The following is a 113,620-nucleotide window of genomic DNA, read 5'->3' as shown; positions in this document are numbered from 1 at the left end:
CATGGTCGAGGGCGCACCCCCGACCCGCGACAGATCGGCAACAAACGCGCCTGCGATCACGCCGAGACGCTGGACGCCCGTCGCATCGACATTCTGGCGGAAAGTGACGAGTTGCATTGGCCGGGCTCGATCGCTGCGATGACGTTGGGTCGAGCAGACCTAGATCATCGCCAGCAAATTTGTCAACCAATAGCCCTATTGGTCAACCAATGCAGCGATCAGCGCCCGAGCAGGTTGCCGCGCACGCGCTCGAGATGCGCCAGCAGCGCGGTCTCGGCTCTGGCGGCGTCGCGGGCCTGCAGCGCCGCGACGATCTCGTGATGCTCGCGGCGATAGTGCTCGCGTCGCTCGGACGTCAGACTGCGGCGCTTCAGTTCGCCCCATTCGGTCAGGTCGCGGGCGCGCGTGACCATGGCGTAGAGCTCGATCACCAGCCGATTATGGGTCGACCGCGCGATCGCCTGATGCAGCGCCGCATCCCAGTGCTCGAAGCCCTCGAAGTCATCAGCGGCATCGCCCTGACGAATGCATTCGTCGAATTGGGTGAAATCCGACTGGTCGGCATTGATCGCGGCGAGCTGGGCGAGCTGTGGCTCCAGCAGCAGACGCGCCTCCATAATCTCGGCGGGACTCGCAGCCGGCAGCACCTGGCCTGACGTCGCGTGCGGCGTCTCCGGCTCGCGGACATACGTGCCGCTGCCGATGATGCGGGTGACGGTTCCGCTGCTTTCCAGCACGGCTAGCGCATCGCGGACCGCCGAGCGGGGCACGCCGAGCTGCTCCGACAAGGCGCGCTCCGTCGGCAGCCTGCCATTGGCGAGATAGGCGCCAGACGCGATACCGTCGACGATGAAGTCGCGAACGCGAAGATCGGGCCGGGTCGTCATCGTGATCTCGCGCGTCCTGGCCTGGTTGCCGCAAACGTTGCCGCGATTGGTGTACCAATTCTTCCCGCCGAGACAAGCAATATCCCGCCGTCGCGCCGCCACTCCAGCAAATCCCGAGTCGCGCGCCGGCCCGCTCGGCGGGCGGACAAGACCGGGATTAAGCGCCCATTAACCACGTTTCTTCATTGTTTCCGCAGGGGCAGGCGGAACAATCATGCGCAGTATGAGGTCAAGACGGCTGTCCGGCCGCCGTGCCGCACAGGTCTCGTATCTTGCGCTTCTGGCAGCCTCGACAGTGCTCGGCCTCGCGCCTGCCGCCGCCGACGATCTGATCAGGGAAACCATCGACCTCACCAACCGCGCCGAAAAACCTGTCAACAGCGGTCCGGCCACCTTCCGCTATTATTTCGCCAAGGAGAAAAGCGACCTCACGCTGACAGGCACCAACTACGCCGACATCACGGTGTCGAGCGGTTCGCTGATCACGCTGGGCGCGTCCAGCGGCGACTCAGAGACGGTCTTCTTCAAGTCGATCGACTATCGCAATCTCGGGACAATCTCGACATCCGCCAAGCTGGGGAATTTTGCTCCGGCGGTAAACCTCGGCAGCTTTGGTCTCAAGGGCGAGGACGGTCACCATCACCCGGCCCGCTCAGGTGGAGCCGGCGATCCCGGCGGGACCGGCGGCTCGATCACCTTCACCAACAGCGCACTGATCACGGTCAGGGCCGACCCATCGCCCTCCGATCAGGACAAAGTCATAGGCTGGGCTCTGTTGTTCAGCGACGCATCGGGAGTCTACGGGCAATCGAACGGCGGCGCCGGCGGCAGCGGCGGACATGCGAGTTCGTTCGGACATGGCGGCCGAGGCGGACGAGGCGGCGATGGCGGCGCCGTGACGATCACGAACGACGGCGCCGGCACCATCAACACCGACTCGTTCCTGGGCACCGGGATCAAGGCGCTCTCATCGGGCGGCATCGGCGGCGATGCAGGCGGAGGCAGCGGCTTCGCCGCAGGCAATGACGGCGGACTCGGCGGCAATGGCGGCACCGTCGCCATCGGCAATCAGGGCTCGATCTCGACGGGCGGTTCGGCGTCGCCGGGCGCTGTCGCGATCAGCCAGGGCGGTGGCGGCGGCGACGGCTCGGGCGGCGGGTTCCTGCGCCGTCACGGCAGCGGCGACGGCGGTGACGGCAATGCCGGCGGCAGCGCCAGCGTGACGAACAGCGGCAATATCCTGACCGCGGGCATGGCCTCGCCCGGCGCCTATGTCGCGAGCATCGGCGGCAATGGCGGCGCGGCCGGTTCTGAAAAGGGCATCTTCGTCGCGGTCGGCGCGACCGGCGGGCATGGCGGCAACGGTGCAGGCGCGGCGTTCACCCAGACGGCAGGGTCGATCGTCACCTCCGGGGACTTGTCTCCGGGCGTGCATGTCCAGTCGATCGGCGGGGGTGGCGGACGCGGCGGCGATGCCAGTTCGATCGGCCTGGAGGGCAGCGTCGCGATCGGCGGCGCGGGCGGCGGCGGCGGCGATGCCGGCGCGGTCACGATCAAGCTTTCGGGCACGATCGCCACGACCGGCCGGGATTCGGCGGGCATCATGGCGCAGTCGATCGGCGGCGGCGGCGGCGCGGCCGGCGACGCCAGCGCGAAATCGGCAGGTGTCGGCGTCTCGGCATCCGTTGCCATCGGCGGCCGCGGCGGCGAGGGCGGCAACGGCGGCGCCGTGAGCGTCACGACCTATGCGGGCAGCGCGATCACGACCGGCACGGCGGCGATGATCACCGTCCAGATGCCTCCCGATACCGCCGATGCCGACAAGCCGCCGGCGGTGCTCTCGGTCAAGGGCGAGCATGGCTATGGCATCCTGGCCCAGTCGGTCGGCGGCGGCGGCGGCCATGGCGGCCGGGCCGCGAGCTACGCGTTCGCGGGGGGCGGCGACAGCCCCGCCGGCTCGATCGCATTCTCGATGGGCGGGAGCGGCAGTGTCGCGGGTTATGGCGATGTCGTCGCGGTCACCAACGCCGCGACGATCACCACCTATGCCGGCCGCGCGGATGGCATCGTGGCGCAGTCGATCGGCGGCGGTGGTGGCAGCGGCGGCAACACGATCAGCGTTTCGGGCGCAGCCAGCCCCGCGGGGGCGCTGGCGGCCGGCGTCGGCCTCGGCGGCAAGGGCGGCGGCGGCGGCGATGGCGGCAATGTCACCGTCACGAACGCCGGCACGATCACGACGCTGTCGAGCCAGGCGGCCGGCATCGTCGCTCAATCCATCGGCGGCGGCGGCGGCAATGGCGGCTCGGTGCTCAGCGTCGAGGCCAGCCTGGGCAAGAACTCCATCAATGGCAGCGTCGATATCGGCGGACAGGCCGGCAACGGCGGCCATGGCAGCTCGATCTCCGTGACGCATACCGGTTCGATCGTCACCTTCGGCCACCAGTCCTATGGCCTGATCGCGCAATCGGTCGGCGGCGGCGGCGGCAACGGCGGCTCGGTCCACGACTATTCCGTCTCCATCGCCACCGGCAAAGGCGATGCCGGCGGCAAGAGCGTGAATCTCGGCGTCGATCTGGGCGGCACAGGTGGTAGCGGAGGCTTCGGCGGCGTCGCGGCCGTGACGCAGTCCGGCTCGATCTTCACGGGCGGCGATCTCGCTCATGGCGTCGTCGTGCAGTCGATCGGCGGCGGCGGCGGCACGGGCGGCGGCGTGACGACGGTCTCGGTCAGCGCCGCGATCAGCAAGAGCGCCGACAGCGAAGGCACGAACCCCGGCGGCACGGCGCTGAGCGCCCGCGTCTCGATCGGCGGCAAAGGCGGCGATGGCGGCGTCGGCGGTCTTGCGACCTACACCTCGAATGCCAGCGCGAGTATCCGGACGGAAGGCGCGATGTCCGATGGCATCCTCGTCCAGTCGGTCGGCGGCGGCGGCGGCGCCGGCGGTCATGCCAATTCGCTCGCCGTAACCACGATCGTCCCGACCAGCGGCAAGGACGTGCTGGCCTCGCTGAAGGGTTCGATGCTCGGAAAGCTGCTCTCCGGAGGAGCTGCGAAGCCGGCGGACGGAACATCGACCGACCCCGCCGGTTCGACATCCGGCGAGGCGGCCTCGGCCGAAAACGGCGCGCCGGCGGGACCCGCGGACGAAGCGCCGGCCGGGGACGCGCCAGCCGACAAGCCCGCAGACAAGCCGCGAACCGGCATTCAAGGCACCGCAGTGTCGCTCACCGCCGATGTCGGCGGGAATGGCGGGGTCGGCGCCAAGGGCGGCACCGTCACCGTAACGCTCGACCCCGCGACGACGATCGTGACGCTCGGCAGCCACTCCCATGGCGTCTTCGCGCAATCGGTCGGCGGTGGCGGTGGACGCGGCGGCGCTGCCAACACGGATTCGATCTCGCTGGTCTCGACCTATACCGGCTCGGCCACCATCGGCGGCTCCGGCGGCTGGGGCAATGACGGCGGCAGCGTCGCTGTCAGCGATGCAGCGGGCGCCGCGACCGGCATCGGCATCGTTACCGGCGGCGCGAATTCCCACGGCATCTTCGCGCAATCGCTTGGCGGCGGCGGCGGCGATGGCGGCCTGGCGACCGACGCGACGCATTCCGTGCCTGCGCTCGGCAAGGCCAGCCTGACCGTCACCCTCGGCGGCAAGTCCGGCATTGGCGGCAGCGGCGGCGATGTGAGCGTGACCCGCAACGGCGCCATCGAGACGTATGGCCTGAACTCCTACGGCATCCTCGCCCAGTCGGTCGGCGGCGGCGGCGGCACCGGGCATTTCTCGGGCACGGCCGAAGTGAAGAGCCAGACACTGGTCTCGATCGGCGGTGACGGCGGCAGTGGTGGCTATGGCGGCAAGGTCACGGTCGGCGGCACGGCGAAGATCGTGACGCACGGGGCGATGGGCCACGGCATCGTCGCGCAGTCGGTCGGCGGCGGCGGCGGCGCCGTCGCCCTGTCTGGAAGCGCGATCGACATTCCGTTCGTCGACAAGGTCGATATTCCCCACTCATTCTCGGTCGGAAACAGATCCGGCTCGATCGAAGGCCATGGCGGTCTCGTCACCATCCAGAAGCAGGGTTCGATCACGACCTCGGGCAACCATGCCTACGGGCTGCTCGCGCAATCGGCCGGCGGCGGCGGCGGCCTGCTCGGCGGCGCCGATATCAGCTTCGCGGCAGGCTCATCATCGCCGGTCGAGTTGCTGCTCCATCGCAGCGGCGCCGGCGGGGCGATCGTCATCTCCGACCTCGCCACCACCAACAGCGGCGGCGCGACCGGGCTCAACATCACGACGAGCGGCATCGGCGCGCACGGCATCTTCGCCCAGTCGGTCGGCGGCGGCGGCGGCCTCGCGATCCTCGACAGCGACATACCGGTGCCAGGCATCACGCGGTCGAACGCTGCCAATCTGTTCGAACACTCCGACGCCGCCGCAGGCGCGATCGCAATCACCTCCTCGGGCCGCATCGCGACCACCGGCAACTACGCCAACGGCATCTTCGCCCATTCCGGCAATTTCGGCGCGATGATCGTCGCCACCAACCAAGGCTATACGGACAGCTCGGGGACCATCCCGACGCAAGAGTCAGCGCTGACCGCCGGTGCGGTCACGATCACCAAGACCGGCTCCATCGCCACGGCCGGCAGCAACGCTCACGGCATCCTGGTGCTCGGCGACAGCGACGTCAAAGATGCGATCGGCGTCACGATCGGCCGTGCCACCGGCGGATCGAACACGACCCCGGACACGATCATTACGACGCTCAGTGTCGGATCCTCTGCGCTCAAGATCCGCAACGGCAACCCGGCGATCACGCCTGACGCAAAACGCAGCGCACTCGAGACCGTCAATGTCCAGGTCATGGCGGGCGCGACGCTCGACCTCGCCCGCAACCTCAACGCCGCCTATGCCGTCGACATCGAGAATACGCGTGGCGACACCCGCCTCGACATCGCCGGGGCGATCCGGGGGGCGGCCTCGAACCAGCTCGACGAGACGCGCGCCGCGATCTGGTTTGCGACCAGCGGCGCGATCACCATCCTGCCGGGCGGCTCGGTCACCGGGCCGATCGTCGGGCCGCAGCCGTCGCTCCAAGTAGCAAGTTCGCTGACGATCGGCGGCGAGCTGCGCGGCGGCGTCAGCGGCATGACGAGCTATGCCCTGTCAGCAGGCGGCACGCATTTCGCGCCGGTCGACTTCCTGGCCGGGCGCAAGGTCGCCGATGTCGGCAGCGTCACTGATTTTTCCGGCACGCTGCGGCCATATCTGACGAGGTTCGGCACGCTGCCCGCTGGTTCGGGTCAAAACTATGTCCTGCTGAACTCGGCGAAGCCCTTCCGGAGCGACCTGACCAACGTCAGGAACTCGCTCGTGACCGCCTATACCGTCGGCGCAATCGGGACGACAACGGCCGGCATGACCGGCATCGCGCTGCAAACCGTCGCCGTGAGCTTCGCCAGCGCGCCGATCGATCCAAAACTCGCGGGCGCCGTGCAGCGGGCCGACAGGCTGGCGAGCCAATGGGCGTCCGGCAAGCCTGTCTCCACCGCCGATGCCGAGATCAACATCACCTTGCTGGCGGCCGCCAACACCAACGACCCGACCGTTCTCGGCAATGCCTTGCGCCCACTGCAGCTGAACAGCCAGGCCAGGTCCACGGACCTGCCCGCCAAGGCCTCGGCCAGCCATCTCGGGGCCATGCTGAGCTGCGGCGTCACGCAGGGCAATTTCGCCGCGATCCGCGAAGGCGAATGCGCCTGGGCCTCGGCCACCGGCACCTATCTGCGCAATTTCGAGCAGCGCGAGACGACACGCGATGCAGGCTTTGTGATCGGCCGGCAGATCGCAGTCGACGCGAACTGGCGCATCGGCTTCGGCATCGGCTACGACGCCAGCATCAGCCAGAGCATCGACACACGCAGCGTCGGCCATCGCCTGCATGCGGGCGGCACGCTGAAATATACGAGCGGACCGTGGCTTGCGGCGCTCGGCGTCTCCGGCTCCTATGGCTGGTCCGACGATACCCGCAAGCTCGTGCTGCCACAGGGCCTGCGCGAGGCGGATTCCGAGCGCAGGGTCGTATCGGGCGCCGCAAGGCTGCGGCTGGCGCGGCTGTTCGAATTCGGCATGTTCAACCTCACGCCGATGATCGATTTCGACGCGATCTCGATCCACGATCCCGGCTACCGCGAGCGCCATGCCGGCGCCTGGGACATCGCGATGCGATATTCCCACAGCATGCTGTTCGACATTCATCCGTCGCTGCGCCTGGGCCGCGACATCGTCGCTGGCGACGGCATCCTGCTGCGGCCCTATGTCGAGGGAGGTCTGCGCTACAACACGACCTCGGGCCAGTCCAAGGTGGCGTTGCGCGAGAGCGAAATCCTTGCCGACGACATCACCGTCAAGCACCAGCGCGAACGCGTCGTCGGCACGGTCGGATCGGGACTGTCGATCTTCCCCAAGGACGGGCTGGAGATCAAACTGACCTATTCCGGCGCCTTCAGCGCGACGACCCGCAGCCACAGCGCAACGGTGAAGGTCGGCGCGCGGTTCTAAAGCTTGCTGATTTGGCTTGGAACCACTGCCGTCATCCTGGGCGAGCGAAGCTCGACCCGGGATCCATCATAGAGCGCCGTCAATGCCTTACGATCGATCCCGGAGCTGCGCCGCTTCGCGGCTTGTCCAGGATGACGCAATGGTTCCGAGGAAAAAGACGAGGGGGTTTCAGCAGCCCGCCCCTCAGTCCACGATGAAGAGCTTGGCGCCCCTGGTCGTGCGCGAGCGATGGGCTTCCGCCCCGTCGGCGACCTGATAGCTCATGCCCGGCGTCAATCTTGAGACGCGGCCATCCTCCAGCGTCGTCTCCAGTTCGCCTTCGAGGCAGAAGATGACATGGCCCTTGCTGCACCAGTGGTCGGCGACATAGCCCGGCGAGTAATCGACGATGCGGACGCGGATCTGGTTGTCCTGAGGCCCGAAGAAGCGCGTGCGCCAGGTCGCCTCGCCCTCCTCGCCTGCATGACGCGTGGGCTCGACCTGCGACCAGTCGACGGTGCCGAAGGGGATGTCGGAGATTTTCATGGCAGGCGGCTCTCGGTCGGAACTGGGAAGGAACGCGCGCAGGCTGCCTCACGCGCATCCGGTTCGGCAATGGCCCCGGCGACGCGGACCCGCACGCGCAGCGCATTGCCCGGCAGATAGGCGATCGGCATGTCCTCGACATCGACGGTCTTGAGGCTGTCGCGCTGCGCCCCGGCCTGCACGGCGCGGTCCATGGCGATGCCGCGCGCGGCCGCGATGGCATCCTCGCGCGACAGATCGCGGAAGACCTGATCCGCCTCGCCGCTGACCTGCGCGATGGCGGCGCCGACCGCATTGGCGCAGTCGCCATGCGGTACGCGCACGATCTCCGAGACGCCGGGCAGTCGGTCGGGCACCAGGAACGCGCCGCCGCCGACCGCGAGCAGCGGGACTTCGCCGGCTTCCGTCTTCATCTTGTCGATATTCTCGTCGAGCAGCCGCCTGGCGTCGGCGAGGCCGGCCTCGATCAGCGCCCTAGGCAGATGCGCGACGCGGGTGCGATCGCCGACATCGACCAGCCCCGCGGCCACCGCGATGTCGGTTGCCGTGATGCGGTCCCCGCCGAAGACCAGTGCGTCGGTGGTCAGGCGGTAGCCGACGCTGAGCGGACCGACCCTGACCGGGTCGCCCTCGACATGGCTGCCGCCGCCAAGCCCGATCGAGAGCAGGTCGGGCATACGGAAGAGCGTGCGCACGCCGCCGACCTCGACGACGGCATTGGCTTCGCGCGGAAAGCCGTGGCGGAGCTGGCCGATGTCGCTGGTGGTGCCGCCGACATCGACGACCATGGCGTCGTCGAGGCCCGAGAGATGGGCCGCGCCGCGCATCGAATTGGTCGCGCCCGAGGCGAAGCTCATCACCGGAAAGGCCATGGCGATCTCGGCCTGCATCACCGTGCCGTCGTTCTGGGTCAGGAACAGGGGCGCGTCGATGCCGCTGTCGGCGATCGCCTTGCGGAAGGCTGCGACCGTGGTCACGGCGAGATCATGCAGGCCGGCGTTGAGCAAGGCGGCGTTCTCGCGTTCGAGCAGGCCGATGCGGCCGAGATCATGCGAGAGCGTGACCGCAGCCTCCGGACAGATTTCGGCCAGGATCTCGCGGGCCGTGACCTCGCAGCTCGGATCGAGCGGGGAAAAGCTGGAGCAGACGGCGACGGAGCGCAGGCCCTTGTCCCTGATCCTGCGCGCCGCCTTCTGCAAGCCGGCGAGGTCGAGCGGCATGAAGGGCCGCCCGTCATAATCATGGCCGCCTTCGAGCATGAAGACCTCGCCGCTGACGATCCCGGCGAGGTCGGTCGGCCAGTCGCAGAAGGGCGGCAGCGAGGCGCTGGCGGGCATGCCGATGCGGATCGCCGCGACCTTGATCAGATGCCGGCGCTGGACGACGGCGTTGATGAAATGCGTGGTGCCGATCACGACGGCATCGACCGGGACGGCGGCGGCGGGATTGGTCCGCAGCGCCTTCAGCGCATCGAGAATGCCCGAGGTGACGTCGGCCGTGGTCGGCCGCTTGACGGAATGGACGACCGTCTCGTCGTCGAGCAGGACGGCGTCCGTATTGGTGCCGCCGACATCGATGCCGATGCGTCTCATGGGATCAGGCTCCTGCCGGCGCGGGCGCAAACAGCGACCGGAATTCGAGGTCGTATCCGAAGGCGCGCGGGCCCACGAAGGTCAGGCCGCGCTCGCTCGTCAGCACGGCGGGCGCAGGCAGGGCGACGATGGTGACGCGCTGGCCGTAGCGCACGGTCTCGGTGCCGACGGCATGGCCGGAGACGCTGTCGAGCACGCAGATCAGGTCCGGCGACATCGCGACCGCCTCGCCATTGCGCCAGGCGACGACCCATTCGTTCTGAAAGGAGAGTTCGAGCCGGTCGCCCCGATCGCCGTCGCTGCCGTCCACGGTCGCGCTGCCGCGCAAAAACCCCTCGGTGGTGCGCCGGTCGACATCGACGATCTTGCCGGTGAAGAGCTTCTTGCCGCCCTCGCTGTCGAGCAGCGCGGCAATCGGATCCTCATGGCGGCGGTTGGCCTCCTGCACGACGCGCCCGATCCGGATCGCGGCCGTGGTGGTGAAATGGATGCCCCAGTCCCTGACCTCCCGGCCGGTGCGCGGCGCCTTGCAGGTCGAGGCTATGGAGCCCATCTCGACGCAGATCTTGCGGCTGGCCCGCTCCATCCATTTCCAGCTCGGCACTTTCATCACGACCGCCTCGATGCCACGCGGATCGTAGAGCGTGCAGGGGTAGGGCTTGAGGTCGCCGATCGCGACCGAGGTCATCTGCGCCTCGGGAAAGGCGCGGCCCATGCAGTCGGCGTCGACCACGGGGATGCCGAGATGGGTGGCCGCCATCAGCGCCTGCATGCCGTTGCCGCCGCCGATCTCGACCGACATCACGGCGCGGAAGGTGAACCCGCTGATCTCCTCCTGCATCCGCACGGCGCGCGCGATATTGCGGCTGTCGGCGAGGCGCTCCTGACCGACCAGCGGCGCGCCCATATTGGAGACGACCGCGACATGGTCGTCGTCGTCAAGGTCGAGCGGCGACATCAGGTTGACGCGATGGCCCTCGGCGTAGAGCCGGCGCAGGTTGAGAAGGCCGAGATAGGGACTGCCGCCGCCGCCTGTCCCCAGGATCCAGGCTCCGACCGCCAGCGCCTCGATCTCCTCGGCGGTGATCTCCCTCAGAACGGGCGCGCTCACGAGACCAGCTCCTCGACCACGCGGGCGGCCGCCGCGATCGCCAGGATCACCGGCCCATCATAGCCCTGGCGAAGCCGCGCCTTGTTGGCGGCGGTGTAACCCATGCAGTCCATCACCACGAGATCGGGTTTTTGGGCCGCCATCGCGGAGGCGGCGGCATCGACCGCCGTCTCGTCGGAGCCCGGCTGAAGCGTGACGCCGACGACCTCGACGCCCTCGCGCGCCCATTTCCTGCCGATCAGCGCGGTCTGTTCGGCCAGCGGCGAGAGCACGCCGAGCCTCCCCTTTGGCAGCACGGCTTCGACCATATTGTGCAGTACGACTGACGGCATGATGACCAGCCCCTCCGGCGCGAGATTGGGGAACTTGCCGGTGCAGGCGAGCATCACGACGCCGAGCCCCTCCTCTCGGAAGCGGGCGAGTTGCGCGTCGGCGCGTTTCTCGACCTCCTTCTTGCTGATCACCACGGCGTCGCCGTTCGGCAGGAGCGTGAACAGGGCATCATAGCCGTCGATCGGCGGAATCGTGTCGATCTCGGCGCGCGTCATACCGTCGAGCGCGCCGCGCAGCTCGATCTCCATGCCCGGCGAGAGGACGGCCGCGATCTCGGCTTCGACCGAGGGTCTCGGACTCTGGCCGATCACGACCACGCCCATGCGTTGCTGCGCCATGTCTGTCTCAGTCCTTCAGGATGACGAGGTCGGAGGCGTCCCAGCCGAGCGCCACGGCGTCGCCGGGCGAAAACAGCCGGGCGGCGCCGCTGTTGGGTTGCTGCGCCAGAATGCGGCGCCCGCCCGCGAGTTCGACGCGGTAGAGCACGGAGCCGCCGAGGAAATTGGTGCTCTCGACGCTGCCCAGCGCGCAAGGCCGGTCGATATCGCCGGACGCGCCTAGCCGGATCTTCTCGGGCCGCAGCGCGACCGAGAGCGAGCCTCCCGATCCGGCGGGCCGCGGCTTCGGCAGTTCGATCGCAAGGCCGTCGCCGAGAACGAGTACAGGTCCGCCCGCCAGCGCGCTGCGCTCGCCGGAAAACAGGTTGGTGTCGCCGATGAAGTCGGCGACGAAGCAGGTCGCCGGCCGGTCGTAGATCTCGACGGGCGTGCCGATCTGCTCGACCTTGCCGCCATTCATCACGGCGATGCGGTCCGACATTGCCAGCGCCTCCTCCTGATCGTGGGTCACGAAGACCAGGGTGACGCCGAGCGTCTTCTGGAGCTGCTTCAGCTCGAACTGCATCTGCTGGCGCAGCTTCTTGTCGAGCGCGCCGAGCGGCTCGTCGCAGAGCAGCACGCGCGGCTCGATGACGATGGCGCGGGCCAGCGCGACGCGCTGCTGCTGGCCACCCGAAAGCTGACCCGGGCGACGCTCCTCCAGCCCGGTCAGCTCGACCATGGCGAGCGCCGCCCTGACCTTGTCGGCGATCGCCGCCTTGCCCTGGCCGCGCATGCGCAGGCCGAAAGCGACGTTCTCCGCCACCGTGCGGTGCGGGAACAGCGCATAGTTCTGGAAGACCATGCCCATGTCGCGCTTGTGCGCGGGGACATGGGTGACGTCGCCGCCGCCGACCCGGATGGCTCCCTCGCTGGGCGTCTCGAAACCGGCGATCATGCGCAGGGTCGTGGTCTTGCCGCAGCCGGAGGGGCCGAGCAGGGAGAAGAACTCCCCCTGCCGGATCTCCATCGTCACGTCGTCGACGGCGCGGACGCCGCCATCATAGACCTTGCTGACGCGGTCGATCCCGATGGCCGCGCTCACGCCCTGAAGATCCGGTTCACGCGCGCGTCGATCTGGTCCTTGCGGGCATTGTACCATTTCCAGTCGACCTGGATGAGCTTGGCGACCTTTTCGGGCGTGGTCAGCAGCTTGGCGTCATATTTGGCGTCGAGCTTCACGGTTCTGTTGGCCGGCGAATACCAGACCGCCTCGGCGAGCTTCTTCTGCACGGGCGCGCTCAGCATGTAGTTGACATAGGCGTTGGCCAGTTCCTTGACCTTGCTGCCGGGCGTGATCGTCAGCACCTGCTCGAGCGAAAGCACGCCTTCGCTGGGCGTGACGAAATCGATCGGCTGCTTGTCGTCGTCGTAACGGTAGATCCCGGAATCATGGATCACGCCGAGGCCGATCTCGCCCGACAGAAACAGCTTCTCCATCGAGCCGGTGAAATCGACGAGCTTGATCGGCTTCAGCTTTTCCAGCGCCGCATAGGCGGCGTCGAGATCGGTTTCGCCCTTGCCGTAGAGCGTGCCGCACATCATCAGGAAGGCTTGGCCGAGGCTGTTGACCGGGATGACATAGCCGCCGCGCATGCCGTTGTATTTGGACTCCCAGAGTTCCTTCCATGAGGTGACGCCGGAATAGCCCTTGTCGGTGCGCATCCCCAGGCCGATGGCGCTGGTGAAGATGGAGACGCCGACGATCTTCTCGCTGATGGCGTAGGGATAGACATCCGCCAGATTGGGCACGAGCTTCGTATCGAGCTTGGGTTCGACGATGCCCATTTCGACGGCGGCCCATTGCTCGTTCGAATTGGTGTGGAGCACGTCATAGATCGGGGCCGAGCGCGAACTCGCCTGCAGTTTCGGCAGGAAGGGAAAGGCGGTGTCGATCTGGAGTTTGCACTTGAACTCCTTCTCGAAGGCCGGCCCGACCTCGGAGGACATGATCTGCCCCCATTTTCCGCCCCAGCCGGTGATGCGCAACGTCGCTTCCTGCGAGCGGGCGACATGGGGCGAGGCGATCACGCCCGCGCCGAGCGTGGCGCCGGCGGCGAGGAGATGGCGGCGGGTCAGCGCCGATGAAGGGGTATCCGCAGGCTTTGTCATGTCCAAATCCCCTGTTGGTTTGAGGTGTCAGAGCTTCACGTAGGAGCGCAGGCCGACGGTGCGGTCGAGCCCGAGCACGACCAGAAAGGCGAGCAGGATCGAGACCACGGAGGCCGCGCCGATGGTGCCGTCGAGGTCGTATTTCAGATAATTGAACAGCGTGATCGGCAAGGTCTCGTTGCCGGGGCTGACCAGGAAAAGCGAGACCGGGAACTGGTCGAAGGAGACGATGAAGGCGAAGATCGCGCCGGCCAGCACGCCGGGCTTCACCAGAGGCAGCGTCACCTCGAAGAAGGTCCGCACCGGGCTCGCGCCGAGATTGCGAGCTGCCTCCTCGAGCCGCATGTCGAAATTATGCAAGACGGCCAGCGTGGTGCGCACGACATAGGGGATCGTCACCAGCGTGTGGCCGGCGACCAACCCCCAGAGCGGGCGGCCGACATCGAGCAGGACATAGGACTGGAACAGCGCAAGCCCGGTCAGGATCGCCGGCAGCATCAGCGGCGAGAGCATGGTCGCGGTGATGACGCGCGCACCCGGCAGATTGCCGCGCGCGATGGCGAGCGCAGCCGAGGCTCCCAGCAGCGTGGCGCAGACCGTGGTGATCGCCGCGACTTCGAGGCTCAGGGCCAGCGCATGCATGAAGTCGCGCGACGCGAAGAACTTCTCGAACCAGCGCAGCGAGACCCCGACCGGCGGAAACTGGATGAAGGGCGTCGGGTTCAGCGCGAAGACGAAGATGATCGCGATCGGTGCGAGCAGGAAACACAGCACCGCGATGTTGGCCGCGAGATAGAACGTGCGGCCGGGGTTGCGCCTGGGTCTGACGAGGGTGCTCATCGCCGCCTCACTGCAGGTCGCGCTGGCCGGAGACGAGGCCGAGCATGCGGTTGTAGGCGATGACGAGGACAAGCGAGATCGCCAGCAGGATCATGCCGAGCGCCGCTGCGAAGCCGATGTTGAAGTTCGCCGAAATCTGCTGGTAGATCAGGATCGGCAGCGTCATGATCTGAAAGCCGCCCATCAGGATCGGGGTGACATAGGCGCTGATCGCCAGCGCGAAGACGAGCAGCGAGCCGGCGAGAATGCCGGGCAGGCTCAGCGGCAGCGTTACCTCGATGAACGCCCTGATGGGGCTCGCGCCGAGATTTTCCGCCGCCTGTTCCAGCCGCTCGTCGATGCGGCCAATCACGCCGGTCAGCGTCAGCACCATGAACGGCACGTAGATATGGACGAGCCCGATAATGATGCCGGTTTCGTTGTCCATCAGATGGATCGGCTGCGTCGTCAGGCCGAGCCCGGCCAGCGTCTGGTTGATGACGCCCTTGTCGGACAACAGCGCCATCCAGGCGAAGGTGCGCACTACGATGCCCGTCAGCATCGGCGCCAGCACCGCCATCAGCAGCAGGGCATGGGCGCCACGGCCTCTGACACGGGCCATCCAGTGGGCCAGCGGATAGCCGATCAGCAGGGCTGCGGCCGTGGTCCAGAGACCGATCCGGATCGTCGTCCAGATCACCTCGAAATGGTAGGAATCATCGAGGATGCGCTCGTAGTGGCGCATCGTGAAGGCGACGTTGGGAGCCACAACCGGATTGCCGGTCAGCACGCTCATTAGCGCCATCAGGCCGATCGGCAGGAAGAAGAACAGGGCAAAGAGCAGTGCGCTCGGCGCGATGAACAGCGCCATGGCGTTGGGAGCCTGGCGCGCGGCGCTCATGGCGCTGTTCCCGTCAGCAGCGCCTGTGGGGAACCGAGCAGGGGATCGCCCGTCATGCGGCCCAGCCTTTCAGCCATCGCGCGCAGCTCCTGCCGGACGCGCTGACGTTCCTCGATCGTCGTCGCCTGCACGGAGTAGGAGATCGCGATGCCGACCAGTTCGGCGGTCTCGGCGCCGGCGAGCGCAAAACCCTGCGAACCGACACCCTGGAGCGATTCCTCGACCGTCTCGGAATCGCCCGTCCGCCTGATCTCGGCGATGCGCGCCATCAGTTCGGCGAAGCTTCGGGGCGCATTGCCGGGCAACGCCGGAAAGCGCGGCGGAACGCGGGCGCGAATCTCGGCGTCCGGAAGGCGCGCCAGCATGGCCCGGCCATTCGATGTCGCCATGGCAGGCGCACGCTGGCCAGGCGGATTGACCACCTGCAGGCGGTTGCTGCCGGGCACGACGCGCAGCACGATCTGCTCGATGCCGTCGAGCACCGCGATGTAGCCGGTATGGCCGGTGCGGGCGCAGACCTGGCGCAGTTCGCACTCGGCCATGCCGATCAGATCGTCATGGGCGCGATAGAGCCGACCGAGCTCGAAAGTCAGCAGGCCGGGACGATAGCGCCGGGTGTGGGGATCCTGCTCCAGCAGCCCGCAATCGCGCAGCGAGCGCAGCAGCCGCGAGGTCGAGCTCTTGGGCTTGCCGGTCAAGGCCATGACATCGGCGAACGACAGATTTGGCCGCTCCATGGAGAAGCAGCGCAGGATCTCGATCGCGTTCGTCAGTGCGCTCATGCGGTGGGATTGAACTCGCATAGAGTTCCATAAATCGGAACCAGGTTCCTTATGATGAGCACGGAAATTTCGGCCGTCAATGCGAATTGCTGCATTGATAGGCGAATCAGCATCTGCCCAAGGATTGGACGGCCAATCGCTGCTGCGAGAGGCAAAATGCGGCGCACGCGCGGGCCGGACGACCCGGAGCCGTCGCCGGGCCTACGGCCAGACGCCGCCCGCCTTCGCATCCGGCGCCTGTGCCGGGCGTTTCACGAGGTTACGCCAGAATGCCGCTGATCAGATGCCAGCTCGCTTCGTCGRGCGCACATAGAAGCCCGGTCGATGGCCCGGCGGGACGATAAGGCGCGCCGTCGAGCATGCGGGCGTAACCTCCGGCCTCGGCATGGAGCAGCACGCCCGGCGCATGGTCCCAGGGGTTCAGCCTGCCATAGAGCAGGAAATGGCAATGTCCGGCGGCGGCGAGCCGGTACTCCTGCCCGCAGCAGCGCAGCGACGAAACCGTGACGAAAGCCGGGAACCGCCCGGGCAGTTGCGAGCGCATCGGTTCGGGGAAATATTGCCAACCCGCCATGCCGCTCATGGCGGCGGGATCGGCGGGCATGGCGACGCGCAGATCGCGGCTTCCGCCATCCGGGCGCAAGAGCCAGGCCCCCTCCCCGCGCAAGGCAAGCGCCGTGTCATCGACGACCGGATCATGGATCACGGTCGCGACGACTTCGCCCTTGACGATGGCTGCCGCCATGACGGCGAAAAGCGGGAGGTCAGCGGCGTAGTTCAGCGTGCCGTCGATCGGGTCGATGACGAAGGCGAGGTCCGCCTCGCCCAGCCTGCCGAGCAGCGCGGGATCGGCGCTCACGGCCTCCTCGCCGATCAGCGCCGCACCGGGAAAGGCCTGTGCGAGTTCCGTGCAAATGAAGCGCTCGGCCGCCTCGTCGGCCTCCGTCACGAGATCGTCGGGCGTGCGCTTCTGGCGGATGTCGCCTGCCGCCAGGTTGCGGAAGCGAGGCATGATTTCGCGCCGCGCCGCCTCGACGAGGATCGCGGTCAGCCTGTCATGGTCGCGTCTGGTGAAGATCATCCGGTCGGTCTCGCTGGGCTGCTTCCTGCAATCGGAACACCCGCGTTCAATCGAGCGCGAACTCGACCAGGATCGGCTGATGGTCGGAGACCTGCGTCTCCACGTCATAGACGATGGAGCGTGCGCGGGCGGCGAGATCGGGCGTCGCCAGCACATAGTCGAGGCAGCCGGGCTCGCCATAGGTCTGGTCGAACAGGCAGGCGGAGGGCGGGTGCGGCTCGTCGCCTTTCAGCGCCGGCCAGAGGTCGAGCAGAGGCGGCACGTCGCTGTCGAAGGGCGCCATCAGCCGGGCCAGCGCGGCATCGTCGGGCCGCATGTTGAAATCGCCGGTCAGGATCGCGCTCGGAGAACCCGGCGTCAGCGTATAGGTATGCGGCCCGGCCGCGCGCGGGGTCAGGTGACGGGAGACCGCCATGCGGTGGGCCTCGCGGATGCCCTCGACCTGGGCGGCGCGCAGGGTCGGCGACGAGTATTCCAGATGCGTCGTCATAAGGCGGATCGGCCCCAATGGGGTCATGGCCATGGCCTCGACCAGGATGCGCGGCATATTGCGGGTATGCGCGGCCTCCCATGGCAGCAGATGACGCAGCGCCTGCGCCACGGGATAGCGCGTCAGCAGCAGATTGCCGAAGCGCTTTCGTCCGCCCTTGCCGTCATCGACATCGACGCCGATGCCCTCGATCGCGGCAAAACCGGGCAGGAGTTCGGCGAAGAGCCCGAACTGGTTGGTCTCGTCATTGCCGTCGAGCTCGGGGAAATTATCGGCGACCTCCTGCAGGCAGAGCACGTCGAAATCCGCCATCCGGCGGGCGTGATCGACGATGCGGCGGGGGTCGACGCGGTTGTCCATGCCGCGCGCCCACTGGATGTTCCAGGTTATCAGTCGCATCATTTCACTTGATTCCGGCGCGCATGAAGCTCTGCACGAACTGGCGCTGGAACAGCAGGAACGCCACCAGCAGCGGCGCCGATGTCATCAGCGTCGCCGCGCAGATGATCGCCCAATCGATGCCCTGATCGGTCGAGGAGAAGATTTGGAGACCCACCGTCAGCGGCCGTGACTCGACCGAGTTGGTCACCAGCAGCGGCCAGAGGAAGTTGTTCCAGTGATAGCTCACCGAGACCAGCCCATAGGCGACATAGGTCGGCTTCGCGAGCGGGACATAGACCTTCATCAGCACCTGCAAAGGGCTCGCGCCCTCGACGCGCGCGGCGTCGTCGAGCTCCCTGGGCACCGTCTTGAAGGTCTGGCGCAACAGGAAGATGCCAAAAGCCGAGGCGATATAGGGCAGCGCGATCGCGGGGATGGTGTCGATCAGATTGACGCGCGCCAGCGTGCGGTAGTTCTCGACGATCAGCGCGTCGGGCATGATCATCAACTGGGCGAGGATCAGCGCGAAGGCGAGGTCGCGGCCCCAGAAATCCTGCCGCGCCAGCGCATAGGCCGCCAGCGTCCCGAGCACGAGCTGGAAGGCCAGGATCATCGTGACCAGCACGAAGGTGTTGAGGAAATAGCGCGCGAAGGGCGCCGCCGCCCAGGCGCGCTCGAAATTCTCCAGCGTCAGCGGCGCGGTCAGCACGAAGCGCGTGGTGAATTCGGCCGGATGGATCGCAGCCCAGACCGCATAGGCCAGCGGCAGGACCCAGACCAGCGCGAGCAGGATCGCGCCCGCCGATTCCAGCGTCAGCGCCAGTCCCTTGGGCGCATAGGGGTCGATGCGGGCGGCAGGCGCGGGGCCGCTCATTGATAATGCGTCCGGCGTTCGAGCCAGCCATACTGGACGAAGGCGACCAGCGCGAGCAGCGCCAGCAGCACGCAGGTCAGCGCGGCCGCATAGGTCGTGTCCCAGAAGCCGAAGCCGACCTGATAGATGTAGAACAGCAGCAGCGTGGTCGCATTGTCGGGTCCGCCGCGCGTCATCACGAAGATATGGTCGATCATGCGGAAGGCGTTGATCACCGCGTTGATCAGCACGAACAGCGTCGTCGGCATCAGCAGCGGAAACTGGATGCGGCGGAAGAAGGTCCAGCGCGAGGCGCCCTCGATCGCTGCCGCCTCGCCGAGGCTGGGCGAGATTGCCTGCAGCGCCGCGAGGTAGAAGATCATGAAGAAACCGGCTTCCTTCCAGATCGCGACGATGGTGACCGCGTAGAGCGCAGTGTCCTGCGATCCCAGCCAGTTGGTGCCGCGCCCGCCGAAGAAGCCGATGATCTGCTCAAGCAGGCCGTATTGCGGGGTAAAGAAGAACAGCCAGATATTGGCGACCGCGATCATCGGCAGGATGGTCGGGGTGAAATAGGCCATGCGGACCCAGGTGCGCCCGGTGATTTTATCGTTGACCCAGACCGCCATCAGCAGCGCGAGCGCGATCGAACAGGGGATGGTGCCGAGCGCGAACCAGAGATTGTTAGCTATCGCCTTCCAGAAGATCGGGTCGGCGAGCATCTGCTCGTAATTGTCGAGCCCGACGAAGCGCGCCGGACGACGCGCCTTGGGTGTCGAGTAGAAGCTGTCGATGAAGCTCGCGAGCGCCGGCCAGTGCGTGAACAGCACAAGGCAAGCCATGGCCGGCAGCAGCAGCAGCCAGCCATGGAGCGTCGCGGTCGCGCGGTTGTTCATCGACGCCGTCTTCTCGGGCTCAGCGATACGCCTTGAGGATGCGCTCGGCCTCGGCCTGCGCCTCCGTCATCGCCGCCTGCGCCGTCTTGGTCCCGGTCAGCGCCGCCTGCAGCCCGTCGTTCAGCGCCTTGGTGACGCGCTGGTTCTCATGCGTCGAGAGCTCGGCGACGGCCGTCGGCAACTGGTCGCGCGCGACCAGCGCCTGCGGGAAGCCGGCGACATAGGTCTTCATCGCATCGGTCTCATAGGCCGCGGGCGTCACCGCGACATAGCCGGTGTCGGCGCTCCACTGGGCGGCGCGCTCGGGCGTCGTGATCCAGCGGATGAACTTGAAGGCGGCTTCCTGCTCTGCGGGCGAGGCCTTCTTCGAGAGATAGAAATTGCCTCCGCCGGTCGGGCTGCCGGGCTTCTTGCCGGCCGGCAGCACGCCGACGCCGAAGGGGAATTTCGCGTTGGTGCGAACATTGGTCAGGTTGCCGGTGGTCGTCCACATCATCGCGACCTTGCGCTCGAAGAAGTCGCGCGGAGTCGTGCCCCATTCGACGATGCCGGGCGGGTGCACTTTGTGCTTCTGGGCGAGGTCCATCCAGTATTGCAGGCCTTCGACGACGCCGGGATTGGCGTAGTCGGTCTTGTCGCCAGCGGCGTTGGCGAGCGTGGCGCCCGCCTGGGTCGAGAGACCCTGGAACAGCCAATAGGGGAAGCCCGAGGACGGGATCTGGATGCCCCATTGCGTGGTGTTGCCCGCAGCGTCGCGCTTGGTCAGCTTCTGCGCGAATTCGAGCTGCTGCGCCCAGGTGGTCGGCGGCTTCTCGGGATCGAGGCCCGCCTCCTTGAACAGCTCCTTGTTCCAGTAGAGCACCACGGTCGAGCGCTGGAACGGAATGCCCCAGGTTTTGCCGCCGGTCTGGCTGTTGGCCATGAAGCCGGGGAAGAAGCCCGCGAGCCACTTCTTGTCGTCCTCGGTCTTGACGAAGGTGTCGAACGGAACGATCGCCTCCTCGTCGATCAGGGTGAACATGTCGGTCGAGAGCAGCACCGAGGCGACCGGCGGCGTGCCGCTCTTATGGGCCGTCAGCGCCTTAACGATGGTCTCCTGATAGGTGCCGGCATAGATCGGTTTGACCTTCAGCGTCGGGTTCTCCTTCTCGAAACCGGCTGCGAAGGCGTCGATCAGCTTGGTGATCGGCCCGCCCACCGCGACGGGGTAAAAGAACGAGATTTCGGCCGCCTGTGCGCTGGCCGCGCCGGGCAGCGTCAGCGAGCCCGCAAGCGCCGCGGCGCCGCCCAGCAATTCACGCCTGTCCATATCCTGCGTCTCCCATGTTGCGGCGGCTTCGCGCGCCTGACCTTTTGACGAATCCCTCAGAGAACCAGCCTCTGCCCGGTACCGAGATCGAACCAATGCAATGCCGATTGTGACAGCGCGATGTGGACCTTGTCGCCGGCTGAGGCGCGGACCTTGCCTGGCCGCCTGACGATGAACGGATGTCCATCGATCTTCGTCTCGACCAGCGTGTCAGCCCCGAGATATTCGACTGCCACGACATCGGCGGCAATGCCGCGATCCGTCAGTTCCGTCATTTCCGGCCGGATGCCGACGGCGAGCGTCGCCGGATCGCGACCCGGCGGCGGCGACAGCCCTTCGCCACCCTGTTTCAGCACCGCAGCCAGCGGCACGACGTTCATCGGCGGCGTGCCGACGAAGCGCGCCACGAAGATTGTCGCGGGGTTCTCGTAGAGTTCGTCGGGGGCCGCATCCTGCTCGACCTGGCCGTCTCGCATCAGCACGACCTGATCGGCCATCGTCATGGCCTCGACCTGATCGTGGGTGACATAGACCATGGTGATGCCGAGCCGCTGCTGAAGCTCACGAATTTCGCGGCGCATCTCGACCCTGAGCTGCGCATCGAGATTGGAGAGCGGCTCGTCCATCAGGCAGACCGGGGCTTCCGCCACGATGGCCCGGCCAAGCGCCACGCGCTGCTGCTGGCCGCCGGAAAGCTGCGAGGGTTTGCGCTCCATCAGCCCGCTCAGCCCGAGAATGCCGGCGGCGCGCGCCAGCCGCTCGTCGCGTTCGGCGCGGGGCACCTTGCGGACGCGCAGGCCGAAGGCGATGTTCTCGGCGACGGAGAGATGGGGAAACAGCGCGTAGCTCTGGAACACCATCGCAATGCCGCGACGCGACGGGGGCTCAGCTGTGACGTCGCGGCCGCCGATCGTGATCACGCCGGCGCTGGCGTCCTCGAGCCCCGCGATCAGCCGCAGCGTCGTGGACTTTCCGCAGCCGGACGGGCCGAGCAGCGCGACAAGGTTTCCCTGAGCGACAGTGAAGCTGACCCGATCGACCGCCGGCGCGCCGCCCCAGTCCTTTGAGACGCCCCTGAGCTCCACAGAAACCATAGACCGACCGGCTCTTTCAAAGGCAATGCGACGCTTGGCCGGAGACGCCGCGCTGCTTCAGCGCGGTTCCAGCTGGAGGGAACAGACGCGAAAATTTTGCCGGGCACAAGAGCCCGCGGCCAGCGGGACCGGCAATCCTGCGCCAAGCCGTAGCCGGCAAATATCCAGAGGCTTCTCAGCCGGGCTGCGGCTGTTCCCGCCAAGAGTGTGACGACGCTGGAACACAACGGGCCTGCGCATGTTGTTCGGTCGCCGATCTGAACACGCCCTGACGGACACCAGACCATGCCGATGCCCATAGCGAACCTGCCTCCTGCTCTGAACACGGCAGCTCGCGCCAGTTTCTGGCAGCAATGAGCACAACGCGCTCGCCGACAGGGATCGGACGCCAGCCCTCGACGCGCGCGCTGCGCGGCCTCGATGCGCTCAACTTCTTCCTCGCCGACGTTCGTGACGGGCTTGGCCCCTATCTCGCGATCTATCTGATCGCGGTCAGGGGACCCGACCAGGGCTGGAACGAGGCGACCACAGGCGTCGTCATGACGATCGCGGGGATCGTCGGACTGATCGCGCAGACGCCGGCCGGCGCGCTGATCGACCGTTCCGGCAACAAGCCCGCCATCGTCATCGCCGGAGCGGTCGCGGTGACGCTGAGCTGTCTCGTGCTGCCCTTCACCGGCAATTTTTATGTCGTCGCCGCAACGCAATCGATGGCGGGCATCGCCGGAGCGATCTTTCCGCCGGCGCTGGCGGCGATCACGCTGGGCGTCGTCGGGCCGAAGATGTTCTCGAAACGGATCGGCCGCAACGAGGCCTTCAACCATCTCGGCAATGCGGCCTCCGCCGCGATCGCGGGCGGAACGGCCTATGTCTTCGGCCCGATCGTGGTGTTCTGGCTGATGGCCGTGCTGGCGGTGTTCAGCGTCGGCGCGATGCTGATGGTGCCGCGCCGGGAGATCGACGACGAACTTGCCCGTGGACTCGAGCACGACGCCGAACATGAAGACGAAAAACCCTCTGGTCTGAAGGCGCTGCTGCAGAACCGGCACCTGATGCTGTTTGCCCTGCTTTGCGCGATCTTCCATCTGTCGAATGCGGCGATGCTGACCTCGGTCGGGCAGCTCCTGACCAAGCTCTCCGGCAAGGAGCAGGCGACCTCGCTGATCGCGATCTGCATCGTCGCGGCCCAATGCGTGATGGTGCCTATGGCGATCATCGTCGGCGCAAAGGTCGATCACTGGGGCCGCAAGCCTCTCTTCCTCGTCGCTTTCGGCGTGCTGGCGCTGCGCGGGGCGCTCTATGTCGTCTCGGACAATCCGTTCTGGCTCGTCGCCGTGCAGGCGCTCGACGGCGTCGGAGCCGGCATCTTCGGCGCGCTGTTTCCCGTCGTCGTCGCCGACCTGACGCGCGGCACCGGGCGCTTCAATGTCAGCCAGGGCGCGGTCGCGACCGTGCAGGGGCTTGGTGCGGCGCTGTCGGCAACGCTGGCTGGCGTCATCATCGTCTCGGCCGGCTATTCGGCCGCTTTCCTGACGCTGGCCGCCATCGCCGGCGTCGGGCTTGTGGCATATCTCGTGATGATGCCGGAAACGCGAGACTACCAGCCGCCCAGAGTCGAAGCCGACGATGGCAGCCGCCACACCGGCCCGATCACCGTCGATACCATACCCTGACATGGAGGGGCGGGTCAGCGCGCCCCGGTTGCCCGCGCATGGACCGCGTTCAGCAGGACATCGGCGCCCGCCGTGGCGTCGTCCTTGCGGCAATCCTCGAATTCGCTGTGGGAGATGCCGTCCTTGCAGGGGATGAAGATCATCTGCGTCGGGCAATAGGGCGCCATCCGGATCGCATCATGGCCGGCGCGCGAGCGCAGCCGCATGGTGCTCAAGCCCTGCTCGCCGGCGAGCGTCTCGACGAGATCGGCGAGTCCGGGATCGAAATCCACAGCTTCCCGGTCTGGCGACGCCTCGAGATTGATCGCGACGCCGGTGCGCTGCGCGATCCCCGTGGCCGCATCCGCGATCTCGCGGCGCATCGCGGCCATGCCTTCGCGCTCGGGATGAGTGCCGGAATAGGTGAAGACGACGCGATGGGGAATGTTGATCCGGTTGTTGGGCCACAGCCTTAGCGAGGCGACGCCGGCCGAGCCGACCGGCCCGTTGCGATGGCCGATCCGCTCGATGGCGGTGATCAGTTCGGCCGCCGCCGCCAGCGGATTGCGGCGCTGCGCCATCGGGGTCGCCTGCGCATGAGCGTTGTCGCCAAGGCATTCGACATCGGCAAAGCAGTTGAACTCACTGCCCAGGACGACGCCGATGGTGCGTCCCGCCTCCTGGAGCCGGTCGCCCTGCTCGATATGCAGCTCGAAATAGCTCTCGACCGGCCGGCGCATCGGCGCGTCGCCTAAAAAGCGGGTGCGGGCGAGTTCCTGCGCCACGGTTGCGCCCGACGGATCCTTCGCGCCATGCGCGGTTTCCAGCGCAAGCTGGCCGGTGAAGACCGCCGAGCCCATCAGCCCCGGCGCAAAGCGCGCGCCTTCCTCATTGGTCCAGTTCACCACCTCGATCGGACAAGGTGTGCGGATGTCCGCGTGATCGAGCGCCCGCAGGCATTCCAGCCCCGCCAGAACGCCGAGCACGCCATCGAATTTCCCGCCAGGAGACTGCGTGTCGATATGGCTGCCCACCATGATCGGCGGCAGACCGGCCTGCGTGCCCTCGCGGCGGCCGAACATGTTGCCGATCGGATCGACCGAGACCACAAGCCCGGCCTCCTCGAACCAGTGCCGCAGGAGGTTGCGTGCCGCGGCGTCGGCATCGGTCAAGGCGAGGCGGTCGCACCCGCCGGCCGGCAGCCCGCCGATGCGGGCAAGCGTCATCAGATCAGACCAGAGGCGGTCGCCGTCGATCGCAAGGCTGGGCAAACGCGTTCTCCATCAGCGGCAGGGTCACGAGCATGGCTGATAGCACACCCGTCAGGCCACGCCCGCTCCGATCGCAAGACGCATGCCGACCGCGCTATTTGGCCCGCGCGAGCAGCGTCGCGAAGTCGCGGTCGAGCGCCACCAAAGCGCTGTCGATGCGCTTGCGCCGCTCAGTGATCCACCGCTCCTGCTCCGCCAGCGTGCGCTCGGCCTCGCCCAGCATCCGCGCCATCTCGGCCGGCTGCGGACCGCCACCCGTCTGACGATTGCGGATGATCGCAACCGGATCGAGCGCGGCGCGGAACTCGGCCTCGCTGATCGGCAGATCGCCGCCGGCGACGTTCATTTCCGTCAGCGTGCGCCGGTAGATTCGCTGCGCCTCCGAGTAGGGAAAATCACTCGGGCGGATGTTGTTGGCCTTGGCGTAGTCGACGACCTCCGACGCGAAGTGGTGGCCGACGCGAAAGGGCAGCTTGTGCTGGCGCATCAGCAGGTCGGCGACCTCCTGCGAGGCTGTCCAGTCGTTGTTGAGTTCGTCGAGCGCGCGCTCGGGGTCGATCACCAGCGCGGTCAATATCTTGTTCCAGTTGTCGAGCATTGCGACCGCGCCGCCGATCATCGCGGCGTTGTCGCGCGCGCTCTTCACGTCGCTCATGCCGGGCGGGAGATTATGGGCCTGCAGCACGCGGCCGATGCCCTGCGTGATCACGTTCGACGCCTGGCTGCGCGTGCTGTTGAGCAGGCCGGGATTGCGCTTCTGCGGCATCGCGCTGGAGACATAGGTGTTGCCGTCGCCCTCGGCCAGCAGGATCCAGGGGCGCGGCTGCGCATACTGGGTCATGACGTCCTCGATGAAGCTTCCGGCATGCAGCGCGATGCCGGTCACGACAGCGCCGAGCTCGACGGGGATGTCCACGGCCGCGATCTGCGCGGCGTCATAGGCGTTGTCGACCTTGGCGGGGAAGCCGAGATAGGACGCCATGCGGTCGCGGTTCAGCGGCCAGCTCGTGCCGTTCAGGACGGTCGTCCCCATCGGCGAGCGATCCAGCCGTGCGAAGGCCTCGCGCAGGCGTTGTGCGTCGCGCTCCAGGCCGGCGACATGGCCGAGCAGATAATGGCCGTAGCTGTTGGGCTGGGCGGCGACGCCATTGGTGTAGTTGGGAACGATCGTCCCGACATGCTTTTGCGCCAGCGCGACCATGGTCGCGGTCAGCTTGCGCAACTGGGTTGCGAGCTTCAGCGTCTCGTCGCGAAGGATCGCGGCGCGCACGGTGGCGAGCATGTCCTGGCTCGAACGGCCGGCATGCAGCAGGGTGGCCTCGACGCCGGCCGCCTCGATCAGCACGGGCTCGAAGGTGATAACCAGCGTCGGCCTTTTGGCCCCGGGCTTCTCGGCGGCCTTGAGCATCGTGTCGAGGCCGGCCGCGATGCGCGGAGCAAGTGTCGCATCGAGCAGCCCTTCCTCGGCGTTGATAACGGCACTGGCCTTGTTGATCTGGCCTATCCAAAAGAATTCGTCGTGTTTGGCCGCCGTCTGCGCGGCGGCTGGCACTGCGAGCCCCCAGGCCAGCGCCAGTCCGATAAGCATTTTTCCCGCAGGCATCCTGCAATCCTCCATGAGCGCGTCGAGGTTTCCGCCGCATACTGCCCCAAGACGCGCCGCTTGGGGGACTTGGCGCGGAAGCGCATTGCGTGGCGGCGACCGTCACGATCTCGGGTTTGCTGGCGCCCATCTCGAACAGATCGCCGACCGGACAGCCGCGACATTCCAAACAGCCTTACCGCTCGCGCACCACGCGGAAACCGTTGGTCTGGAAGCGCACGTCAAAGTCATATTTGAAGCGCGAGGCAGAGCGGACATAGCGTGGATCATTGCTGAAAGAACCGCCGCGCAGGACGCGTTCCTTGCAACCTGACTTCACCCAGGCCGAGCCATTGGCGGGTGCGGACCTGTAGCTGTCGTTCCAGCAATCCTCCACCCATTCCGCCAGGTTTCCCGACATGTCATGCAGGCCGAAATCATTGGGCGGATAGGTTGCGACCGCAATCGCAGCTGTCGAGCGCGGCCCATCGCAGCCCGAACAGTTGGCACGGGCCTTTTCCATCATCTTGCCCCAGGAGTAAGTCGTGGGCCTGCCGGCGCGCGCCGCATACTCCCACTCGGCCTCGGACGGCAGCCGGTAGATCTGGCCGGTTTTCTTCGACAGCCAGGCGACATATTGCTGCGTGTCCTCCCAACTCAGGTTGCCGACCGGTCGCTTTCCCCGGCCGGCACCCCGGTCGTCCGGCGAGAAGTCGCAGCCCTTGGCCATGACGCACGCGTCCCATTCATCGTAAGTCACCTCGGTACGGCCCATATAAAAAGGCTTCCTGATGGTGACGTTGTGGACCGGCGCCTCGAATGTAAACAGTTCCGTCGATCCCATCGCGAAAGCGCCCGCTGCTATCGGAATCATCTGCGGACACTCCGCGCAATCCTGCAAAGGAGCGTTGGCAGGCGCGACTGGCGCCGCGGGAGTGGCCGGCACTGCGGGAATGGGCGGCGCTGAAGGCGTGGCCGCCCTGCCACTCAAGCGCTCGATCCGGGCGCGCGCTTCCGCAGCATAGAGCCCGGTTGGCCAAACATCGAGATAGACACGAAAGTCGCCGGGGTCGGTTTTGTCCTTGATCGAATTCCAGTAGCTGATTTCGACGCTGCTTGCCTGTGGGGGCGGGGCGGCTTGCGCCAGAAGAATCCTGTCGGGCGGCCTCGGCGCCGATGGTCCGGCGAAAGCGGAACCCGGCAACAGCCAGCAAATGATGCTGAGCGCGACGGCAACCGTGCTGCTTGCGGGCATCAGACACGCATATACGCAGCCATGGCTGGATTTCAGTTCAGCGGCCATGGGCTGCCATCTTCCGCGAAATGACCAGGAAGCAGGGCAAGGCTTTTACCGCCGCCGCCGCTTATGCGGCCTGATGACAGTTACCTCGATTCGCTGCGACATGACCGGGGGATCATGCGGGATGTGGTCATGATCGCCCAGGACGAGCTGTAGCGTGTGCCGGCCCGGCGTAAGCGTAATTGCCTTCTCGGTCTGCCCAAGACCGAAATGGAGGTGGTTTGGATCGCTGGCGATAGGTTCCCCAACGGGCGGTGCGGGCTGGTCGATGATGAGATGGTGATGCCCGGTGCCAGCCTTGACGACGCCTGCCGGAGCGACCCCCATGTTGCGCAGTCCAAATCGGACCGTGAGATTTGGCGGAACAACCGAGCCGTTGGGAAGGCCGATAAAATAGACTTCGGAAGCGGGCAGCGACGCCGTACGCCCAGGCGCGGTGGCCTTGTCGGAAACCATGACACGGATCACCGGGGACATGACGGGAGGACTATGCGGCACGTGATCATGGTCGCCGAGCAGCAGTTGCAGCGTATGTGGGCCTGGAGTGAGAACAAGCTCGGCTTCCGTCTGGCCGCGCCCAAAGTGAAGATGGCCGGGATCACTCGGGATCGGCTCGCCCAGCGCCGGCACCGGGCTGTCGATCAGGAGATGATGATGCCCGGAATTGGCTTTCGCGACCGCCGCCGGAACAACTTCGAAATTGGATGAGCCGAACTTGATCGTGACCTTCGGCGGAATGACAGAGCCATCCTTCAGATCCGTGAAATAGACGACGGCGTCGGGCCTGATAGGCGTGCGGGGTGTCTGCGCTTGAGCAGATGTCAGCGTCAGGAGCAGCGTCGAACAAGCTGCCAAAGCCCTAAAGGCGAATGGATCCAGCATGACTCAGTTCCTTCGCGATCACTTCATCACAGCAGTAGCAAAGCGACCCCGGGAAGGCAAAATTTCCGCTCCAGCGATATCGAAGCAAATCGCTGGACCAGGCACAGTCAGCATTCAGGCGGGAGCAGTTGCGTCATGCGCACTCGCCGGTCCGGCTTCCATGCGCCCGCAGCCAGCTCAGCCGAACTCTACCATGTCCCGGCTCACCAGTTCCTTCCGGTTTCCCGAAACAGACGCGATCGCGCCCACCGGCCCTGGCGAAGGTTATCCACCCGCGGCGAATGCGGAGCGTAGCTTTTCCAGATTCATTTCCCGAGCTTTGGCCTGCTTCCGGTTTCGTGGACACCGCGATTGGGTGTTTCATGAAGCCGGAGGTGGCATATGCAGCGAGGGACGTTTGGGCGTGAGTTCAAGATCGAGGCGGTTCGCCTGATCAAGGACCGTGGGGTGAGCGTGGCCCCGGCTCCGCGATGTCGTGACCGAGGTCATCGGGCCAGGAGAGGGAAGGTGGCGGCGATCGCCCAGGCGAAAACGACGGCGTTTGAAATTCCCGCCACGAAGGGATGGCCGGATCGTCGGAAGGCCCAGGTGCTGAACAGCCCGTAGACGAGAAAGAACAGCACGATCACCGGAACGATGATCAGCAGAAAGAACAACCGCTGGAAATCGAGGACAACCGCCAAGGCCAGCGACAGCAGGAAGAGCAGTTTCGATGTAACGAAGGCCCCGGTGGCCGTTTCGGCTCCACGCGTCAGCCATTCGTCGCTTAGGAAAAAGCAGAGTGTGCCTGCCAGCGTCGCGAGGAACAGGACAAAGCGATGCCCGCCAGGCACGAATGACGTCACATAGGCATTGATCGGCCAGATGATGCAGACAAGGCTGAAGCCGATCATCGCCGCCGCGCCTGCCGCCAGTCGAACCACGGACATCGTCGGTAAGGGCAGGCCGCGTCCGCGCTGGACCCACACGATGCAGCCTGCCGTCACCACGCCATAGGTCGCGAAATGAACCGCGAGATAGTCACCCACGATGACGGGAAGAAAATCGGTCGGCAGGAACCGCAGCAGGACCGGAGTCAGGATCGCGGGCAGGAGGAGCGGCAGCACGATACGACGCCAGCCGAGCCCGGCGCCGGCAGATGGTCGCGATACGATCGGCAGCAGACTTGCGAGGGGATAGGCGAGCAGGACGACGCCCAGAAGCAGGAGCAGGATCCATCGCCCTCTGGCGTCGAGATAGGGAGCAGGATCCACGGGCCGGCCGAAGGACGTGTCAAGCCAGACGAGCGCCTCTCGCAGGCTGGTTTGGTTGTAGAGCACGCCGACATGCTCGGCATAAGGGCTGAAGGCGGCGCGCCTGCCACCGCCTGAAGCCACGTCGCCATAGGTGACGCCAGGCTCGGGCACGGCAGGCGCCGAGACAAGGCCGACGACACGGAGCGCCTCGCGCTTGAGGGCTCCCTCCCAGTCGCCTGCGATGACGAGGAGGTTGCGCGGTGAGGTCTTGGTCACCGCCGGCGAAAACATCGAAACCGCCACGGTCGCGGCCACATCCGGCCGGCCCTGGGCGAAGCGCACGATGATGTCCGTGGCCATGGAATGCCCCAGAACCGCCAGGCGTCCATCGCCGAGAGGCCGCGCGCGGTCCGCGACGCGTGCCATCTCGTCGACGAGCGTCCGCGTCGCGCCATCTGCGTTGGCGATGCTCCCCGACAACGGCCTGGGGTTGCGGCCATGGCCCGCGAAATCGAAGGTAACCGCAGTATAGCCGTTGCGCGCCAGCGTGACGGCGAAGGGCTGCATGAGTTGCTGCGAACCCGCGAAACCGTGAGCGATCAGCACAACCGGTGCAGCGCCGCCCTGGACAGGGCGGAAGACGGTCATCGGCGTGCCGTCCGCACTCATCGTCTCGATGGTGATCCCGCGGTCGGCAGACCAGAGATTCGACAGGGCGACGCCAATGGCGAGGACCGCGCCACACCCCAGAAAAAACCGGAGCCACCCTGCAGCGGACCGGATCATGCCGCTTGCGCGCTCACGCCCACAGCCTAGCCGACCGCCGGCAAACCGCGAACCGCGAACGCGCTCGCCATCATGCCGAAGACGAAAAGCGGCACGCCAAAGCCGCTATACCAGCGTGCCTTTCTGATCGGATCCTTCAGAAAGCGCGCCATCATGATGATCTGCACGAGGAGGAAAACGGCAACGACCACCGCCTGAACCGGCTGTTGCCACTGCAGCAGCAGCGTCACCACGACGAGCTGGGGACCGGCCATGGTGGCGCAGGCGACCCTCGCGGCCCCTTCGGCACCCAGTTCGACCGGCAACGAATTGATGCCCATCTGGGCATCTCCCCTGATCGACTTGAAGTCGTTCAGGGTCATGATGCCATGCGCGCCGAGGCTATAGAGGGCGGCCAGCATCAGGATCGGCCAGGGCGGCAGCGCGCCGCCAAGCATGGCCGCCGTACCCGTGATCCAGGCAAGCCCCTCATAGGAGAACCCGCAGGCAGCGTTGCCGAGCCAGCCATTGCGTTTCAAACGAAGCGGAGGCGCGCTGTAGGCCCAGGCCAGGAACAGACCGATGCAGGTCGAAATCAGAACCCAGGAGCCCAGAAGGCTCGCGACCGCCAGCGACAGGCCCGCCCACAGGATCGCGATATAGAGACCCCAGCGGCCGGGAATCCGGCCAGACGGGATGGGCCGATGCGGCTCGTTGATGGCATCGACATCGCGGTCGTACCAGTCGTTGATCGCCTGGCTCATGGCACAGACCAGCGGCCCGGCGAGAAGCACTCCGAGCAGGGCGACGAACCAATTCGCGGAGATCGAAACATTGGAGGATAAGACGCCGCAGGCAAACGCCCACATCGGCGGAAACCAGGTGATCGGCTTGAGCAGTTCCAGAACGGCGGCGGGTGCGGGATAGGCGCTGTTGCGCGGTGGCATGGGATGCTCGGCTGCAATCGCGAGGTCAGGTTCGTCAAGCGACGCGCCTGGCCGCAAGCTCGATGACGTACCGGGCCGGAACGGCTGCCGGTTGCCTGCCATTGCGGACGGATTTGCAGGCGAGGCGGGCACCGCCGCGCCGATCATGCCGCCGCTTCCAAGCCGATCCCTTCCAGCCGGTCCTCGAGTTGGTCGCCGGCCTCCTGCAGCGCCGCCATCGTCGCCGCATCGGGCTGCCAGTACTGGCGCTGCTGCGCTTCGATCAGGCGGTTGGCGAGCTTCACCGAGGCCGTGGGGTTCAAGGCGGCGAGGCGCTCGCGCATGGCGGGGTCGAGCAGATAGGTCTCGGTCAGCTTCTGATAGACCCAGGGCTCGACCTGCCCGGTCGTCGCCGACCAGCCCATCGTGTTTGTGACATGGGTCTCGATCTGGCGCACGCCTTCATAGCCATGCTTGAGCATGCCCTCATACCATTTCGGGTTGAGCATGCGGGTGCGCGTTTCCAGCGAAACCTGCTCGGAGAGCGTGCGCACCGCGCCTTCGCCGCGCGTCTGGTCGCCGATATAGACCGGCGTCGAGACGCCGCCCTTGGCGCGCCTGACCGCGCGGCTGATGCCGCCCAGCGTGTCGAAGTAATTGTCGACCGTGGTGACGCCGAGCTCGACCGAATCGAGGTTCTGGTAGGCGAGATCGACGCCGCCGAGCACGCTCTTCAGAAGCGCCGGCTGCTGCACGGCCCGTCCGCCGCGACCATAAGCGAAGCCCTTGCGGCGGGTATAGGTCTCGGCGAGTTCGTCCTCATCCTGCCAGCGCCCGCTCTCGATCAGGTTGTTGACGTTGGAGCCATAGGCGCCCTCGGCATTGCCGAAGACCCGCAGCGACGCAGTTTCGAGATCGCCGCCATGCCTGGCCTGATAGGCCAGTGCATGCTTGCGGATGAAGTTCCGGTCTTCCGGCTCGTCGGCGGATGCAGCCATGAAGGCGGCCTCGGCCAGCAGCTTGATCTGCAGGGGCAGCAGATCACGGAAAATGCCCGACAGCGAGATCACCACGTCGATGCGCGGATGGGCCAATTGGTCGAGCGGGATGAGCCGGGCTCCCGAGAGCCGGCCATAGCTGTCGAAGCGCGGGGCCGCGCCCATCAGCGACAAGGCCTGCGCAATCGGCGCGCCCTCGGTCTTGAGGTTGTCGGTGCCCCAGAGCACGAGCGCGACCGTCTCCGGCAGGGCGTTGCCATCGGCCATGTGCCGGTCGAGCAGGCGCGCGGCCTGCTTTGCGCCGTCCTGCACCGCGAACGCGCTGGGGATGCGGAAGGGGTCGAAGCCGTGCAGGTTGCGGCCGGTGGGCAGAACGGCGGGCGTCCGCAGCAGGTCGCCGCCGGGAGCGGGCGCGATGAAGCGCCCGTCGAGCGCGCGCAGCAGGCCGGCGATCTCGTGGTCCTGCGCGAGCAGGGCGTCGGCCGTCGTGAGCTCGCGCAGCATGGCGAGCGTCGCGTCGTCGGCGGTCATGCCATGCGCCCTGAGCGCCCGCTCGGGCGTCGCGCCCTCGACCAGCGCTTCGACCAGCGAGCGGTCGGGACGTGCGCCATGGCTCGATTCGGCCATGGCGATCAGCATGTCGACGCGCTCCTCGACCGAGAGCGGCTCTCCGACGACATGGAGGCCGTGGGGAATCAGGGTGTATTCCAGCTCCAGCACCGTCTCGTTGAGGCGGGCGATGCGGGATGGCGCTTCGTTGGTCCAGGCGGGCTCCGCGGTGGCGAGATCGAGCGCTGCGGCCTGCGCCTGGATCAGCACGGCGAGTTCCCCCTGCTCGCGGGCGTCCTGCGGCGAAAGCTGGCGAAAGCGGTCGAGCGAGCCCTTGAGATCGAGCAGGCCGCGATAGAGGCCCGCCGACGCCACCGGCGGCGTCAGGTAGCTGACCAATGTCGCCGCCCCGCGCCGCTTGGCGATCGCGCCCTCGGACGGGTTGTTCGAGGCGTAGAGATAGATGTTGGGCAGGTCGCCGATCAGCCGGTCGGGCCAGCACTGGCCAGACAGCCCGGTCTGCTTGCCCGGCATGAATTCGAGCGCGCCATGGGTGCCGAAATGCAAGCACGCATGCGCGCCGAAATCCTCGCGCATCCAGCGGTAGAACGCCGAGAAGGCATGCGTCGGCGCAAAGCCTTTCTCGAAGAGCAGGCGCATCGGGTCGCCCTCATAGCCGAAGCTCGGCTGGATGCCGACGAAGACATTGCCGAAGCGCTCGCCGAGCACGAAGATAGAGGAGCCGTCGCTCTGCTGGCGGCCGGGAGCCGGGCCCCATTGCGCCTCGATCTCGTTCAGCCAGCGCTCGCGCCGGACATGGTCGTTGGCGCCGATGCGGGCGTGAACATTGGCCATCGCGCCAAAGCGCGCGGCATTGCCCTCGACGATGGCATGGCGCAGATCGTCGACGCTTGCGGGAACCGCGATGCCGTAGCCTTCGCGCTGCATCGCCAGCATCGTGCGATGCAGCGACTCGAAGACCGAGAGATAGGCCGCCGTGCCGGTGTTGCCGGCGTTGGGCGGGAAGTTGAACAGCACGATGCCGACCTTGCGCTGGGCGCGGGCCGAGCGCCTGAGCGCCACGAGTTTCTCCACGCGCGCGGCCAGAACTTCGGTGCGCTCAGCGCAGACATGCATGTCGCGCTCGTTTTCGCTGGCCGGGAAGGTGCAGGCTCGCACGCAGCCGGAGCAAGAGCCGCCCTTCTCGGTGCGGCCGCCAAAGACGATGGGACCGGTCGCGCCATCGAGTTCGGGGATCGCTACCATGATGGTCGCCTCGACCGGCAGCAGGCCGCGATCGGACGGCCCCCACTGGTCGAGCGTCTGGAACTCGGCGGGATGGGCGGCGATATAGGGCACGTCGAGCCGCGCCAGGACTTCGGCCGCCGCCTTCGAATCATTGTAGGCGGGCCCGCCGACGAGCGAGAAGCCGGTCAGCGAGACCATCGCGTCTATGACCGGGCGGCCGTCCCTGAAGAAGAAGGCGTCGATCGCCTCGCGCGCATCGAGACCCGTGGCGAAGACCGGGATGACGTTCAGGCCACGCGCCTCGAAGGTCCGGATCACGCCGTCATAATGGCCGGCATTGCCGGCCAGCACATAGGAGCGCAGCACCAGAAGCCCGACCGTCCCCTTCGCGCCGGAGCGCGCCGGCAGATTGGTCGCCTCTGCGGAGACGCGGCCAGGCATGCCGGGATGATAGACGCCGGTCTCGGGATACTCGACCGGCTTACCGACCTTGAGCGTGCCGCGCAGACCGCGACGCTCACCATCTGCGTAACGGTCGACCAGAAAGCGGACGAGGTTGGCCATGTTCTCGTCGGAGCCGGCGAGCCAGTACTGCATCGTCAGAAAATAGGCGCGCACATCCTGCGCCGCGCCCGGAATGAAGCGCAGGATCTGGGGCAGGCGGCGCAGCATCTTCATCTGGCTGGCGCCGCCGCCACCCGGCTTGCCCTTGTTGCCGCGCAGGCGCTTCAGCAGGGACAGCGGTCCACCTTGCGAGCCGTCCATGCGGAAACGGCCGAGCCGCGTCAGCTTCGTGATCTCGCTGGCCGACATGATGCAGACCATGGCGTCGCAGGCGTCGCGCCGGGCCTCCAGCGCCGGCAGCAGCGGCTGGAAGTGTTCCTCCATGAACAGCATCGTGTTGATGATGATGTCGCCGCTCGCGATGGCCTCGAGGCAAGATGCGAGCGAGCGCGGATCGGCCGACCATTCGGACGCCGCATGCACGCTGAGCTCGAGGCCGGGCAGATCGCGCATAAGGCTGCGATGGGCGCGTTCGGTGGCGCTGGCGACATGGGTGTCCATCGTGACGATGACGACCCTGATCGGCTTGACCCCATCGGCCCGAATTCGCATCGGACACCTCCCGCCGACGCCGCCGACCGGAATGCGGCGGCGTTCGCGACACGATGAAACTGGAGGCAATCAGCTAATGTGTCAAGTTAACATGACATAATTGCACGTCGTTACCGTCACAAGAATCTGACGCTTCGATCGCTCGCGTTGGCGGTTCTCTCCTGCCGGGGCAGGATTGTTTGAAAACAGCGCTCCCGCATGCGGGAGCGGGCCGGATCTCGCTGTGGCAAGCGGCTCCAAACCCTGCGACCTTGCCGGCTTCAGCCGCGATCGTCATGCCTTCGTTGACGCTATCGCGTCGCGCCGTCCGGGCTCCGGCGCAGCCTCGTCGCCATGTCGGCGATATGGGCAAGCCCGCCCAGCGTTAGGGCCGAAAGTGTCAGCAGCGCATCCGCGCCGACGGCGACCGTCCTCAGGGCCAGCAGCAGGCCAAGGCCGGACAGCACGGTGAACAGCAATGGGCGCCGCGATTTTGCCGGGTTTCGCCAGGCGGCCAGGACGAGCAGTCCGAGTTCCACGCCAATGATCGCCAGCGCGAGATCGATCGTCAGGACGAGCGGCGGAATGCCCATCAGCGCGCCACCCCGAGCAGATGGCCGAGGTCGTTGAAGAACACCCGGACGTGGGCCATGAATTTGCCGCGGACCAGTTCCTTGTTCATGTAGGAATCCCAGGTCAGCTTCTGCACGTCGGGATCGCGGCAGATCTTGACGAACTGCTCGCGGCGCTTGTCGCTGCGATACCAGACCCATTGCAGCAGGCCGAGAATCCAGAAGACGCGGCCGTGATCGGCCATGAAGCGCTTGCGCGCCGTGGCGAGCGCCCGCGCATCGCCGGTCTTCAAGGCGAGATCGACCGCCTCGCCGGCCAGCCTGCCGCAGAGCATCGCGTAGTAGATGCCCTCGCCCGAGGCCGGCGCGACGACGCCAGCCGAATCGCCGGCGAGGATCACATCGCGGCCATTGTCCCACTTCTTCAAGGGCTTCATCGGGATCGGCGCGCCCTCGCGCCGGATCGTCTCGGCTTTGTCGAGGCCGGCGTCGCTGCGCAGGCGCGCGACGGCGTCCTTCAGCGAGAAGCCCTTATGGGCGCTGCCCGTGCCGATGCTCGCCGTCTCGCCATGGGGAAAGACCCAGCCATAGAAATCCGGCGAGATTCTCCCCTGGTAGACCACGTCGCAGCGCCGTGCATCGTAGCGCGGGTTCGCCTGCGCGGGCGCACGAACGATCTCGTGATAGGCGAAGACGAAGGGCGGCCGCTTGCTGCCGGGCATCGCCGCGCGCGCCAGATTCGAGATCGCGCCATCGGCCCCGATCACCATGCGGGCACGGATGCCGGCGAGCGGCCCGTCGCCCTTGGGGCGGTAATGCAGCCTTGCGGTGCCGTCGGGGTCGCGGCCGAAACTCTCGAATGTCCCGGTGACGCGTTGCGCACCGGATTCGGCGGCGCGGATGCGCAGCCATTCGTCGAAATGCTCGCGGTCGACCATGCCAACATAGCCGTCCTCGATCGGCATATCGACGCCGATGTCCGAAGGCGCGACCATGCGGGCGCAGTTGATGCGCGCCACGATCTGGGCGGGCGGGATCGAAAAGTCGCGGATCGCGCGCGGAGGAATCGCGCCGCCGCAGGGCTTGATGCGGCCGGCCCGGTCGAGCAGCAGGACCGAGCGCCCCATCCTCGCAAGGTCGGTCGCGGCGGTCGCTCCGGCAGGCCCGCCGCCGACGATGACGACGTCATAGGTGGTTTCGGGATCGGGCGACGTTTGCGGCAGCTCTCCGTTCATCACGATCATCCTGCGTTTGGAGCCAGGGTTGCGCCGCCGTCGGGAGCGCACTGCCGAACCGGGTCGGCCGCCTGACGCGCGACCGCGATGGCGAGGCCAGCCGAGATCAGGAACAGCACCGCTTCGATGGTGAAGACCGACGCATAGGCCAAGGCGGGCGAGGCCGAAATCTGCCGCGCGAGATCGGTCGCGCCGGCGCCGAACAGTCCGCCGAGACCGAAGGCGACGCCCTGGGCCGCGCCCCACAAGCCCATCCGTACGCCTTGCCGCTCCGGCTTGCCCTGCCCGACGAGTCGCATCATCGAGCCGATGGCCGAGACCGCATAAGCTCCGTTGGCGACGCCGAGCACAAAGACCACAGGCCGAAGCGGAAAGGCCGGACCAACGAAGGCCGCGACCGAAAGTCCCGCCAGCGCCGCTGCGGAGGCGATGCAGCCACCCACCGCCCAGAGTCTGAGCGAAGCGGTCTTTGCGCCGGCGAAGGTCGTAACCAGCGCGACCAGAACCATGCCGGCGAGCACGCCGCCATGCTGGACGCCGGCGAGTTTGGTGCTCTCTCCGGGCGTATAGCCGAAAACGGTGCCGGCGAAAGGCTCGAGGATGAGATCCTGCGCGCTATAGGCGATCATCGAAACGAAGACGAAGATGGCAAAGCGCCGGGCCTGCGGCTCAGCCCAGACCTCCGCCAGCGCGAGGCGAAACGAGGCCTGCTCGACGTTGGCCGCGCCGCGCGCCGCGTTGGCCGCGTCGTCCTCGACCCCGTAGACGGCCAGCACCGTCACGATCAACGCCAACGCGCTGACCGCGCCGGATACCACGACGAGGCGACCCGTCGAGAACGGGTCGAGAAAATGCCCGGCCGTGCCCGCGGTGACGATGAAGCCGGCGATCATCATCACCCAGACGACGGTCGCTGCCGCCGGCCTCCGCTCGTCGGCGACGCGGCGCGAGAGCAGGACGAGCAGGCAGGTCCCGCTCGCACCGACACCGACGCCGATCAGGGTGAAGGACAGGGCGGCAAGCGCGATGCCGGCCCATAACAGCTCTTCCATCAGCGCGACCCCGAGCGCCGCGCCGAAGCCGCCCAGCGCCAGCGCCGCCATGCCGCCGACGATCCATGGCGTCAGTCGGCCGCCGACATCGGAGCCATGGCCCCAGCGCGGCCGCAGCACCTGTACGGCATAATGCAGCGCGACCAGAAGTCCGGGCAGGATCGCCGGCAGAGCGAGTTCGACCACCATGACCCGGTTGATCGTCGAGGTCGTCAGCACCACGATCGCGCCGAGCGCGGTCTGGACCAGGCCAAGCCTGACGATGCCGAGCCAGCCGAGCGGCGCTTTCACGAGACGCCCCCCATGAGAAGACCGCGCAGGGCAAAGGCGCTGGCCAGCATGCCCAGCACATAGAGCGTCGTGCCGGTGGCGTTGTACCAGGCGGCGCGTTCGCGCGGCGCGGCCAGCAGCCGCGCCATCAGACCGAGCTGCGCAAGCAGCAGCACCGCGACGATGCCCGCATGAACGGGTTGGCCCCATGACCACAACAGGCCGATGACGACGACCTGCGGCAGCGCCATGACCCAACAGGCGAAACGCGCGGCGCGATCCACGCCGAGCTGGACCGGAAGCGACAGGAGCCGCATCTGCCGATCGCCCTCGACCGATTTGAAATCATTCAGCGTCATGATGCCGTGAGCACCGACGCCGTAGAGCAGCGCGATGCCGATGGTGCGTCCATCGGGCACGCCGCCGATCAGTGCCGCCGCTCCGGTGAACCAGGGCAGGCTCTCATAGCAGAGGCCGCAGGCCGCGTTGCCCCACCAGCCGTTCTGCTTCAGCCGCAGCGGCGGGGCGCTGTAGATCCAGGCGAGGACGAGGCCGACGCAGGCCGCGACCAGAACGGCGCGGCCGAGCAGCGCCGCCACCAGCAGCGACGATGCGGTCCAGGCGATGGCGATATAAAGACCCCAGCGGCCGGGAATGCGGCCCGACGGGATCGGCCGGTTCGGCTCGTTGATGGCGTCGACATGGCGGTCGTACCAGTCATTGGCGGCCTGGCTGGTGGCGCAGACCAGCGGCCCCGCGAGCAATATGCCCAATGCGATTTCGGGACGATGGGCGCCGAGCGGCTGGCCCGACGAGACGACGCCGCAGCCATAGGCCCACATCGGCGCGAACCAGGTAATCGGCTTGAGCAGTTCGAGCGCAGCGGCCGGCGAGGGGCGCGAATGTCTCGTGACGATCGGAGCGGGGATGCTGAGGCGCGTCATGCCCGAAGGCTAGGCGTCTCGCGAAAAAGCGTCAACTGAAATTGACAGTATTATGGGTCAGAATTGTAACGTCGGCTTGACGACCGTCGATTCAATTCAACTCGCCCGCATCGTCGTCATCGTCGAGATCGCCCAACCCGTATCGGCGCAGCTTGGCATAGAAACTCTGGCGGCTGAGGCCGAGCATGTTGGCCGCCGAGGCGCGGTTGTCCTTGCTGAGTTCCAGCGCCGCCTCGATGCAGAGTTTCTCGATGACGTCCGTGGTTTCGCGCACGAGATCGCGCAACGACACGCGACCGACCAACTCGGTCAGATGCTCCACCGAGCGCGGCAGCGAACGGCCGCGATGGCCTTCCAGCGCGGTGCGCGCACCAAGGCTGCGGATGACGAAGCCATAGGACGGCGTCTCGCCGGTCAGGGCCGGCACGGCCGAAATCTCGACCTCCTCGACGCTGCCGAACTGGCCGCGGACGATCGTGGTGAAATTTCTGACGACGCCATGCTCGGTCAGTGTGACCATCAGCAGCGGCAGATCGATGCCGGGCCGCCCGAGCCATTGTTCGAGCGGCTCGCCCAGCGCCTGCTGCTTGGTCGCGAGCTGTGCGAGGTCGAGGAAGGCGCGGTTGGCCTCCAGCACCTTGAGCTCCGGGTTGATCACCACGAAACCGTCGGGGAATTTCTCGAGCACGCCGAGCACGCGGCTGGCGACGGCGTCGTCGGGACGCTCGGCCCCCGTGAGCGGCGCAAGGCGCACCAGAAGATAGGCGGAGTTGTCCTGCCGGAAAGCCGACGCCATGGCGCGGAAGCGTTTCGCGCCGGCAAGCAGCACAACCTCGGTCTCGTCGGCGCGTCCGGTTGATTGCACGGCGCGAAGCATCGTCTGCAACGCTTCGCCGCTATCGGGCGTCAGGCAGGAGAGGATCGAGGTGTTGTTCAGCCGGTCGTTGGCGAGTTCCAGATGGCGCTGCGCGGCGGGGTTGACCTCGACCACCCGCAGGCTGCTGGCATCGACGATCACCACCGGCTCGGAGGCGAGATGGAACAGCATGCGGTAGCGCGTCTCGGCCATGCGCAGCCGCGCATATTCGCGCTCCATTGCCTGCTGCGCCTCGACGAGGCGCTGCTGCAGGTTGGTGAAGTTGCGCAGGTCGCGCCCGAGCGCGACGATGGTGCCGTCCTGGCCGACCTGCATGGCCGAATAGCGCACGGGAACATCGGCGCCACCAGCGGACTGATGGTTGATCTCGCGGAACTGGATCGAGGCGTCGTTCCCGGAATTGGCGATCAGGTCCATGACCTTCGGCCGGGACTCTACGGTGACGACATCGACCCAAGGCTTGCCGATCCAGGACTGATGGCCTTCACGGCGCAATTCCTCGGTGCCGAGCGAGACGTCGAGAATCGCCCCGTCTCGGTCCAGAACCAGCGCGATGTCGCTCGCCGCGGTGATCAGGCTCCCGGCGACCTCGGGCGAGAGTCTTCCGAGCCAGCCGGACTGACCCTTGAAGCCTAGCGTGGGCGCCTGGGGAATAAAGACGTTCATAACAGCGTGAGCCCGGTTCCTGACTGTGGCGGCCTGAGATCGCGGTATTGAGCAGATAATGGTGTGAACGCTCTTCAACAAGGAATCTTTTTGGCGTCGAGCAACCAGCCGAGGCTGTTGACCGCTTCCGCTGCGTCGCGTGCGCCGAAATCCGCCCCGAGCGTCAGCGCCAGCGCGGGATCCTGCGCAAACAGGTTGCCACCCAGCATGATGTGCAGGTTCTTGTTCAGCGCCGCGGAGCGCACTGCCTTGACGACGGCCGAAATGCCGGCCGATGCAACTTCCCCGCTAGCCGAGAGTCCGACGACGTCGAACCATTCGGTGCGGACCTGCTCGAGCAGGATCGACTTCGACGGCAGGAACTCCGACTGCACATGCCAGCCGGCACGGCGGAAGAACTCCTCGACGACCGCGAGGCCGAATGTGTGCTGCTCGCCCGGTACAACCGCCAGGAGTACGCGGCGGCCCTCGCCCTGCGGCGCAGGCTCGGCTTCGAAGGCCGGGCCGTAGACACGCAGCAATTGCTGCAGCCGCGACAGGCCGACCGTGACGTCGACGAAGGTGCAACGATCCTGCTCCCAGAGCACACCGAGATGGCGCGCGGTCGCCGAGAGAATCGAGATGATGATCGCCTCTGCCGACATGCCCTGCTCGCGCAGGCCGTCGAGATGGGCGCGCGCCATGTTCAGCGGCGCCCGCACGATCAATTCCGCGAAGGCTGCAACATCCTGTTCGGTGATGACGATCGGCGCTGGCGCAGGCGGCTCCGGCCGGACGGCCCCGCTCATGCGATGGGCCAGCATCAGGCGGGGGATGATCTCCGCCTCGATGGTGCGGGCCAGTCCCGTGCGCAGTTCCGGCTCCGGCAGCGTCTCGCCGTCGCGGCACCACAGCGGACTCTGGATACTTGAAAACCCGATCGCGTCGTCCTGCGAAGAACCGGGCGCTCCGAAAACCCCACGTCCTGAATCAGACATCAGGTCACCTCCCTGAGTCAGCCGATCTTCCAGCGCAGAGACTCTAACGGTCCTGTCATTCGACCGGTGCACGATAGCGCCGTTCGACCTGGAGAGCGGTTCCTCTCGACCTAGTGAAGGAGAGTGAAGCATGCCAATTGCCCCTCGGCAATCATGAAAATGCGGTATTTCGGCCGGTCATGCGGCGTTCTCTTACGCAATCGGAGACGGAAGGCCAGAAAAGGCGGTGGGCTCGGGCCAAGCGGAAACGCTGCCGAAATCCCGATGCGGAACGAGGCAGCGACCCGGGCGGGCAGTGACGGAATCTACGCCGATTATTCGATATGTCCAGTTCAAATGACACAAGAGAAAGAAATGGTGTCAGTCAGAGTTGACACTTAAAAATCGTCGCGCCAATCTCGCTGGACTCGGGCCATCCTGCTTTCCGCAGGTGGCGCGACGGACCGGAGACGTCCGATGCCAGTGCGGACCGCGCAAGCCGACGGAAAGGCGCTCTACACGCCAGAGCAGCGCTTGCGCCGTGACGCGTCGCACTGGACGCTCGTGCAGGGCATTCTGGCCCCACTGCAATTTGTCGTCTTCCTCGTCAGTCTCGGCCTCGTCCTGCGCTACCTCGCCACCGGCGCGGGCTATGACGCGGCCAACCTCTCGATCATCCTGAAGACGCTGGTGCTCTACACCATTATGGTCACCGGGGCGCTCTGGGAGCGCGACGTCTTCGGCCAGTACCTGTTCGCACCCGCCTTCTTCTGGGAAGACGTCGTCAGCTTCGTCGTGATCGGCCTGCACACGGCCTATCTCGTCGCGATCATCACGGGCGTGTTGACGCCGACGCAGCAGATGCTGATCGCGCTTTCGGCCTATGCGACCTATGTCGTCAATGCCGGGCAGTTCCTGCTCAAACTCAGAGCCGCGCGGCTGGACCGGGCCGCTCGCGAGCCCGCCGGGCCGCATCTCGCGGAGGCGGCGCGATGAACACGCACGCTTTCGCGCCACCGATCCCGGCCAAGGGCTGCGACGCCCCGCCAGTGCTGCGCGAGCGCGGCCAGCGCGAGGTCTTCTGCGGCCTGACCGGCATCATGTGGCTGCATCGCAAGATCCAGGACGCCTTCTTCCTGATCGTCGGATCGCGCACCTGCGCCCACCTGATGCAGTCCGCCGCCGGCGTGATGATCTTCGCCGAGCCGCGCTTCGCGACCGCTATCATCGAGGAAAAGGATCTCGCCGGCCTCGCAGACGCCAATGCCGAGCTCGATGCGGTCGTCACCCGGCTGCTGGAACGCCGGCCCGACATCAAGCTGCTCTTCCTCGTCGGCTCCTGTCCCTCCGAGGTGATCAAGCTCGATCTGTCCCGGGCGGCGGTCAGGCTGTCGCAACGCTTTACGCCGCAGGTGCGGGTGCTCAACTACTCCGGCAGCGGCATCGAGACCACGTTCACCCAAGGCGAGGATGCCTGCCTGACCGCGCTCGTCCCGACGCTGCCGGCCGAGCCTGTCGGAGCCGGGAAATCGCTCCTCATCGTCGGTGTGCTCGCGGACGCGGTCGAGGATCAATTCCGCCGCCTGTTCAAGACCATGGGCATCGAGCGCGTCGCCTTTCTGCCCGCAAGGCGCGCCTCCGAGATGCCCGCAGTGGGGCCGGACACCGACTATCTGCTGGTCCAGCCCTTCCTCGGCGAGACGGCGCGTGCGCTTGAAAATCGCGGTGCGACACGGCTCGCCGCTCCCTTCCCGCTCGGCGCGGAAGGAACCACCGGTTGGCTCAGGGCGGCTGCAGATGCCTTCGGCGTTTCCGAAGAGACCTTCGAGGCGGCCATCGCCGCCCCGCGCGAGCGCTCCGCCCGCGCGCTGGAGCATTCGCGTGCGACGCTCGCCGGGCGGCGCATCTTCTTCTTCCCCGACAGCCAGCTCGAAATCCCGATCGCGCGCTTCCTGTCGCGGGAAATGGGCATGGAGCTGGTCGAGGTCGGCACGCCTTATCTGCACAAGGACCATCTTGCGGCCGATCTCGCGCTTTTGCCGGCAGGCACGCAGCTCAGCGAGGGCCAGGACGTCGACCGCCAGATCGACCGCTGCCTGGCGGCCCACCCCGACATCACGGTCTGCGGGCTTGGTCTCGCCAACCCGCTGGAGGATCGCGGGCTGACTACGAAATGGGCGATCGAGCTCGTCTTCACGCCGATCCAGGGTTTCGAGCAGGCCGGTGACCTCGCCGAGCTGTTCGCGCGGCCGCTGGTCCGGCGCGCGGCACTGGAGGTGTAGCGATGCATCTCACGGTCTGGACCTATGAAGGCCCCCCGCATGTCGGCGCGATGCGCGTCGCCACCGCGATGAAGGATGTGCACTACGTCCTGCATGCGCCGCAGGGCGACACCTATGCCGACCTGCTCTTCACCATGATCGAGCGGCGGGGAAAACGTCCGCCCGTTACCTACACGACATTCCAGGCGCGCGATCTCGGCGGCGACACCGCCGATCTGTTCCAGCGCGCCGCACTCGACGCCTATGAGCGCTTCCAGCCTGCCGCCATGCTGGTCGGAGCGTCCTGCACCGGCGAGCTGATTCAGGACGATCCGGCGGGCTTGGCGCGGGCGCTGGGCCTGCCGATCCCGGTGATCCCGCTCGAACTGCCCTCCTATCAGCGCAAGGAGAACTGGGGCGCTGCCGAAACCTTCTACCAGCTCGTGCGCGCGCTTGCCGGCCCGCACATGCCTATGCCCGGCTCGCTCCGTCCGGCGCGCGACCCCGGCAAGCGGCCGAGCTGCAACATCCTCGGCCCCACGGCGCTCGGCTTCCGCCATCGCGACGACGTCCGCGCCGTCAGGGAATTGCTCGACAATCTCGGCATCGACGTCAACGTCACCGCGCCCTGGCAGGCCGCCGCAGCCGACATTGCGCGCCTCGGCCAGGCCGATTTCAACGTCGTGCTCTATCCCGAGATCGCGGGGCTTGCCGCGCAATGGCTCAAGCGCTCCTTCGGCCAGCCCATCGTCGCGACCGTGCCGATCGGCGTCGGCGCAACCCGCGATTTCATCACGGAGGTCGCCAGGCTCGCCGGCGTCGATGCGACAACCGTGCTGGCCGACGAGACCTCGCGCCTGCCCTGGTATTCGCGCTCGGTCGATTCGACCTACCTCACCGCCAAGCGCGTCTTCATCTTCGGAGACGCCACCCACGCCATCGCGGCCGCCCGCATCGCCAGCGAGGAACTCGGCTTCAAGGTCGTGGGCTTGGGCACCTACAGCCGCGAACTCGCCCGCGACGTCCGCGAGGCGGCCGGCCGGCTCGGTCTCGAAGCGCTGATCACCGACGATTATCTCGAGGTCGAGGCGGCCTGCGCCGAACTCCAGCCCGAACTCGTGCTCGGCACGCAGATGGAGCGGCACATCGCCAAGCGGCTCGGCATCCCCTGCGCCGTGATTTCGGCCCCGGTCCATGTCCAGGATTTCCCGGCGCGCTATTCGCCGCAGATGGGCTTCGAGGGCGCCAACGTCATTTTCGATTCATGGGTCCATCCCCTGATGATGGGGCTGGAAGAGCATCTGCTGGGCATGTTCCGCGACGATTTCGAATTCCACGACGGAGCAGGGTCGTCGCATCTCGGCCATGGCTCTGCGCGCCCGGCGCGCCATTCCACCGACAGCCCTCATCCTGAGGAGGCCGCGGAAGCGGCGGTCTCGAAGGATGGTTCAGGGGCCCTTGGGCTTGCTGGAGCATCCTTTGAGACGCGGCCTTCGGCCGCTCCTCAGGATCAGGGCTCGCGCGAGGATACGGTCGCCCTCGCCGACAAGCCGATCGTCCTCAGTTGGGCCGCCGAGGCCGAACTCGAACTCAAGAAAATCCCGTTCTTCGTGCGCGGCAAGGCCAGGCGCAACACGGAGAAATTCGCAGGCGAACGCGGGATCAGCCCGATCACGGTGGAGACACTCTACGATGCCAAAGCTCATTTCGGCCGCTGAACCGACCCCGACGCTGCTGGCGATGGTCATGCTCGACCGTCGCCTGTCGCTTGCCGCCGCCGATAGCCAGCGTCAGCGCCGCGATGAGTCGATGGAAGCAGAAGGGATGAGCCCGTTGCTCGACGCTCTGCTTGGCGAAGACCGCCAGCATCGTCGCGACTGGCTCTCGGCAGTTGGTGAGGAGGCGAGGGCATGACCGTCCTGTTCCAGCATCCCGGCCTGAAGGCAGACTACCGCGCCAAGGCGCCGCCGCCTCCGGGCGAAGACGGTGAGGGTTCGGTCCAGGTTCAAATGGACCAGCTCATGGCCTGCGAGAGCGCAAAAGTCTTCGCCGTCTACGGCAAGGGCGGCATCGGCAAGTCGACGACATCGTCGAACCTCTCGGTCGCATTCTCGAAGATGGGCAAGCGCGTCCTGCAGATCGGCTGCGACCCCAAGCACGATTCGACCTTTACCCTGACCAAGAAGCTGATGCCGACCGTCATCGACGTGCTGGAGACGGTGAACTTCCATTCCGAGGAGCTGCGCGTCGAGGATTTCTGCTTCGAGGGCTACAACGGCGTGATGTGCATCGAGGCCGGCGGGCCGCCGGCCGGCACCGGCTGCGGCGGCTATGTCGTCGGCCAGACGGTCAAGCTGCTCAAGGAACATCACCTTCTGGAAGACACCGACGTGGTGATCTTCGACGTGCTGGGCGACGTCGTCTGCGGCGGATTCGCCGCCCCGCTCCAGCATGCCGAACGCGCCGTCATCGTCACCGCCAACGACTTCGATTCGATTTTCGCGATGAACCGCATCGTCGCGGCGATCAAGGCGAAGTCGAAGAACTATGAGGTCCGCGTCGGCGGCGTCATCGCCAACCGCTCGGCCGGCACCGACGAGATCGACCGCTTCAATGCCGCCACGGGCCTGAAGCGCCTCGCCCATTTCCCCGATCTCGACGCCATCCGCCGCTCGCGGCTGAAGAAGGCGACCCTGTTCGAGATGGGCGACGCGCCCGAAGTCGTCGCCGTCCAGCGCGAATACATGAACCTCGCCGAACAGATGTGGGCCGGCGGCCCGGCGCTCGAGGCGAGGCCGATGAAGGACCGCGAGATCTTCGATTTCCTCGGTTACGAGTGATTAGGGTCAATGTGATGTCGGATGCGACCTACAGCCAGCGCCGTTCGGAGCTGAAGACCTATTTCGACCGCACCGCGGTCGAAGCCTGGACGAAGCTGACCTCCGACGCCCCCGTCAGTGGCATCCGCGCCACCGTGCGCGCCGGCCGCGATGCGATGCGCGAAACGCTGCTGTCGTGGCTGCCCGACGATCTCCGGGGCGCACGCATTCTCGACGCCGGCTGCGGCACCGGCGCGCTCGCGGTGGCATGCGCGCTGCGCGGGGCCCATGTCGTGGCGATCGATCTGTCGCCGACGCTGGTCGCGCTGGCGCAGGACCGCAGCCCCCGCGATCTCAAGGGTGGTGCGATCTCCTTCCGCTCCGGCGACATGCTCGACCCCGGGCTCGGCCGGTTCGACCACGTCGTGGCGATGGATTCGCTGATCCACTACGAGGCTGCCGACATCGTGCGCGTGCTCTCGGGGCTGGCGGAGCGGACCGCGTCCTCATTGCTGATCACGCACGCCCCGCGCACGCCGGCGCTGGCCCTGATGCATTTCGTCGGCCGGGCCTTTCCGCGCTCCGACCGCGCGCCGGCGATCGAGCCCGTCAGCGAGATCGCGCTGGCCCGGGGGATCGCCGCCGAGCCGAGCCTGCACGGCTGGCGTCCCGGCCGCACCCGGCGGATCTCGAGCGCCTTCTACAAGTCGCAGGCGCTGGAGCTCGTCTGCAGATGAACCGGGTCTCGGCCGTACTGGTGAGAGGCATCACGCGGATCGGTCCGCGCTGGCTGCCCTTTGCCGATGCGGCCTCGCCCGAACTGCCGCTGGGTCGGATTCTCCGGCTGTCGCTGTTTCAGGTCTCGGTCGGCATGGCCACCGTGCTGCTGGTCGGCACGCTGAACCGGGTCATGATCGTCGAGCTCGACGTGCCGGCCTGGGTGGTGGCGCTGATGGTGTCGCTGCCGTTCCTGTTCGCGCCGTTCCGGGCTCTGGTCGGTTACAAGTCGGACACGCATCGCTCGGTGCTGGGCTGGCGGCGCGTGCCCTATATCTGGTTCGGCTCGCTGATGCAGTTCGGCGGCCTCGCCATCATGCCGTTCGCGCTGCTGGTGCTGTCGGGCGATGGCGTCGGCCCGGTGCTCTACGGCCAGATCGGGGCGGCTCTCGCATTTCTGCTGGTCGGCGCGGGGCTGCACACCACGCAGACGGCGGGTCTGGCGCTGGCGACCGACCTTGCGACGCCGGCGACGCGGGCGCGCGTCGTGGCGCTGCTTTATGTGACATTGCTCGTCGGCATGGTCGCGAGCGGGCTCGTCTTCGCCTGGCTGCTCGCCGATTTCTCGCCCCTGCGGCTGATCCAGGTGGTGCAGGGCGCGGCTGTCGTGACGATGGCGCTGAACATCGTCGCGCTCTGGAAGCAGGAAGTGCGCAACCCCGCGCGCACGGCCGCCGGCGTCGAGCGCCCCGCTTTCCGGGCGATGTTCGCGCAGTTCATCGCGAGGCCGCGCGCGCTGCGCTTCCTCGTCGCGGTCGCGCTCGGCACCGCCGCCTTCAACATGCAGGACATCATCCTGGAGCCCTATGGCGCGCAGGTGCTGAAGCTGTCCGTGGCCTCGACGACGCTGCTGACCGCATTGCTGGCGGCGGGTTCGCTGGCTGCGTTCATGCTGGCCGCCCGCGCGCTCGCCATGGGCATCGATCCCTATCGTCTGGCGGCGCTGGGCCTTGTCGCCGGGCTCGTCGCATTCCCTTGCGTGATCTTTGCCGGCGCCATCGACGCGCCCGGCCTGTTCCGCTTCGGCACCATGCTGATCGGTTTCGGCGGCGGGCTGTTCGCCGTCTCGACGCTGACCACGGCGATGGAGCTGGAGAACGGCGAGCGCAACGGGCTGGCCGTCGGCATCTGGGGTGCGGTTCAGGCCAGCGCGGCCGGCGTCGCGATCGCGCTCGGCGGCGGCATCAAGGACGGCTTCACGGCGCTCGCGGCGCGCGGCGCGCTCGGCCCGGCCTTCGCCGATCCATCGATCGCCTACAGTGTCGTCTATCACCTCGAGATCGCACTGCTCTTCGCCACGCTGGTCGCCATCGGCCCGCTCGTGCGCAGCGCCGACGCGATGCGCGAAACCCCGTCAACCCGTTTCGGCCTGGCCGAATTCCCGAGCTGAAAGCCTCGCCAAGGAGGGCGCTCCAATGCGTGAAATTATGGGATATCTCGACGTCGCCCAGGTCACGATCTGGTTGTTCTGGCTGTTTTTCGCCGGGCTGGTCGTCTATCTGCGCCGCGAGGACCGGCGTGAGGGCTATCCGCTCGAATCCGACACCCATCCCGGCAAGATGCTGGCCCCGAGCCTGATCTTCTATCCGTCGCCCAAGACCTTCCGGCTCGCCAGCGGCGCGACGATCAAGGCCCCGACCGGCAAGCCCGACGGGCGCGTGCTCGCCGCAAGGCCGACCGCGAAATTCCCCGGCGCGCCGCTGGCCCCGACCGGCGCGAACCCGATGCTGGACTCCATCGGTCCGGGCTCATGGGCCGAGCGCTCGGACATGCCCGACATGACCTATGACAACCACCTCAAGATCGTGCCGGTGCGCGTCGCCACGAGCTATGGCGTGTCGAGCGGGCCCGATCCGCGCGGCTTCGACGTCATCGGCGCCGACCGCAACGTCGCGGGCAAGGTCGTCGATCTCTGGGTCGACCGCTCGGAGTGCATCATCCGCTACTTCGAGGTCGCGCTCGACGGCGGGCGCCATGTCCTGCTGCCAAACACCTTCTGCGACATCACGGCGGGCATTCGGCCGGGCGTGGGTCGGGTTTTCGTCAGCGCATTGCTGGCGAGGCAATTCGCCAACGTGCCGGGCACGCGCACGCCTGATTCCGTCACCCGGCTCGAGGAAGAGAAGATCTGCGCCTATTACGGCGCAGGCACGCTTTACGCGACCCCCGGCCGCGCGGAGCCGCTGCTATGAGCCAGCGGGCCGAGCACGACGATTTCGCCTTCGAGCCGATCCCGGGCCTGCCCGAGCGTCCGCCGGAAGGCGAGCGCATCCTCTGGCAGGGATCGCCGGACTGGCGCGGCCTCGCCTGGCGCGCCTTCCATATCCGCGAGGTCGCGTTCTACTTCGCGGTGCTGATCGCGGCGCAGCCGGCGCTGGCGCTGTTGCAGGGTTCGAGCCTTGCCGCGACCGCCAGGCCTGCCGCATGGCTGGTGCTCGCGGCGGCCGCCGCCATCGGCGTCCTGACGCTGCTGGCCTGGGCCTATGCCCGCAGCACCGTCTACACGATCACGAACAGGCGCATCGTGCTGCGGATCGGCGTCGCCCTGCCGATCACCATCAACCTGCCCTTCGCCGTGGTCGCGGCGGCTGGCCTGAACGACCGGCGCGGCGGCGGCGACATTGTTTTGGGTATCCAGCCTGGTGAGCGCGTCTCCTATGCGGTGCTCTGGCCCCATGTCCGGCCGTGGCGCCTGTCGCGGCCCGAGCCGATGCTCCGCTCGCTGCCGGAGGCCGGGCGGGTCGCCGATCTTCTAGCGCGCGCGCTTGCAGCCCATGCCGGGCTGCCCGGTACGGTCCGCACTGCGGCGCCCGTAGCGGCCAACGATGCGCGCCTGCCCCAGGGCGTGGCGGCGGCAGGCTGAGGAGGCGATAGCCATGAGCGACGCAAGCCTCCCGCAATCCCCCGCGGTCTCCGCATCGGCAGCGCTGTCCCCGCCGCGCTGGACGCTGGCCGGCATGGCGCTTCTCGTAGTCGCCTCGATCGCGATCTCGAGCTTTGCCCGGCAGACAGGGATCGGCGCCACCGGCGTGCCCGACAGCCCGACGATCGCCCGCATCGACCTGCTCTTCGAGGACCGCGATGACGGCACCGTAATCGTCCGCAATGGCGCGGGCGCGGTGATCGACACGCTGGCCGTCAGCGCGGATGGTTTCATTCGCGGTTCGATGCGCAGCCTGGCGCGTCAGCGCAAGCAGGCGGGGCTCGCCCATGACTTGCCGTTCCTGCTGGAACGGCGCGAGAATGGCCGGCTGAGCTTGAGCGACCCCGCAACTGGGGGCAGGATCGAGCTGGACGCCTTCGGACCCAGCAATTCGGCCGCCTTCGCGCGGTTCCTGCCGGCGAGGGAGACGCGTCCATGACCGCTATCTCGATGACGGACCATGCAATGGCAGAGCCCAGACAGTTCGACGTTCCCTGCACGATCGAGGTCTCGCATACCTTCGACAGTCTGCACGCCCACTGCGTTCTCGACGGCGACATCAAGATCAGGCCCGGCGACGAGGTCACCGTCCATGGCGAGCCGATCAAGGTGCCCTATGGCGAGGTCCAGACCTTCCGCCGCATCGCCACGGTGAAGCGCGCAAGCTGGCTCGAGCAGGTCTGGACCAGGATCACCGGACGCGCCGAATTCATGGAGCTGCTGGAATTCAGCTTCTCGGAAAGGACCAAGCTATGACAGCCGCGACCATTCCGGCCGGCGCGATGCGTGCGCCCCCAAACGAATCGACCCGGATGGCCCAGCAGGACACGCTGCTGACGCCGCGCTTCTACACCACCGATTTCGAAGAGCTCGACAAGGTCGACGTCTCCGGCGTGCGCGAGGAATGGGACGCGCTGATCGCCGAGATGAAGAGCGACCCCAACAAGGGCCACTTCACCCGCAACGCCGAGTGGAAGCTGGAGCTGGAGAAGATCCCCGAGCCGCTGCGCAAGGAGTTCATCGACTTCCTGATCTCGTCGCTGACGGCCGAGTTCTCCGGCTGCGTGCTCTATGCCGAGATGCGCAAGCGCGGCACCAATCCCGACATTTGCGAGCTGTTCAAGTATATGAGCCGCGACGAGGCCCGCCATGCCGGCTTCATCAACGATGCGCTGAAGGAGTTCCACATCGGCGTCGATCTCGGATTCCTGACCAAGGCCAAGAAATACACCTTCTTCAAGCCGAAATTCATCTTCTACGCGACCTATCTCTCCGAGAAGATCGGTTATGCCCGCTACATCACGATCTACCGGCATCTGGAGAAGCATCCGGACAAGTGCTTCCACCCGATCTTCAAATGGTTCCGTGAGTGGTGCAATGACGAGTTCCGCCATGGCGAGGCTTTCTCGCTCCTGATGCGGGCCAATCCGCATCTCCTGACTGGCGGCAACAAGCTCTGGGTGCGCTTCTTCCTGCTCGCGGTCTACGCCACGATGTATGTGCGCGACCATGTCCGGCCCGAATTCCACAAGGCGCTGGAGATCGACCCGACCGAATACGACTACGAGGTCTACCGCATCACCTCCGAGATCTCGAAGCAGTGCTTCCCCGTGGTGCTCGACACTGACAACCCGAAGTTCCGGGCGGGGCTGGAGCGCGTTCGCCTTCTCAGCCTCAAAATCGCCGATGCCGCCGAGAGCGGCGCGACGCTGCGCAAGCTCGCCTACCAGGCGCAGGTCGGCGCGACGCTGCTCAGGCTCTATCTGCTGCCGACGATCAAGAACGACATCCCCGCTACAAGCCGGCTTGAGCCGGCCTACTGAGAGGCAGCGTCTTGGCCACCTACGGCTTGCCGATCGTCGCGACATTGTTCGCCTGGTGGTTCTCCACCGGCGCGATCCTCTATCTCGACGGGCTGCCGCGGGCGACGTTCCGCTGGAGTTTCGGCGCGGCCTCGCTGGTTTGCCTCGGCGCGCTCTGGGGAATTGCGGCCAGCGCGGGCGATACGAGCGTGAACGGCGCCTATCTGTCGGTGCTGTCTGCACTGCTGGTCTGGGGCTGGAACGAGATGGCCTTCCTGTTCGGTTATGTCACCGGCTCGCGGGAGGCATGCCCACCCAACGCAAGGGGCCTTGCGCGCTTCACCGGGGCTACTCTGGCGATCTTGCATCATGAACTGGCGCTGCTCGCTTCTCTTGGGCTCATCGCCGTCCTGAGCTGGGGCACGCCCAATACTTTTGGCATGGCGACCTTCGCCTTGCTCTTCGGGATGCGGCTGTCGACCAAGCTGAATATCTTCTTCGGCGTGCCCAACACCACCGTCGAGTTCCTGCCCGCGCATCTGGCCTATCTCAAATCGTATTTCCGCCAGAAGCCGATGAACCTGCTGTTTCCGTTCTCGGCGACCGCGGCGACGCTGCTGTGCTCTTTCCTCGTGCATAAGGTCGCCTTCGCGACCGACCCGTTCGCCGCGACCGGCTTCACGCTGCTGGCGACCTTCGCCGCGCTCGGCCTGATCGAGCACTGGTTCCTCGTCGTGCCGCTGCCGGTCGCCGATCTCTGGGCCTGGGGCCTGCGCTCGCACGAGGCGCATGGACATGGTTCCGACGCTGCCGTGTCGGCGCTGCCGCTTCGCACGGCCGCGCTGCCGGCGTCCCGCCCCGCCGAGCCCGCGACACCGCGTGCCGTTTCGCGATCAACCCAGGTTGCTTAGGTAGAAAGCCGACCCCGTAGGAGGTTTCCGATGGACTACGAGAATTTCTTCCGCAAGGAGCTCGACGGGCTTCGCAAGGAAGGCCGCTATCGCGTCTTCGCCGATCTCGAACGCCATGCCGGCAAGTTTCCGCGCGCCACCTGGCACGGCCCCGACGGCCCGCGCGACGTCACCGTCTGGTGCTCGAACGACTATCTCGGCATGGGCCAGCATCCCGACGTGCTCGCGGCGATGCATGGCGCGCTCGACGGCTGTGGGGCGGGCGCCGGCGGCACCCGCAACATCGCCGGCACCAATCACCATCACGTCCTGCTTGAGCAGGAGCTCGCCGATCTCCACGGCAAGGAAGCGGCCCTGCTGTTCAACTCCGGCTACATGTCGAACTGGGCCTCGCTCTCGACCTTCGCGTCGCGCATCCCCGACTGCGTGGTGCTGACGGATGCGCTGAACCATGCCTCGATGATCGAGGGCATCCGCCACTCTCGCGCCGACAAGGTCGTCTTCGCCCATAACGACCCCGCCGATCTGCGCCGCAAATTGCAGGCGATCGATCCGCGCCGGCCCAAGCTGATCGCCTTCGAATCGGTCTATTCGATGGATGGCGACATCGCCCCGATCGCCGAGTTCTGCGACGTCGCCGACGAGTTCGGCGCGATGACCTATATCGACGAGGTCCACGCCGTCGGCCTCTACGGCGCGCGCGGCGGCGGCGTCTCCGAGCGGGATGGCGTCGCCCATCGCCTGACCGTGATCGAGGGCACGCTCGCCAAGGGTTTCGGCATCATGGGCGGTTATATCGCCGCGTCGGCCGCGACCTGCGACTTCATCCGCAGCTTCGCCTCGGGCTTCATCTTCTCGACCTCGCTGCCGCCGGCGCTGGCGGCGGGCGCACTCGCCTCGATCCGCCATCTGAAGGCAAGCCAGGTCGAGCGTGCCGGCCAGCAGGACCGCGTCGCGGCGGTGCGTGCAAGGCTCGACGCCATCGGCATCCCGCATCTGCCCAATCCCAGCCACATCGTCCCGGTGATGGTGTGCGATCCGGTGCTGTGCAAGCAGATCAGCGACGAGCTGCTCGAGCGCTTCGGCATCTATGTCCAGCCGATCAACTACCCGACGGTTCCGCGCGGCGCCGAGCGCCTGCGGATCACGCCCTCGCCGCTCCATAGCGACGCCGATATCGACCATCTGGTTGGTGCGCTGACCGCGATCTGGAGCCGGGTCGGGCTCAAGCTCGCCGCCTGAGGGCGATCCACTCGGTTCACGTCTCGACGGCCGGGCATCCGCCCGGCCGTTTTGCATTGGCAATCGCCAGCACGGCGCGATGAACGGGTCTCCTGCAGAATAAGGGACCGGGGCGAGGTGTCGGCCGCCGGAACCGGTCAGACCTCATGGTCGAGCTTGACCCGACCATCTCCGGACACCAGCGATCCTCCTGCCCACACCCCGACCGACAACCTCGCCGATACGAAAAAGGGGGAGGCTGTTTCCAGCCTCCCCTCAACCGTCCTGCGCGGGGGCGCAGGCCGCCATCTGCTCGGGAGCTCAGATCCTTGGCGGCGGGACGGCGATCTGCTGCCAGAAGCTTGGATCGGCTGGCGCGAACCGGTGCTTGATCGCCCATTCGTACCAGTTGTCGACAGCCGTGCCGGTGAGCAGGATGCCGATGCCGCCGCACAGCGTGCACAGCACCGCGAACCACCAGGCCCAGCGATGGATCGACTCCATGGTGGCGTTGAAGCCCATGGTCCAGCGCCAGAACAGGGCGGCGCGCTCCGAGGCCGTGCCGCGATCGGTGATCTGCTCGATCTCACGGTCGCCGCCATAGCGGGAGACGGCCAGGATGGTCGCGCCATGCATCGCGAAAAGCAGCGCCGAACCATAGAGGAAGGCGATCGAGAGCGCATGGAACGGATTGTAGAACAGGTTGCCGTAGCGCAGTGAGAAGTTCTGGGTCCAGTCGAGATGCGGGAAAATGCCGAAGGGAACGCCTTCGCTCCAGCTGCCCATCAGCAGCGGCCGGATGAAGCCGAGCACGAGATAAAGCCAGATCGCCGCCGCAAAGGCCCATGCGACATGCGTGCCCATACCCAGCGCCCGCGCCCGGTTGTAGGTGCGCACCCACCACAGCAGGATCGAGGTGGTCAGGAAGAAGCCAGCCATCAGCCACCAGCCGCCTTCCTTCAGCGGCGGCAGAATCTTCAGCCCGTGCTGCGGCAGCGGTGGCGCCAGCTGGAGCCAGAACAGTTCGCGCACGAAGCGCGTCGGGCTCCAGCCGACAGAGGCCCACATGTTGAGGCCAATGATCTCGATCGCGATGATGCCGCAGATGATCGAGGTGACGCCGGTCCAGCCGAGATAGATCGGGCCGATCTGCGCGTCGCCGATCAGGCCGAAGAGGTTCGAGGTCCGCGTCGCCGTACCGCGCCGCGTGCCGCGTCCGGCGATCGGCACCCCGAGATCCGGCGCGCCATGGATCTGAACCCGGGTGAAGATGTTCTGATAGGTTGCCATCGCCGTGATCCCTGAAGAGACGGATGCTTCGTGAGGTTCAGCGTGAGCCGGGCTTCAGGCTTCAGCGCCAGATCGTGAAGTGGCGCGAAAGATCCCACCACTCGGCCCAGCCCTCGCTCCAGTAGGGGCCGCTGATGATGATGCAGACCGCGCTCCAGAACACCGCGTTCAGCGCCAGGAACAGCCCGAGCCGGTGTATGCCGAGCGTGCCGATCGAATAGCCGATCGTGTCGCGGAAGAAGGTGTTCTCGTGCTCTGGCGTCTTGACCGGCTGGCCGCGCTTGGGATTGACCGCCGACAGGATCAGGCCGCCATGCAGCGAGAGCGCCAGCGCCGTGGTGAAGAAGAAGCTCACCGCGATCATGTGCGCGGGATTGTAGTGGAACTGGAGGTACTGATACCCCACGTTCGAGACCCATTCGAGGTGGCTGAAGATGCCATAGGGGAAGGCATAGCCCCAGGCGCCGAGCAGGAACGGCCGGAAGATCACCAGCGTCATATAGGCCAGGATCGCGAAGCCGAAGGCGAAGGGCACATGATAGCCCATGCCGAGCTTGCGGCAGATCTCGACCTCGCGCAGCGCCCAGGAGATGAAGGAGCCGGTGGCGCAGATCGTAATGATCTGCCAGAGGCCGCCCTCCTTCAACGGAGCGAGCTTCAGGCCGTATTTGACGTCTGGAGGCGCAATCGAGATCAGCCAGGGATTCCAGGTCGGGCCGATCGCCGCGCCGTAGAAGATCAGCGCGGTTCCCAGTGCGGCGAAGAAGATCGTCGCGACGCCGAAGAAGCCGACATAGAACGGGCCGACCCAGAAATCGAAGAGATCACCCCCGATCAGGGTGCCGCCCCTGACACGGTATTTACGTTCGAAATTGAGCAAGGCCATGATCTCTTCCCTCCGCTGGCGACGGGCTCTTGGGGCCCCGCCTCGTCTGAAACGGACTGCGTTGCGGTTTCAGCTCGATCGGCGGACGGGGCTGGGGTTTGCGTCTACCGTCGCGCCCCGCCTCGTCCGCCAGTGTCGTAATCGGCCTGTTCAGCCGATATGCCGGATCACCACATCCGAGACCGGAGCCTCGATCTGCAGCGCGGCGGTCTTCTTGGCCGGCCCTTCGATCCAGTTGAACCTGCTCGTCGAGAGCAGGATGAAATGGATCAGGATCGCCAACCCGAACAGGAAGGTGAAAAGCGCGATCAGCGTGCGACGCGGATCGAACAGCATCCAGATTTTCCACATGGTTTTCCGCTCCTCGTCACGAGATCAGGGAAACGGCGGTGGTCAGGGCCGTCTTCACGCCTTCTTCGAGTGACGCATATCCGTTGGGTCCGGGCAGCCAGGGCCGCCATGACCAGACCAGGAAATGCGCAATCACGGCGATAACCGTGAACGCGATGAAGCTCGTGATGAAGAAGCCATGGAATTCCTTGGCTTCCGCTTCGGTCAACCCTGACAGCGAGTCTCTCTCTGTCATGATCAGTCCTTTCATTGGCCTTGCGGCCGTTACCGCACGAAGCCGTGCGGCTGGTCGCCGGGCTTCTAACCCCGGCATCTTCCCCCGCCCGGCGAACCGGGCGGAAGCTGGTGACCCTTCGTGTCCGGGCGTCAGCCCATGAACATGAAGGGAATGGTCGCGTTGGCGCTGGCGCGCGCCTCCGCGTAAATCGAGAGACGCCGGCCGGTCGGAGCCGGGCGCAGAAGCCGCCGCAGCGCCGTCGCGACCAGGAAAACCGGCATCGACGCGATGACGAGGCGCCGGCACATCCGCCGGTCGGCCGCCAGCGACTTGGCGTGAGAGGACGGCTCCTGCCCTGAATGGCGCGCCGTGAACTGCATGGTCATGGGTTTGTCTCCCCGTTTGGAAGGCGCTCCGGCACCGACGCGGCACAGTGTCCGCTCAGGCCGAATGGAGGGGCGAAGGCGCTCATGCGAACGCTCCTTCGCGGGATCTGGTGCTGTCGAGATGGCCGGGCTGGACGCGCTCGTCGCCATCATGGCGAGCCCTGGCTTCGGCTGCGTCGCGCATCCGCTTGGCGGCGGAAATCCGCACCAGCACCGGCTGCTTTTCGAGGATCGCGTCGAGCAGGGCTTTTGCCTCGTCCGACCAGGGCAACTCGCGATGCAGCCGCGACGGCGTCGCCTCGACGGCATCCATCTGCGTCGCCAGCGGCAGGATGTGGAAGAGCGCGTCGAAGAGCGCGTTGCAGACTTCCTGGACGAGGTAAGTCGCGCCGGAATAGCCCATGAATGGCGTGCCGGTGTGCCGCCGGATCACGGCACCGGGGAAGGAGGCGGGGATATAGACGCCGCGCCCGCCGGCCTCGGCCATATACATGCGCTCGTTGAACGAACCGAACACGACCAGCGGCGGCTTGTCCTTCAGCGAGGCGCGGACCGCGTCGTTGTCGGATTTCGTGCCGGCGCAACGGGAAACCGCGAGCGTGCAGGGCAGGCCCATCTCGTCTTCGAGGAAATGCCTGATCCCTCTCGCATAGGTCTCGTTGGCGACGATGGCGAAGGAGGCGGTGCCGAAGAAATCCTGCGTCACCGAGCGCCAGAGATCCCAGAGCGGCTTGATCGTGGTGTGCTTCTCACGTTCGATGAAAGGCTCGGGATCAAGCCCGAGCAGTTCGCCGAGCGAGCGCAGGAAGGCCGTGGTCGAGTGCAGGCCGATCGGCGCCTGCAGATAAGGCCGGTCGAGCGCTTCGCAGAGCAGCCGGCCGTATTCGCGATAGAGGCAGACATTGACCTCGGCATCGGCCAGTCGCTGCACCTCGGCGAGATGCGAGCCGAGTGGGAAGGTCATGTGGACCTCCGCGCCGATGCCCTCGATCAGGCGGCGCACTTCGGCGAGATCGGAGGGCATGTTGAACATGCCATAGGCCGGGCCGATGATGTTGACCTTCGGCCTGGCGCCCTCCTTGCGGGGCTTGGCCTTGGGAACGATGCCGCGCTTGGCGCCGTATTCGCTCCAGAGCCAGAACAGCGCCCGGTCGGCGCATTGCCACTGGTCCTCGTCGATGGTGCGCGGCAGGAAGCGCTGGATGTTGGTGCCTTCCGGCGTGACACCGCCGCCGATCATCTCGGCGATCGAGCCGGTGACCACGACGCTGGGCAGATGCGGATCGAGCACGGCGTTGGCGCGCTTCATCGCGCCCTCGGTGCCGTGCTGGCCGAGCTCTTCCTCGGCGAGGCCCGTGACCACGATCGGCAGTTCATGAGGCGGCAAAGCATCGGTGTAGTGCAGCACCGACGTCACCGGCAGGTTCTCGCAGCCGACGGGACCGTCGATGACGACCTGCAGCCCCTTGATGGCGCAGAAGACGTAGACCGCCCCCCAATAACCGCCGGCGCGATCGTGATCCTGGATCAGCATCACGGAATCTCCTCGGCGATCGCCTTCGCCTTGGCGGCCCGCCTTGCGAATTTTTCGCGGAAATCCGGATAGAGCTTGGGGGTATCCTGCCAGGTGCCGGCCGTGTCGCCCTCGCCGACGCCGGCGAAGAAGGCCTTCATCGTGTCCATGCGGCTCTTGTTGCCGATGGCGGCGTTGACGACCTGCGCCAGCGAACCGGCGCCCGCCGGCCCAAACAACGGCCGGGCCGAGATCAGGTTGGTGAAATAGAGGCCGGGAATGCCGAGCTGCTTGGCCTTCTGCACCACGGGCGTCGTGCCGATGGCCAGATCTGGCTCAAACTCCTGCATCGCCGCGAGATCCTGCTCGAGCGTCGCGCGGTAGTTGACCATCACGCCCTTGGACGCGAGCCATTCGCGGTCGGCTTCCGACCAGGGCGTGCGCGGGCAGGCCGTGCCGACATAGCGCAGATCCGCGCCGCTCTCGACGAGCAGCCGCGCCACCAGCAGTTCCGAACCCTCATAGCCCGACAGCGTGATCCGGCCCTTGATCGGCATTGCCGACAGCGCCCCCTTGATCGCCGGCAGCAGCCTGTTCTGGGCCGATTCGACCAGCGGAGCGGGAACGCCGCAGGCGTTGCCGATGGCAGAAAGCCATGCGGCCGTGCCGTCGACGCCGACGGGGCCGGAGCCGACGACACTGCGGCCCGCCGCCTCGAATTCGCGGATGGAAGCCGTGTAGAAGGGGTGGATCGCCGCGACGACCGCGCAGTCCAGCGCCGCATAAAGCTCGCGCCATTCGCGCGTCGGCACGACCGGGCCGGCCGCCAGCCCGAGCGGCTCCAGCATCATGCCGATGCCGACCGGATCGGCCGGGAACATCTCGCCGAGCAGGGTGACCGTGGGCTTCTGCGCCTTGCCGGCGCGCGGGGCCTGGACCGGGCCAGTTTCGGCCTCCTTGCGGGCGTAGGACAGCATCGCGCCGGCGAGCACGTCCTTGGCTTCGGCATGAGTCGGCACGCCAAAACCCGGCACGTCGATGCCGATGATGCGGACGCCGTTGATCTCCTTGGGCAGGAGCCGCAGCGGCACGCCCGACGCCGAGGGGACGCAGAGATTGGTGACGACGATGGTGTCGTAGAGATCGGGATCGGCGAGCTTGAACACCGCCTCGCGGATGTCCTCGAACAGCTTGCCGGTGACCAAGGTCTCCGAATTGAACGGGACATAGCCGACCGAGCGGCGCGCGCCGTAGAAATGCGAGGTGAAGGTCAGCCCGTAGACGCAGCAGGCCGAGCCCGAGAGCACGGTCGCGGTCCGACGCATACGCAGGCCGACGCGAAGCGAGCCGAAGGCCGGGCACATGCTCTGGGGCTTGTCGTGGGGGCCGAGCGGATAGTCCTTGGCGAACTGAGCCAGCATCTCGCTGTTGCCGGCGGCTGCCGCGGCAGCGCGCATGGCGTCCTTGCCGGAATGGCAACCGAGGCCGTCGCCCTGCGTCGCCGCCGCGTTGATCGCGGGGGCGGAAGCGGCGTCGGGCAAGGGCTGGTGCACGGTCATGATGGCGCTCAGACCTGGTCGTAGACGACTTCGAGGGTCGCCTTCTTGATCGCCGAGGGTCCGCACATGTCCTCCAGCGTGGCGGGCACCAGCACGACGTTGCGGCCGGTCGTCTCGCTGGAGAAAAGGCCGAGCAGCCCGTCCTGCGTCAGCGGCGTCGGCCGCACCGGCGGCGACAGAGCGACGTTGAGCCCTAGCTCCTCGAACAGCGGTGCCCACATGTCGCCCGGCCGGCCGACGATCTCGTAATTTGCGCTCTTGCGGCGGATGTCGTCATTGGCGGGAATCGCGGCCAGAACGGGAATGCCGACCTTGTCGCAGAAAGCCTGCGCCTCGCCGGTGCCGTCATCCTTGTTGATGACCATGCCGGCGACGCCGACATTGCCGCCGAGCTTGCGGAAATACTCCACCGCCGAGCAGACGTTGTTAGCCACATAAAGAGACTGCAGGTCGTTGGAACCGACGACGATGACCTTCTGGCACATGTCGCGGGCGATCGGCAGACCGAAGCCGCCGCAAACGACGTCGCCGAGGAAGTCGAGCAGGACGAAATCGAAGCCCCAGTCATGGAAGCCGAGCTTCTCCAGCAGTTCGAAGCCGTGGATGATGCCGCGCCCGCCGCAGCCGCGCCCGACCTCGGGGCCGCCAAGCTCCATGGCGTAGACGCCGTCGCGCTTGAAGCAGACATCGCCGATCTTGACGTCCTCGCCCGCGGCCTTCTTGCGCGAGGAGGTCTCGATGATGGTCGGGCAGGCCTTGCCGCCGAACAGGAGCGAGGTCGTGTCGGATTTCGGGTCGCAGCCGATCAGCAGGACCTTCTTGCCCTGCTGGGCCATCATGTAGCTGAGATTGGCGAGCGTAAACGACTTGCCGATGCCGCCCTTGCCGTAGATCGCGATGATCTGCGTCTCCTTGGTCGGCGCGGTTGTGACGATCTCGTCCTGCGGTTGGGCCGCTTCCTCGCGCAGGCGCGCCGCCATGGCCGCAGCGGGAGAAGGAACGGGATTTCTGATCTGGATGTTCACGAGCAGGCTCTCCAATCCAGGATCATCTTGAGGCAAAGCGGATCGCCGAAGGCGGTGCGGTAGGCCTGCGGCGCGTCGTTGGCCGGCGCACTATGGGTGATGAGGCCGTCGAGCGAGAGCGCGCCTTGCGCCAGCATCATCGTGACGGCATCGAGATCGGCGGGCTTCCATTCAGCCGCGATGCGCAGCCGCGCCTCGCGCATGAAGGCAGGCGGAAACGCAAAGGAGATCGGCTTGTCGTAGAAGCCGGCCAGAACGACTTCGCCGCCAGGCGCGAGCCGGCCGATCAGCGCGTCCAGAAGCGAAGCGTCGCCGCTGACATCGTAGATCGCGCGGTAGTCATTGCGGCTATCGGCCTCCGGCGCGACGACCTCATAGCCTTCGGCGCCAGTGGCGCGCTGCGGATTGGTCTCCCAGACGACCGGGTTCGCGCCTTGCGCTACCGCGATCCGCGCCAGCAGCCGGCCGAGCACGCCGTGTCCGACGATCAGATCCGGCAAAGCCGTTCCCGCGAGCGCGTGGCGAGCGGTTGCGGCCAAGGCGAGCAGCACGCCGGACCGGCCGAGCTGCTCGGGAATCACGATCGCCTTCACGCCGGGAACGACCAGACGGGAGGCCGCGCCGCCAAACAGCCCGCGTGCGTCCTTGAAGCCGCGCGAACCGGGAACGAAGACACGCTCGCCGACCGTGCGGCCCGAATGCGATCCGGCCTGCACGATGCGGCCGACCGATTCGTAGCCCGGCACCAGCGGATAGCCCATGCCCGGAAAGGGCGGCATGCGGCCGGTCCAGAACAGACGCTCGGTGCCTGTCGAAATGCCGCTCCACTCGGTTGCGACGACGACGTCGGCGTCGCCCGGCACGACCAGCTCCAACTGGCTGAGCACCAGGTGCTCGGGTCTTTCGACAAGGACGGCAAGCGCTTGCATCGGAGCACTCTCAAGCCGGGAATCCGCCACAATGCGCGCGGCCCCTGTCACCTGACTGTCAAGTTAGATGAACGATCCTAGATGTCAATTTGAACTTACACTCTTTGTGTCATGCTGCGCGCGCGGCCATCGCCGCCGTCATCAGCGGCCGGCGGGTGCGCAGGCTGCGGATGTCGGCAAAGCCGGCTTCGGCCAGCATTCCGGTCAGTTCGGCGGGGGTCCGCGCCCGTCCGCTGCCCATGGCGAGCAGGTAGAAGCCGAAATAGGCGTCGGCTATGCGCTCAGTGCCGGGCAGCCCCGCCATCGGCTCGGCGACCAGCAGAGTCGCGCCCTGCGGCATCGCCTGACGAATCCGTGCGAGCAGCCCGCGCACCGCATCGTCGTCATGGTCGTGCAGCACGCGCACCAACGTCACGAGATCGGCATCTCCGGGCAACGCGCCCCTGTGCATGTCGCCGCCGATGGCTACGGCGCGTCCAGCCAGGCCTTCGGCCTCGAAGCGCCCCTGCGCCCGCTCAGCCACGGCCGGCAGATCGAACAGAGCGAGCCGGGGGCCGGGGACATGGCGGGCGAGGTTGCTCAGGAAGCTGCCGTCGCCGCCGCCAATGTCGAGAATGCGCTGGTGGCGGCTGACATCATAGGCGGCGAGGATGTCGTCGGCGACGAGATGCTGCGAACCGGCCATCAGCGCGCTGTAGGCGGCGCTCTCGTCGGCGGGGCCGGCGGCCGGGTCGCTTGCGGTCGCATAGGACCAGAAGCGGGAAAGCCCGGTCGGTCCACTTTCGCCGCGCAGCAGCGCGACCGGGTCGGCCAGATCGGCATAAAGCAGGTGATGGTGGGCGATCATGGCGCCGACGCCGGGATTGCCGATCAGCGCGGCGCCCAGCATGGCGAGGCCGTAGCGGCCGCCACTTCTGCGCTCCAGCAGCTTCAGCGCGACGGCCGCCTTGAGCAGTCGCTCGGTGGCGGCCTCGGTCATGGCCAGGCGAGGCGCGAGCTCGGCCGGGGTCTGCGGTTCGCGCTCCAGCAGACCAAACAGGTCGAGCTTCACGCAAGCCGCCAGCACCTGCGCATAGACGAAGCCGGCGCAGAGATCGAACAGCGCCTGCGATTGCCGCTCGGCGATCGGTCGCGCCAACGGAAAGGCGGCGGCGAAGCGCTGAAAACGCGGGCTGGCGACGAGGCTGTTGCGCAGTGCCGCGAGACGGTCACGGATGGAGCGGGAGCGAGCAGCGCCGGGCTCGATAAATCGAGAGGGATCCCCTGCAATTCGATCGAGTTTCACGCCGCCCTGCGCTGCAGGCTTTCCGGCAGGAAGCTTTTCGCGGTCAGGCCGATCAGCGTGCCCAGTTCCGCCCGGCCCGGGCAGGCCGGGATCGAATCGATCGCCTCCCGCACCAGTTCGTCGAGATGGGCGATGGCGGGGCCCAGCCCATGCTCCAGCGCATAGTTCGGGCGAAAGTGCGCGGCGTCCTGACCGCAGGGCTTGCCGAGTTCTTCCGGCGTCGAGGCGACATCGCGGATGTCGTCGGCGATCTGAAAGGCTTCGCCGAGCTTCTCGCCAAGCCAGCGCCAGTCCTGATGCGCGACGCCGGCCGCGGCCGCGCCGGCCATGGTCGCGCCGGCGAAAAGCGCGCCGGTTTTGGCCTGGTGATAGCGCGCGCAGTCGATCGCGGCCTCCGATTCCCAGGCCTGCCCGGCGACGATGCCGCCACGGCTGCCGACGGCGGCGCCGACGACGCGCACGAGAGCGCTGAGCCGCTGCGGCTGGCGCGCGCCAGCCTCGGCGAGCGTCTCGAAGGCGAGCACGATGAGGGCATCGCCCGCCAGCACGGCTAGCGGCTCGCCATAAGCCTTGTGAGCCGAGGGTTTGCCGCGCCGCAAATCGGCATCGTCGAAACAGGGCAGATCGTCATGGACGAGCGAGGCGCAGTGCAGGAATTCGATCGCGGCCGCCGCAGCACTGGCCATGGCCGGCTGGCTGTCGCCACAGGCCCTCGCCACCGCCAGCGCCAGGCGTGGCCGGATGCGCGCGCCGCCGGGAAACACCGAATAGCGCATGGCCTGCGCCAGCAGCGGCGGACAGCCTTGACGCTCCGAGATCGCGAGGCAGTCGTCCAGGGTCTGTTCGATGCGTGGGCCGGCGTCCATCGTCATCTCCTGCGGGATTGAGCGTCTGCGATAACGGGTCTTGCGATCTCGGAGGCTTGCGAGTGCGAACGTTCTTTCGCATTGTCACTCTTTGTGTAAACTAGATTGGACACATGAATTCGCGAAGTCAATCACTCATCGGGATCGCCTGACTCGTGGCAGCGGAGCGCATCGTGGTGATCGGCGCCGGCATCGGCGGGCTCGTGGCGGGCCTGCTGCTGGCGGCTCGCGGTCTCGACGTGACGCTGGTCGAGAAGGCCGATGCGCCCGGCGGCAAGATGCGCGAGGTCATGGTGGCCCATCGCCGGCTCGATGCGGGCCCGACCGTGCTGACGATGCGCTGGGTCTTCGACGCGATCTTCGACCGGGTCGGCGCGCGACTCGACGACCATGTCACGCTCGCCCCCCTTGCGACGCTGGCGCGCCATGCCTGGAGCGAGACGCAGCGGCTCGATCTGTTTGCCGACCGCAAGGCATCCGCTGATGCGGTCGCCGCTTTCGCAGGCCCGGCCGAGGGCCGCAACTACATCGCCTTCTGCGCGCAGGCCTGCGGCATCCATGACGCGCTGAAGGACAACTTCATGACCTGCGAGCGGCCAACCCCCCTCGGGCTGGTGCGGCAGGCGGGCTTCTCGGGTCTCGGCAAGCTCTGGGCGACGAGTCCCTTCGGCACGATGTGGGACGCGCTCGGAAAAGCGTTCCAGGATCAGCGCCTGCGCCAGCTCTTCGGGCGCTACGCGACCTATTGCGGCTCCTCGCCCTTCGCCGCGCCGGCCACGCTGATGCTCGTCGCCCATGTCGAGCAGCAGGGCGTCTGGCTGGTCGATGGCGGCATGCATCGCCTCGCGCTGGCGCTGGCGCGGTTGGCGCGGGACAAGGGCGCGACGCTGCGCTATGGCGAGCCGGTCGACGAGATTCTGGTGGCGGGCGGCCATGCCGTCGGCGTGCGCCTCGCCCATGGCGAGACCATCTTCGCCGACGCCGTCATCAGCAATGCCGACGTGAACGCCATCGCCACGGGCGGGCTCGGCCGTGACGCCGCGCCCTACGCGCCGCCGACGCGCCCGGGCGAGCGCTCGCTTTCGGCGCTGACATGGTCGGTCGTCGCCGAAACCTCCGGCTTTCCGCTGGAACGGCACAACGTCTTCTTCAGCCGCGACTATCGCGCCGAGTTCGATGCAATCTTTCGCCACGGCAAGCTCCCGGCCGAACCGACGATCTATGTCTGCGCGCAGGACCGGGATGATGCCAGCCATGCGCCCGATGGCCCGGAGCGGCTGCTGATCCTCGTCAACGCGCCGCCGACCGGCGACCATGGCCCCCTGCCGACCACGGAGAGCGAGCAATGTCTCAAAACGACCCTGTCGCGGCTGGCGTCGTGCGGTCTGCAGATCAGCCTCAGGGCGGACCATGTGACGACGACGCAGCCGGCCGATTGGGAGCGGCTCTTCCCGGCGACGGGCGGAGCACTCTATGGGCGGGCGACCCATGGCGCGATGGCGAGCTTTGCCAGACCGGGCTCGCGCGCGCGGCTGCCGGGGCTGTACTGGGCGGGGGGCAGCGTGCATCCGGGGCCGGGCGTGCCGATGGTGGCACTGTCGGGAATGCTGGCCGCGCAGGCCGTGCTGGCGGACCTCGCTTCGACGTCGCGGTCCCGCCCGGCGGCTATGCCTGGTGGTATGTCGATGCCTTGAGCGAGGACGGCAGTTTCGGGTTGAGCATCATCGCCTTCATCGGCAGCGTGTTCTCGCCCTACTACGCCATGGCGCGCAAGCGCGGAGCAGCCGACCCGATGAACCATTGCGCGCTGAACGTCGCGCTCTACGGGCCGGGCGCGCGGCGCTGGACGATGACCGAGCGCGGCCGCCGGCATGTCGCCATCTCACCAGAGCATTTCGCCATAGGCCCCAGCGCCCTGCACTGGGACGGCGATGCGCTGACCATCGCGATCGACGAGATCGGCATGCCCCTGCCGCTGCCGCGCCGCGTCCGGGGAACCGTGCGGGTGACGCCGCGCGCCGTGACCGACCATGTCGTCACGCTGAACGCGCAGGGAGATCATCGCTGGTGGCCGATCGCGCCGCTCTCGACCGTGGAGGTCGAGCTTTCCGAACCCAGGCTGAGCTGGCGCGGGCCGGGCTATCTCGACATGAACCAGGGCGACGCGCCGATCGCGGAAGGGTTTCGCGACTGGCACTGGTCGCGCGCTGCAACGCGGGACGGCGCGGCCGTGCTCTATGGCGGGAAAAGGCGCGACGGTTCGCGTTTCGATCTCGGCTGGCGCTTCGATGGTGCGGGCGTGGCCGCGACGATCGCGCCGCCGCCCGTTTCGGGCTTGCGTCGGAGCGGCTGGCGGATCGCGCGCGAGACACGCAGCGACGCCGGCCGGCCTGCCGCGCTCGTCGAGACGCTGGAAGATACGCCGTTCTACGCGCGCTCGCTGGTATCAACGCATCTCGACGGCGAACCGGTTTTGGCCATGCATGAGAGCCTGTCGCTCGACCGCTTCGCCAGCCCGGTGGTGCAGGCGATGCTGCCGTTCAGGATGCCGCGGAGGGGGTAGAACGACCTTCTTTTGCGGCCGCCTTCGCTGCATCCTTGACCTTCTCGCGCCTCAGATCCCAGAGCTGCCAGAACCCGAAGCCAAGCGCGACGCCAAGCGTCAGCGTGATCTCGGCGATGAACATCCAAGTCGACGGCATCGGTTTCTCCGGCAAGCTGTCACGGACCGCGGATCAGCCCGCGCTCGACACGGCCGAGTCGCTCGAACGTCTCGATCACCCCGGTGGCGCGGCCGGTCAGGTTCCACCACGGCACGCTCCGGCTACGCTCCGGCATCCGCAGCGGATGCGGCATCTCCGCCACGGCCGCGACGAGCCAGGCATTGGCCGGCAGCGGCGGCAGTATCAGCCTGGCCGCATCGGACGCACCGGCGACGAGCGCACGCGCCAGCAGCGCGAGCTTGCGGCGCTTGCTCACGACGGCGCGCCGCGACACGGAATCATGGCCAGCGCGGACAACCTCGTGGCCAATCTCGGCATAGATCAGCCGCGCCGCCCGGATGCCGGCGCGACAACCGACCGGAAGCTGCGCGATGCCGGCGTCGGCGCGGGCATAGAGCTGCGCGGCCTCGTCGAGCAGGCGCGCGACGATACCGGCCAGGGCCGGTGTGAAGTCCGGATTCGCCAGGAAAGCATCGGGGTCGATGCCGGCCTCGCGCAGCCAGGCGAGCGGCAGATAAAGCCTGCCCTTGCGTGCATCCTCGCCGACATCGCGGGCGATGTTGGTCAGCTGCATGGCGACGCCGAGATCGGCTGCCCGCGCCAACACCTGCGGATGCCTGCGCTCCATCACCGTGGTCATCATCACGCCGACGGAGCCGGCGACGCGGGCGGCGTAATCGCACAGATCCTCGAAGGTCTCATAGCGCCGGCCCTCGGCATCCCAGGCGAAGCCCTCGATCAGGGCGAGCGGCACGGCCTGCGGCAGCGCAAAGCGCCGCACGGTCACGGCAAAAGCGCGATCGGCTGCATGATCGAAGGGCCGACCGGCATAGGCGGCTGCAACGCGCCGCTCCAGAAGAGCTACGGTGGCGGGATCGCCCGGACCATCGTCGATCGCGTCGTCGGCGAGGCGACAGAAGGCATAGAGCGCGGTCGCCGGCCCACGCGTCTCGCGCGGCAGCAGCATCGAGGCGGCATGGAAGGATTTCGAGCCCGCCCGCAGCAGGCGGTTGCAGGCGGCCATGTCGGCAGCGGCGATGTCAGACGAGTTCGGTCGCATGGGGCACCACCGTGTCGAGGATCTTTGCCGAGGAGAGCACGCCGGGCAGGCCCGCTCCGGGATGAGTGCCTGCCCCGACGAGGTAAAGCCGCTCGACCTCCTCGCTGAGGTTGTGCGGACGAAACCAGGCGCTTTGCAGCAGGCGCGGCTCGAGCCCGAAGGCCGCGCCATGGACGGAGAGCAGGTCGTCGCGAAAATCGGGCGGCGTCATCAGCCGCGAGGTCACGATGCTGTCGCCCAGGTCCGGCAGCAGCGTCTCCTCCAGCCGCTGCTGGATGCGCCGGCGGAAAGGCTCGGCCGCCGCCGCCCAATCGGTCTGCCCCTGCAGGTTGGGCACGGGGACCAGCGCATAGAAGGCGTCGCAGCCTGCGGGCGCCAGCGTCGGGTCGGTCGCGGTCGGGCGATGCAGATAGAGGCTGAAATCGTCGGACAGCACCTTCTTTTCGAAGATGTCGTCGATCAGGCCGCGATAGCGCGGTCCAAACAGGATGCTGTGATGCGGCACGTCTGCGTAGCGGCGCTTCGTGCCGAAATACCAGACGACGACGCTCATCGAATAGCGGGCGCGGGCGAGCTTGCGATCGCTCCAGCGCTTGCGGTGCCGGGCCTCCAGCAATGAGCCATAGGTGTGGGCGGCGTCCGCGTTGGACACCACGATATCGGCGGTCAGGGTCTCGCCATTGTTGAGCCTAACGCCCGTGGCCGCACCGCCCTCGACCGTGATCTGCGACACCTCCGCGCCATGGCGGATCATGCAGCCTTGGCCCTCGATCAACCCGACCAGGCCTTGCACCAATGCACCCGTGCCGCCCCGGGCGAAGTGGACGCCGTATTTGCGTTCGAGATGGATCACCAGCGCATAGATCGCCGTGACCGCGAAAGGGTTCCCGCCGATGAAGAGCGGATGGAAGCTCAACGCCTTCCGCAGCCGCTCGTCGCGGACATGGCGTGCTGCAAGGCCATAGACGCTGCGGTCGGCCCGCAACCTTGCCATCGCCGGCAGGGCTTTGAGCATATCGGCCAGCGTGCTGAAGGGCGTGTCGGCAAGCTGTTCGAAGCCGACCTCGTGGATCGCCTCGGCGTCCTTGAGGAAAGCCTCGTAGCCTGCGAGATCGCCGGGCGCGAAGGCGGCGATCCGCGCCCGCATCGCCGCATCGTCGCCGCAGCAATCCAGCGTCGAACCATCGGCGAAGAACAGCCGGTAGAACGGGTCGAGCGCGGTCAGGGCGACATCGTCGCTCATGCGGCGGCCACACAGCGTCCAGAGTTCCTCGAACAGGAAGGGCGCGGTGACGATGGTCGGCCCGGCGTCGAAGGTGAAGCCGTCCTGCCGGAACACCCGCGCCCGGCCGCCGGGCTGGTCGAGACGCTCCAGCACCGTGACCCTGTAGCCGCGCGCGCCCAGCCTGATCGCGGCGGCGAGCCCGCCGAAGCCCGAGCCGATCACGATCGCATGCGGCCGGCCATCCGGCCGAGGCGTCGGCGCTCTGGAACCGAGGCCGGGAGGCTGCAACTCGGTCAGCATGACGCCACCAGTTCCGCAGCACACAGCGCCTCGGCCAGGATCAGCCTCGCGACCACGTCCGGCTTTTCCTCATGGGCGAGATGGCCCACGCCCTGCAGCGTCTCGATGCGGGCGTTCGGCAGGCGTCTGGCGACGTCGCGCGCATCGGCCGGCGACACCGCCTTGTCGCCGGCGCCGACGACCAGCAGCACCGGCAGATCGAGCTTGCCGAAGTTTTGCCCGAGCGCCTCCAGATCCCAGTTCGCCATCATCGCCAGCGTCGAGGCGATATGGACGCGGTTCGAGAACAGGCGCTGGTAGAGTTCGAGCCCGCGCCGGTCGAGATGCGAGCCGGTCCCTTCGAGCAGTTGCTCGACCGCCGTAGCGCTGCCCGCCCGCCAGGCGAAGAAGCGCGGCACGAAAGGGTTGAGCACGAGCAGCTTCGCCAGCGACGGAAACAGCTGCGAGGCGACTCCACGAAACGGCAGCAGCGCCCCATTCAGGCTGATCAGGTTTTTCGGCGCGATCGCCTTGGTCAGGACCATGCGCATCGCGATCGCCGCCCCGGCGGAATGGCCGACGACGAGCTTCGGCGACACATCGAGCGCCGCCAGCAAGGCGGCGAGCGCGCGAGCCATCGCCGGCAGCGAGAGCAGCTCGGCGTCGGGCGCCTCAGTGAAACCATGGCCGGGCAGATCGGGAGCGATCACGCTGAAACGCTCGCCCAGCGGGGGCATCAGGTCGCGCCAGGAATGGGTCGAGGCGCCGGTGCCGTGCAGCAGCAGCAGCGGCGGACCGTAGCCCATCATCTGGACATGCCAGGATAGGCCGCCCGCAGTGACGAAGCGGCTCGCCTCGCGATGGGGCCAATCGCGCCCGTCAGTGGTCCAGGAGAGGGCGGCGGTCATCGCGCCACCGCCAGCGCGGCCCCGACGACCCTGCTCACGCCAGCCGCATCGGCATGCGGCAGCGGCACGTAGCGCCCGCCCATGGCCGCCGCGATCTCGGCGGCCTGCGGCTGCGGTTGGGGCGAGGTGTCGATCAGCAGCGACATCAGCCCTTCGCCGCGCAGGGCGCGCGCGGCGGCCAGTGCATCGCTTTGCGCCTTGGCCCGGCCGGGCTGGCCGTCCCGGTCGATATTGGCGCGGCCGTCGGTCATGAACACGATCGCCGGGGTGCGGCCCTTGCGGCGCACGGCGTCGGCGAGCGCGGCGGCTGCGCCGATCGCGGTGGCGAGCGGCGTGCCGCCCCCGCCCGGCAGGCCGGCAAGAGCCCTTTCGGCCGCGACCAGCGAGCGCGTCGGTGGCAGGATGATCTCGGCTTGCGTCTTGCGGAACGCGATCAGCGCGACCTCGTCGCGGCGGACATAGCATTCCGCCAGCAGCAGCCGCACCGCGCCCTTGGCTTCGGCGAGGCGCTGCAGCGCCGAGGAGCCGGAGGCGTCAACGACGAAGAGCGTCGCGGTTTCGCTGCGCTGTTTGTAGCGGGCGACACGGAAATCGTCACGGCGGACGATGATGCCACGCCTGTCCGCCATGCCCGCTTCGGCCCGGCGCAAGACCTGCCAGGGCGCGGCCGCGCGCAGGGTTTCGACCACGTCGAGACGCTGCCCTCCGCGCAATTCGCCGGCCTTCGAGCCGACGATGCGCCCGCGCGTCGCCGCCTTCTGGAACTGGCCGGCCCGCCCCGACGCCCGGGCGCGGACCCGGCCGCCCTGCGCCAGCAACTGCGCCAGCAGCCCGGCGGGGATCGCGGCCTTGGCCGCTTCGAGCACGAGATCGTCGAGATCGGCCGGCTGTTGCCTGTCCTGGTCGTCCGCTTCAGGCGATGGCGTGTCGTCCTGGTGCTCCGGCGGCGGCGTGTCCTCGCCCTCGGCCAGCGCCGGTATCTGCGTTGCGCGCGGCGCGAGGACGAGCGCGGCCGCCAGCGCCGCATCCTCCTGTGTCACCGCATCCCGACCGGCCAAGGCAGCGATCATGCGCGCGACCTTGACGGCCTGGAGCGCGGCGCGGGCCGAGCCGATGCCGAGCGCAAGGCAGGCGGCGCAAAGCGCCTCGATCGCCTGGTCGTCGATGGTCGCGCTGGCCAGCCGGCCGCGCGCCGTCTCGATCTCGGCGGTCGTGAAGCCGGCCGGCTCGATCTCGCGATGCGACAAATCCGACAGGTCCAGCATAAGCGCCAGCCTGTCGGTCAGCGCAACCGGCGGCCGCTCTTCGGGCGCGATGCCCTCGTCGAAGGCGACAATTCCGAACCGGCCGGGCAGGGTCAGCGCCACGCCGTCTCGCTCGATACGGACCTCGCCCGCGTCCTGCACCATGGCGAGGCGCGCTGCGGTGGCGGGGCTCAGCCGCTCGGCCATCGCCACCAGCACGACGCCGCCATCGGCGTCCGCCAGAAGTCCGCGCTCGGCGACGGGCCTGCCGCTTGAAAGCGTCGCCGCGAGGTCGAGCCCGCCAAGCAGCCGCGCATCGCCGATGGTCGACGGCATGCGGCGAAGCGGCGTGTCGCCCAGCAATGTCGTCAGGCGCGCAAGCCAGGCATCCCGCACCGGGCCTGCCGGCGCGCGCAGTGTCAGGCCGCCGATTGCGGCGGCGTCGAGGGCGAGGATGGCGGCGGCGAGTTCGGCCAGCCGCCAGGGCGAAGGCGACGCGACCCCCAGTGCAGCGTCGCCGGCGCCCGTCATGGCCCGAAAATTTCGTCCAGCGCACGGTCGACGCGGACGGTCGAGCGGGCCTCGTCGAGCGGATTGCGGCGCAGGCGATGACGCAACGCCATCGGCGCGACCGCGCGGATATGGCTGTCGAGCACTTCGCGCTCGCCATCGAGAGCCGCAAGCGCGCGGGCGGCGCGGATCAGCGTGAGTTCGCCGCGCAGGCCATCGGTGCCCAGATGCAGGCAAAGCTCGGCGGCGCGCATCAGCGCCGCATCCGACGTTATGATCGTCGCGAGCCGCTTGCGCCCGGCCGTCAGCTTGCGGCCGATCGCGTCGTCCTTGCCCTGCCATTGCGCGATGAAGGCGTCGGGATCGCGGTCGAAGGCATCTCGCCGCTTCACCACCTCGATCCGCGTCGGCAGGTCGGTCGGCGTCGTCACCTCGACGGAGAGGCCGAAACGATCGAGCAATTGCGGCCGCAGTTCGCCCTCTTCCGGATTGCCGCTGCCGACCAGCACGAAGCGCGCGGGATGGCGGATGCTCAGGCCCTCGCGCTCGACGACGTTCTCGCCGGACGCTGCGACGTCGAGCAGGACATCGACGAGATGGTCCTCGAGCAGGTTGGCCTCGTCGATATAGAGGAAGCCGCGATTGGCGCGGGCCAGCAGGCCGGGCTGGAAGGCCTTCTCGCCGCTCGCCAAAGCCTTTTCGAGATCGAGCGCGCCGACGACGCGATCCTCGGTCGCCCCCAGCGGCAGATCGACGACCGGGACCGGAACGAGATGCGTCTTCTGGTTTTTGGCACCGGCATCCGGCGCGCGGTTGTAGGGATCGCCGACGACGGCGCGCATCGGCGGGAGCAGTGCGGCAAGCGCCCGGATCGCGGTCGATTTGCCGGTGCCGCGATCGCCGAAGATCAGGACGCCGCCAATGGTGGGGTCGATCGCCGCCAGCAGCAGCGCCCGCTTCATCTCGTCCTGCGCGACGATCGCCGAGAACGGGAAGGGGGCGGGCCTGCGGGGCGTCGCGGTCTCTGCGTGCTGCTTTGGGGTGGTTTTTGTTTTTCCGATCGCAGCGCTGCCGTTCCGCCTTGGGCCAGACGAAGACCCGGACGCCATGGCCGACCTTCCCGACTTGAAGATGGAATCCCGGTCGCTGCCGCGTGACAGCTCCGGGATGATGCTGGTGGGTTCGACGAGGCCGTCCATGCGTATCTCCCCGGCGCTCAGGACGCCACCGCTTCGGCGAGCCGCTGCGGCAGGCGGAAGACGACCTCCTCGTCGGCGCCGTCGAGCTCGCGGACGTTGACGGCCCGAAATCCGCGCAAACGGTCGATCGAATCCTGGATCAGGCGTTCGGGCGCGGAGGCGCCCGCGGTGAAGCCGACGGTGTCGACCTCGTCGAACCAGGCGGGATCGATCGCGTCGGGCCCTTCGATCAGATGGCTTTCGACGCCTGCGATTTCGCCGACCTCGCGCAGCCGGCTCGAATTGGATGAGGAGCGCGAACCGACCACGAGGATCAGATCGCAGAACGGGGCCATCGCCTGCACAGCCGCCTGCCGGTTCTGGGTCGCATAGCAGATGTTGCGGGTGTCGGGGCCGACGACCTCGGGAAAACGCGCTTTCAACGCCGTGATGACATCGCGGGTGTCCTGCACGGACAGCGTCGTCTGGGTGATGTAGGCGATTCGGGACTGGTCCTGCACGACGAGACCCGCGACCTCGGCGGCCGTCGCAATGACGTGGAGCCGGCCATCGACCTGCCCTCGCGTACCCTCGACCTCGGCATGGCCGTCATGGCCGATCAGCACGACATCATAGCCCATCTGCGCATAGCGCCGGCCCTGATTGTGGACCTTGTGGACCAGAGGGCAGGTCGCATCGATGACGTCGAGCCCGCGCGCTGCGGCTGCAGCCTCGACGCCGCGCGAGACGCCATGCGCGGAGAAGATCGTGGTCGAGCCCTCGGGGATCTGGTCGACCTCGCCGACGAAGACGGCTCCTTGAGCCCGCAGCCCCTCGACGACATGGGTGTTGTGGACGATCTCGTGGCGGACATAGACCGGCGCGCCGGCCTGGGCGACCGCGCGCTCGACGATCTCGACGGCGCGGACCACTCCGGCGCAGAAGCCGCGCGGCTTCGCCAGAAGCACCGTCAGCGGGCGCCTGTGAGCGGCAGCCGTGCTCATGTCGAGGCCTCGTGCAGCGGCGCGGGCACCAGCCTGAGCGCGGCCGCGCCAAGCGTCGCGTTGCGCAGGGCGATCTGGCTCGGCCGGCACAGGCTCATCGCCGTCGCCACGATCGAATCCGCGTCGAGCCCGGCCTCCGCATACATGCGCGGTTGCGTGTCGTGGTCCTGGAAACGGTCGGGCAGCGCCAGCGTCTTGATCTTCAGCCCCGCCTCGAACAGCCCGTCATCGGCAAGCGCATGCAGCACGAAGGAGCCGAAGCCGCCGACAGAGCCCTCCTCGACGGTGATCAGGGCCTCGTGGTTGCGGGCCAGCCGCCGGATCAAGGCGCGATCCAGCGGTTTTGCGAAGCGCGCATCGGCAACGGTGGTGGAGAGGCCGAGCGTATCGAGCGCTTCGGCCGCCTTCAGGCATTCGGCGAGCCGCGTGCCGTAGGAGAGGATTGCGATGCGGGTGCCTTCCCGAAGAATGCGGCCGCGCCCGATCTCGAGCGGCATGCCCATCTCGGGCATGGCGACACCGACGCCGTCCCCGCGCGGATAACGCAAGGCGATCGGGCCCTCGTCATGGGCGCGGGCGGTCGCGACCATATGGACCAGTTCGGCCTCGTCGCCCGCCGCCATCAGCACGAAGCCGGGCAGGCAGCCGAGATAGGCGGTGTCGAAGGCGCCTGCATGGGTCGGCCCGTCCGCTCCGACCAGTCCGGCCCGGTCGATGGCGAAGCGCACGGGCAGCTTCTGCAGCGCGACATCGTGCACGATCTGGTCGTAGGCGCGTTGCAGGAAGGTCGAGTAGATCGCGCAGAACGGCTTGAAGCCCTGGCAGGCGAGGCCGGCCGCGAAGGTCACGCCATGCTGCTCGGCGATGCCGACATCGAAAAAGCGCGACGGATGCGCCCTGGCGAAGAGGTCGAGCCCGGTGCCAGACGGCATCGCGGCGGTGATCGCGACGATGCTGTCGTCGCGGGCGGCTTCCTTCACCAGCGCCTGCGCGAAGACCTTGGTGTAGGACGGAGCGCTCGAGGCCGCCTTCTCCTGCGCGCCGGTCGCGACGTTGAACTTGACGACGGCGTGATATTTGTCGGCCGTCGCCTCGGCCGGGGCATAGCCCTTGCCCTTCTGCGTTACGACATGGACGAGGATCGGCCCGTTGCCGGCGTCGCGGACATTGCGCAGCACCGGCAGCAGATGGTCGAGATTATGGCCGTCGACTGGACCGACATAGTAGAAGCCGAGCTGGTCGAACAGCGTACCTCCGGTGAGATAGCCGCGCGCATGCTCGACGGCCCGCGTGATCGTCGAATCGAGCTTCTTGCCGAGCTTCTTCGTGATCTGCCGGCCATGGTCGCGCAGCGACAGATAGGCCTTGCCCGAGAGCAGCTTGGCGAGATGCGCCGACAGCGCCCCGACGGGCGGCGCGATCGACATGTCGTTGTCGTTCAGGATCACGATCAGGCGCTTGCCGAGCGCGCCGGCATTGTTCATGGCCTCATAGGCCATGCCCGCCGACATCGCGCCATCGCCGATCACCGCCACGACATGGCCGCTCTCGTTCTTGAGATCGCGCGCGACGGCAAAGCCCAGCGCCGAGGAGATCGAGGTCGAGGTATGCGCGGCGCCGAACGGGTCGTATTCGCTCTCCTCGCGCTTGGTGAAACCCGAAAGGCCGCCGCCCTGCCGCAGCGTGCGGATGCGGTCGCGCCGGCCGGTCAGGATCTTGTGCGGATAGGCCTGGTGGCCGACATCCCAGATCAGCGTGTCGCGCGGCGTATCGAAGAGATGATGCAGCGCGACCGTGAGTTCGACCACGCCGAGCCCTGCGCCGAGATGCCCGCCAGTGACGGAGACGGCGTCGATCGTCTCGGCGCGGAGCTCGTCGGCAAGCTGTTTCAACTGCGGCAGCGACAGATCGCGCAACCGGGCGGGGCTCGTCACGGTGTCTAGGATCGGGGTCTCGGGCATTCCACTCCCCATCGCATGGCCGATGTGTCAATTTTGATTAACACATTGCTGTCAAGCTGACGATACACTACGAAGGAGTTGCGCGACATGCAATCGCTTTGGTTGGCCCTGTCCCGATCCGGAAGGCGCCGACAGCGGAGATGTCGCAAGGCCGTAATGCCGGCTGAGGGGAACGTGACGTCCGGGCGGTCAAGCAGACCTTGTCCCATCCGGGCGAAGCTCTACTTGATCTGGAACAAATCCAAGGAGGTTCTCACCATGAGACAGCTTGCCTACGCAGTCGCAGCCGGCTTCCTCGCCTTCGCCCCCGTGGCGCTCGCCCCCATCACCGCACAGGCGCAGGATGCGGCCGCCGGGGAGAAGGTATTCCTGCAATGCCGGACCTGCCACCAGATCGGCGAGACCGCCAGGAACGGTGTCGGACCTGTGCTGAACGGCCTGTTCGACAACCGCAAGGCCGGGACGCATGAGGGCTATAACTATTCGGCGGCCTACAAGGGCCTCGACAAGATCTGGAACGAGGACAATTTCCGCGTCTACATCAAGGATCCGCGCGGCGTCACGCCGGGAACCAAGATGACCTTTCCCGGTCTCAAAGACGATACGCAGATCACCAACGTGATCGCTTATCTCAAGCAGTTCGGCCCGGACGGGAAAAAGAAGTAAATCGTCGGCGTGCTCCCCGATTTTGGGGCAGTGCGAGCAGGAATGTTTCGGGATTGAGGCTCATGCCGGCACCGGCGTCGGAGAACCGCTTGATCGACGGCGATGCCGCCATCGTGACGGCGCGCCTCGACACCGCCGGCATGGCGCTGCAGGAGCAGACCGTGGGCCTTCACCCTGCGGTAGGACCGCTTGTGATTGGGCGCTGACCGGCCTTCCGCCCGCGCCACACGCCGTAGCAACGTCCAGACGCGGCGATAGGCATTGCTCGGCATGTGGGCGACGTATTCATCGAGCGCAGCCTACTCGCGGTTGATTTGACTTGCGCGAGCGCCATTTCCCCGGTGACGATTTGGTCGCGACGTCGCAGTTGGTGCAAGCTTGGATCAGAAGAAGACTGAACGGCCCAAATTGTAGGGGGCTTCATGACATCGAACGGCCATAGCGAGCCCGGCGGGCTGATTCCGCACCCTGAGCGCGGCGCGATCCTGGGCGAGGTCCATGCCAGGCCCTTCGCCCCGATCGAGACACCGCACAGAGTTCTGCATTTCGCGTTTCTGACTGACCCTGGCCAAGCGGCGGCCGACCGCGACGCACTCTCCCGCTTCTGCGCCGAACGCGGATTGCCCGCGCCCGACGAGGGCGCCAAGCACCATCGCACGCGCCTTGGCGAGACCAGTTTGCGGTGGGAGCAGCACAGCGAATTCACCACATATAGCTGGGGCTTGCCGTCCCTGCAGCCGACGCCCTTCCTGCCCGTGGCGGGCGCGCTCCCGCACGGCATGCACGCCCTGCCGCAACCCGGCCCCCACCTCGTCTCGGTCGATCTGCATCTGCTGACGGACGGACCCGGCTCGGTCCAGGATTTGCTCTTCGACGCGTCGAGCCTGGCCGCCTCTCTCGTCGACAATGGCGCGGCCGTCGTGGCGACCGATTTCCGCGCCGGTGCCGACGGTTTCGTGCGCATTCTCGTCAGCGACCGCTCTTTGACACCGCCACGGGCGGGTGCTCTCGTCCAGCGCCTGCTCGAGGTCGAGACCTACCGCACGCTGGCCCTGCTCGGACTGCCGGAATCGCAGCGCATCGCGCCATCGGTCCGGCGCACGGAGGAAACGCTTGTGCGCATCGCGGGCGCGATGACGCAGACAGGCGGGCTGGCGGCCGACAATGCCCTGCTCGACGAGATGACGGCGCTGGCCGCCAGGCTCGAATCGGAGGCTGCGTCATCCAATTATCGCTTCGGCGCAAGCCGGGCCTATGACACCATCGTCCAGCAGCGACTGCTCGCCATCGGCGAGACGCCTTTCGCCGGCTGGCCGACGATCATGGCCTTTTTGGCGCGGCGAATGGCGCCAGCCATGCGCACCTGCCAGATGCTCCAGGAACGGCAGGCGGACCTCTCGACCAAGCTCGCCCGTGCCGCCAATCTGCTGCGCACCCGGGTCGATGTCGCTCTCGAACAGCAGAATCGCGACCTGCTGGCCGCCATGAACGAGCGCACACGTCTGCAATTGCGCCTGCAGCAGACCGTCGAAGGGCTCTCGATCGCGGCAATCGCCTATTACGTCGTCAGCCTGTTCGGCTATCTGGCCAAGGGCGCCAAGGATGCAGGCGTGCTGCCGCTGGACCCAGGCGTCGCGACCGCGATGTTTGTGCCAATTGCGCTTCTGAGCGTCTGGGCAGCTGTCAGGCGCATCCGCGGGAGACATGGCGAAGGGCAAAGTTAGAGCCCCCCAGCCCCACGCGTGACGACCGGGAAGCTCTCTCCGGCCAAAACGCCGCATCGCCGCAACAGGCCGAGCGCCGACTCGCGCGGGGACGACAGCACCCAGGTCACGATGCACCCCTCCTCGATACGACCCGACTTGCACGCAGATGTGGTAGCCGTCCACGAAACCGGCAGCAGGCCAATTTTCAAAGCGCGACCAAACCCTCGCCAACGCGAAGCGTCCTAAAAAGCCAACCATTTCAAAGGATTGAATGGCGCGCCCGACACGATTCGAACGTGTGACCTCTGCCTTCGGAGGGCAGCGCTCTATCCAGCTGAGCTACGGGCGCAATCCGTGAGGGGTGGATAGCCGATTGCCGGGCGGTCGGCAACGACGGATTTGCGCAAGAGCAAGCGCACGAGACGGCAGGGATCAACCGTTCGAACCGTGCCGGACGTGCCCCGGATGTGGCTCTTGTCGCCAGATCGGCCGTTGGGTCCGCGCCGCATGGCCATGAACAGCTTCTGGGACGATTCGCAGCTGCGCTTATTTGATCATTACGGAGGGCAGCCAGGTAACGAGTCCGGGAAACAGGCAGCAGATGACGACGGCGATAAACATCAGCACGACAAAAGGCATCGTGCCCCAGATGATGTCGGAGAGCGGGATATCCGGCGCAATGTTCTTGATGACGAAGATGTTGAGCCCCACCGGCGGGTGGATCAAACCCATCTCCATGACGATGGTCATGACGACGCCAAACCAGATCAGGTCGAACCCGGCGGCCTTGAGGGGCGGCAGCACGATGGGCGCGGTCATCAGAATGATCGAGACCGGGGGCAGGAAGAAGCCGAGCACGATCACGAAGAGCAGGATCGCCGCCAGCAGGACCCATTTCGACAGGGACAGAGCTATCACCCAGGCAGCCATCGCCTGACTGATGTGAAGATAGCTCATGACGTACGCGTAGAGCAGCGACATGCCGATGATCATCAGCAGCATCGTCGATTCGCGCAGCGTTCCAGTGACGATCGGCATCAGCTTCGAGGGCCGCCAGATGCCATACATCGCACCGATGACGATAAGCGCCAGCACGGCGCCGACGCCAGCCGTCTCCGAGGGCGTGGCCCAGCCCGCATAGAGCACGACCATGACGCCCGCCAGGATCGAGACGAAAGGCGCGACCCAGGCGATCATCCTCAGCTTCTGGCCGAGCGTGTAATGCTCCTCCGCCAGCAACGCCGAGCGGACGCCGGTCTGCGCCTCGATTGTCTGCGCCGCCGCGAATTCCTTTCGGTAGCGCAGCACCGAATAGAGCGCGAACAGCGTGATCAGCAGCAGGCCGGGCCCGATGCCGGCAAGGAACAGCTTGCCGAGCGAGACCTCGGCGGCAACGGCATAGAGCAGCATCGTCACCGACGGCGGCAGCAGGATGCCAAGCGTGCCGCCTGCCGCGATGATGCCGGCGGCAAAGCCCCCCGAATAGCCGCGTTGCCTCATCTCGGGAATGCCCGCCGAGCCGATGGCGGAGCAGGTCGCCGGCGATGAGCCGGCCATGGCGGCGAAGAGACCGCAGGCGATGGTGTTGGCGACGCCGAGCCCGCCGGGAATCCTGTGCAGCCAGGCATGCAGGGCCGAATAGAGGTCCTTGCCGGCGTTCGAGCGGCCGATGGCCGCGCCTTTCAGGATGAAGAGCGGGATCGCCAGAATGATGACGTTGGCTAGTTCCTCGTAGAAATTCTGCGCGATGGTGTCGACGGACGCCGCCGGCATGAACAGCAGCATGAAGATCAGCGCGACGACGCCGAGCGCGAAAGCGATCGGCATGCCCGAAAACATCACGACGAGCGTCGCGACGAAATAGGCGATGCCGACCTGTGCCTGCGAAAGGCCCGTGACGAGCGGCCTGACCGGCCTGTCCCACATCAAAAGCGCCGTGACCGCCGCAATGACCACGACCAGGGTGACGAGAGAGCGTTGACCGACCTGCAGCGCCACCTGCACGGCCAGCAGCGCCATGCCGAAGGTCAGCAGCGAATAGGGAATCCAGAGCGGCGGACCCCAGGCAGAATGAGACGTCTGGCCTTCATGCACTGCTTCCTGCAGCAGCCCGCCAGCCTTCCAGGCGAAAAACAGACAGAAAGCCAGCACCACGGCGTCGACGACCGTCCGCCGCGCGGCATTGGCTGCCGGCGACAGCATATGGTCGAGAAAATCGATGCCGATATGCCCACGCCGTTGCTGCACGGCCCCCGCGGACAGGAACATGGCCCCTGCGATCAGGAAGATCGTGACCTCGTCCTGCCACTCGACGCCCCGGCCATAGAGGTGCCCGGCGACGACGCCGAATGTCAGGACCAGCGCTGCAGCCAGCAGCGCAAGGGCCGAGAGCTTGAACAGCGCCTCGTTGACCGCGCCGACGGCCGCAGCGACGCTGCTGGTCGTCGGTGTCGAAATCCTGTTGTCGCTGGCGAGGATGGCGTCGTGCTGCAGGCCACCCGCCATGTCAGGAGACCGCGCGGGCGAGCTTCAGGAGTTCCGCGGCTTCGGTCGACTTCGCCGCATAGTCCTTCCAGGCGCTCTCCTCGGATATCTTGCGCCAGGCCGCGAGATTGGCGTCCGTCTGGTCGGTCACCAGCACACCCTTGGCGGCATAGACCTTGGCGACCTCCTCGTCGTCCTTCTTGGCCTCCGCCATGCCCCAGGCTTCCATCTCGGCCCCGACATCGAGCAGCACCTTCTGCTGCTCGGGCTTCAGGCTGTCGAAGATCGCCTTGGACATCAACACCGGCTCGAGCATGAACCAGAACGAGCCCTTGCGGGCAGCGGTCAGCGATTTCGACAGTTCTTCCAGGCGGAAGGAGATCAGGCTGGTCGAGGAGGTCACCGCGGCGTCGAGCGCACCGGTCTGCATGCCGATATAAACCTCGTTGGACGGCATCGTCGAAACCTGCGCGCCGGCGGCGGTGAACATCAGGTCCATCTCGCGGCTTCCGCCCCGGATCTTGATGCCCTTGACGTCGTCGGGTCCTCCGATTGCTCCTTTGCGCGATGCGATACCGCCGGCCTGCCAGATCCAGGAGATGATCTTGATGCCTTTGTCCTCGACGATCCTGGTCAGCGCCTTGCCGACGTCGGAGGTCTTCCACTTCGCACCCTGCTCGTAGCTGGTGACGAGGCACGGCATCAGCCCGAGATTGCATGCATGAAGCTCGCCGCCAGCATAGGCGATCGGGTAAAGCGACATATCGAGCGCGCCTTTCCGCATCGCGGAGAACTGCGCGTTGGTCTTCATCAGGGACGAATTGGCATAGACCTCGAACTTGAGCGAACCGGACGTGCGCTTCTCGACCTCGCGCGCCATGATGCGGCAGAGCCGGTCACGAAAATCGCCCTGATCGATACTCCCGCCGGGGAACTGATGCGAGATCTTCAGGGTGGCGGCGCTCTGGGCCGAGCCCGGACGGGCGAACGTCACGACCGCGGGCGCGGCGATCAGGCCAGACAGGATATGGCGACGATGAAACCGCATGTCTTCCTCCCATGGAAGCGCCGCGATCTATATCGCGGCTCATTTTTGGTCGTTTGCACGAACCTTTGCCATAGATAGAGCATGGTCCGACGCACAACGCCATGCGAAACGGACAAACACTATCTCTATCCGCAGCGACATGGGTGCAATCCGCGAGCGCCGGGCAGCCGATTGCCAAGCGGTCGGCAGCGAGGGATTTGCGGCATCCAGGTCGCGCTCGGCGGTTGCGTCAAAGCTTGGTATTGTCGAGCGCTACGACGACAGGCTTCGCAGGATGACGATATGGGACCGCGCCTCGCGCTCAGCGCCATCCCCATCGAAATACGCCGCACCGCCTGTGCGTTTCACGAGGCCGGCCACATCGTCGTCGGCTGGCATCACCAGCGTCACATCACCCATGCCTGGCTGAGGCCTCCCTACGGTGTCAGCGGCGAGACGTGTTTCGAGCCCTATCGAAGGGGATTCGAGAATGAGCGGCAACCCGATATCCGACGCGCCGAGGCCGAGATCATCATCCTGTGTGCCGGATATTGCGGCGAGATGATCTACTGGAACGAGGGCGAAGGCCTCAAATGGTATCCGGGCGAAATCAGCTCCCACGCCGACGATCTCGAGCAGATGCTGCCCTATATCGATTTTTTGCGCCCGGACGACGAAGTGTCTCTTCGGGCGCGCTGCGCCAGGGCTGCAACCGCGATCCTGTATGATCGACGTATGATCGCGGCACAGAAAGCCATCGCCAAGGTGCTGCTTGAACAGTGGCGCGTCGACGGCGATGACGTCGACCGCATCATGAGGCGCGAGAGCGACGGCTGAGCGCTGCGACAGGGTGCTGGCATCGCGGCGTCAAGCAGATCGGGTCTGGTCTAAAACCCGTTGCGCGAGCGGCCGGCAATCGCCTTCGAATTCGCACAAATTGCCGGCATCGAAAATCAGGGGCAGACGAACCCACCGATGTCAGGCAGGCAGCGTGATCCATTCGGCAGATTGAGCGCGCCCGACGAATCGCGGCGGACATACTCGCCATTGGGCAGAGCAAAACCGCCCCGTCTGTCGAGTTCGACCCGCGAGCCGTCGGGCAGAATCAGGCCGCCCTCGCCGTCGTCGGCGATACGTTTCGCGGAGATTTGAGGCCGGATCGGCTCGGGATTGGCGACGATCAGCCGCTGACGAGGCCGCTCGACGCAGGCCGAGGCCAACAGCACAAGGCCTAGGGCGCCGGCGGCTGTGAAAGCGTTCTTCATGACAGCTCCGTTCCTGTCTGATCGCGATCCGAGATGAAATCGGCGACCGAGGTCACCAGTTCCATCATCGCCTCTTCTTCCGCGCTGCCGGGCTTCGCCTGCCTGAAATCGGCAAGCTGCGCCAGAGCGGCATCCTTATCAGCTTCCGTGGAAATCGGTTCCCGCATTTTTCGTTCTCCGTGACCGCGATCAAACGCGCGACCCTCGCCTGAGGTTCACACGGGGTAAGGGATTTTGCCTTGGCGGACGCACGGCGTGAGTCCCGCAGAATGCGATTGACTTACGCAACAGAAAAAATAAATTATAATTTATTATCTTGGGAGAACGAGAGTGAAGCTGTCCCGGCTCATCGCCATCCAGCTCGAGGCGCGCTTCGCGGACGTGTTCGGCGGCATCGACAAGGTGCCGCCCGAACTGCTGACGCCCGCAGCGCATTTCCGGCGCATTCTGCGGACCGGCCAGGTCGCGACGCTGGTCGTGGCGCAAAGCGATGACGGCGCCGTCGGCTATGGCGAGGCTTTCGGCCTGCCGCACCCGGGCGCGGCGACGGCGATCATCAACGGCGTCGTGGCGCCCGCGCTGATCGGTGCGACCGTGGGCGACCCGGCGGAGATGCTGGCCGATCTGCACCGCTATTTCGTCGCGATGGGCAGCACCCGAGGGCCGGCGATCGAGGCTTTGAGCGGCGTCGACATCGCGCTCTGGGATTTGAAAGCGCGGACGGCGGGGCTCCCTCTGGCGACCTTTCTGGGAGGCAGCCCAGGGCCGGTCGCAACCTATGTCAGCCCGGTCACCTTCCAGGACCATCCCGACAAATCGGCTCGCGCCGCGCGAAGCTATCTCGATCAGGGCTATACGGCGATCAAGCTCAAGATCGGGCGCGGCATCGCGGTCGATCTCGACCATATCGCCGCCGTGCGGACCGCGATAGGCCCCGGCGTTCCGCTCTATCTCGACGTCAACTGCGCCTATGACGTGCCAACCGCCATCGCCGTCGCAAAGGCCCTCGTGCCCTATGATATCGGCTGGTTGGAAGAGCCGGTTCCTCCCGACGATCCCTTGGCGCTGGCCGCTGTGCGACGGGCGTCCCCTGTGCCGATCGCCGCCGGCGAGAACGAGTTCACGCTGAGTGCCCATGCAGCGCTGGTCGCGGCGGACGCGGTCGACTTCCTCCAGCCCAATATCAGCCGTGCCGGTGGCGTTTCGGGCCTGCTCGCGATCGGCGAACTCTGCGCGCGTTCGGGCATCGCCATGGCGCCTCATGGCGTGGGGACGAGCGTCGGTGTTTCCGCCGCGCTGCACACCTGCCGCGCCGCGCGCGCGGTGCATGCCTACGAGGCCAACCGGCTTTTGAACCCGCTGCGCGACGAGATGGCGCTGCGGCCGCTCGTCCTGCGGGACGGCCAACTCGTCGCACAGGACGGTCCCGGTCATGGCGGCGAGCCGGATCCCGCGCGGATCGGTCGCTACACCGTCGATGCCCCTGATACGAAAGCGGAGATGCGCAATGCCTATCCTGGTGCGTAACCCCGCCGAGCTCGGCGAGCTTGTCGGCAAGCCTGGCGAAACGCTGGCCGAGACGCTCCGCCGCACGCTGCTCGACATGATCGTGTTCGGTTATTTCGAGCGGGGCGCGCGGCTCTATCCGGAGAAGATCGCAGAGCATTTCGGCGTCAGCCTGACCCCGGTGCGCGAGGCCCTGATGCGTCTGGCGGCGGAGGGCTTCATCGCGGTGGTGCAGCGGCGCGGCTATCACGTCCGCGACCCCGATGCGAAGCAGGTTCTGGACCTCTGGCAGGTTCGCCTGGCGATCGAGCTGATGGCCGGCGAGCTGATGATCGAGCGCCTCAAGGCAGGCACGCTCGACGACCACGCCATCGACGGGATCGATGCGGTCCAGCGGCGGCTGGAGGTCGATCCGCAGGCGATTTCGCACAAGGACCGCCACGAGCAGAACGCCAGCTTCCACCACCAGATCGTCGAGCTCAGCGGCAACGACCTGCTGCTCTCGACCTATCGCGGGATCCAGATGCAGGTGCTCAACGCCTGGATTCAGCGCGGGATCGAATCCTGGCGCGGACGGCACGCATCCGAAGCCGTCGAGCACCGGGCCATTCTCGCAGCGCTGCGCGGACGCGACGGCGCGGCCTACGCGACAGCGGTGAGGAGCCATCTGCGCCGCTCGCTGAAGGACGCGCTCGCCGACCTGAAAGCGCGCCACGTCATCGACGAACTGAAGCAGAGCCGGCTCGAACCGGCCAATCCTACCGGGAGGAGATCATCATGAAACGCCGTCAGATTCTTGGCGCCCTTGCCGCCGCCGGGTGCATGCTCGCAAGCGCGGTGGCAGTGCCGACATCCGCCTTCGCGCAGACCAGAACGATCCGCATGTGGAGCTTCCTGAGCGCGACCGGCACCACGCCACGCGAACTGGCGCTTGCCCAGATCATCAAGAATTACGAGAGCGCCAATCCCGGCGCCCGCATCGTGGTCGAGACGCAGGTCTGGGACCAGATGACGCCGAAATTCCTCGCCGCCCATCGCGCCGGCACTGCCCCGGACATCATCTGGGCGATCACGGACTTTCTCGGGGATGCGATCGGCTCGGGCTCGCTGGCCGATCTCAACGAGCTTTTCATCGGGAAATGGCCAGCCGAGCAGGTCAAGGACCATGCCAGCGCCTATTGGGATCTGACCAAGAAGGGCGACAAGCAATATGCGATGTTCGTTTCGCCCAACTACATCGCGGTGACCTATCGCGCCGACCTGCTCAAGGCCGCAGGGATTTCGCCCGAGTCGATCAAGACCTGGGACGATTTCCGCGCCGCCGCCGAGAAGCTGACCGTCAGGGACGCCGCCGGCCAGGTGACGCGCTACGGCTTTGCGCAGGGCTTCAGCGAGCAGCAGGCCGATCCCCACATGATGATCCCCCACATGCTCGGCGAAGGCGAACAACTGTTCAAGCCCGATGGAAAGGCCAATTTCGCGACCCCGGCGGGCGTCGCCGCGATGACCTTCGCGACCGACCTGATCAGGAAATACAAGGTCTCGCCGGCGCAGTCGGCGACATGGACGGTCGATGATCTGTTCGAGCAGTTCGCCTCCGACCGTGTCGCCATGGTGCAGGGGCCGAGCGTCCGCATCTCCACGCTCCAGGCCAAGCTCGGCAAGGAGAACATCGGCCTCATGCTGTGGCCGGGCAGCGGCAAGACGGCGCATTCGCCAGCCGTGATGGCCGGGTGGGCCGTCGGCGTCTGGTCGAAAAGCACGCAGAAGGCCGAGGCAGGGAAATTCGTGGAATACATGCTCGGTTCGGAGGCCGAAAAGATCTGGGTCACCGTCGGCGGGCAGTCGCCACTGATGGCCTCCACGGCAAGCGCGGTGAAGGACTACATCGACAAGCCGGGCAACGGGTACATCCGCGTCGCCAGCGAAGGCTCGAGCAAATATGGCTGGCTGACCCCGATCGATTTCAATGTCGGCGGCTACCGGCAGGCCCTGAACAAGGCGACGCAGCGCATTCTGATCGACGGCATCGGGGTCAAGGAGGCGCTGGTCGAGGCCGAAGCCCGCTTCAACCGCCAGAACAACCGCTAGCGATCGCTGCGCGGGGCCTTCAGGCCCTGCGCGCTCCCTTTGCGCCACTGCGATCCAGGAATCGTCGGATGACCGTCCATTCGCGCCTTGCCGGCGTCAGCTATGTGCTGCCCGCGCTCGCGGTGCTGATGCTGGTGCTGTTCTCGCCGGTCTTCTACGGCTTCTGGTTCAGCCTGTTCCGCATCCAGTACGGCGCGCCGACCGATTTCGCCGGGCTGGAGAACTACGCCCGCCTGCTCGACGACCCCGTGCTCGCGGGCACGCTGAAGCGGAGCGCCGTCTACACCGTGACGGCGGTGGCGCTCACGACCGGCATCGCGCTGGCGCTGGCGGTCTGGATCAACCGGCTCGGCAAGCGCTTAGGCTTCCTCGTCCAGATGATCGTGATCCTGCCCTGGATCATTTCGACGGTGGTCGCGACGCTTCTGTTCCGCTGGGTCTTCGTCAGCGATATCGGGCTCGCCGGCTCGCTCATCAGGATGGCGGGACTGCCCGAGGTTCAGCTCCTCAACGACCCGACCAGCGCCATGGCGCTGCTGATCTGCGTCTCCGTCTGGAAGCGGCTGGGCTATGCCGTGATCATTATCCTGGCCGGGCTGAAAGGCATTCCCGACGACTATGAGGAGGCGGCCAGGATCGACGGCGCGAGTCCCTGGCAGATCTTCCGCCTGATCGTCCTGCCGCTGCTCAAGACCCCGCTGCTGCTGGTCATGATCGTTTTGACCCTGTCCAACCTCAACACTGTCGAGACGCCGCTGGTGCTCACCGGCGGCGGACCGGGCGACGCGACCCGCATTCTGCCGATCGAGGTCTTCGACCGGGCCTTCGTCAATTTCGACCTGGGCACCGCGACCGCGCTCGCGCTCGCCATGTTCGCCGGCAACATCCTGCTGGTCTTCGCCTATGTCAGGCTCGCCAAATGGAAGACGTGATGAGCGTCCGCGCCGATGCGATCGCGTCTCGCAGCGGCGCCGGGGAGCACATCCGCCGCCGCATCGCCATTCCACGGGCCGGCGGCATCGTCGTCGCCTGCCTTTTTGGGCTGCTGGCGCTGATGAACCTGCTGCCCCTGCTCTGGGGCATCCTGACCTCGCTCAAGTCGCAGCCCGACCTGTTCCGGGTCCCGCCCGTGCTGTTCAGCTTCGCGCCGACGACGGAGAACTATCAGCGCGTCATCGCGAGCGGCTTCCTCGGCAATATGGGCGTCAGCATCTTCTATTGCGCGATCACGGTTGTGAGCGTGCTCATGCTGGCGCTGCCGGCGGCCTATGCCTTCGACCGCTTCGATTTCCCGCTGCGGCGGCCGCTATTCATGCTGGTGGTCGCCAGCATTCCGCTGTCGCTCGGCGCGGCGGCGCTGCTGATCCCGAACTACCTTTATTTCACCCGTCTCGGGCTGACCAACTCCTGGTTCACGCTGCCGCTGATCTACACAGCCTACCAGCTGCCGATGGCGGTCTGGATCGTGAAGGGCTCGATCGAAGGCATTCCGCGCGAACTCGACGAAGCGGCAATCGTCGACGGCGCCACGCATCTGCAGATCCTGACGCGGGTTATGCTGCCCCTGAGCCGTCCGGCACTGGGCGCGGCGGGCGTGCTGACCTTCGTTGGATGCTGGAACGAATTCGTCGCCGGCTCGGTCATGATCGACACGCCGGCGCTGCGGCCGATCCAGCCGGCGATCTACAACTTCATCGGCTATTTCGGGCGCGAATGGGGGCCGCTCACGGCATCCGCGACCCTGGCCATCCTGCCCATTCTCGTCGCCTTCGCCCTGCTCAGCCGCCTGATCGTGTCGGGGCTGACCAAGGGCTCGGTGAAAGGCTGACGCCGATGATGACCACGCGCAGCATCGGCATTGCGGAAGCGGATCTTGTCATTGCCGCCGCCACGCGCGAAGCCGCCGCCATAGGCGTGCCCCAGAACATCGCCGTCGTCGATGCGGCGGGGCACCCCGTCGCCTTCCGGCGCATGGACGGCGCGAAGTTCACCTCGATCGAAATCGCCTTCGCAAAGGCCTTCACAGCGGCCGGAGCACAGATCGAGACCCGCGCCATCGCGGCGCGCACGCTGCCGGGAGAGCCGGGCTTCGGCATCCAGCACATGCATGGCGGCCGCTTCACGACATTGGCCGGAGGCATTCCGCTGCTGGCCTCCGGTGTGGTGGTGGGCGCGATCGGCGTCAGCTCCGGCTCGACGGTGCAGGACCAGCAGGTCGCGGAGGCGGGGGCCGCCGCGTTCCAGGCGCTCGGGCTGCCGGCCTGAACCTATCCCTCCGACGAGCCAAGCCCTCCGACGATCCGAACCATCGCGAGTACGACCATGCGGGATATCATCATCGTAGGCGGCGGTTCGGCAGGCTGCGTCCTGGCCAACCGCCTCTCTGCCGACCCGGCGCGCAAGGTCCTGCTGATCGAGGCCGGGCGCGACGTCAGACCGGGCGAAGAAAGAGCGGCGATCCTCGACACCTATCCCGGCAAGGCCGCCTTCGACCCGGCCAATCACTGGCCCGATCTGATGGTGCAGACGCAGCCGCATCTCCACAACGTCGCCGACCGGCCGCCGCCGAAGCGCTACGAGCAGCCGAAACTGCTGGGCGGCGGCTCCAGCATCAACGGGCAGGTCGCCAATCGCGGCACGCCGGCGGATTACGACGAATGGGCGGAGCTTGGCGCGGCCGGCTGGGACTGGCAATCGGTGCTGCCCTATTTCCTGAAGGCGGAGAACGACCTCGACTTTTCCGGGCCGCTCCACGGCAAGGACGGCCCGATCCCGATCCACCGGATTCCGCACGAGCACTGGCCGGCCTTCTCGGTCGCCGCCGAAGCGGCGATGGAGGCGCTCGGCTATGCCGACATCGCGGACCAGAACGGCGTCTATGACGACGGCCATTTCGCGATGACCCTGTCCAATAACGGCAGGCATCGGGTCTCGACCGCGATGGCCTACCTCGACGCCGAAACGCGGCGACGGCCCAATCTGGAAATCCTGACCGACACCCACGTCCTGATGCTCGCGACGGAGGGCGCCAGAGTGGTCGGCGTCAACGTCATCCGCGGCGCGGGACAGGACACGCTTCGGGCGCGGGAGGTCGTGGTCTGCGCGGGAAGCCTGCATTCGCCGGCCCTGCTGATGCGCTCGGGCATCGGGCCGGGCGCGCATCTGCGCGGGCTGGGCATCGAGGTCGTGGCCGACCGTTCCGGCGTCGGCGGCAATCTGCAGGAGCACCCCGGTATCTCGCTGTCGGGCTATATCAAGCCCGGCGCGCGCCTCGGCAATTCGACGCGGCGACATATCCATGTCGGCATGCGCTATTCGTCGGGCGTTGCGGAATGCGGCCCGTCGGACATGTTCCTGATGGTCGCGGCGAAGTCCGCCTGGCATCCGCTCGGCCCGCGCATCGGAACGATCATCTCCTGGATCAACAAGGCCCATTCGCGCGGCGAGGTCAGGCTGGTTTCGGCCGATCCGCGAAAACCCCCGACCGCGAGCTTCAACTATCTCTCGGACTATCGCGACCTTCAGCGCATGGGCGAGGCCGTCCGCCTGATCGCCAGGCTGTTTGCGACGAGGCCGCTGGCGGACGTCGTCGAGATGCCGGGCGCATCGAGCTATAGCGGCTTCGCCAAGGCGCTCGGGCGCCAGACCCTGCGCAACTACCTGATCACGGCCCCGATCGCCCTGGCCATCGACGCGCTGCCGCCGCTGCGACGGCTGTTCTTCCAGCGCGCGGTCTCGAACGGCATCAGCCTGCAATCGCTGCTGACCGAGCCGGACATCCTCGAAACCTATGTGAAAGCGCATGCGAACGGACAATGGCACCCGTGCGGGACCTGCCGCATGGGACGCGATGATGACCCCGACGCCGTGGTCGATCCCGCCAGTGGGCGCGTCCATGGCATTAGCGGCCTGAGCGTCGTCGACGCATCGATCATGCCCACCGCCCCGCGCGCCAATCTGAACCTCCCGGTGATCATGATCGCCGAGCGCATGGCCGATCTGATCGCCGGCAGGCCGAATTGACGCAGGACCGAAGGCGAAGGGAGATCCGTGACAGGGATGCCGGCCCGACCTCGACGCATGGCGCGATGATTGCGCCATCCGGCCTGGCTGGCGACACTGCGTGAAGCCGGGCGCAAGGCTCGCAGACGGACGGGGAACAGCATGCCGGACTGGATCGGGGCAGAGCGCAAAGCCAATGGCATCGTTGCAGGCTGGGCCGGCGAAAGCGGGCCGGGTGGCGCGATCGTCCTGTTCGACCGGGATGGCCCGCGCGCGGCGTCGGGCGCGGGGCTGGCCTCGATCGAGCACGGCATCCCCTTCACGGCCGATACGCCCAATCGCTTCGCCTCGATCAGCAAGCATATTCTGGCAGTGCTTCTGCTGCAGGCGAAGCTGCCCCTGTCGGCTCCGCTCGGCGAACTGCTCGACGGTCTTCCCGATGCGATCGCGCGCGTCCCGCTCGGCCGTGCGCTCGACATGACCGGGGCGTTGCCCGACATGATGGAGGTGTTCTGGCAGCGCGGCATCGCCTTCACGGCCAGCCTCGGTGCAAGCGAGATCCTCGCCGTGGCGCAACGCCTGCCGGCGCTGAATGGCGAGCCCGGCCAGGAAATGGCCTATTCCAATACCGGCTGGCGACTGGCGCAGCTCGTGCTCGAACGGCATCTTGGGATAAGCTACGCGCAGGCTGTCGACGCGCTGATGGGCGGGTTTTCACTGCCGATCCGCTTTCCGCAGGACGAAAGCGAGATCGTGCCGCATCTCGCCACCGGCTACTGGCGCGACGGCTCCGTCTGGCGGCGCGGGCGCTACGGGTTTCATTACTCGGCGTCGGGCGGCATCGTCGGCAGCGCCGAGGCTCTTGCGCGCTGGGCTGCGGCGTTGCTCGCCGGACGAGGTTCGCTGTCTGGCATGCTCGAACGCCTGACCGCGCCGCGTCCGTTCTCCGACGGCAGCAAAAGCGTCTACCGGCTCGGCCTCGTCTGCAGCATGCTGGACGATGTCAAACTGGTCGGGCATGGCGGATCGCTGCCCGGCTATCGCAACCATTTCCTGATGGCTCCGGAGCATGGCGTCGGCGTCGTCGTCATGACCAATCGCGAGGAGGATGCGCTCTGGCCGGCGCTACGCATTCTCGCCGCCTTGCTGGGGCGGGCGCTGCCGGCGCCTGCGGCCGAGGTTCCAACGGGCTTGTTCGCGGCGGAGAACGGGCCGTTCTGGGCCGAGCTGACGGCCGATGCGATCAGCGTGATGGGCGGCTTCGAGCGACTGGTCGGAGATGGCGACGGCCGCATGCGCAGCCTGCCGGCCTATCTCGACATCAGCCTCGCCCGTATCGACGCCGATACGCTCGAAGGCTCGATCGGGGGCGTCTTCCGCCGGCTTTCGCGTGTCCCGGCGGAAACCCGGCTCGACGGCAGGCTGCCGGGGCGCTGGCGCGAGCGGCATTTCGGCACGGAGATACTGGTCCGTCCCGACGGGACGGCGAGGATGGCCTGGGCCGGAGATGCCGGGATCGAGACGGTCCTGACCGCCCTGCCGGGCGGCCGCGCACTTGCCGATCTGAGCCATGGCCCCTGGCGCCATCGCCCCTGCCTCGTTCTCGAAGACGACGGCGCGCTGCACCTCGCCAGTCATCGCGCCCGCATCCTGCGATTCGACCGCGTACCCTGAAGAGCGCGACCTGCGTCAGTTGGCAGCGAGCGCGGCGATCATGCGATCGATGCCGTCTTCCATGAGCGTATGGGGCGCGTAGCCCAAGGCGGCCTCCAGCCCGTCATTGGTGAACCCCCAGGCCGATGGCGGCGTCACGGCGCTGGCGGGGACGAGCGATAGCGCGGGGTAGCGCCGGCGCAGATGGGCGGCCGCGTCGCGCATGAAGCGCTTGTCGCCGACGATGTTGAAGACATGGTGGCCATCCAGCCGCGCGGTGGCGGCGCGCGCGGCGACCTCGGCCGCGTCGTCGATCCAGGTCCAGTCGATCGCTTCCTCGAAATCCGGATAGTGTACTTCGCCCGCACCGGCCATCGCCTGCTCGACCAGCGCCTGGATCGCGCGCCAGCCGCGCGCACGGCCCGGGCCATAAACCGAGCCGAAGCGCAGGCCGATCATGCTCAGGCCCGGATTGTCCTGCGCGAAGGCGCGCGCCAGATGCTCGCCATAGGCCTTGGTCACGCCGTAGACGCTGGATGGACGCGGCACGGCGGCGTCACCGGCGGAGATGTCGGCATCGCCCAGAGCCGCGACCGAGCTGGCATAGACGAGATGGCGTGCGCCATGAGCCTGCGCGGCGGCGAAGACATGAGCCGTGCCGAGCGCGTTGACGCGGGTCGCGGCGACGATGTCGGCCTTGGCGTCAAGGGTCAGCAGCGCCGCGAGATGGATGACGACCTCGGGGCGAAACGCCGCAAAGGCCGCCGCGACATCGTCCTGCCGGGCCACGTCGCAGGCGCGAAAGGCGATGCCGCCGCGCGCGGGCAGAACGGTCTGGTCGAGCGACAGCACGTCATGATCGTCGGCCGCCAGCCGCATTGCGCTGGCCAGGCCGAGAAAGCCGGTTCCGCCGGTGATCGCGATGCGCATGGCCTTACGCCTGCCGTCAGTATTTGATCACGCCGAAGCGCCGGAAGGCGTCGTGGATGCGGTCGGCATAGGCGTTGAAACTCGGATAGTCGCCGAGATGGGCCGGGCGCGGACGCGGCAATTCGATCGCGATCTCGTCGACGACGCGGCCCGGCGTCGGCGACATCACCAGCACGCGGTCGGAGAGGCCGATCGCCTCGTCGATCGAATGGGTGATGAAGACGACGGTCTTGCCGGTCTCCAGCCAGAGCATTTCGAGGTCGTGCCGGATCTGCGTGCGCGTGATCGCGTCGAGCGCGCCGAAAGGTTCGTCCATCATCAGGACGGAGGGGTTGTGGATCAGCGCACGCGCGATCGAGACGCGCTGGCGCATGCCGCCGGAGAGTTGCTTGGGATAGCGATCGACCGCATGCGAGATGCCGAGCTTGGCGAAGAGTTCGAGCGCACGCTCCTTCGCCGGCGCGAGCGGCAAGCCGCGGATTTCGGCCTGCAGCATGACGTTCTCCAGCGCCGTCCGGAACTCCAGCAGGAGATGATCCTGGAAGACGATGCCGATATCGGTCAGCGGCGAGGTCAGCGCCTTGCCGTCGACCAGCAACTCGCCGGAGCTGACCGGGATGAGCCCGGCCGCCATCAGCATGAACGTGCTTTTGCCGCAGCCCGACGGTCCGATGAGGCTGACGAATTCGCCAGACCGGATATCGAGGGTGAGACCGTCGACGGCAGTGAAGCCGCCGAAGGTCTTGACGATGCCGCGCCCGGTGATCGCGGCGGCGGCGGAACCCGTCATGGCTGCGCTCGCGGTCACGGCGTCCTCACGAGCAGGATGCCGCCGAAGCCGGCAGCAGCTCGGTGGTGTAGTAATCGGTGATCGGCTTGTCCTTGGGCAGGCCGAGATACTGGGTCAGCAAATCGTAGCTCACCGTCCAGTTCTTCTCCGGCACCTTGCCGAGCGAGATCGCGCCGGGCGCGCAGAGCAGCTTGTTGACGACCTCGAACTGCGCCAGCACCTGCGCCTTCTTCACCGCCGGGAACTGCGCCACGACGGCGTCGGCGGCAGCGTCGGGGTTCTTGCGGGCGGCGTCCCAGCCCTGCAGGCTGACCTCGACGAACTTCTTGTAGAGGTCGGCATCGGCCTTGATCCGGTCGTCGCGCGCGATCATCGAGAGGCCGACGGTGGGCACGCCGACGTCACGGTAGAAGATATCGCGGACCTTGAAGCCGCGCTCGCGGATCTGGATCGAGTGGAAATCCGCGCCACCGAGGATGKCGTCGACCTTCTTCTCCAGCAGCGCGCCCACAAAAGCGCCGGGGTCGATCGCGATGACGTCGACCTTCGTCTTGTCGATGCCGTTGCTGGCGAGGATCGCTTCCAGCAGCGTCGTCTGCGCCGTGCCGGGCTGGACCGCGAGCTTCTTGCCGACGAGGTCCTTGGGCGTGACGATGCCGCTGTCTTCCAGCGCGATGATGGCGAAGCCGTTGGTCTGGAGGACGGGGGCGATGATCTTGACCGGCGCGCCCTTGGTGCGAAGCTGCATCGCGGCGGGCGCGTCGGCGAAGCCGATATCGGTCTGGCCGGTAGCGACCATCTGCGCGGTCGTGCCTGAGCCCTTACCCTCCTCGATCGTCAGGTTGATGCCGGCCTTCTCGTAGAGCCCCATCTGCTTGGCCATCATGAAGCCGGCATTGGGGGCGGCCGCGAGGAAGTTCAGCGTAATCTTCATCGGCTTGCCCGCGCCTTGCGCGAAGGCGGATGCCGTGCCGAGCGTCAGAATGGCGGCGGTGGCGAGCAGCGTTCGTCTGTTCATGGTGTCCTCCCGAATGTCCCGGTTGAGCCCGGGTTGATGGTTGAAGCGAAGCGGTTCTGTCCTTGGCGCGATCAGCCCTTGCGCTGCCACGGCATCAAGAGCACCTCGAGCCCGTCGACGAGGTAGCTGAACAGGATGCCGACGACGCTGAGCGCCACCAGGCAGGCGAAGATCAGCGGCATGTCGAGGAAGCTCGTGCCGCGCAGCAGCAGGTAACCCAGCCCCGCATTGGCGCCGACGAACTCGCCGACGATCGCGCCCGTAGCGGCAAAGACCGCCGAAACCTTGAGCCCGGAGAAGATATAGGTCAGCGCGGCCGGCACCCGGACATAGCGGAAGGTCTGCCAGGCGCTCGCGCCCATCGAACGCGTCAGATAGAGCACGCGCTCGTCCAGCGCCCGGAAACCGGTCATGCTGGCGACCAGCGTCGGGAAGAAGCAGAGCAGGAAGGTCAGCAGCACCTTCGGGAACAGGCCGAAGCCGAACCAGACCACGAAGAGCGGCGCGATCGCGATCTTCGGAACGAGCTGAAAGAAGACGATGACGGGATAGACCGCCTTCTCCAGGATCTTCACGGACACGATGATGTAGCCGAGCGGGATCGAGATCACCGCCGCCATCAGAAACCCGAGCACGATCTCGTTGCCGGTGACGAGCGTGTGCTGGAAGATCAGGGCCCGGTCGGTCCAGAGCCGCTCGAAGAAGGCGCTGGGAACAGGGAGGATGTATTCGGGCACGCCGGCGACGGGCACCAGCCATTGCCAGGCCAGAAGCAGCACGGCGAAGCTCGCCAGCGGCCAGGCGATGGCCGACGCCCACTCCGCGACCCTGCCCGACGCTCCATCTTGCGCACCGGCGGCCTGTGTCGCCGGCCTGACTGCGGCATCGTCGGTCATGAATGTGCTCCCGCCTGAAGCATGTGCTCGGCCCGGCTGCTCGCCGCAGTCGCGGAAAGCGTCTGGATTTGCCGGCGGCGCAGCGGCCAGATCTCGGCCATCTCCAGCGCTGCCTTGCGCAGCGCCTCGGCGATGGCGCCGCGCCGCTCCTCGGTCATGCGCGGCAGGGGGCCGGCGACGCTGAGCGTTCCGGCGATGTCCGCATCCTTGCCCGGTCCGGCGCGAAACACCGTCGCCATCGCAACCGTGCCGATCTCGCCCTCCTCGACCGCGAGCGCGACGCCGCGCCGGCGCGTCTCGGCGAGATGGGCGCGCAGCGCGTCGACATCGGACAAGGCGTTGGGGCCGGTGCGGCCCTGCGCCTCGAAGCCGCGCGCGCAGACGATGCGCAGCGCCTCGTTCTCGGGCAGGGAGGCAAGCCAGGCCTTGCCGGTCGCGGTCGCGTGCAGGATGATCCCGGTGCCCATCGGCGGATCGTAGCGCAGGCCGGCCGTCGCACCCTGGGCGCGCGCAATCCAGACGAGGTTTTCGTCCTCGACCACGGCGAGACGGCAATATTCCCGTGTCGCGCGGGCAAGACCGTCGAGCACGATCTGCCCGGCATCCGGCAGGCCGCGCAGATCGAGATTGCGGAAGGCAAGCTGCGAGAGTTTCAGTGTCAGGCCATAGGCGCCGCTAGCCCCATTCTGCGCGACGAAACCCTGCTCGGCCAAGGTCGCCAGCAGGCGATGAGTCGCGCTGGCGGGCAATTCGAGCCGTTCGGCGAGCAGACTGAGATCGACGCCATCGGGTTCGCCCGATAGCGCCTCCAGCACTTTCAACACCCGCTCCACGGCTGCGATCGTCACGTTCCGTCCCTGTGGCTTTTATTTTGGAATTGATTTCCAATTCAGAATTGAATTTCGTATACGTGTGACAAGAGGCGGAGTCAACGCGCCTCGACGAGGTGGATCAGCAATGGTCCATCCTCAGCCCTCATCCTGAGGAGCCGCGCAGCGGCGTCTCGAAGGATGGCCCAGGATGCTCCGGAATTTTCTGGAGCATCCTTCGAGACGCGCTCCCGCGGAGCGCTCCCCAGGATGAGGGCTGCGGGTGGTCGACTGCATCCCGCCTCAGTGAAAGGGAGGATGGCAGTGAGCTTGTCTGGAGAGGGAGCGGTCGCGATCTGGCATGACATCGCGCCGGAAGGCCGTGAGGAATTCTACGCCTGGCACGGCCAGGAGCATATGCCGGAGCGGCTCGGCATTCCCGGCTTCACGCGCGGCCGGCGCTATGCCGCGATCGAGGCCGATCTCGAATTCTTCAATCTTTACGAGGCTTTGAGCGTCGAGGTCCTGAAAAGCCAGGACTATACCGCGCGCGTGAATGCGCCGACGCCGTGGACGCTTTCGGCCGTCAGGCACTTCCGCTCGGTGGCGCGCTCGATCTGCCGCGTCGCCCACAGCGCTGGGCCGGCTGCGGGCGGGCTGATCGCCACATTGCGTTACGATGTGCCCGATGAGGGGGCCGCCGCCCACAAGGCGACGCTGCTGCGCCAGACCATCCCCGACCTGCTCGCCATGCCCGGCGTTGCCGGCGTGCATCTCCTGACCGCCGATGCCGAGGCGAGTGGCGTCGCCACAGCCGAGCAGAAGGCGCGCGGCGTCGCCAACGCCGTGCCGCGCTGGGTGCTGCTGCTGGAAGGCTGGGGCGACGAGGCCGCTTTCGTCGCGCTCGCCAAGGCAGAGCTCGCGCCCGGCAAGCTTGATGCGATCGGCGGCAGCGGCCCATATTCGCTGGGGCTCTATCGCCACCAGATCACCCGCACCAAGACCGCCTGGAGCGCCGGCTGATGAGTATGCGCCATGATCTCAAGGGTCGCGTCGCGATCGTCACCGGCGGCGCCGGCGGACTCGGGCTGGGTATCGCGCGAGCTTTCCTCGATGCAGGCGCGACGGTCGAACTCTGGGACGCCAACCCCGCGGCACTGAACGATGCAGCGGCCGAATCCGGCGCGGGGGCGAGCCCTCGCATGGTCGACATCACCGACGTCACGGCTGTCGATGCGGCAGCCGAGGCTGCCTTCGCCGCGCATGGCCGGGTGGACATCCTCGTCAACAATGCCGGCGTGCTCGGCGAGGTGAAGCCGGTCTGGGAGACCTCGCCGGAGAATTTCCAGCGCGTGCTGCAGGTCAATCTGTTTGGTTCCTATCTCGTCACGCGCGCAGTCGTCGGACGGATGCGGACGCAGGCCCCGCGCCCTTCATCGCTAACGCCGCACCCCTTGCGCGGCCATGTCGTCAGCATCGCCTCGATCCAGGGCAAGGAGGGCATGGCGCTCGCCGCCGCCTATTCAGCCTCCAAGGCCGGGCTGATCGCGCTGACCAAGAGCGTGGCCAAGGAGACCGCGCGCGACGGCATCATCGTCACCGCGATCACGCCCGCCGCCGCCGAGACGGCCATGGCCAGGGAGATATCGGCCGAGCGCCGCGCCGACATTCTGGGCCGCATCCCGATGGGGCGCTTCGTCGAGATCGAGGAGGTGGCGCGTATGGTGCTCTGGCTCTCCAGCGACGAGTGCTCGTTCTCGACCGGCGGCATTTTCGACCTGTCGGGCGGCCGGGCGACCTACTGAGCGGACGGCTAAGCGACCCGACGCCGGATCCCGCTCCCCGGCTTCAGGGCAGGTTCTCTCGCAGGATGATCTCGGTGCTCGGCCGGGTCGTGCCCTGCAGCGCGGCGCGGCCGGCGCGCAGATTGGCGAAGATCGAGACGCAGTCCATCAGCGCCGCCTGCGGGTTCTGGTTGAGGACCGCGTCCATCGCGCCCTCCATCAGCAGCGCGCGCGTCTCCGGCGTCAGCCCATGGCCGACGAAGACGACGTCATGCTGCCGGCCGGCCTCCTTCAGGGCGCGCGCGATGCCTTCGGGCCCGCCGCCGATGTTGTAGATGCCGGCGAGATCGGGATGCTGTGCCAGCAGGGTCTTGGTCTGGCGGTAGTTCCGGGCCTCCTCGTCATGCCCCTCGCGCAGACCGACCACCTCGATCGCCGGAAACTGCTCCTGAAACAGGTGCAGGAAACCCATTTCACGCTCCTCATGGGCGCGGTAGCTCAGGCTGCCGGCGATCATCGCGACCTTGGCCGGCCGGGCTCCGATGAAGCGCGCGATCAGATAGCCGGCGGTTCGCCCGGCGGAGCGGTTGTCGAGCCCGACATAGGCGACGCGGCGGGTGGTGGCGATGTCGGAGATCAGCGTCACTGCCGGCACGCCGCGCTCGGCCAGGGCGTCGACCGCCTCGCGCACCAGCGGATGCTCCAGCGCCATGAAGGCGACGCCGTCGACCTCGCGGCCGATCCGGCGCAGATGCTGGGCGAGGAGTTCCGGCTTGAAACTCTCGATGTAGTCGACGCGGGCGCGCATATTGAACGAGGCGAGCTGGTCCTGCGAGCCGCCGATCAGGCGTCCCAGCATACCGAGGAAGCGGTTCGTCCCGGCCGGCAGCAGGAAGGCGAGCCTCAGCGGTTTGAGCGCGCTCGCCGGCAGCGCGCCTGCCATGACGTAGCCGATTTCGGTCGCCGCCCTCAGCACGCGCTGCACCGTGACCGCGCGAACGCCCGGCCGCTGGTTCAGGACGCGATCGACGGTCGCGGTCGAGACGCCGGCCAAGCGCGCGACATCGTCGATCCGCGCCATCTGGCGCCGTCTCGGCGTCGCATCAGGGGCCATTTCGCCAACCGGAGCCTTCGGGACAGGCGCATTCATACCATCAAAAACCATCAAAAAATGAGCTTGATGGACATCATCCATGCTTCCTATCGTGAGGGCAAGAAGACGACGATCAATCAGGTCGCGGAGCGACCACAGGGAGGTTTCGATGACTGCATTGACCCGCCGCACGGTGCTGCGCACCCTTGCCGCCACGCCCGCAATCCCGCTGATAAGCATGCCGCACATCGCGCGCGCCGCAGAGATCGAGCTGAAATACGGCAACAACCTGCCGCTCAGCCATCCGCTCAATGTGCGCGCCGCCGAGGCCGCCGAGCAGATCAAGGCCAAGACGAACGGCCGCGTCGAGATCAAGATATTCCCGAACAACCAGCTTGGCGGCGACACCGACATGCTGAGCCAGGTCCGCAATGGCGGCATCACATTCTTCACCCCGTCGGCGCTGGTGATCGCGACGCTGGTGCCGGTGGCCGCGATCAACGCGGTCGGCTTCGTCTTCTCCGACTATGATCAGGTCTGGAAGGCAATGGACTGCCCGGTCGGCGCCCATGTCCGCGCGGCCATCGCCAAGGTCAACCTCTTCGCCTTCGAGAAGATGTGGGACAACGGCTTCCGCCAGATGACGACCTCGGGCAAGCCGATCGAGACCGCCAAGGACATGGCCGGCCTCAAGATCCGCGTGCCGGTGAGCCCGCTCTCGATCTCGATGTTCAAGGGGCTCGACGCCTCGCCGGCGAGCCTGCAGTTCAGCGAGGTCTACTCCTCGCTGCAGACCAAGATCGTCGACGCGCAGGAAAACCCGCTGCCGATCATCCAGGTCGCCAAGCTCTACGAGGTCCAGAAGAACTGCGCGATCTCCAACCATATCTGGGACGGCTTCTGGTTCATCGCCAATGGCCGCGCCTGGAACGGCCTTCCCGCAGACGTGAAGACCATCGTCTCCGATGCGATCAACGAGGCCGGCGTCAAGCAGCGCGCCGACATCAAGGGCCTGAACGAGACGGTGCAGGCCGATCTGCAGTCCAAGGGGCTCGCCTTCAACAAGACCAATCCGGACTCCTTCCGCGCCAAGCTGCGCGAGGCCGGCTTCTACAAGGAGTGGCAGGAGCGCTTCGGCGCCGAAGCCTGGGGCCTGCTCGAAGGCGCCGTCGGCAAGCTCGCCTGATAGCGGCAAAGCGCGCGGCCGAGTCGATGAAGGAGCCCGTGATGCATGGCCACGCCACGCTTGCGCCTGATCCCGAGACCGGCATCGCGCGCCTTGCGATGCGGCTCGACCGCGCCGTCGGCGGCCTCGTCGAGGCGATCGCGGCGACGCTCGTGCTGGTCGAGATCGTCATTCTCGGGGCAGGCGTCACGGCGCGTTACGTCTTCCACAAGCCGCTGATCTGGTCGGACGAGCTGGCCTCGATCCTGTTTCTCTGGCTCTCGATGCTGGGCGCGGTCGTGGCGCTCAGGCGCGGCGAGCACATGCGGATGACCGGGCTCGTCGCCCGCGTTTCGCCCGGCGTGCGCGCCCTGCTTGAGGCGCTCGCCGTCACGGCGTCGATCGCCTTCCTGCTGATGATCCTGCCGCATGCGCTGGAATATGCCGAGGAAGAGCGCTTCATCGTCACGCCGGCGCTGGAAATTACCAACGCCTGGCGCGCGGCGGCCATCCCCGTCGGCATGGGCCTGATGCTGCTGGCGGCCTGCTTCCGGCTCGTGCGTTTCGGCTCGCTCAAGCCCGTCATCCTGGCGCTCGCGCTGACGGCCGCGCTCGTGCTGCTGTTCTGGCTCGCCGGGCCTGCCCTGAAGCCGCTGGGCAAACTCAATCTCGTGATCTTCTTCGTCGGCGTCGTCGCGCTCAACGTCTTCTCCGGCGTGCCGATCGCGTTCTCCTTCGCACTCGCCACCTTCGGCTATCTCGCGCTCACGACCTCGACGCCTTTGCTGGTCATGGTCGGCCGGCTCGACGAGGGCATGAGCCACCTCATCCTGCTCGCCGTGCCGCTGTTCATCTTCCTCGGCGCACTGATCGAGATGACCGGCATGGCCAGGGCGATGATCCAGTTCCTCGCCTCGCTGCTCGGCCACGTCCGCGGCGGGTTGTCCTATGTGCTGATCGGCGCGATGTATCTGGTCTCGGGCATCTCCGGCTCGAAGATCGCCGACATGGCCGCGATCGCGCCGGTGCTGTTCCCCGAAATGCAGAAGCGCGGCGCAAAACCCGGCGATCTCGTCGCGCTGCTATCGGCGACCGGCGCGCAGACCGAGACGATCCCGCCCTCGATTGTGCTGATCACCATCGGCTCGGTCACCGGCGTCTCGATTGCCGCCCTGTTCACCGGCGGCATGCTGCCTGGCGTCGTGCTCGGTGCGGCGTTGTGCTTCGTGGTCTGGCGGCGCTACCGCGACGAAGATCTCAGTCATGTCGTGCGCTATTCGAAGCGCGAGATCGGCAAGCTCGCCCTGATCGCGCTGCCGGCCGTGTCGCTGCCCTTCGTGATCCGGGCCGCCGTCGTCGAGGGCGTCGCGACCGCCACCGAGGTCTCGACCATCGGCATCGCCTATTCCGTGCTGATGGGGTTGCTGATCTACCGCCAGTTCGACTGGCGTCGCCTGCCGCGCATGCTGGTCGACACGGCCTCGCTGACCGGCGCGATCATCTTCATCGTCGGCTGCGCCACGGCCATGGCCTGGGGCCTGACGCAATCAGGCTTCTCGCAGGATCTGGCCAAGATCATGGCCGCCGTGCCGGGCGGGACCTGGGGCTTCCTCGCGATTTCGATCATCGCCTTCATCATCCTCGGCAGCGTGCTCGAAGGCATCCCGGCGATCGTGCTGTTTGGCCCCCTGCTCTTCCCGATCGCCAAGCAGATCGGCGTGCATGAGGTCCACTACGCCATGGTCGTGATCTTCGCCATGGGCATCGGGCTTTTCGCCCCACCCTTCGGCGTCGGCTATTACGGCGCCTGCGCGATCAGCAAGATCAATCCCGACGAGGGCCTGAAATATATCGGCGGCTACATGCTGGCGCTTTTCCTCGGCCTCCTCGTTGTCGCCGCCGTGCCGTGGATCTCCACCGGCTTCCTGAAATTCTGATCCTCCCAAGCGTCGCGCATAAAGGCATTCGTCATGAGCCGTTTTTTTGGCCAGATCCGTCAGCTTGGCTATGTCGTCCCCGATATCGAGGCGGCGATGGACTACTGGAGCCGCGTCCTTGGCGTCGGACCGTTCTTCTACAACCCCAAGGTCCCGATCAAAAACTACCGCTACAAGGGCGAGGCCCACGAGCCGCATAATTCGGTGGCGCTGGCCAATTCAGGCCCATTGCAGGTCGAGCTGATCCAGTGCCGCAATGCGGTGCCGTCGATGTACAAGGACTTCACCGATGCCGGCCATAGCGGCCTGCAGCATGTCGCCTACTGGACCTCCGACTACGACGCCGACCTCGAACGCCTGACCAGGCAGGGCTTCAAGGCGGTGATGTCGGGCGAGGTCGGCGAGCGCGGGCGCTTCGTCTATTTCGACACGCATTATCACCCTGGCACCGTGATCGAGCTCTCCGAGGTCGCCGGCCCCAAGGGCGAGATGTTCCGGCTGATCCGCGAGGCCGCCGAGACCTGGGACGGCAAGGACCCTGTGCGGCCCTTCCCCGACCTCGGCAAGCTCTGAGACGGCCATGGCGGGCGAGCACTTCGAGGCGACCTATCTGATCGAGACGCCGCTCGATCCGGCCAAAGTCGCCGAGATCATGGCTGGCGAACAGTCGAGCGGGACCTTCACCCGCGTCGCCGGCGAGACCGACGAGTTGCGGCAGCGCACGCGGGCCGTCGTCACGTCGATCAAGGAACTCGAGGCGGCGTCCGAACCCAGCCTGCCCAATGCGTGGCTGGCGCGTAAGGGCGTCGCCGGTCCGTGGCGCCGGGCGCGCATCGCGATCTCGTTTCCTGTCGACAATGTCGGCGCGAACCTCGCCACGCTCGCCTCGATCGTCGCCGGCAATCTCTACGACCTCGGCGAGGTCACGGGGATGCGGCTCGACACGATCACGCTGCCGGCCGTCTATCGCAGCCGCTTTCCCATGCCAACGCAGGGCATCGCGGGGACGCGCCGGCTGACCGGCGTCGCCAGCGGCGTCCTGGTCGGCTCGATCATCAAGCCCAATGTCGGTCTGAGCTCGGAAGAGACGGCCGCGCTGGTGACGACGCTTTGCGACGCCGGGCTCGACTTCATCAAGGATGACGAGATTTCGGCCGACCCGGTCCACGCGCCACTGGCCACGCGCGTTCCTGCCGTGATGGCGGCGGTCAGGCGGCACCAGGACAAAACCGGCAAGTCCGTCATGGTCGCCTTCAACATCACCGACGAGACCGACGCGATGCGTCGCCACGCCGATCTCGTGGCGCGCGAGGGCGGAACCTGCGTGATGGCGAGCCTGAACTGGTGCGGATTTTCCGCCATCGAGACACTGCGCCGCTCGACCGACCTCGCTCTGCACGGCCATCGCAACGGCTTCGGCGCGGTCTCGCGCCATCCGATGCTCGGCATCTCCTTTCAGGCCTATCAGACGCTTTGGCGGCTCGCCGGCGTCGATCACATGCATGTCCATGGCCTGCGGGGGAAGTTCGCGCAGGAAGACGAGGAGGTCGTGTCCTCGGCGAAGGACTGTGTGACGCCGCTCAGCGACGGCATCGACGACCGCGTCATGCCGGCCTTCTCCTCGGGCCAATGGGCCGGCACCGCGCAACCGACCTGGGATGCGATCGGCCATAACGACCTGCTGTTCATGGCGGGCGGCGGCATCCTCGCCCATCCCGGTGGCCCGGCGGCCGGCGTCGCGAGCATCCGGCAGGCCTGGGACGCGGTCGCGGCGGGGATTTCGCTCGCCGCGGCGGCGAGGAGCCATGTCGAGTTGCGCCAGGCGCTCGACTTCTTCGGCAAGTCTGCGGGGTAGCGCGTCGTGAGCGGCGGTCCCTCCCTGCGCTATGGCTGGTATGGCGACGATTTCACCGGCGCGACCGACACGCTGGCGACGCTGGCGCAACGCGATTGGCGCGCGCTCCTGTTTCTTGGGATTCCCACGGCGGCGCAACTCGCCGCAGCCGGCAAGCTCGACGCGATCGGCGTCGCCGGCGCGAGCCGGGCGATGACTCCCGCCGAAATGATCGCGGAGCTCGACGCAGCCGGCCGTTTCTTCGCCGCGCAGGGCGTCGATCTCATGCATTACAAATGCTGCTCGACCTTCGACAGCGCGCCCCATATCGGCAGCATCGGCGCGGCTATCGGGGCGCTGCGGCCGCATTTTGCCAATCCGCTCGTGCCGATCCTCGGCGGCCAGCCCAATCTCGCGCGCTATTGCCTGTTCGGAACCCTGTTTGCCGCCGCGGGCAATGGCGGCGAGGTTCATCGGATCGATCGCCATCCGACGATGAGCGTCCACCCGGTGACGCCGATGGCCGAGGCCGATCTGCGCCGGCATCTGGCGGCGCAAGGCCTGAACCGGATCGCGCTGCTGGACTATCGCCTCCACGAGACGGGCGATGCCACGGCTGCGCTCGCGGCCGGCCTCGCCTCCGGGCCGGAGGCCGTCCTGTTCGACGTGTCGCGAACATCCGACCTTGCGGCAATCGGCGAGCTGGTGCTGGAGCGGGCCCGGGCGACGCCGATGCTTGCGGTCGGGCCAAGCTCGGTCGCGCAAATGCTCCCGGCCGGAGCGGGCAAAGCCGCCAGCCTAGATCCCGACGCCGCCAAGAGACGCTCCGGCCCGGTTCTGGCTCTCGTCGGCAGCCTTTCGCCGGTGACGCGCGCGCAGGTCGAGGCGGCCTCGGGCTACGCGAAGATCGCCATCGATCCCAGCCGCCTGCTCACTGAGGCCGGCTATCGCAACAGGCTTGCCGACGAGGCGCGCCGACTGCTCGCTGCCGGGAACGTCATGCTGGTGACGGAACGCCCGCCCGGCACGCCCGGCAATACCGGGGCTGTCGCGCAGGCGACCGGTCTGCTGCTGCGCGCCGTCATCGCAAGAACAAGGCTGTCGCGGCTCGTCGTCGCTGGCGGCGACACCTCGACCGAAGCGATCCGGTCGCTGCCGATCTGGGGGCTGTCCTATCGGGCCGCGCTCGTGCCAGGCGCTCCGCTGTGCCGGGCCCATAGCGACGACCCCGACTTGGACGATCTCGACATCGTCCTGAAGGGCGGACAGATGGGGCCGACCGACTTTTTTGCGGTCGCGACCGGCGCCGAATCCGGGCGGGACTGAGCGCCTCGGCAGTCACAGCCGGATCAATCGCGTCAGGGCACAGTTCTTGTGCAATATCCGACAAAATCAGACGCCGGCGCTAAGACTAAAGACTTATCTCCCAAGACCGGCGAGCAGCTGTTGGCAGTTGCCGGCCCCACCGCGCGGCTCTACTTCTTTGTGATCGCGCCCGCCGCCTGCCCGCCTTGCATGCGAGCATTGCGGCGATATAGTCCGGGCCAACAAGAACCCGTGTCATTTCCGGAACAATCGGAAAGACGAACAACCAAACAGGGATGGAAACGATGACAATCAAGACATGGCTCACCGCCGCAGCCTTCAGCGCGGCCATGACCGGCGCGGCCTTCGCCCAGCAGACGGTCAAGATCGGCATCAGCGGCCCGTTCACCGGCGGCTCGGCCGCGATGGGCGTCAGCATGCGCGACGGCGTGAAGCTGGCGACGCAGGAAATCAACAAGGCCGGCGGCGTGCTGGGCAAGCAGATCCAGCTGGTCGAGCGCGACGACGAAGCCAAGAACGAGCTCGGCGTCCAGATCGCGCAGGAGCTGATCAACAAGGAGCAGGTCGTCGCGACCGTCGGCTTCATCAACACCGGCGTCTCGCTCGCGGCCCAGCGCTTCTACCAGGAAGCCGAAATCCCCGTCATGAACAACGTCTCGACAGGCACGCTGGTGACGCAGCAGTTCAAGGCGCCCGAGCACAAGGCCAACTACATCTTCCGCAACGCCGCCAACGACACCATCCAGAGCGCGATGGTCGCCGAAGCGGTCAAGAAGAACGGCTACACCAAGATCGCGATCATCGCCGACTCGACGAATTACGGCCAGCTCGGTCGTGCCGACCTCGAGAAGGCGCTGGCGGAACGCGGCATCAAGCCGGTCGCCGTCGAGAAGTTCAACATCGGCGACACCGACATGACCGCGCAGGCGCTGCGCGCCAAGGATGCCGGCGCGGACGTGGTGCTGACCTATGCGATCGGCCCCGAGCTGGCGCAGACCGTCAACGCCGTCGTCAAGCTCGGCTGGAAGGTCCCGGTCATGGGATCCTGGACCCTGTCCATGGCGAGCTTCATCGATGCCGCCGGCGCCAATGGCGAGGGTGTGATGATGCCCCAGACCTTTATACAGCTGCCGTCGACGCCCAAGCGCAAGAGCTTCATCGAGGCGTATCAGGCAGCCTACAAGGTCGACCGCATTCCCTCGCCGGTCTCGGCCGCGCAGGGCTACGATTCGATGTATCTGCTTGCCGCCGCGATCAACCAGGCCAAGTCGACCGACGGGCGCAAGATCCGCGAGGCGCTGGAGAACCTTACGACCAAGGTCGAGGGCGTCGTCACGACTTATGAGAAGCCCTTCAGCGCCACCGACCACGAGGCGATCACCAGCAACATTCCGGTGCTCGGCATCGTCAAGGGCGGCCGCGTCGTCCCGGCCAACCCGGCCGATCTCGAGGGCGCCGGCGCGCTGCGCGTCAAGCCCAAGGCCTGAACTGCCGATCTCTCTTCAATCTGAACATGCCTGGCCCTCTCCGCTTTCGCGGAGAGGGCATTTTTAAAGTCCTTTCACCACAGCCCTCATTCTTCGAGACGCGATCCTCTGGATCGCTCCTCAGGATAAGGGCTTAAGGTGGCTCGCACGCAGCGCAGGTTCGCTTAAACGATGCAGAATTTCTTCCAGATCCTCGTCTCCGGCATCTCGGTCGGCATGATCTACGGGGTCATCGCCTTCGGCTACCAGCTGACCTTCGCGACCTCGAAGACGCTGAACTTCGGCCAGGGCGAGGCGTTGACGCTGGGTGCGCTGGTCGGGCTGACCTGCGTCAATTTCCTGATCGGGCTGCATCTGGGCAATCTGGCCGCCTACATCATCGCCCTGCCCTTCGTCTTCGCCTTCGGCATGGTGCAGGGCGCCGTCGTCGAGCGGCTCGGCGTGCGCCAGGCGATGAAGACCAAGAGCGAGGCCGGCTGGATCATGGCGACGATCGCGCTCGGCATCATCTTCAAGAACATGGCCGAGAACATCTGGGGCAAGGATCCGCTGAAGTTCCCCTCGCCGCTGAGCGAGAACCCGCTGACCATCGGCGGCGTCAACATCCGCCCGATGGAGATCGCGATCGTGCTCGGCGCGCTTGCGATGATGCTCGCGGTCGAGACCTTCAACCGCCGCTCGATCTACGGCAAGGCCGTGGTCGCGACCTCCAACGATCGCGATGCGGCGGGCCTGATGGGCATCAACACGCCGCTGGTCATCACCTTCTCCTACGCTCTGTCCTCGCTGTCTGCCGCGCTTGCCGGCGTGCTGATCGCCCCGATCACGCTGACCGGCGCCAATATGGGCGCGGCGCTCGGCCTCAAGGCCTTTGCGGTGGCTATCATCGGCGGCCTGTCGAGCGGGCTCGGCGTCGTCGTCGGCGGCCTGATCCTCGGCATCACCGAGAGCATGACCGGCTTTTATTTCGACACCGGCTACAAGGACGTGCCCGGCCTGATCCTGCTGCTGCTCGTGCTCGCGCTGAAACCCGCCGGACTTTTCGGCAAGACCGCGATCAAGAAGGTCTGACGCCGCCATGAAGAAGCTGCTCTTCGTCGCCGGCGTCGTTGCGCTGTTTGCCCTGCCTTTCGTCGTGACCTCGTCCTACTATCTGCCGCTGATCACCACGATCGTAATCTATTCGATCCTGGTGCTCGGTCTCGACATCGTCTTCGGCTACACCGGCGAGGTCTCGATCGGCCATGCCGCGCTGTTTGGTGTCGGCGCCTATACGGCGGGCCTGCTCTCGCTGCATTTCGGCCTGGGCTTCTGGTGGGCGCTGCCGGCCGGGATCGTCGTCACGGCTTTGTTCGGGGCGCTGCTCGCCCTGCCGGCGCTGAAGGTGACCGGCCCCTACCTCGCCATGGTGACGCTGGCCTTCGGGACGATCGTGGTCACGCTGATCAACGAGATGACCGATCTCGGACCCTGGTTCAACCATCTCAACCTGACCAACGGCCCGCTCGGCATCGAACTCAGGACGCCGCTGTTCATCGACCTGCGCGACTATGTCGATCTCTCGCTGAAGCGCCTGCGCGAGGTCGAGTACTACTACATCTCGGCGATCGCGCTGGTGCTGACGGTGGTCATCATCAACCGCATCATCGCCTCGCGCTATGGCCGCGCCTTCGAGGCGCTGCGCGACTCGCCGATCGCCTCGGACTGCATGGGCGTCAGCGTCTACAAGCACAAGGTGCTCGCCTTCGTGATCAGCGCCGGCTTCGCCGGACTGGCTGGCGCGCTCTATGCCTATTTCCGGCAATACATCGCGCCCGAGGCGTTCAATTTCGCGACCTCGATCGAGTTCCTGCTGGCGGTCGCGATGGGCGGGCGCAAGTCGCGCATGGGGCCGATCATCGGCTCGGCCATCGTGGTCTTCCTGCCCAATATCCTGGCCGATCTCGAACTGTTCCGCATCACGGCGGGGCTGATCGCGCTCGGGGCCGTCGCGGGCGGCTTCTACGCCTGGCGCAAGGATCGCACGCAAGGCCGCAGCATCGGCATCGCCGTCGTGCTCTGCGTCGCGATGTTCGTGTTCTCGCTCTTTTTGGAGCGCATCGTCGACTACAAGCTGACCATCTACGGGCTGATGATCCTGTTCGTGGTGTACTACCTGCCTGACGGCATCATGGGCTTCGTCCGGCAGGTGCTGACCAGCCTCTCGCTGCGGGGCGGCGGCCGTTCGCTCGTCGTCAAGACGAGCGGCGACGAATCCCGTGTCTGGGGCGCGACCGCGACAACGACGCCGCCCGGCGGCACGCTGCTCGACATCGAGAAGGTGCTGATGCAGTTCGGCGGCCTGAAGGCGCTGAACGACGTCGACATGGCGGTGAAGCCCGGCACGATCCATGGGCTGATCGGCCCCAACGGTTCTGGCAAGAGCACGATGATGAACGTGCTGACCGGGATCTACACGCCGACCGGCGGCGACATCCGCTTCGAGGGGCAGACGCTTGTCGGCCGGAAATCGCCCGAGATCGCCGCCCGGGGCATCGCCCGCACCTTCCAGAACGTGCAGCTCTTCGGCGAGCTGACCTGCCTGGAAAACGTGATGGTGGGGCTGCATCACAGCTATCGCAGCGGGTTCTTCGCGGTTGCGCTCGGGCTGCCGCGGGCACGCCGCGAAGAAGACGCCGCGCGCGAGCGCGCCGCCAGCATCCTGAGCTTCGTCGGGCTCAACCAGCTCGCCAACGAGGAGGCGCGCAACCTGCCCTATGGCAAGATGCGCCTGCTCGAAATCGGCCGGGCGCTGGCGCTCGACCCCAAGCTGCTCCTGCTCGACGAACCGGCGGCGGGGCTGACCGCGCCCGACATCAAGGAGCTGATCGGGATCATCCGCAAGATCAAGGACCACGGCATCACCGTCGTGCTGATCGAGCATCATATGGACGTGGTGATGAGCATCTCCGACACGGTGACGGTGCTCGATTTCGGCCAGAAGATCGCCGAGGGCGTGCCGGCGCAGGTTCAGGCCGATCCGCGCGTCATCGAGGCCTATCTCGGCGGCAGTGCCGCGACAGTGCATTGAGCGGGGGACCAGAGATGCTCCAGGTCACCAATCTCGTCGCCGGCTACGGCAAGGTGCAGGTGCTGCACCAGATCTCGATCTCCGTGCCCAAGGGCCAGCTCGTGACGCTGATCGGCTCGAACGGAGCCGGCAAGACCACGACGCTGCGCGCGATCTCCGGCATGATCAGGCCCGACGCCGGCCAGATCATGCTCGACGGACAGGACATCACCGGCCTGCCATCGCACGAGATCACCAGACGCGGCATGGCGCATTCGCCGGAGGGACGACGCGTCTTCCCGACGCTCAGCGTCGACGACAACCTCGAACTCGGCGCGTTTCCGCGCCTGACGGGCGCGCGGCCCAAGGGCGATGTCGAGCGCGACCGGGAGCGCATGTTCGAACTGTTCCCGCGCCTGAAGGAGCGCCGCGCCCAGCTTGCCGGCACGCTGTCGGGCGGCGAACAGCAGATGCTGGCGATGGCGCGCGCGCTGATGCTGGAGCCGGAGGTGCTGCTGCTGGACGAGCCCTCGATGGGGCTGGCGCCGCGTCTGGTCGAGGAGGTCTTCGCGACCATCGCCCGGCTCAAGGCGGCGAAGATCACCATGCTGCTGGTCGAGCAGTTCGCCGCCGCTGCTCTGGATGTCGCCGATTACGGCTATGTGCTGGAAAACGGCCGTCTCGCCAGTTCGGGCGAAGCGGCGAAGCTGAAGAACGATCCAGCCGTCCGGGCGGCCTATCTCGGGGCAAGCCACTAGAGCGGGTTTCGATCTGATTGAATCATTTGGGATTCCCAAATCAGCCTAGAGCTGATTCAGACTGCCTGCCGGGTCGGAGGCCGGCGGGGATGTCGAAAGCTCTGTCTGTCGATCTTCGGGTTCGGGTGCTGGCTGCGGTCGCACGGGGTTTGACGCACCGCCAGGCCGGCGAGCGGTTCGGTGTGAGCGCGGCGAGCGTCAGCCGCTGGCGCAAGCTGGAGCGTGAGCAAGGCGATGCGCGGCCCGGCCCTCTCGGCGGCGACCGGCGCTCGCATGGGCTCGAACGACATGGCGCGACGATCCTGGATTGTGTTGCGGCCAACCGTGAGATCACGCTTGGCGAGCTCAGGAACGCGCTTGAAGCGAAGGGGGTGAACGCCAGCATCGCCGGGCTCTGGCGGTTCCTCGACCGGCACAAGATCACGCTCAAAAAAAGTCGGCGCATGCGAGCGAACAGGACCGCGCCGATATTCTGAAGCGCCGGCAGGAGTGGTTCGAAAGCCAGCCCGACCTGGATCCCGAGCACCTCGTCTTCATCGACGAGACCTGGGCATCGACCAATATGGCGCGCCGTCATGGCCGATGTCCGCGCGGCGAGCGGCTCAGGATGGCCGTCCCGCACGGTCATTGGAAAACGACGACCTTCGTCGGGGCGTTCACCCTGCGCGGCTTCATCGCGCCTTGGGTTCTGGACGGGCCGATCAACCGCGATGCCTTCGAGACCTATGTCGCCAAGGTGCTCGTCCCAGAACTGCGCCCGGGCGACGTCGTCGTGATGGACAACCTCTCCAGCCACAAGGGACCCAGAGTGCGCGAAATGATCGAGGCGGCAGGCGCCGAACTGCGTTATCTGCCGCCCTACAGCCCTGACTTCAACCCGATCGAGATGGCCTTCTCAAAGCTCAAGGCTCTCTTGCGCAAGGCAGCCGAGCGAACCGTCGGCGGTCTCTGGAGCGCCATCGGCCGCATCATCGATCTCTTCGATCACGCCGAATGCCTGAATTACTTCACCGCCGCAGGGTATGATGCAATCTGATCGGAAAACGCTCTA

General features: G+C 66.8%; 100 protein-coding genes, 1 tRNA gene and 1 pseudogene (1 of these 102 cut by a window edge). 41 read left to right on the top strand and 61 right to left on the bottom strand.

The annotated features are described in order from the left end of the window. Positions 1–117, bottom strand: the 5' end (the start) of a protein-coding gene (locus AC1DZY_RS21310) for a fumarylacetoacetate hydrolase family protein (protein ID WP_476822154.1). The gene continues 771 nt to the left of window position 1, outside the view; 117 of the gene's 888 nt are visible here — the first part of the coding sequence; its start codon is at positions 115–117; its stop codon lies beyond the left edge, outside the window. A 101-nt stretch (positions 118–218) separates the two neighbouring features. After that, entirely contained in the window at positions 219–887 is a 669-nt protein-coding gene (locus AC1DZY_RS21305; protein ID WP_476822153.1) for a FadR/GntR family transcriptional regulator, read from the bottom strand. 214 nt (positions 888–1,101) lie between these two features. Between AC1DZY_RS21305 and AC1DZY_RS21300 the strand changes: the two genes are divergently transcribed. Next, the gene (locus tag AC1DZY_RS21300) at positions 1,102–7,449 is read left to right on the top strand and encodes a hypothetical protein (RefSeq protein WP_476822152.1); all 6,348 of its coding nucleotides are present in this window, start codon (positions 1,102–1,104) and stop codon (positions 7,447–7,449) included. 183 nt (positions 7,450–7,632) lie between these two features. On the opposite strand, the gene AC1DZY_RS21295 is transcribed toward AC1DZY_RS21300, so the two are convergent. From AC1DZY_RS21295 to AC1DZY_RS21225, 15 genes are all read right to left on the bottom strand, one after another. Beyond that, a complete protein-coding gene (locus AC1DZY_RS21295; protein ID WP_476822151.1) occupies positions 7,633–7,974 on the bottom strand; it encodes a DHCW motif cupin fold protein in 342 nt (113 codons plus the stop codon). After that, positions 7,971–9,566: a hydantoinase/oxoprolinase N-terminal domain-containing protein gene (locus AC1DZY_RS21290; RefSeq protein ID WP_476822150.1), complete on the bottom strand. Its 1,596-nt coding sequence runs from the start codon at positions 9,564–9,566 to the stop codon at positions 7,971–7,973. The genes AC1DZY_RS21295 and AC1DZY_RS21290 overlap by 4 nt, the downstream gene beginning before the upstream one ends. A 4-nt stretch (positions 9,567–9,570) precedes the next feature. Further along, complete coding sequence (locus AC1DZY_RS21285; protein WP_476822149.1) at positions 9,571–10,677, bottom strand: DUF917 domain-containing protein; 1,107 nt, start codon at positions 10,675–10,677, stop codon at positions 9,571–9,573. Then, positions 10,674–11,348 carry an AroM family protein gene (locus AC1DZY_RS21280; RefSeq protein WP_476822148.1) on the bottom strand — a complete coding sequence of 225 codons (675 nt, stop codon included), beginning with the start codon at positions 11,346–11,348 and terminating at the stop codon, positions 10,674–10,676. Before AC1DZY_RS21280 ends, AC1DZY_RS21285 begins: the two co-directional genes overlap by 4 nt. A 7-nt stretch (positions 11,349–11,355) precedes the next feature. Continuing rightward, entirely contained in the window at positions 11,356–12,432 is a 1,077-nt protein-coding gene (locus AC1DZY_RS21275) for an ABC transporter ATP-binding protein (RefSeq protein ID WP_476822147.1), read from the bottom strand. Beyond that, positions 12,429–13,499 carry an ABC transporter substrate-binding protein gene (locus AC1DZY_RS21270; protein ID WP_476822146.1) on the bottom strand — a complete coding sequence of 357 codons (1,071 nt, stop codon included), beginning with the start codon at positions 13,497–13,499 and terminating at the stop codon, positions 12,429–12,431. The genes AC1DZY_RS21275 and AC1DZY_RS21270 overlap by 4 nt, the downstream gene beginning before the upstream one ends. Positions 13,500–13,526: 27 nt before the next feature. After that, positions 13,527–14,339, bottom strand: a complete 813-nt coding sequence (locus AC1DZY_RS21265; RefSeq protein ID WP_476822145.1) for an ABC transporter permease — start codon at positions 14,337–14,339, stop codon at positions 13,527–13,529. A gap of 7 nt (positions 14,340–14,346) precedes the next feature. After that, on the bottom strand, positions 14,347–15,219 hold the full coding sequence (locus tag AC1DZY_RS21260; RefSeq protein ID WP_476822144.1) for an ABC transporter permease: 873 nt from the start codon (positions 15,217–15,219) through the stop codon (positions 14,347–14,349). Continuing rightward, positions 15,216–16,001: an IclR family transcriptional regulator gene (locus AC1DZY_RS21255; RefSeq protein ID WP_476822143.1), complete on the bottom strand. Its 786-nt coding sequence runs from the start codon at positions 15,999–16,001 to the stop codon at positions 15,216–15,218. Before AC1DZY_RS21255 ends, AC1DZY_RS21260 begins: the two co-directional genes overlap by 4 nt. Positions 16,002–16,260: 259 nt before the next feature. Next, entirely contained in the window at positions 16,261–17,082 is an 822-nt protein-coding gene (locus tag AC1DZY_RS21250; protein WP_476822142.1) for an inositol monophosphatase family protein, read from the bottom strand. A 46-nt stretch (positions 17,083–17,128) separates the two neighbouring features. Next, the gene (locus AC1DZY_RS21245) at positions 17,129–17,974 is read right to left on the bottom strand and encodes an endonuclease/exonuclease/phosphatase family protein (protein WP_476822141.1); all 846 of its coding nucleotides are present in this window, start codon (positions 17,972–17,974) and stop codon (positions 17,129–17,131) included. Between the two features lies 1 nt (position 17,975). Beyond that, positions 17,976–18,827: a carbohydrate ABC transporter permease gene (locus AC1DZY_RS21240; RefSeq protein WP_476822140.1), complete on the bottom strand. Its 852-nt coding sequence runs from the start codon at positions 18,825–18,827 to the stop codon at positions 17,976–17,978. Further along, positions 18,824–19,702 carry a carbohydrate ABC transporter permease gene (locus AC1DZY_RS21235; protein WP_476822139.1) on the bottom strand — a complete coding sequence of 293 codons (879 nt, stop codon included), beginning with the start codon at positions 19,700–19,702 and terminating at the stop codon, positions 18,824–18,826. Before AC1DZY_RS21235 ends, AC1DZY_RS21240 begins: the two co-directional genes overlap by 4 nt. Before the next feature lie 19 nt (positions 19,703–19,721). After that, the gene (locus AC1DZY_RS21230) at positions 19,722–21,011 is read right to left on the bottom strand and encodes an ABC transporter substrate-binding protein (protein ID WP_476822138.1); all 1,290 of its coding nucleotides are present in this window, start codon (positions 21,009–21,011) and stop codon (positions 19,722–19,724) included. 56 nt (positions 21,012–21,067) lie between these two features. Next, positions 21,068–22,105 (bottom strand): ABC transporter ATP-binding protein, encoded by a 1,038-nt coding sequence (locus AC1DZY_RS21225; protein WP_476822137.1) that lies wholly within the window; start codon positions 22,103–22,105, stop codon positions 21,068–21,070. A gap of 353 nt (positions 22,106–22,458) precedes the next feature. On the opposite strand from AC1DZY_RS21225, the gene AC1DZY_RS21220 reads away from it, so the two are divergent. Then, the gene (locus AC1DZY_RS21220; RefSeq protein ID WP_476822136.1) at positions 22,459–23,778 is read left to right on the top strand and encodes an MFS transporter; all 1,320 of its coding nucleotides are present in this window, start codon (positions 22,459–22,461) and stop codon (positions 23,776–23,778) included. Between the two features lie 14 nt (positions 23,779–23,792). On the opposite strand, the gene AC1DZY_RS21215 is transcribed toward AC1DZY_RS21220, so the two are convergent. The 13 genes from AC1DZY_RS21215 to AC1DZY_RS21155 all read right to left on the bottom strand — a co-directional run bounded on the left by AC1DZY_RS21215 (position 23,793) and on the right by AC1DZY_RS21155 (position 42,201). After that, entirely contained in the window at positions 23,793–25,028 is a 1,236-nt protein-coding gene (locus AC1DZY_RS21215) for an allantoate amidohydrolase (protein ID WP_476822135.1), read from the bottom strand. Between the two features lie 94 nt (positions 25,029–25,122). Beyond that, positions 25,123–26,631: a lyase family protein gene (locus AC1DZY_RS21210; protein WP_476822134.1), complete on the bottom strand. Its 1,509-nt coding sequence runs from the start codon at positions 26,629–26,631 to the stop codon at positions 25,123–25,125. 175 nt (positions 26,632–26,806) lie between these two features. After that, positions 26,807–27,913: a formylglycine-generating enzyme family protein gene (locus tag AC1DZY_RS21205; protein ID WP_476822133.1), complete on the bottom strand. Its 1,107-nt coding sequence runs from the start codon at positions 27,911–27,913 to the stop codon at positions 26,807–26,809. A 45-nt stretch (positions 27,914–27,958) separates the two neighbouring features. Beyond that, complete coding sequence (locus AC1DZY_RS21200; RefSeq protein ID WP_476822132.1) at positions 27,959–28,792, bottom strand: DUF4399 domain-containing protein; 834 nt, start codon at positions 28,790–28,792, stop codon at positions 27,959–27,961. Positions 28,793–29,277: 485 nt separating this feature from the next. Beyond that, on the bottom strand, positions 29,278–30,675 hold the full coding sequence (locus tag AC1DZY_RS21195) for an alpha/beta hydrolase (protein WP_476822131.1): 1,398 nt from the start codon (positions 30,673–30,675) through the stop codon (positions 29,278–29,280). Between the two features lie 164 nt (positions 30,676–30,839). Then, a complete protein-coding gene (gene chlG / locus AC1DZY_RS21190) occupies positions 30,840–31,739 on the bottom strand; it encodes a chlorophyll synthase ChlG (RefSeq protein WP_476822130.1) in 900 nt (299 codons plus the stop codon). A gap of 143 nt (positions 31,740–31,882) precedes the next feature. Continuing rightward, complete coding sequence (locus tag AC1DZY_RS21185) at positions 31,883–35,629, bottom strand: magnesium chelatase subunit H (protein WP_476822129.1); 3,747 nt, start codon at positions 35,627–35,629, stop codon at positions 31,883–31,885. Between the two features lie 290 nt (positions 35,630–35,919). After that, positions 35,920–36,201: a hypothetical protein gene (locus tag AC1DZY_RS21180; RefSeq protein WP_476822128.1), complete on the bottom strand. Its 282-nt coding sequence runs from the start codon at positions 36,199–36,201 to the stop codon at positions 35,920–35,922. Continuing rightward, a complete protein-coding gene (locus tag AC1DZY_RS21175) occupies positions 36,201–37,415 on the bottom strand; it encodes a geranylgeranyl diphosphate reductase (RefSeq protein ID WP_476822127.1) in 1,215 nt (404 codons plus the stop codon). Before AC1DZY_RS21175 ends, AC1DZY_RS21180 begins: the two co-directional genes overlap by 1 nt. 5 nt (positions 37,416–37,420) lie before the next feature. Continuing rightward, positions 37,421–38,758, bottom strand: a complete 1,338-nt coding sequence (locus tag AC1DZY_RS21170; RefSeq protein WP_476822126.1) for a BCD family MFS transporter — start codon at positions 38,756–38,758, stop codon at positions 37,421–37,423. Continuing rightward, positions 38,755–39,681 (bottom strand): chlorophyll synthase ChlG, encoded by a 927-nt coding sequence (gene chlG, locus AC1DZY_RS21165; protein ID WP_476822125.1) that lies wholly within the window; start codon positions 39,679–39,681, stop codon positions 38,755–38,757. Before chlG (AC1DZY_RS21165) ends, AC1DZY_RS21170 begins: the two co-directional genes overlap by 4 nt. Before the next feature lie 91 nt (positions 39,682–39,772). Then, a complete protein-coding gene (gene ppsR, locus AC1DZY_RS21160; protein WP_476822124.1) occupies positions 39,773–41,224 on the bottom strand; it encodes a transcriptional regulator PpsR in 1,452 nt (483 codons plus the stop codon). A 74-nt stretch (positions 41,225–41,298) separates the two neighbouring features. Continuing rightward, the gene (locus tag AC1DZY_RS21155) at positions 41,299–42,201 is read right to left on the bottom strand and encodes a cobalamin B12-binding domain-containing protein (RefSeq protein ID WP_476822123.1); all 903 of its coding nucleotides are present in this window, start codon (positions 42,199–42,201) and stop codon (positions 41,299–41,301) included. 456 nt (positions 42,202–42,657) lie between these two features. On the opposite strand from AC1DZY_RS21155, the gene bchF reads away from it, so the two are divergent. The 14 genes from bchF to hemA all read left to right on the top strand — a co-directional run bounded on the left by bchF (position 42,658) and on the right by hemA (position 54,915). Beyond that, positions 42,658–43,176 carry a 2-vinyl bacteriochlorophyllide hydratase gene (gene bchF / locus AC1DZY_RS21150; protein WP_476822122.1) on the top strand — a complete coding sequence of 173 codons (519 nt, stop codon included), beginning with the start codon at positions 42,658–42,660 and terminating at the stop codon, positions 43,174–43,176. Then, positions 43,173–44,462, top strand: coding sequence for a ferredoxin:protochlorophyllide reductase (ATP-dependent) subunit N (locus tag AC1DZY_RS21145; protein ID WP_476822121.1), 1,290 nt, complete (start codon positions 43,173–43,175; stop codon positions 44,460–44,462). The genes bchF and AC1DZY_RS21145 overlap by 4 nt, the downstream gene beginning before the upstream one ends. A gap of 2 nt (positions 44,463–44,464) precedes the next feature. Then, positions 44,465–46,159, top strand: coding sequence for a ferredoxin:protochlorophyllide reductase (ATP-dependent) subunit B (gene bchB / locus AC1DZY_RS21140; RefSeq protein ID WP_476822120.1), 1,695 nt, complete (start codon positions 44,465–44,467; stop codon positions 46,157–46,159). After that, positions 46,134–46,355 (top strand): hypothetical protein, encoded by a 222-nt coding sequence (locus AC1DZY_RS21135; RefSeq protein ID WP_476822119.1) that lies wholly within the window; start codon positions 46,134–46,136, stop codon positions 46,353–46,355. Before bchB ends, AC1DZY_RS21135 begins: the two co-directional genes overlap by 26 nt. A gap of 95 nt (positions 46,356–46,450) precedes the next feature. Further along, positions 46,451–47,281, top strand: a complete 831-nt coding sequence (gene bchL, locus AC1DZY_RS21130; RefSeq protein WP_476822170.1) for a ferredoxin:protochlorophyllide reductase (ATP-dependent) iron-sulfur ATP-binding protein — start codon at positions 46,451–46,453, stop codon at positions 47,279–47,281. A gap of 14 nt (positions 47,282–47,295) precedes the next feature. Next, positions 47,296–47,997, top strand: a complete 702-nt coding sequence (gene bchM, locus AC1DZY_RS21125) for a magnesium protoporphyrin IX methyltransferase (RefSeq protein WP_476822118.1) — start codon at positions 47,296–47,298, stop codon at positions 47,995–47,997. Further along, the gene (locus AC1DZY_RS21120) at positions 47,994–49,427 is read left to right on the top strand and encodes a BCD family MFS transporter (RefSeq protein ID WP_476822117.1); all 1,434 of its coding nucleotides are present in this window, start codon (positions 47,994–47,996) and stop codon (positions 49,425–49,427) included. The genes bchM and AC1DZY_RS21120 overlap by 4 nt, the downstream gene beginning before the upstream one ends. Before the next feature lie 25 nt (positions 49,428–49,452). Then, positions 49,453–50,229 (top strand): photosynthetic reaction center subunit H, encoded by a 777-nt coding sequence (gene puhA, locus AC1DZY_RS21115; RefSeq protein ID WP_476822116.1) that lies wholly within the window; start codon positions 49,453–49,455, stop codon positions 50,227–50,229. Then, positions 50,226–50,900, top strand: coding sequence for a photosynthetic complex putative assembly protein PuhB (gene puhB, locus AC1DZY_RS21110; protein ID WP_476822115.1), 675 nt, complete (start codon positions 50,226–50,228; stop codon positions 50,898–50,900). Before puhA ends, puhB begins: the two co-directional genes overlap by 4 nt. A 13-nt stretch (positions 50,901–50,913) precedes the next feature. Further along, the gene (gene puhC / locus AC1DZY_RS21105) at positions 50,914–51,399 is read left to right on the top strand and encodes a photosynthetic complex assembly protein PuhC (protein WP_476822114.1); all 486 of its coding nucleotides are present in this window, start codon (positions 50,914–50,916) and stop codon (positions 51,397–51,399) included. A gap of 26 nt (positions 51,400–51,425) precedes the next feature. Further along, complete coding sequence (locus AC1DZY_RS21100; protein ID WP_476822113.1) at positions 51,426–51,716, top strand: hypothetical protein; 291 nt, start codon at positions 51,426–51,428, stop codon at positions 51,714–51,716. Then, on the top strand, positions 51,713–52,783 hold the full coding sequence (acsF, locus tag AC1DZY_RS21095; RefSeq protein WP_476822112.1) for a magnesium-protoporphyrin IX monomethyl ester (oxidative) cyclase: 1,071 nt from the start codon (positions 51,713–51,715) through the stop codon (positions 52,781–52,783). Before AC1DZY_RS21100 ends, acsF begins: the two co-directional genes overlap by 4 nt. A gap of 11 nt (positions 52,784–52,794) precedes the next feature. After that, positions 52,795–53,673 carry a putative photosynthetic complex assembly protein PuhE gene (puhE, locus tag AC1DZY_RS21090; protein WP_476822111.1) on the top strand — a complete coding sequence of 293 codons (879 nt, stop codon included), beginning with the start codon at positions 52,795–52,797 and terminating at the stop codon, positions 53,671–53,673. 30 nt (positions 53,674–53,703) lie between these two features. Continuing rightward, positions 53,704–54,915: a 5-aminolevulinate synthase gene (hemA, locus tag AC1DZY_RS21085; RefSeq protein WP_476822110.1), complete on the top strand. Its 1,212-nt coding sequence runs from the start codon at positions 53,704–53,706 to the stop codon at positions 54,913–54,915. Positions 54,916–55,215: 300 nt separating this feature from the next. Here hemA and pufM read toward each other — a convergent pair whose 3' ends face one another. The 11 genes from pufM to AC1DZY_RS21030 all read right to left on the bottom strand — a co-directional run bounded on the left by pufM (position 55,216) and on the right by AC1DZY_RS21030 (position 65,201). Next, positions 55,216–56,184: a photosynthetic reaction center subunit M gene (gene pufM, locus AC1DZY_RS21080; RefSeq protein WP_476822109.1), complete on the bottom strand. Its 969-nt coding sequence runs from the start codon at positions 56,182–56,184 to the stop codon at positions 55,216–55,218. A 61-nt stretch (positions 56,185–56,245) separates the two neighbouring features. Further along, entirely contained in the window at positions 56,246–57,070 is an 825-nt protein-coding gene (gene pufL, locus AC1DZY_RS21075; protein WP_476822108.1) for a photosynthetic reaction center subunit L, read from the bottom strand. Positions 57,071–57,220: 150 nt separating this feature from the next. Beyond that, positions 57,221–57,421, bottom strand: a complete 201-nt coding sequence (pufA, locus tag AC1DZY_RS21070; protein ID WP_476822107.1) for a light-harvesting antenna LH1, alpha subunit — start codon at positions 57,419–57,421, stop codon at positions 57,221–57,223. 16 nt (positions 57,422–57,437) lie between these two features. Next, complete coding sequence (pufB, locus tag AC1DZY_RS21065) at positions 57,438–57,671, bottom strand: light-harvesting antenna LH1, beta subunit (RefSeq protein ID WP_476822106.1); 234 nt, start codon at positions 57,669–57,671, stop codon at positions 57,438–57,440. A gap of 116 nt (positions 57,672–57,787) precedes the next feature. Beyond that, positions 57,788–58,024, bottom strand: a complete 237-nt coding sequence (locus tag AC1DZY_RS21060; RefSeq protein WP_476822105.1) for a hypothetical protein — start codon at positions 58,022–58,024, stop codon at positions 57,788–57,790. Between the two features lie 82 nt (positions 58,025–58,106). Next, positions 58,107–59,558 carry a chlorophyllide a reductase subunit Z gene (gene bchZ, locus AC1DZY_RS21055; RefSeq protein WP_476822104.1) on the bottom strand — a complete coding sequence of 484 codons (1,452 nt, stop codon included), beginning with the start codon at positions 59,556–59,558 and terminating at the stop codon, positions 58,107–58,109. Next, positions 59,558–61,096: a chlorophyllide a reductase subunit Y gene (bchY, locus tag AC1DZY_RS21050; RefSeq protein ID WP_476822103.1), complete on the bottom strand. Its 1,539-nt coding sequence runs from the start codon at positions 61,094–61,096 to the stop codon at positions 59,558–59,560. Before bchY ends, bchZ begins: the two co-directional genes overlap by 1 nt. Positions 61,097–61,104: 8 nt before the next feature. Continuing rightward, entirely contained in the window at positions 61,105–62,076 is a 972-nt protein-coding gene (locus tag AC1DZY_RS21045; RefSeq protein WP_476822169.1) for a chlorophyllide a reductase iron protein subunit X, read from the bottom strand. A gap of 41 nt (positions 62,077–62,117) precedes the next feature. Beyond that, on the bottom strand, positions 62,118–63,050 hold the full coding sequence (gene bchC / locus AC1DZY_RS21040) for a chlorophyll synthesis pathway protein BchC (protein ID WP_476822102.1): 933 nt from the start codon (positions 63,048–63,050) through the stop codon (positions 62,118–62,120). 109 nt (positions 63,051–63,159) lie between these two features. After that, on the bottom strand, positions 63,160–64,296 hold the full coding sequence (locus AC1DZY_RS21035) for a methyltransferase (RefSeq protein ID WP_476822168.1): 1,137 nt from the start codon (positions 64,294–64,296) through the stop codon (positions 63,160–63,162). Positions 64,297–64,331: 35 nt separating this feature from the next. Continuing rightward, complete coding sequence (locus AC1DZY_RS21030) at positions 64,332–65,201, bottom strand: polyprenyl synthetase family protein (protein WP_476822101.1); 870 nt, start codon at positions 65,199–65,201, stop codon at positions 64,332–64,334. A 155-nt stretch (positions 65,202–65,356) separates the two neighbouring features. Between AC1DZY_RS21030 and crtD the strand changes: the two genes are divergently transcribed. Together crtD and AC1DZY_RS21020 are read left to right on the top strand one after the other, a co-directional pair. Next, complete coding sequence (gene crtD / locus AC1DZY_RS21025) at positions 65,357–66,895, top strand: 1-hydroxycarotenoid 3,4-desaturase CrtD (protein ID WP_476822100.1); 1,539 nt, start codon at positions 65,357–65,359, stop codon at positions 66,893–66,895. Positions 66,896–66,915: 20 nt separating this feature from the next. Further along, on the top strand, positions 66,916–67,764 hold the full coding sequence (locus AC1DZY_RS21020; protein WP_476822099.1) for a carotenoid 1,2-hydratase: 849 nt from the start codon (positions 66,916–66,918) through the stop codon (positions 67,762–67,764). On the opposite strand, the gene AC1DZY_RS21015 is transcribed toward AC1DZY_RS21020, so the two are convergent. From AC1DZY_RS21015 to dxs, 8 genes are all read right to left on the bottom strand, one after another. Then, a complete protein-coding gene (locus AC1DZY_RS21015; protein WP_476822098.1) occupies positions 67,742–67,888 on the bottom strand; it encodes a hypothetical protein in 147 nt (48 codons plus the stop codon). The two genes, AC1DZY_RS21020 and AC1DZY_RS21015, sit on opposite strands and share 23 nt — an antisense overlap. Before the next feature lie 34 nt (positions 67,889–67,922). Next, entirely contained in the window at positions 67,923–68,984 is a 1,062-nt protein-coding gene (locus AC1DZY_RS21010) for a phytoene/squalene synthase family protein (RefSeq protein ID WP_476822097.1), read from the bottom strand. Then, complete coding sequence (locus AC1DZY_RS21005) at positions 68,965–70,509, bottom strand: phytoene desaturase (RefSeq protein ID WP_476822096.1); 1,545 nt, start codon at positions 70,507–70,509, stop codon at positions 68,965–68,967. The genes AC1DZY_RS21010 and AC1DZY_RS21005 overlap by 20 nt, the downstream gene beginning before the upstream one ends. Next, positions 70,503–71,396, bottom strand: coding sequence for an alpha/beta fold hydrolase BchO (bchO, locus tag AC1DZY_RS21000; RefSeq protein ID WP_476822095.1), 894 nt, complete (start codon positions 71,394–71,396; stop codon positions 70,503–70,505). Before bchO ends, AC1DZY_RS21005 begins: the two co-directional genes overlap by 7 nt. Continuing rightward, complete coding sequence (locus tag AC1DZY_RS20995; RefSeq protein ID WP_476822094.1) at positions 71,393–73,171, bottom strand: magnesium chelatase subunit D; 1,779 nt, start codon at positions 73,169–73,171, stop codon at positions 71,393–71,395. The genes bchO and AC1DZY_RS20995 overlap by 4 nt, the downstream gene beginning before the upstream one ends. Beyond that, positions 73,168–74,112, bottom strand: a complete 945-nt coding sequence (bchI, locus tag AC1DZY_RS20990; RefSeq protein ID WP_476822167.1) for a magnesium chelatase ATPase subunit I — start codon at positions 74,110–74,112, stop codon at positions 73,168–73,170. Before bchI ends, AC1DZY_RS20995 begins: the two co-directional genes overlap by 4 nt. A gap of 254 nt (positions 74,113–74,366) precedes the next feature. Next, positions 74,367–75,332: a 4-hydroxy-3-methylbut-2-enyl diphosphate reductase gene (gene ispH, locus AC1DZY_RS20985; protein WP_476822093.1), complete on the bottom strand. Its 966-nt coding sequence runs from the start codon at positions 75,330–75,332 to the stop codon at positions 74,367–74,369. After that, positions 75,329–77,293 (bottom strand): 1-deoxy-D-xylulose-5-phosphate synthase, encoded by a 1,965-nt coding sequence (gene dxs / locus AC1DZY_RS20980; protein WP_476822092.1) that lies wholly within the window; start codon positions 77,291–77,293, stop codon positions 75,329–75,331. The genes ispH and dxs overlap by 4 nt, the downstream gene beginning before the upstream one ends. 258 nt (positions 77,294–77,551) lie before the next feature. On the opposite strand from dxs, the gene AC1DZY_RS20975 reads away from it, so the two are divergent. Next, entirely contained in the window at positions 77,552–77,959 is a 408-nt protein-coding gene (locus tag AC1DZY_RS20975) for a c-type cytochrome (RefSeq protein WP_476822091.1), read from the top strand. A 422-nt stretch (positions 77,960–78,381) separates the two neighbouring features. Next, the gene (locus tag AC1DZY_RS20970) at positions 78,382–79,683 is read left to right on the top strand and encodes a DUF3422 family protein (protein ID WP_476822090.1); all 1,302 of its coding nucleotides are present in this window, start codon (positions 78,382–78,384) and stop codon (positions 79,681–79,683) included. A 254-nt stretch (positions 79,684–79,937) separates the two neighbouring features. Here AC1DZY_RS20970 and AC1DZY_RS20965 read toward each other — a convergent pair. From AC1DZY_RS20965 to dctP, 4 genes and pseudogenes are all read right to left on the bottom strand, one after another. Then, a tRNA-Arg gene (locus AC1DZY_RS20965) sits at positions 79,938–80,014 on the bottom strand. A gap of 197 nt (positions 80,015–80,211) precedes the next feature. Beyond that, positions 80,212–81,504: a TRAP transporter large permease gene (locus tag AC1DZY_RS20960; protein ID WP_476822166.1), complete on the bottom strand. Its 1,293-nt coding sequence runs from the start codon at positions 81,502–81,504 to the stop codon at positions 80,212–80,214. 153 nt (positions 81,505–81,657) lie between these two features. Beyond that, positions 81,658–82,170 (bottom strand): annotated as a pseudogene (locus tag AC1DZY_RS20955) (TRAP transporter small permease); the annotation flags it as partial. Between the two features lies 1 nt (position 82,171). Next, entirely contained in the window at positions 82,172–83,197 is a 1,026-nt protein-coding gene (dctP, locus tag AC1DZY_RS20950; RefSeq protein WP_476822089.1) for a TRAP transporter substrate-binding protein DctP, read from the bottom strand. Between the two features lie 282 nt (positions 83,198–83,479). On the opposite strand from dctP, the gene AC1DZY_RS20945 reads away from it, so the two are divergent. After that, entirely contained in the window at positions 83,480–84,013 is a 534-nt protein-coding gene (locus tag AC1DZY_RS20945; RefSeq protein WP_476822088.1) for a hypothetical protein, read from the top strand. 116 nt (positions 84,014–84,129) lie between these two features. Here the strand turns inward: AC1DZY_RS20945 and AC1DZY_RS20940 are convergent, their stop codons facing one another. Together AC1DZY_RS20940 and AC1DZY_RS20935 are read right to left on the bottom strand one after the other, a co-directional pair. Continuing rightward, entirely contained in the window at positions 84,130–84,441 is a 312-nt protein-coding gene (locus tag AC1DZY_RS20940; protein WP_476822087.1) for a hypothetical protein, read from the bottom strand. Then, positions 84,438–84,608, bottom strand: coding sequence for a hypothetical protein (locus AC1DZY_RS20935; RefSeq protein WP_476822086.1), 171 nt, complete (start codon positions 84,606–84,608; stop codon positions 84,438–84,440). Before AC1DZY_RS20935 ends, AC1DZY_RS20940 begins: the two co-directional genes overlap by 4 nt. Positions 84,609–84,771: 163 nt before the next feature. Between AC1DZY_RS20935 and AC1DZY_RS20930 the strand changes: the two genes are divergently transcribed. From AC1DZY_RS20930 to AC1DZY_RS20895, 8 genes are all read left to right on the top strand, one after another. Continuing rightward, the gene (locus tag AC1DZY_RS20930) at positions 84,772–85,968 is read left to right on the top strand and encodes a mandelate racemase/muconate lactonizing enzyme family protein (protein ID WP_476822085.1); all 1,197 of its coding nucleotides are present in this window, start codon (positions 84,772–84,774) and stop codon (positions 85,966–85,968) included. Further along, the gene (locus AC1DZY_RS20925) at positions 85,949–86,728 is read left to right on the top strand and encodes a GntR family transcriptional regulator (RefSeq protein WP_476822084.1); all 780 of its coding nucleotides are present in this window, start codon (positions 85,949–85,951) and stop codon (positions 86,726–86,728) included. The genes AC1DZY_RS20930 and AC1DZY_RS20925 overlap by 20 nt, the downstream gene beginning before the upstream one ends. Beyond that, a complete protein-coding gene (locus tag AC1DZY_RS20920) occupies positions 86,725–88,038 on the top strand; it encodes an ABC transporter substrate-binding protein (protein ID WP_476822083.1) in 1,314 nt (437 codons plus the stop codon). Before AC1DZY_RS20925 ends, AC1DZY_RS20920 begins: the two co-directional genes overlap by 4 nt. A gap of 68 nt (positions 88,039–88,106) precedes the next feature. Continuing rightward, complete coding sequence (locus tag AC1DZY_RS20915; protein WP_476822082.1) at positions 88,107–88,970, top strand: carbohydrate ABC transporter permease; 864 nt, start codon at positions 88,107–88,109, stop codon at positions 88,968–88,970. Then, entirely contained in the window at positions 88,970–89,866 is an 897-nt protein-coding gene (locus AC1DZY_RS20910) for a carbohydrate ABC transporter permease (protein ID WP_476822081.1), read from the top strand. The genes AC1DZY_RS20915 and AC1DZY_RS20910 overlap by 1 nt, the downstream gene beginning before the upstream one ends. 5 nt (positions 89,867–89,871) lie before the next feature. Continuing rightward, on the top strand, positions 89,872–90,303 hold the full coding sequence (locus AC1DZY_RS20905) for a GlcG/HbpS family heme-binding protein (RefSeq protein ID WP_476822080.1): 432 nt from the start codon (positions 89,872–89,874) through the stop codon (positions 90,301–90,303). Between the two features lie 57 nt (positions 90,304–90,360). Continuing rightward, positions 90,361–92,061 (top strand): GMC family oxidoreductase, encoded by a 1,701-nt coding sequence (locus tag AC1DZY_RS20900; protein ID WP_476822079.1) that lies wholly within the window; start codon positions 90,361–90,363, stop codon positions 92,059–92,061. A gap of 141 nt (positions 92,062–92,202) precedes the next feature. Beyond that, the gene (locus AC1DZY_RS20895) at positions 92,203–93,714 is read left to right on the top strand and encodes a serine hydrolase domain-containing protein (protein WP_476822078.1); all 1,512 of its coding nucleotides are present in this window, start codon (positions 92,203–92,205) and stop codon (positions 93,712–93,714) included. A gap of 15 nt (positions 93,715–93,729) precedes the next feature. On the opposite strand, the gene AC1DZY_RS20890 is transcribed toward AC1DZY_RS20895, so the two are convergent. The 5 genes from AC1DZY_RS20890 to AC1DZY_RS20870 all read right to left on the bottom strand — a co-directional run bounded on the left by AC1DZY_RS20890 (position 93,730) and on the right by AC1DZY_RS20870 (position 98,175). Then, positions 93,730–94,623 (bottom strand): NAD-dependent epimerase/dehydratase family protein, encoded by an 894-nt coding sequence (locus AC1DZY_RS20890; RefSeq protein ID WP_476822077.1) that lies wholly within the window; start codon positions 94,621–94,623, stop codon positions 93,730–93,732. Positions 94,624–94,639: 16 nt separating this feature from the next. Further along, positions 94,640–95,413, bottom strand: coding sequence for an ABC transporter ATP-binding protein (locus tag AC1DZY_RS20885; protein WP_476822076.1), 774 nt, complete (start codon positions 95,411–95,413; stop codon positions 94,640–94,642). Positions 95,414–95,438: 25 nt separating this feature from the next. Beyond that, positions 95,439–96,431 carry an ABC transporter substrate-binding protein gene (locus tag AC1DZY_RS20880; protein WP_476822075.1) on the bottom strand — a complete coding sequence of 331 codons (993 nt, stop codon included), beginning with the start codon at positions 96,429–96,431 and terminating at the stop codon, positions 95,439–95,441. Positions 96,432–96,502: 71 nt separating this feature from the next. After that, positions 96,503–97,327, bottom strand: a complete 825-nt coding sequence (locus tag AC1DZY_RS20875; RefSeq protein WP_476822074.1) for an ABC transporter permease — start codon at positions 97,325–97,327, stop codon at positions 96,503–96,505. Beyond that, the gene (locus AC1DZY_RS20870) at positions 97,324–98,175 is read right to left on the bottom strand and encodes an IclR family transcriptional regulator (RefSeq protein WP_476822073.1); all 852 of its coding nucleotides are present in this window, start codon (positions 98,173–98,175) and stop codon (positions 97,324–97,326) included. Before AC1DZY_RS20870 ends, AC1DZY_RS20875 begins: the two co-directional genes overlap by 4 nt. 285 nt (positions 98,176–98,460) lie before the next feature. Between AC1DZY_RS20870 and AC1DZY_RS20865 the strand changes: the two genes are divergently transcribed. Both AC1DZY_RS20865 and AC1DZY_RS20860 read left to right on the top strand, forming a co-directional pair. After that, the gene (locus AC1DZY_RS20865) at positions 98,461–99,159 is read left to right on the top strand and encodes a hypothetical protein (protein WP_476822072.1); all 699 of its coding nucleotides are present in this window, start codon (positions 98,461–98,463) and stop codon (positions 99,157–99,159) included. 5 nt (positions 99,160–99,164) lie between these two features. Then, positions 99,165–99,941 carry an SDR family NAD(P)-dependent oxidoreductase gene (locus AC1DZY_RS20860; RefSeq protein WP_476822165.1) on the top strand — a complete coding sequence of 259 codons (777 nt, stop codon included), beginning with the start codon at positions 99,165–99,167 and terminating at the stop codon, positions 99,939–99,941. 43 nt (positions 99,942–99,984) lie between these two features. On the opposite strand, the gene AC1DZY_RS20855 is transcribed toward AC1DZY_RS20860, so the two are convergent. Beyond that, complete coding sequence (locus AC1DZY_RS20855) at positions 99,985–101,001, bottom strand: LacI family DNA-binding transcriptional regulator (protein ID WP_476822071.1); 1,017 nt, start codon at positions 100,999–101,001, stop codon at positions 99,985–99,987. 181 nt (positions 101,002–101,182) lie between these two features. Between AC1DZY_RS20855 and AC1DZY_RS20850 the strand changes: the two genes are divergently transcribed. The 10 genes from AC1DZY_RS20850 (at position 101,183) to AC1DZY_RS20805 (ending at position 113,605) form a co-directional block, all read left to right on the top strand. Continuing rightward, complete coding sequence (locus AC1DZY_RS20850; protein WP_476822070.1) at positions 101,183–102,199, top strand: TRAP transporter substrate-binding protein; 1,017 nt, start codon at positions 101,183–101,185, stop codon at positions 102,197–102,199. Positions 102,200–102,240: 41 nt separating this feature from the next. Beyond that, positions 102,241–104,115: a TRAP transporter large permease gene (locus tag AC1DZY_RS20845; protein ID WP_476822069.1), complete on the top strand. Its 1,875-nt coding sequence runs from the start codon at positions 102,241–102,243 to the stop codon at positions 104,113–104,115. Between the two features lie 33 nt (positions 104,116–104,148). Beyond that, positions 104,149–104,688 carry a VOC family protein gene (locus AC1DZY_RS20840; RefSeq protein ID WP_476822068.1) on the top strand — a complete coding sequence of 180 codons (540 nt, stop codon included), beginning with the start codon at positions 104,149–104,151 and terminating at the stop codon, positions 104,686–104,688. 7 nt (positions 104,689–104,695) lie between these two features. Beyond that, positions 104,696–105,970, top strand: coding sequence for a ribulose-bisphosphate carboxylase large subunit family protein (locus tag AC1DZY_RS20835; RefSeq protein WP_476822067.1), 1,275 nt, complete (start codon positions 104,696–104,698; stop codon positions 105,968–105,970). A 6-nt stretch (positions 105,971–105,976) separates the two neighbouring features. Next, a complete protein-coding gene (locus tag AC1DZY_RS20830; RefSeq protein ID WP_476822066.1) occupies positions 105,977–107,275 on the top strand; it encodes a four-carbon acid sugar kinase family protein in 1,299 nt (432 codons plus the stop codon). Between the two features lie 284 nt (positions 107,276–107,559). After that, positions 107,560–108,762 (top strand): ABC transporter substrate-binding protein, encoded by a 1,203-nt coding sequence (locus AC1DZY_RS20825; RefSeq protein WP_476822065.1) that lies wholly within the window; start codon positions 107,560–107,562, stop codon positions 108,760–108,762. Between the two features lie 171 nt (positions 108,763–108,933). Continuing rightward, entirely contained in the window at positions 108,934–109,833 is a 900-nt protein-coding gene (locus tag AC1DZY_RS20820; protein WP_476822064.1) for a branched-chain amino acid ABC transporter permease, read from the top strand. A 7-nt stretch (positions 109,834–109,840) separates the two neighbouring features. Continuing rightward, on the top strand, positions 109,841–111,832 hold the full coding sequence (locus AC1DZY_RS20815) for a branched-chain amino acid ABC transporter ATP-binding protein/permease (protein WP_476822063.1): 1,992 nt from the start codon (positions 109,841–109,843) through the stop codon (positions 111,830–111,832). A gap of 14 nt (positions 111,833–111,846) precedes the next feature. Then, positions 111,847–112,569 carry an ABC transporter ATP-binding protein gene (locus AC1DZY_RS20810; protein ID WP_476822062.1) on the top strand — a complete coding sequence of 241 codons (723 nt, stop codon included), beginning with the start codon at positions 111,847–111,849 and terminating at the stop codon, positions 112,567–112,569. 89 nt (positions 112,570–112,658) lie between these two features. Continuing rightward, a protein-coding gene (locus AC1DZY_RS20805) for an IS630 family transposase (RefSeq protein WP_476822061.1) occupies positions 112,659–113,605 on the top strand; the annotation gives its coding sequence in 2 pieces (ribosomal slippage) (positions 112,659–112,995 and positions 112,995–113,605; 948 coding nt in all). Positions 113,606–113,620: the final 15 nt, after the last annotated feature.

This window comes from Allobosea sp. P2_A10 (assembly GCF_056405115.1).
Note: the sequence above shows the minus strand (reverse complement) of the source record. Positions and strands in the feature narration are given on the sequence as shown.

What these genes read in the sequence shown, in the direction of transcription:
- AC1DZY_RS21305 (WP_476822153.1), bottom strand. Translation starts at nt 887, where the DNA reads ATGACGACCCGGCCCGATCTTCGCGTTCGCGACTTCATCGTCGACGGT.
- AC1DZY_RS21300 (WP_476822152.1), top strand. Translation starts at nt 1,102, where the DNA reads ATGCGCAGTATGAGGTCAAGACGGCTGTCCGGCCGCCGTGCCGCACAG.
- AC1DZY_RS21295 (WP_476822151.1), bottom strand. Translation starts at nt 7,974, where the DNA reads ATGAAAATCTCCGACATCCCCTTCGGCACCGTCGACTGGTCGCAGGTC.
- AC1DZY_RS21290 (WP_476822150.1), bottom strand. Translation starts at nt 9,566, where the DNA reads ATGAGACGCATCGGCATCGATGTCGGCGGCACCAATACGGACGCCGTC.
- AC1DZY_RS21280 (WP_476822148.1), bottom strand. Translation starts at nt 11,348, where the DNA reads ATGGCGCAGCAACGCATGGGCGTGGTCGTGATCGGCCAGAGTCCGAGA.
- AC1DZY_RS21270 (WP_476822146.1), bottom strand. Translation starts at nt 13,499, where the DNA reads ATGACAAAGCCTGCGGATACCCCTTCATCGGCGCTGACCCGCCGCCAT.
- AC1DZY_RS21265 (WP_476822145.1), bottom strand. Translation starts at nt 14,339, where the DNA reads ATGAGCACCCTCGTCAGACCCAGGCGCAACCCCGGCCGCACGTTCTAT.
- AC1DZY_RS21260 (WP_476822144.1), bottom strand. Translation starts at nt 15,219, where the DNA reads ATGAGCGCCGCGCGCCAGGCTCCCAACGCCATGGCGCTGTTCATCGCG.
- AC1DZY_RS21255 (WP_476822143.1), bottom strand. Translation starts at nt 16,001, where the DNA reads ATGAGCGCACTGACGAACGCGATCGAGATCCTGCGCTGCTTCTCCATG.
- AC1DZY_RS21245 (WP_476822141.1), bottom strand. Translation starts at nt 17,974, where the DNA reads ATGATGCGACTGATAACCTGGAACATCCAGTGGGCGCGCGGCATGGAC.
- AC1DZY_RS21240 (WP_476822140.1), bottom strand. Translation starts at nt 18,827, where the DNA reads ATGAGCGGCCCCGCGCCTGCCGCCCGCATCGACCCCTATGCGCCCAAG.
- AC1DZY_RS21235 (WP_476822139.1), bottom strand. Translation starts at nt 19,702, where the DNA reads ATGAACAACCGCGCGACCGCGACGCTCCATGGCTGGCTGCTGCTGCTG.
- AC1DZY_RS21230 (WP_476822138.1), bottom strand. Translation starts at nt 21,011, where the DNA reads ATGGACAGGCGTGAATTGCTGGGCGGCGCCGCGGCGCTTGCGGGCTCG.
- AC1DZY_RS21225 (WP_476822137.1), bottom strand. Translation starts at nt 22,105, where the DNA reads ATGGTTTCTGTGGAGCTCAGGGGCGTCTCAAAGGACTGGGGCGGCGCG.
- AC1DZY_RS21220 (WP_476822136.1), top strand. Translation starts at nt 22,459, where the DNA reads ATGAGCACAACGCGCTCGCCGACAGGGATCGGACGCCAGCCCTCGACG.
- AC1DZY_RS21210 (WP_476822134.1), bottom strand. Translation starts at nt 26,631, where the DNA reads ATGCCTGCGGGAAAAATGCTTATCGGACTGGCGCTGGCCTGGGGGCTC.
- AC1DZY_RS21205 (WP_476822133.1), bottom strand. Translation starts at nt 27,913, where the DNA reads ATGGCCGCTGAACTGAAATCCAGCCATGGCTGCGTATATGCGTGTCTG.
- AC1DZY_RS21200 (WP_476822132.1), bottom strand. Translation starts at nt 28,792, where the DNA reads ATGCTGGATCCATTCGCCTTTAGGGCTTTGGCAGCTTGTTCGACGCTG.
- AC1DZY_RS21195 (WP_476822131.1), bottom strand. Translation starts at nt 30,675, where the DNA reads ATGACCGTCTTCCGCCCTGTCCAGGGCGGCGCTGCACCGGTTGTGCTG.
- chlG (WP_476822130.1), bottom strand. Translation starts at nt 31,739, where the DNA reads ATGCCACCGCGCAACAGCGCCTATCCCGCACCCGCCGCCGTTCTGGAA.
- AC1DZY_RS21185 (WP_476822129.1), bottom strand. Translation starts at nt 35,629, where the DNA reads ATGCGAATTCGGGCCGATGGGGTCAAGCCGATCAGGGTCGTCATCGTC.
- AC1DZY_RS21180 (WP_476822128.1), bottom strand. Translation starts at nt 36,201, where the DNA reads ATGGGCATTCCGCCGCTCGTCCTGACGATCGATCTCGCGCTGGCGATC.
- AC1DZY_RS21175 (WP_476822127.1), bottom strand. Translation starts at nt 37,415, where the DNA reads ATGAACGGAGAGCTGCCGCAAACGTCGCCCGATCCCGAAACCACCTAT.
- chlG (WP_476822125.1), bottom strand. Translation starts at nt 39,681, where the DNA reads ATGACGCGCCTCAGCATCCCCGCTCCGATCGTCACGAGACATTCGCGC.
- ppsR (WP_476822124.1), bottom strand. Translation starts at nt 41,224, where the DNA reads ATGAACGTCTTTATTCCCCAGGCGCCCACGCTAGGCTTCAAGGGTCAG.
- AC1DZY_RS21155 (WP_476822123.1), bottom strand. Translation starts at nt 42,201, where the DNA reads ATGTCTGATTCAGGACGTGGGGTTTTCGGAGCGCCCGGTTCTTCGCAG.
- bchF (WP_476822122.1), top strand. Translation starts at nt 42,658, where the DNA reads ATGCCAGTGCGGACCGCGCAAGCCGACGGAAAGGCGCTCTACACGCCA.
- AC1DZY_RS21145 (WP_476822121.1), top strand. Translation starts at nt 43,173, where the DNA reads ATGAACACGCACGCTTTCGCGCCACCGATCCCGGCCAAGGGCTGCGAC.
- bchB (WP_476822120.1), top strand. Translation starts at nt 44,465, where the DNA reads ATGCATCTCACGGTCTGGACCTATGAAGGCCCCCCGCATGTCGGCGCG.
- AC1DZY_RS21135 (WP_476822119.1), top strand. Translation starts at nt 46,134, where the DNA reads ATGCCAAAGCTCATTTCGGCCGCTGAACCGACCCCGACGCTGCTGGCG.
- bchL (WP_476822170.1), top strand. Translation starts at nt 46,451, where the DNA reads ATGGACCAGCTCATGGCCTGCGAGAGCGCAAAAGTCTTCGCCGTCTAC.
- bchM (WP_476822118.1), top strand. Translation starts at nt 47,296, where the DNA reads ATGTCGGATGCGACCTACAGCCAGCGCCGTTCGGAGCTGAAGACCTAT.
- AC1DZY_RS21120 (WP_476822117.1), top strand. Translation starts at nt 47,994, where the DNA reads ATGAACCGGGTCTCGGCCGTACTGGTGAGAGGCATCACGCGGATCGGT.
- puhA (WP_476822116.1), top strand. Translation starts at nt 49,453, where the DNA reads ATGCGTGAAATTATGGGATATCTCGACGTCGCCCAGGTCACGATCTGG.
- puhB (WP_476822115.1), top strand. Translation starts at nt 50,226, where the DNA reads ATGAGCCAGCGGGCCGAGCACGACGATTTCGCCTTCGAGCCGATCCCG.
- puhC (WP_476822114.1), top strand. Translation starts at nt 50,914, where the DNA reads ATGAGCGACGCAAGCCTCCCGCAATCCCCCGCGGTCTCCGCATCGGCA.
- AC1DZY_RS21100 (WP_476822113.1), top strand. Translation starts at nt 51,426, where the DNA reads ATGGCAGAGCCCAGACAGTTCGACGTTCCCTGCACGATCGAGGTCTCG.
- acsF (WP_476822112.1), top strand. Translation starts at nt 51,713, where the DNA reads ATGACAGCCGCGACCATTCCGGCCGGCGCGATGCGTGCGCCCCCAAAC.
- hemA (WP_476822110.1), top strand. Translation starts at nt 53,704, where the DNA reads ATGGACTACGAGAATTTCTTCCGCAAGGAGCTCGACGGGCTTCGCAAG.
- pufM (WP_476822109.1), bottom strand. Translation starts at nt 56,184, where the DNA reads ATGGCAACCTATCAGAACATCTTCACCCGGGTTCAGATCCATGGCGCG.
- pufL (WP_476822108.1), bottom strand. Translation starts at nt 57,070, where the DNA reads ATGGCCTTGCTCAATTTCGAACGTAAATACCGTGTCAGGGGCGGCACC.
- pufA (WP_476822107.1), bottom strand. Translation starts at nt 57,421, where the DNA reads ATGTGGAAAATCTGGATGCTGTTCGATCCGCGTCGCACGCTGATCGCG.
- pufB (WP_476822106.1), bottom strand. Translation starts at nt 57,671, where the DNA reads ATGAAAGGACTGATCATGACAGAGAGAGACTCGCTGTCAGGGTTGACC.
- AC1DZY_RS21060 (WP_476822105.1), bottom strand. Translation starts at nt 58,024, where the DNA reads ATGACCATGCAGTTCACGGCGCGCCATTCAGGGCAGGAGCCGTCCTCT.
- bchZ (WP_476822104.1), bottom strand. Translation starts at nt 59,558, where the DNA reads ATGCTGATCCAGGATCACGATCGCGCCGGCGGTTATTGGGGGGCGGTC.
- bchY (WP_476822103.1), bottom strand. Translation starts at nt 61,096, where the DNA reads ATGACCGTGCACCAGCCCTTGCCCGACGCCGCTTCCGCCCCCGCGATC.
- AC1DZY_RS21045 (WP_476822169.1), bottom strand. Translation starts at nt 62,076, where the DNA reads ATGGCGGCGCGCCTGCGCGAGGAAGCGGCCCAACCGCAGGACGAGATC.
- bchC (WP_476822102.1), bottom strand. Translation starts at nt 63,050, where the DNA reads ATGCAAGCGCTTGCCGTCCTTGTCGAAAGACCCGAGCACCTGGTGCTC.
- AC1DZY_RS21030 (WP_476822101.1), bottom strand. Translation starts at nt 65,201, where the DNA reads ATGGACGCCGGCCCACGCATCGAACAGACCCTGGACGACTGCCTCGCG.
- AC1DZY_RS21015 (WP_476822098.1), bottom strand. Translation starts at nt 67,888, where the DNA reads ATGTTCATCGCCGAGATCACGCTGACGCTTGGCGTCGCGCTTGGCTTC.
- AC1DZY_RS21010 (WP_476822097.1), bottom strand. Translation starts at nt 68,984, where the DNA reads ATGCGACCGAACTCGTCTGACATCGCCGCTGCCGACATGGCCGCCTGC.
- AC1DZY_RS21005 (WP_476822096.1), bottom strand. Translation starts at nt 70,509, where the DNA reads ATGCTGACCGAGTTGCAGCCTCCCGGCCTCGGTTCCAGAGCGCCGACG.
- bchO (WP_476822095.1), bottom strand. Translation starts at nt 71,396, where the DNA reads ATGACCGCCGCCCTCTCCTGGACCACTGACGGGCGCGATTGGCCCCAT.
- AC1DZY_RS20995 (WP_476822094.1), bottom strand. Translation starts at nt 73,171, where the DNA reads ATGACGGGCGCCGGCGACGCTGCACTGGGGGTCGCGTCGCCTTCGCCC.
- bchI (WP_476822167.1), bottom strand. Translation starts at nt 74,112, where the DNA reads ATGAAGCGGGCGCTGCTGCTGGCGGCGATCGACCCCACCATTGGCGGC.
- ispH (WP_476822093.1), bottom strand. Translation starts at nt 75,332, where the DNA reads ATGAGCACGGCTGCCGCTCACAGGCGCCCGCTGACGGTGCTTCTGGCG.
- dxs (WP_476822092.1), bottom strand. Translation starts at nt 77,293, where the DNA reads ATGCCCGAGACCCCGATCCTAGACACCGTGACGAGCCCCGCCCGGTTG.
- AC1DZY_RS20975 (WP_476822091.1), top strand. Translation starts at nt 77,552, where the DNA reads ATGAGACAGCTTGCCTACGCAGTCGCAGCCGGCTTCCTCGCCTTCGCC.
- AC1DZY_RS20970 (WP_476822090.1), top strand. Translation starts at nt 78,382, where the DNA reads ATGACATCGAACGGCCATAGCGAGCCCGGCGGGCTGATTCCGCACCCT.
- AC1DZY_RS20960 (WP_476822166.1), bottom strand. Translation starts at nt 81,504, where the DNA reads ATGTTTTCGGGCATGCCGATCGCTTTCGCGCTCGGCGTCGTCGCGCTG.
- dctP (WP_476822089.1), bottom strand. Translation starts at nt 83,197, where the DNA reads ATGCGGTTTCATCGTCGCCATATCCTGTCTGGCCTGATCGCCGCGCCC.
- AC1DZY_RS20945 (WP_476822088.1), top strand. Translation starts at nt 83,480, where the DNA reads ATGGGACCGCGCCTCGCGCTCAGCGCCATCCCCATCGAAATACGCCGC.
- AC1DZY_RS20940 (WP_476822087.1), bottom strand. Translation starts at nt 84,441, where the DNA reads ATGAAGAACGCTTTCACAGCCGCCGGCGCCCTAGGCCTTGTGCTGTTG.
- AC1DZY_RS20935 (WP_476822086.1), bottom strand. Translation starts at nt 84,608, where the DNA reads ATGCGGGAACCGATTTCCACGGAAGCTGATAAGGATGCCGCTCTGGCG.
- AC1DZY_RS20925 (WP_476822084.1), top strand. Translation starts at nt 85,949, where the DNA reads ATGCCTATCCTGGTGCGTAACCCCGCCGAGCTCGGCGAGCTTGTCGGC.
- AC1DZY_RS20920 (WP_476822083.1), top strand. Translation starts at nt 86,725, where the DNA reads ATGAAACGCCGTCAGATTCTTGGCGCCCTTGCCGCCGCCGGGTGCATG.
- AC1DZY_RS20915 (WP_476822082.1), top strand. Translation starts at nt 88,107, where the DNA reads ATGACCGTCCATTCGCGCCTTGCCGGCGTCAGCTATGTGCTGCCCGCG.
- AC1DZY_RS20910 (WP_476822081.1), top strand. Translation starts at nt 88,970, where the DNA reads ATGAGCGTCCGCGCCGATGCGATCGCGTCTCGCAGCGGCGCCGGGGAG.
- AC1DZY_RS20905 (WP_476822080.1), top strand. Translation starts at nt 89,872, where the DNA reads ATGATGACCACGCGCAGCATCGGCATTGCGGAAGCGGATCTTGTCATT.
- AC1DZY_RS20900 (WP_476822079.1), top strand. Translation starts at nt 90,361, where the DNA reads ATGCGGGATATCATCATCGTAGGCGGCGGTTCGGCAGGCTGCGTCCTG.
- AC1DZY_RS20895 (WP_476822078.1), top strand. Translation starts at nt 92,203, where the DNA reads ATGCCGGACTGGATCGGGGCAGAGCGCAAAGCCAATGGCATCGTTGCA.
- AC1DZY_RS20890 (WP_476822077.1), bottom strand. Translation starts at nt 94,623, where the DNA reads ATGCGCATCGCGATCACCGGCGGAACCGGCTTTCTCGGCCTGGCCAGC.
- AC1DZY_RS20885 (WP_476822076.1), bottom strand. Translation starts at nt 95,413, where the DNA reads ATGACGGGTTCCGCCGCCGCCGCGATCACCGGGCGCGGCATCGTCAAG.
- AC1DZY_RS20875 (WP_476822074.1), bottom strand. Translation starts at nt 97,327, where the DNA reads ATGACCGACGATGCCGCAGTCAGGCCGGCGACACAGGCCGCCGGTGCG.
- AC1DZY_RS20860 (WP_476822165.1), top strand. Translation starts at nt 99,165, where the DNA reads ATGCGCCATGATCTCAAGGGTCGCGTCGCGATCGTCACCGGCGGCGCC.
- AC1DZY_RS20855 (WP_476822071.1), bottom strand. Translation starts at nt 101,001, where the DNA reads ATGGCGCGGATCGACGATGTCGCGCGCTTGGCCGGCGTCTCGACCGCG.
- AC1DZY_RS20850 (WP_476822070.1), top strand. Translation starts at nt 101,183, where the DNA reads ATGACTGCATTGACCCGCCGCACGGTGCTGCGCACCCTTGCCGCCACG.
- AC1DZY_RS20845 (WP_476822069.1), top strand. Translation starts at nt 102,241, where the DNA reads ATGCATGGCCACGCCACGCTTGCGCCTGATCCCGAGACCGGCATCGCG.
- AC1DZY_RS20840 (WP_476822068.1), top strand. Translation starts at nt 104,149, where the DNA reads ATGAGCCGTTTTTTTGGCCAGATCCGTCAGCTTGGCTATGTCGTCCCC.
- AC1DZY_RS20835 (WP_476822067.1), top strand. Translation starts at nt 104,696, where the DNA reads ATGGCGGGCGAGCACTTCGAGGCGACCTATCTGATCGAGACGCCGCTC.
- AC1DZY_RS20825 (WP_476822065.1), top strand. Translation starts at nt 107,560, where the DNA reads ATGACAATCAAGACATGGCTCACCGCCGCAGCCTTCAGCGCGGCCATG.
- AC1DZY_RS20820 (WP_476822064.1), top strand. Translation starts at nt 108,934, where the DNA reads ATGCAGAATTTCTTCCAGATCCTCGTCTCCGGCATCTCGGTCGGCATG.
- AC1DZY_RS20815 (WP_476822063.1), top strand. Translation starts at nt 109,841, where the DNA reads ATGAAGAAGCTGCTCTTCGTCGCCGGCGTCGTTGCGCTGTTTGCCCTG.
- AC1DZY_RS20810 (WP_476822062.1), top strand. Translation starts at nt 111,847, where the DNA reads ATGCTCCAGGTCACCAATCTCGTCGCCGGCTACGGCAAGGTGCAGGTG.